Here is a 93,803-nt window from a genome sequence, read left to right as displayed (position 1 = left end):
GAGTCCCGTACGGGTCATTAATAAATAAGCTTAGAATATTACATTCTAAGCTTATTTTTGTATATAAATGTATAAAAATGAAATGGGGTTGATGTTATGGGGAAGAAACTTTCTAATAAAGAAAGGCTATTTGTGGGTTCTTTGATTTTCGGTTTGTTTTTTGGTGCAGGAAATTTAATTTTTCCAATTCAGATTGGTCAAGAAGCTGGCAGTAGTGTAGGAAAAGCAATTATAGGTTTTTTAATAACAGGAATTGGGTTACCTTTTTTAGGTTTGTTAGCATTTGGCTTGTCTAAGAGTGGTGATTTGTTCTCTTTAGCTTCTCGAGTGGGGAAAAAATACGCTTTGTACTTTACAACTATTCTTTATTTGATTATAGGACCTATTTTTGCCATGCCTCGACTGGCTAGTACGTCTTTTGAGATAGGAATAGCTCCTTTTTTGCCTAAAGATGCTTATGGAATAGGCTTATTATTATTTAGTGCTCTCTTTTTTGTATTGGTTTGGCTCTTTTCAAGAAAGCCTAGCAAAATTTTGGATTATATCGGTAAATTCTTAACGCCTTTATTTTTATTGTTATTATTTGTGATTTTGACTATGTCTTTACTTTTTCCTTTGGGAGGTATTAGTGAAGGCACTGTTCAATCAGGATATGCGGTCAGTCCTTTTTTTAAAGGGTTTCAAGAAGGTTATAGTACGTTAGATGCTCTTGCTGCTTTGGCATTTGGGATGCTAATTATTGAAAATATTCAAAGATTTGGATTAACAAACCCTAAAACGATAGCAAAAGAGACTATGAAGTCTGGTGTTATGGGGATTGTGCTAATGGGGATTATTTATACGTTATTGGCTTGCTTAGGCGCGACTAGTTTAGGGACTTTTTCTTTAAATCAAAATGGCGGTATTACTTTAGCTCAAGTTGCTCAGCATTATTTGGGTAATTTTGGTAGCTTTTTATTAGCCATTATTGTGATTATCGCTTGTTTAAAGACGGCAATTGGGTTAAGTACTTCTTTTGGGAGAACGTTCAGTGATTTGTACCCAAGTAAATCTTATGGTTTTTACACCCTTGTATGTATTCTTTTAGCTACATTGATTGCTAATGTGGGTCTCAATCAAATTATTGAGTTATCTTTACCTATTTTAATGTTTATCTATCCTTTAGCCATGACTCTAATTATTATGGGGGTTTTTGACCAGGTGATTGGAGATAGGAAAGAAATGTATCAATGGGGTATTTACTTAACAATGATTCCAGCTTTTTTTGATGGATTAAATGCTCTACCAGCTTCAATCAAAACTAGTTCTTTGATAACACCTTTGATTGAATTTGCTCAACGCTATTTTCCTTTATTTGAAATTGGGATGACATGGATAGTCTTTGCCTCCCTTGGTTGTCTGATTGGTTTGATAGTTAGTAAAAAAAGAGTGTCCTTTTAAAGGGCACTCTTTTTGTTTTATAGGTAATATTTTTTATGTAGAGATAAATCGTCGTTTAATTCGTAAACAAGGGGTTGACCTGTAGGAATTTCCAAGCCCATAATATCTGCATCAGAAATAGACTCAATGTGTTTTGCTAATGCTCGTAGTGAGTTTCCGTGTGCGGCTACTAATACTGTTTCATCTTTTAAAAGAGAAGGGGCAATGTGATCTTCCCAGAATGGTAGGACACGCTCAAGGGTTACTTTTAAGTTCTCCCCACCAGGAATACTACGTTTATCTAATAAAGCGTATTTAGGATCTTTAGTAGCAGACTTAGGATCATCTACTTCAACTAGTGGTGGCAGTGTATCATAAGAACGGCGCCATAGCTGTACTTGATCTGCGCCATATTTATCAGCTGTTTCTTGTTTATTTAGTCCTTGTAAGGCTCCGTAATGACGCTCATTTAATCGCCAAGATTTCACTTCTTGGACCCATAATTGATCAGACTCTTCTAAAACAAAGTGACAGGTTTTAATGGCACGTTTTAGATAAGATGTATAAGCAACATCAAAATGAAGGCCAGCTTCTTTAATCTTTTGGCCAGCTTCTTTGGCTTCTTTGATACCAGTTTCGCTTAAATCAACATCTTCCCAACCAGTAAATAGGTTAAGAGCATTCCATTCGCTTAATCCATGACGTACAAATACTAATTTTCTCATTTGATTCACCCTTTCAATTAACTAACGTGTTACCTCAATTGTTTTAACACCTTCGCTACTTGTTCCGATAATGACACGGTTAACGATATTTAAGAATAGGCCATGTTCAACTACACCAACTTGATGATCTAACCAAGTTGCAAGTTCTTGAGGATTTTCGATTGCTTCTAAATGAAGATCAATAATATAGTTATTGCTATCTGTTAATAGGGGAGTTCCATCTTCTTGTAGACGAATTTTCCCGTTGTATTGTTTATTGTTAAATTTTTTTAGTAACTGCTCACTTCCATAAGGGATGACTTCAACAGGAAGAGGAAATTTTCCAAGTAGATTCACCATTTTCGACTCGTCTACAATCCAAATAACTTCTTTTGAGTAACTAGCTACTATTTTTTCGAATAATAAAGCAGCTCCGCCACCTTTAGTTCCTTGAAAGTCAGCTGAAATTTCGTCAGCTCCGTCTATTGTCAGATCAACATGAGACACTTCATCAATACTCTTAAGAGGGATACCTAAGCCTAACGCTTGTTCTTCTGTTGCCTTAGACGTAGTGACACCAGTTATATGTAAACCTTCTTCTTTCATGCGACGCCCAATTTCTTCTACCATGTAGTAAGCAGTCGAGCCAGTACCTAGTCCAACAATCATACCATCTTTAACATATTTTGCAGATTCAATCCCAACCATTTGTTTTAAGTTCATGTTAAGCCTCCAAAAAAGTATTTATTTCACTTATAATTGTAAGGTTTATTGTTAAAAAAAGAAAGTCATAAAGAATTTTTTTGAAAAGTGTTGACTAATTTTGTTTTTCTGTGCTATAGTTACAAAGGTGCTTGGGACAAGTCTCATGGAGACGTGCTGACTGTAAGTAAGTACGCATTCAATGCAGGAACTCTTGCATTAATTTTTTAACATTAAAAAAGAACCACCTGGATGTGTGGGTCTAATAAAAGCTATAAGGAAGGAGGAACTATCATGCCTACAATTAATCAATTAGTACGTAAATCACGTCAATCGAAAACAACTAAATCAGGCTCTCCCGCTTTAGGTAAGGGTTATAATAGTTTCAAAAAATCTCAAACAGATGTAAATTCTCCACAAAAACGTGGGGTTTGTACTCGTGTGGGTACAATGACACCTAAAAAACCTAACTCTGCGTTACGTAAATATGCCCGTGTACGTTTGTCAAACTTAATCGAAGTGACAGCTTACATTCCTGGTATTGGACATAACTTGCAAGAGCATAGTGTTGTTTTAATCCGTGGTGGACGTGTGAAAGACTTACCTGGGGTACGTTATCACATCGTTCGTGGTGCGTTAGATACTGCTGGTGTTACAGATCGTAAACAAAGCCGTTCTAAATACGGAACTAAAAAACCTAAAAAATAATTCTACATTAAAAAATTAAAAATTCTTGGAAGGAGGAGTTACACATGCCTCGAAAAGGTCCTGTTACAAAACGTGAAGTTTTACCAGATCCGATTTATAATTCTAAATTAGTTACTCGTTTAATCAACCGCGTAATGATTGATGGTAAGCGTGGTGTTGCTTCAAGTATCATTTATGATGCATTTGATATTATTAAAGAATCTACAGGGAATGATCCATTAGAAGTTTTCGAACAAGCAATGGAAAACATTATGCCTGTTCTTGAAGTTAAAGCTCGCCGTGTTGGTGGTTCTAACTATCAAGTACCAGTTGAAGTTCGTCCAGAACGTCGTTCAACATTAGGCTTACGTTGGTTAGTAAACTACTCACGTTTACGTGGAGAGCATACTATGGATCAACGTCTAGCTAAAGAAATTATGGATGCAGCTAACAATTCTGGCGCTTCTGTTAAAAAACGTGAAGACGTACATAAAATGGCTGAAGCCAACAGAGCATTCGCTCACTACCGTTGGTAAGATCCTCTTTGTAGTAATTAACTTGTTTAATTACTACTTATGTTTATATACAAAGAATTACAATAAGAGAGGAGCAATATATTAAGATGGCAAGAGAATTTTCATTAGAAAACACTCGTAATATCGGTATCATGGCTCACGTTGATGCAGGTAAAACTACAACAACTGAACGTATCTTGTATTACACTGGTAAAATCCATAAACTTGGTGAAACTCACGAAGGAGCTTCACAAATGGACTGGATGGAACAAGAGCAAGAACGTGGTATCACAATCACTTCTGCAGCTACAACTGCACAGTGGAAAGGTTACCGAGTAAACATCATTGATACTCCAGGACACGTGGACTTCACAATTGAAGTACAACGTTCTCTACGTGTATTAGATGGTGCGGTAACAGTACTTGACTCTCAATCAGGAGTTGAACCTCAAACTGAAACAGTTTGGAGACAAGCAACTGATTATAAAGTTCCACGTGTTGTTTTCTGTAACAAAATGGATAAAATTGGTGCTGACTTCTTATACTCAGTAAAAACATTGCATGACCGCTTACAAGCTAATGCTCATCCAATCCAATTACCAATTGGTTCAGAAGATAGCTTTACTGGAATCATTGACTTAATTACAATGAAAGCCGAAATCTATACTAACGATTTAGGAACAGATATCCGCGAGGAAGAAATCCCTGAAGAGTATATGGAACAAGCTATTGAATGGCGTGAAAAATTAGTTGAAGCAGTAGCTGAAACTGATGAAGACTTAATGATGAAATACTTAGACGGAGAAGAAATCTCTATCGAAGAATTAAAAGCAGGTATTCGTCGCGCTACAATCAATGTTGAATTCTTCCCAGTAATGGCTGGATCAGCATTTAAAAACAAAGGTGTTCAGTTAATGCTTGACGCCGTTTTAGATTACTTACCAGCTCCAACAGACGTTGAAGCAATTAAAGGTATTGATACTAAAACTGATGAAGAAACAGTTCGTCCTTCAGACGATTCTGCTCCATTCTCATCATTAGCATTTAAAGTTATGACAGACCCATTCGTAGGTCGTCTAACATTCTTCCGTGTTTACTCTGGTACATTAGAAAGTGGTTCATACGTATTGAACGCTTCTAAAGGTAAAAAAGAGCGTATCGGACGTATCCTACAAATGCATGCAAATAGCCGTGAAGAAATTAATACAGTTTTTTCAGGTGATATTGCTGCTGCTGTTGGACTTAAAGATACAACAACAGGAGATACTTTATGTGATTTAGATTCTCCAGTAATCTTAGAATCAATTGAGTTCCCAGAACCAGTTATTCAAGTAGCTGTTGAACCAAAATCTAAAGCAGACCAAGATAAAATGGGTGTTGCTTTACAAAAACTTGCTGAAGAAGATCCTTCATTCCGAGTTGAAACAAACGTTGAAACTGGAGAAACTGTTATCTCTGGTATGGGTGAGTTACACTTAGACGTTTTAGTAGACCGTATGAGACGTGAATTCAGAGTTGAAGCTAACGTTGGTGCTCCTCAAGTTTCTTACCGTGAAACATTTAGAGCTCCACTTACTCAAGCTGAAGGTAAGTTCGTACGTCAATCAGGTGGTAAAGGACAATACGGTCACGTATGGGTTGAATTTACACCTAACGAAGAAGGAAAAGGCTTTGAATTCGAAAACGCAATCGTTGGTGGTGTGGTTCCTCGTGAATACATCCCTGCAGTTGAAAAAGGATTAGCAGACTCTATGAACAATGGTGTTCTTGCTGGATATCCTTTAGTAGATATTAAAGCTAAACTTTATGATGGTTCATACCATGATGTTGACTCGAACGAGACAGCATTCCGTGTGGCAGCATCTATGGCATTACGTGCCGCAGCTAAGAAAGCACAACCTGCAATCTTAGAACCAATGATGAAAGTTACTGTAACAGTTCCTGAAGAATACTTAGGGGACATTATGGGACACGTAACAAGTCGTCGTGGACGCGTTGAAGGTATGGAAGCTCATGGTAACTCACAAATCGTTAATGCGATGGTTCCTTTAGCTGAAATGTTTGGATACGCAACAACATTACGTTCTGCAACTCAAGGACGTGGTACATTTATGATGGTATTTGACCACTATGAAGACGTACCAAAATCTATTCAAGAAGAAATCATCAAGAAAAATGGCGGTTCTGCAGAATAGAATTCACTAGGCATTTGCTTAGTTTTCATGTAAAATGAATAGTCGAAGGAATAAATATTGATTTTATTCCTTCTTCAATATATTATAAAAATGACTTTTATATTTTAGGAGGAATTATACAAAATGGCAAAAGAAAAATTTGACCGTTCGAAATCCCATGTAAACATCGGAACAATCGGACACGTTGACCACGGTAAAACAACATTATCAGCAGCAATCGCTACAGTATTAGCTAAACATGGTTTCGGTGAAGCTCAAAACTACGCTGATATCGATAACGCTCCAGAAGAAAAAGAACGTGGAATTACAATTAACACGTCTCACATCGAGTATGAAACTGCAACTCGTCACTACGCTCACGTAGACTGTCCAGGACATGCTGACTACGTTAAAAACATGATCACTGGTGCTGCTCAAATGGACGGCGCGATCTTAGTAGTATCTGCTGCTGATGGTCCAATGCCACAAACTCGCGAGCATATCCTTTTATCTCGTAACGTTGGTGTACCATACATCGTTGTTTTCTTAAACAAAATGGATATGGTTGATGATGAAGAATTATTAGAATTAGTTGAAATGGAAGTTCGTGACTTATTATCAGAATACGATTTCCCTGGTGATGACACTCCTGTTGTTGCTGGTTCAGCTCTTAAAGCTTTAGAAGGCGAAGCTATGTACGAAGAAAAAATCATGGAATTAATGGCTGAAGTTGATGCTTACATCCCAACTCCAGAACGTCAAACTGACAAACCATTCATGATGCCTGTAGAGGACGTATTCTCTATTACAGGACGTGGAACTGTAGCAACTGGACGTGTTGAACGTGGACAAGTACGCGTTGGAGACGAAGTTGAATTAGTAGGTATCGCTGAAGAAACTGCTAAAACAACTGTAACAGGTGTTGAAATGTTCCGTAAATTATTAGATTACGCTGAAGCTGGAGATAACATCGGTGCTTTATTACGTGGGGTAGCTCGTGAAGATATCCAACGTGGACAAGTATTAGCAGCTCCAGGAACAATCACTCCACATACAAAATTCAATGCAGAAGTTTATGTTTTATCTAAAGAAGAAGGTGGACGTCATACTCCATTCTTCACTAACTACCGCCCACAATTCTATTTCCGTACAACTGACGTAACTGGTGTATGTCAATTACCAGAAGGTACTGAAATGGTAATGCCTGGTGATAACGTAGCTATGGAAGTAGATTTAATTCACCCAATCGCTATCGAAGAAGGAACTCGTTTCTCAATTCGTGAAGGTGGACGTACTGTTGGTTCAGGCGTTGTAACTTCAATCATCGGTTAATTTCAAATTTAAATATATTAAGCAACACGTGTCCGGACGTAAGGTTGAAAACGAAAGTTTTCAACCTTTTTTTATTGATATATTGTTAAAATGTCTAGAATAGGTTAACATTAGGTAATCAATATTATATAGGGAGTTAGAATTAATGAGTAAAAGTGGAAAATTTTTTTGGTTAATGATGTCAGTTATTTTTGCAGTAGGTGCGGTTGTTGCTGGAACGATGTATGATAGCAAAAGGAAAAAACAATTAGATGTAACGGTTGTGACGCCAACCTACTCTTCTGAAAAAGGAACACCTAAAAAGACAGAAAAAAATGAGTCTAAAAATACAGAGAAAAAACAAACCAAACAATCAGAAGGGACTAATCAGTCGTCTAGCCAAAAAGAGACAACAGATTTAACGAACGCAGAATTAGCCGCTCAAGGTTATATCGATGTGATCATCATAAATGGCCAAGTTCAGTCAGACTTTACCTTAGATGATTATCATGCAGCTAAAAACGCAGTTGACGCGTTATCAGAGAGTGCCAAAAAGACTGATTTACAAGGGCAAATCCAACAAATTGAAACAGCTTTAACTAATATGGGAATTGCTTACTAAAAAAATAAAAAAAACTTGAGAAAAAGCTTGTCATAAAGCTTTTTTTTTAGTATACTCTTTAAAGTGCTGATAAAAAAGTATGAGTATGATGGTATCTCGAAAAGAAATACTGGGCTTTGAAACGAGAGGTTGCGACACACCAGGGAGCTTTGCCATGGTGGTGTGTTGGAGATTTTCGTGGAGCTATGTCTACTAACAAAATAGGCGAAGGAGGGAACATAATGGCAAAACAAAAAATTCGTATCAGATTAAAAGCGTATGAACACCGTGTATTAGATCAATCTGCAGAGAAAATTGTAGAAACAGCAAAAAGAACAGGTGCTGAAGTATCGGGTCCAATCCCATTACCAACAGACCGTTCAGTTTATACAGTTATCCGCGCGACTCATAAATACAAAGATTCTCGCGAACAATTCGAAATGCGTACTCACAAACGTCTTATCGACATCGTGAGCCCAACACCAAAAACAGTTGACGCTTTAATGAAGCTTGACTTACCAAGTGGTGTAAACATCGAAATCAAATTATAATAAAATCATGGAGGTGTACTCATGACTAAAGGAATCTTAGGAAAAAAAGTAGGTATGACACAAGTCTTTACTGAAAATGGTGAATTAGTACCAGTTACTGTTATCGAAGCAACACCAAACGTTGTTTTACAAGTAAAAACAGTTGAAACTGATGGCTACGAAGCTGTTCAAGTTGGATTTGACGATAAACGTGAAGTTTTATCAAACAAACCTGCTAAAGGTCATGTTGCAAAAGCAAATACTGCTCCTAAGCGCTTCATTAAAGAATTCAATAATGTAGAGCTTGGAGAATATGAAGTAGGACAAGAAATCAAGGTTGATGTCTTCCAAGCAGGAGACGTTGTTGATGTTACAGGTACAACGAAAGGGAAAGGATTCCAAGGGGTTATTAAACGCCATGGTCAATCACGTGGTCCTATGACTCACGGTTCTCGTTTCCACCGTCGTCCTGGGTCAATGGGTGCTGCATCTTATCCAGCCCGCGTATTTAAAGGTAAAAAACTTGCAGGACGTATGGGTGGCGATCGTGTAACGATTCAAAACTTAGAAATCGTAAGAGTTGATGCAGATAAAAATGTAATTTTAGTTAAAGGTAACGTACCTGGAGCTAAAAAATCATTAATCGAAATTAAAACAGCAGTTAAAGCTGCTAAATAATTGTGGGAGAGGAGGAACTAAAGAATGACATCTGTAGCATTATTTAAACAAGATGGAACTCAAAATGGCGAAATTACTTTAAATGAAGCAATTTTTGGTATTGAGCCTAACGAAAATGTTGTTTACGATGCAATTATCATGCAACGTGCTTCATTAAGACAAGGAACACATGCTGTTAAAAATCGTAGTGCTGTTCGCGGTGGTGGACGTAAACCATGGCGTCAAAAAGGAACTGGTCGTGCACGTCAAGGATCAATCCGCTCACCACAATGGCGTGGAGGTGGAATCGTCTTCGGACCAACACCACGTTCTTATAGCTATAAACTACCTAAAAAAGTTCGTCGCTTAGCAATTAAATCAGTATTATCTGAAAAAGTTGCTGAAAACAAACTGGTTGTTGTTGAAGGATTATCATTTGACGCACCAAAAACAAAAGAATTCAAACAAGTTTTAACTAACTTGAGTGTTGATACAAAAGTATTAGTTGTTTTAGAAAGTGGTAATGATTTTGCAGCTTTATCAGGACGTAACTTACCAAACGTTTCAATCGTTGAATCAAATAACGTAAGTGTACTTGATGTAGTATCAGCTGACAAAATGTTAATTACTAAAGCAGCTCTGACTCACGTAGAGGAGGTACTTGCATAATGGAATTAATCGATGTAATCAAACGCCCAGTTATTACAGAAGCATCTGTAGCAGCTATGGACGAAAAAAAATACACGTTCGAAGTGGACACAAGAGCCAACAAAACATTAGTTAAGCAAGCTGTAGAATCAATTTTTGACGTTAAAGTTGAAAAAGTGAATATCATGAACGTAAAACCAAAATTCAAAAGAATGGGTAAATACGCTGGATACACTAAAAAACGTCGTAAAGCAATCGTGAAATTAACTAGCGATTCAAAAGAAATTCAAATTTTTGATGCTGAATAATTAAAGCATTAAGTAAAGTAGGAGGGAATCACGTGGCGATTAAAAAGTACAAACCTACCACAAATGGTCGTCGTAATATGACTGGTTCAGATTTTGCTGAAATCACAACATCTACTCCAGAAAAAACATTATTACAACCATTAAAGAAAAACGCTGGACGTAACAACCAAGGTAAAATTACTGTACGTCATCAAGCTGGTGGACACAAACGCCAATATCGTTTGATTGATTTCAAACGTAACAAAGACAATGTGGTCGGAACTGTTAAAACAGTTGAATATGATCCAAATAGATCTGCTAATATTGCATTGATTCATTACACAGACGGAGTTAAAGCTTACATTTTAGCACCAAAAGGTATTAAAGTTGGAGATTTAATTGAGTCTGGTGAAAATGCGGATATCAAAATTGGTAATGCATTACCATTAAACAACATTCCAGTAGGTACAGTTGTTCATAACATCGAGTTAAAACCTGGTAAAGGTGGACAATTAATCCGTTCTGCTGGTACAAGTGCTCAAGTACTTGGTAACGAAGGTAAATATACATTAGTTCGTTTAAACTCTGGAGAAGTTCGTATGATTTTAGGAACTTGTCGTGCAACAGTTGGTACTGTTGGTAACGAGCAACACGAATTAATCAATATTGGTAAAGCCGGCCGTAGCCGTTGGATGGGTAAACGTCCAACAGTACGTGGTAGCGTAATGAACCCTAACGATCACCCACACGGTGGTGGTGAAGGTAAAGCTCCAATCGGACGTCCATCACCAATGTCTCCATGGGGTAAACCAACTCTTGGATACAAAACTCGTAGTAAAAAAGCGAAATCAGACAAACTTATCGTTCGTCGTCGTAAAAATAAATAAAATAAAACTCTTTTTTAAAGAGTTTCAAATCTTGAGAGGAGGCTCACCATGGGTCGAAGCTTGAAAAAAGGACCTTTTGTCGATGACCACTTAATGAAAAAAGTGGAAGCTCAAAAAGATCTTCCAAAGAAAAAAGTGATCAAAACTTGGTCTAGACGCTCAACAATTTTCCCTAACTTTATCGGATATACTATCGCAGTATATGACGGAAGAAAACATGTACCTGTTTACATCCAAGAGGATATGGTAGGACATAAATTAGGTGAATTTGCACCAACAAGAACTTATCGCGGACATGCAGCTGACGATAAGAAAACTAAACGCTAATTGAGGGAGGCAACGAACATGTCAGAAAGAATTACTTCAGCAAAAGCAACTGCTAAAACAGTTCGCGTTTCACCTCGTAAATCAAGATTAGTGATTGACTTAATTAGAGGTAAGAGTGTTGGGGAAGCAATTTCTATCTTGAAATTCTCACCAAACAAAGCGGCAGGCGTTATTGAAAAAGTATTAATGTCAGCAATTGCAAATGCAGAAAACAACTTTGACTTAGACGTTGAAGATTTAGTTGTATCAGAAGCTTTTATTAACGAAGGACCAACGATGAAACGTTTCCGTCCACGTGCGAAAGGTTCTGCATCACCAATCAACAAACGTACAAGTCATATTACAGTAGTAGTATCAGAAAGATAAGGAGGGACAACCAGTGGGTCAAAAAGTACATCCAATTGGAATGCGTGTCGGAGTTATTCGTGACTGGAACGCAAAATGGTATGCAGAGAAAGAATTTGCAGAATACCTACATGAAGATTTAAAAATTCGTAAGTACATTGCGACTAGATTGGCTGACGCTTCTGTATCTACCATTGATATCGAACGTGCGGCTAACCGCGTGAATGTTTCAATTCATACTGCTAAACCAGGTATGGTTATTGGTAAAGGTGGATCTGAAGTTGAAGCTTTAAGAAAAGAATTAAACAAATTAACTGGTAAAAGAGTTCACATCAACATCGTTGAAATCAAAAAACCAGATTTAGATGCTAAATTAGTGGGTGAAGGAATTGCACGTCAATTAGAAAACCGTGTAGCATTCCGTCGTGCACAAAAACAAGCTATCCAACGTACTATGAGAGCAGGAGCTCAAGGGATCAAAACTCAAGTTTCTGGTCGTTTAAATGGTGCAGACATGGCTCGTTCTGAAGGTTATTCTGAAGGAACTGTTCCTTTACATACTTTAAGAGCAGACATCGATTACGCTTGGGAAGAAGCAGACACAACATACGGAAAACTAGGAGTTAAAGTGTGGATTTGCCGTGGAGAAATTCTTCCAGAAAAGAAAAACACTGAGAAAGGAGGGAAATAATCATGTTAGTACCTAAACGTGTAAAATACCGTCGTGAATTTAGAGGTAAAATGCGTGGTGAAGCTAAAGGTGGTAAAGAAGTAGCATTTGGTGAATACGGCTTACAAGCTGTAGAATCTTCATGGATTACTAACCGCCAAATTGAAGCATCTCGTATTGCAATGACTCGTTACATGAAACGTGGTGGGAAAGTATGGATTAAAATTTTCCCTCATAAATCATATACATCAAAAGCAATTGGTGTTCGTATGGGTAAAGGTAAAGGGGCTCCTGAAGGATGGGTTGCACCAGTTAAACGTGGAAAAATCATGTTTGAAGTTGCAGGCGTACCTGAAGATGTAGCACGTGAAGCATTAAGACTTGCTTCTCACAAATTACCTGTTAAAACAAAAATTGTAAAACGTGAAGAAATGGGTGGTGAATCGAATGAAGGTTAAAGATATCAGAGAGTTAACCACTACCGAAATGATCGCTAAAGAAAAAGAATTTAAAGAAGAATTATTCAACTTACGATTCCAATTAGCAACAGGTCAATTAGAAAATACAGCGCGAATTTCTGAAGTTCGTAAATCGATTGCACGCATTAAAACAGTTTTGCGTGAAGAAGCTGCTAAGTAATAGTGGAAGGAGGCCATTACTAGATGACTCAAGAGAGAAATGAACGTAAAGTTTACACTGGACGTGTGGTTTCAGACAAAATGGATAAAACTATCGTTGTTGTCGTAGAAACTAGAAAAACTCATAAAATTTATGGTAAACGTGTAAAATATTCTAAAAAATATTACGCACATGATGAAAACAACGTAGCAAAAATGGGAGACATCGTTAAAATTATGGAAACTCGTCCATTATCTGCGAAGAAACGCTTCCGTTTATTAGAAGTTGTTGAAGAAGCAGTAATTATTTAATTCGAATTTTCCTATTAAGATACTGAAAGTTTGAAAGGAGGATACTCAAGTGATCCAACAAGAAAGTCGTATGAAAGTTGCAGATAACTCAGGTGCTCGTGAAGTATTAACTATCAAAGTACTTGGTGGTTCAGGCCGCAAAACAGCTAACATTGGTGATATCGTCGTTTGTACGGTTAAACAAGCAACACCAGGTGGTGTTGTCAAAAAAGGTGAAGTTGTAAAAGCTGTTATCGTTCGTACTAAATCTGGAGCTCGTCGTTCAGACGGTTCATATATCAAATTTGATGAAAATGCATGTGTGATTATTCGTGATGATAAGAGTCCACGTGGAACTCGTATCTTTGGACCTGTTGCTCGTGAATTACGCGATAACAACTTCATGAAGATTGTCTCACTAGCACCAGAAGTATTATAATATAACTCTATGTTTAAAGGAGGTGCGAAACAAGATGTTCGTTAAAAAAGGCGATAAAGTAAAAGTTATCTCAGGTAAAGATAAAAGCAAAGAGGGAATCGTACTCCAAGCATTTCCTAAGAAAGACCGTGTCATCGTTGAAGGTGTTAACGTTATGAAAAAACACCAAAAACCTAGCGCGGCAGCTCCTCAAGGAGGAATTATCGAAATGGAAGCATCTATTCACGTTTCTAATGTAATGGTGATTGATCCGTCAAACGGTGAACCAACACGTGTAGGATATAAAGAGGTAGATGGTAAAAAAGTACGTATTTCTAAAAAAACTGGTGAAGTTTTAGATAAATAAGTCGTGAGGAAGGAGGACAAATCTGAATGAACCGCTTAAAAGAAAAGTATGTTAATGAAGTAACACCTTCATTAATGGAAAAATTTAACTATACTTCAGTAATGCAAACACCAAAAGTTGATAAAATCGTTATTAACATGGGTGTTGGTGATGCTGTTTCAAATAGTAAAAACCTAGATAAAGCAGTTGAAGAACTAGCTTTAATCTCAGGACAAAAACCAATTATCACAAAAGCTAAGAAATCAATCGCTGGTTTCCGTTTACGTGAAGGTATGCCAATCGGTTGTAAAGTAACATTACGTGGCGAAAGAATGTACGAATTTTTAGATAAATTAGTATCTGTCTCTTTACCTCGTGTACGTGACTTCCATGGTATCAGCAAAAAATCATTTGACGGTCGTGGTAACTACACTTTAGGTGTTAAAGAACAATTAATCTTCCCTGAAGTAGACTACGATTTAGTAGATAAAGTTCGAGGAATGGACATTGTTATTGTTACAACTGCTAACACTGACGAAGAAAGTCGTGAGTTATTAACTCAACTTGGAATGCCATTCCAAAAATAATTTAAGGAGGCGAACTACGTGGCTAAAAAATCAATGATCGCTAAAAACAAGCGTCCAGCAAAATTTGCAGTACAAGAGTACACTCGTTGTGAGCGTTGTGGACGTCCGCATTCAGTATATCGTAAATTTAAACTTTGCCGTATTTGCTTCCGTGAACTTGCCTATAAAGGACAAATTCCCGGCGTGAAGAAAGCAAGCTGGTAAAAAAGTAAACCGCTAAAGGAGGTAAATAAATCAATGGTGATGACAGATCCAATTGCAGATTTTCTAACTCGTATTCGTAATGCGAACATCGTAAGACACGAATCATTAGAAGTACCTGCTTCAACTATCAAACTTGAAGTCGCAAAAATCTTACAACGTGAAGGTTTTGTGCGCGACGTAGAATTCATCGAAGATGACAAACAAGGCATCATCCGTGTTTTCTTAAAATATGGTAAAAACGACGAGCGCGTTATTACTAACTTAAAACGTATCTCAAAACCAGGTTTACGTGCTTATGTAAAAGCAAATGAAGTACCTAAAGTATTAAATGGTTTAGGTATCGCAATTATCTCAACTTCAGAAGGTATCTTAACTGATAAAGAAGCTAGAGAGCGTAATGTTGGTGGAGAAGTATTAGCATACGTTTGGTAAAAAAATATCTATAACGAGGAGGTGTCCTAGAGTGAGTCGTATTGGAAATAAACCAGTCGTTATTCCTGCAGGTGTAACTATTACACAAAACGGAACAACTGTAACTGTTAAAGGACCTAAAGGTGAATTAACTCGTGAGTTTTCACCAAATATTACTTTAAACATTGAAGAAGGCGTAGTTACTTTAACTCGTCCAGATGATAGTAAAGAAAATAAAACAATGCATGGTACTATGCGCGCTAACTTAAACAACATGGTTGTTGGTGTTAGTGAAGGCTTTTCAAAAGCTTTAGAATTAATCGGGGTTGGATACCGTGCGCAATTACAAGGTAAAAAACTTGTATTAAACGTTGGATATTCACATCCAGTAGAATTCGACGCTCCAGAAGGTATCGAAATTGAAGTTCCTTCAAACACATCTATTATTGTTAAAGGATCTAACAAAGAAGTTGTTGGAGAATTAGCAGCTAATATTCGTGGAACACGTCCACCAGAACCTTATAAAGGTAAAGGAATTCGCTATGTTGGTGAATTTGTAAGACGTAAAGAAGGTAAAACTGGTAAATAATAAATAAAAAATAATTCGAGGTGACAAGTGTGATTTCAAAACCAGATAAAAATAAAACTCGTCAAAAGCGTCATGCACGCGTACGTAGTAAAATCTCTGGTACTGCTGAGTGCCCACGCTTGAACGTTTTTCGTTCTAACAAAAACATCTACGCTCAATTAATTGATGACGTAGCGGGTGTGACACTTGCAAGTGCCTCTACTGTTGATAAAGATATCGCAGGAGAAAACAAAACTGAAGCAGCTATCGCTGTAGGTGCTTCAATTGCTAAAAAAGCAACTGAAAAAGGTATTAAAGAAGTAGTATTTGACCGTGGTGGATACCTTTACCATGGCCGCGTCGCAGCTTTAGCTGAGGCAGCTCGTGAAAACGGACTAGAATTTTAGGAAAGGGAGGAAAACTATTCATGGCTAATATTGATCATAGACAATTTGATTTAGAAGACCGCGTTGTTGCAATTAACCGCGTTTCTAAAGTTGTTAAAGGTGGACGCCGTATGCGCTTCTCTGCTCTTGTAGTAGTAGGAGACAGAAACGGACATGTTGGATTTGGAACTGGTAAAGCTCAAGAAGTACCAGAAGCTATTCGTAAAGCTGTTGAAGATGCTAAAAAGAACTTAATTGAAGTTCCTATGGTAGGTTCAACAATTCCTCATGAAGTTATCGGATCTTTCTGTGGCGGTCGCATTTTAATGAAACCTGCTGTAGCCGGTTCTGGAGTTGCTGCTGGTGGACCAGTTCGTGCCGTCCTTGAATTAGCTGGTATCTCAGATATCACATCTAAATCTTTAGGATCAAACACACCTGTAAACGTTGTTCGCGCAACTGTTGAGGGATTAAACAGATTAAAACGTGCAGAAGATGTTGCTGAATTACGTGGCATTTCTGTAGAGAAACTAATCGGATAAGGGGATTTAAAATGAGCGAATTAAAAATTACTTTAAAACGTAGTATCATTGGACGTCCTCAAAACCAACGTGACACAGTAAAAGCATTAGGATTAAACAAAATCCGTGCAACAGTTGTTAAACCAAACAACGCTGCCATCAAAGGTATGGTAAATACTGTTTCACATTTAGTGGACGTAGAAGAAATATAAGAAGTATTCTTTAGAAACTAGTACAAGGAGGTGCCGAGCTAATGAAACTTCATGAATTACATCCGGCAGAAGGATCAAGACATGTACGCAATCGTGTAGGACGTGGATCATCATCAGGTAACGGTAAAACATCTGGTCGTGGACAAAAAGGTCAAAAATCACGTTCAGGTGGTGGCGTACGTTTAGGATTTGAAGGTGGTCAAACACCATTATTCATGCGTTTACCAAAACGTGGATTCACAAACATTAATCGTAAAGATTATGCAATCGTCAACTTAGACGTATTGAACCGATTCGAAGATGGTGCCGAAGTTACACCAACTACTTTAATCGAAGCAGGAATTGTGAAAGACGCTAAATCTGGAATTAAAATTTTAGGTAACGGTGAGTTAACTAAGAAATTATCAGTTAAAGCTGCTAAATTCTCAACATCTGCCCAAACTGCAATTGAAGCAGCTGGTGGATCAGTAGAGGTGATCTAATGTTTAAACTGTTGAAGGATTCGTTTAAGGTAAAGAATATTCGTAACAAAATATTCTTTACGCTATTCATTCTCTTCGCGTTTAGAGTTGGTGCCCATATTACAGTTCCAGGTGTTAATGCTAAAGCGTTATTAGATCTTAACGACTTAGCATTAGTAGCAATGTTTAATCAAGTCAGTGGTAATGCTATGGAAAAATTCTCATTGTTTGCAATGGGGGTTTCGCCATATATTACTGCTTCCATCATTATCCAATTGCTTCAAATGGACATAGTTCCAAAATTTGTAGAGTGGTCAAAACAAGGAGAAGTTGGTCGACGTAAGTTGAATCAAGCGACTCGTTACTTAACATTAGTGTTAGGTTTTGTTCAATCCATTGCGATTACAGCAGGTTTTAACTACTACACAAACGCAGGTCTTGTGAAGTCTCCAAGTATCTACACTTACTTTACTATCGGGTTAATCCTGACAGCAGGTACAATGTTAGTGACTTGGATGGGTGAGCAAATATCTGAAAAAGGTATTGGTAATGGTGTTTCAATGATTATTTTTGCAGGTATCATTGCGAAACTTCCTGGAAGCATCAGAGAAATATACCAAGCTTATTTTGTTAATATTGATAAAGCAGATTTATATAAGTCATTTATATTTGTCGCTATCTTAATTGTTGCTGTGTTATTCGTTGTTACTATGGTAACTTACGTACAACAAGCAGAAAGAAAGATTCCAATTCAATATACAAAACGTGTTGCAGGTGCACCTCAAAGTAGTTATTTACCATTAAAAGTAAATGCTGCTGGAGTTATTCCAGTTATCTTTGCTAGTTCATTCATCGCAACACCACAAGCTATTCTAAGTGCTTTTAAAGTAACTCAAGGTGGAGAACCTTGGTTCCAATTCTTAGAAAAAATCTTTAACTATTCAACTATTCCTGGCGGGATAGTATATACAATCCTGATTATTGCTTTTACATTCTTCTATGCCTTTGTTCAGGTTAATCCTGAAAAAGTGGCTGAGAACTTGCAAAAGCAAGGGAGCTATATTCCAAGTGTGAGACCTGGTAAAGAAACAGAACAATATGTATCTAGTCTCTTAATGAAATTAAGTACAGTTGGTTCAGTCTTCTTAGGTTTAGTGGCGATCTTACCAATCATTGCTCAAAATGTTTGGAACCTACCTCAATCTATTGGTTTAGGTGGGACAAGTTTACTGATTGTCATTAGTGTTGCTCTTGAAACGAATAAACAGCTTGAAGGGTTACTATTGAAACGTCAGTATACAGGTTTTATCAGAGAGTAAGAGTAGTGTGTTGAGGTTTTCTCCTCAGCACTTTTCTCGAACTTAAGGAGGAAAACAAATGAATCTCATCCTAATGGGATTGCCAGGAGCCGGTAAGGGAACACAGGCAGAGAAAATCATCGATGCGTATGGAATTCCTCATATCTCTACTGGAGATATGTTCCGTGATGCTATGAAGAATGAAACTGAACTTGGTTTACTTGCTAAATCATTTATTGATAAAGGTGAGTTAGTACCAGATGAGGTAACAAACGGCATAGTAAAAGATCGTCTGTCTCAAGACGACACTGAAAAAGGATTCCTTTTAGACGGTTTCCCACGGACGCTTGCCCAAGCAGAAGAATTAGATAAAATTTTAGAGGAATTAGGTAAAAAAGTAGACAATGTCTTAAACATTCATGTCGCTTCAGAAGTTTTAATTGACCGTTTAGCTGGTCGTTTTATCTGTAAAGATTGTGGCGCTACTTATCACAAATTATTCAATTCACCAAAAGTGGAAGGAACTTGTGACCGTTGTGGTGGACATAATTTCTATCAAAGAGAAGACGATAAACCAGAAACAGTTAAAAACCGTTTAGAAGTAAACATCAAAAACTCTGAACCTATTTTAGAATATTACGAAAAACAAAATGTGTTACACACAATTGATGGTGATCGTGATATTCAAGAGGTATTTGTTGATATTGAAAAAATTATCGCAAATAAAAACTAGTCATTTATCTAGCTATCTATTATTGAATGAGCATTAAGGCACTTTTCAAAAAAATCAAGTTGATTTCCTGAAAAAATGATAGTCAACTTTATTTTGTGTTGTAGTTGTGCTATAATACAAAAGTTGGAAAGAAATAGCCTAAGTTCTATTTTTTGTCAATTTGTCGCATATGTCAGATGCAAACAATGTATAAGGAGGTACTAGTTGTGGCGAAAGAAGATATGATTGAAATTGAAGGTACAGTCGTCGAAACTTTGCCGAATGCAATGTTTAAAGTTGAATTAGAAAATGGCCATGTTATTTTAGCACATGTTTCTGGAAAAATAAGAATGCACTACATTCGTATTCTACCAGGAGATAAAGTAACAGTTGAATTATCTCCGTATGATTTAACACGTGGTCGTATTACTTATCGCTTTAAATAGTTGTACTCCGTAAAATTCAAGGAGGTATAATCATGAAAGTAAGACCATCAGTAAAACCCATTTGTGAAAAATGTAAAATAATTCGCCGTAAAGGTCGAGTTATGGTTATCTGTGAAAACCCAAAACATAAACAACGTCAAGGATAAAAGGAGGTTAACGAATAATGGCTCGTATTGCAGGTGTAGATATTCCCCGTAATAAACGCGTAGTTATTTCACTTACTTACATCTATGGAATCGGAAAGAAAACTTCTCAAGATATCTTGAAAGAAGCTGGAGTTTCTGAAGACATTCGTGTTAGCGACTTAACTAACGAACAAACAGATTCAATTCGTGCAGCAATTGATAAATTAAAAGTCGAAGGTGACTTACGTCGTGAAGTGAACTTAAACATCAAACGATTGATGGAAATTGGTTCATACAGAGGTATGCGTCATCGTCGTGGTTTACCAACTCGTGGACAAAACACGAAAAACAACGCACGTACAAGAAAAGGACCAGCTCGTTCTATCGCTGGTAAGAAAAAATAAGAATTTTTAGTGAAGGAGGTATAAAGCTTCATGGTAGCAAAAAAAGTTTCTAGAAAACGTCGTGTGAAAAAGAATATTGAATCTGGTATAGCACATATCCATTCAACATTCAATAACACAATCGTTATGTTGACTGATGTACACGGTAATGCAATTGCATGGTCATCAGCAGGATCATTAGGATTCAAAGGAAGTAAAAAAGCAACACCATTCGCGGCTCAAATGGCAGCAGAAGTTGCAGCTAAAGCAGCAATGGAACATGGTTTAAAAACTGTTGACGTAACTGTAAAAGGACCAGGATCTGGTCGTGAAGCAGCTATTCGTTCATTACAAGCAACAGGATTAGAAGTGACAGCAATTCGTGACGTTACTCCAGTTCCTCATAATGGATGCCGCCCTCCAAAACGCCGTCGTGTTTAGTGAGTGAGTTCATTCGAATGAGTAGAACTTTTAGCGACATTGAGCAGGACACTTTTCGTTTTGAAAGGGGTATAGAGAAGAATGATTGAATTTGAGAAACCAAGAATTACTAAAATTGATGAAGATAGAGATTATGGCAAGTTCGTCATCGAGCCACTTGAAAGAGGCTATGGAACTACGTTAGGTAACTCATTACGCCGTATTTTATTGTCATCTCTTCCAGGTGCTGCAATCACAAATCTTCAAATTGATGGTGTATTACATGAGTTTTCTACTATCAAGGGAGTTCGTGAAGATGTCACTCAAATTATCTTGAACATCAAAGGCTTAGCCCTTAAATTATATGCTGAAGGTGAAAAAACTTTAGAAATCGATATTACTGGACCCGCTAATGTGACTGCTGGTGACATTATCACTGATAGTGATGTTGAGATCATGAATAAAGATTTATTTATCTGTAGCGTATCAGAAGGAGCTACATTCCGCGCTAGTTTAACTGTTAAACCAGGCCGTGGTTATGCAAGAGCTGATGAAAATAAAAGTGAAGATATGCCGATTGGTGTTTTACCAGTTGACTCAATCTACACACCTATTAAACGTGTTAACTACCAAGTAGAAAACACTCGTGTAGGACGTCGTGATGATTTCGACAAATTAACTTTAGATGTGTGGACAGACGGTTCTATCGCGCCGCAAGAGGCTATCAGTTTATCTGCTAAAATCTTGACTGAGCATTTAGATATCTTTGTTAACTTAACAGATGAAGCAAAAAATGCTGAAATCATGATCGAAAAAGAAGAAACACAAAAAGAAAAAATGTTGGAAACAACAATCGAAGAATTAGATCTATCTGTTCGTTCTTATAACTGTTTGAAACGCGCTGGTATCAATACATTACAAGAATTAACTAATAAGTCTGAAGCAGAAATGATTAAAGTTCGTAACTTAGGCCGTAAATCACTTGAAGAAGTAAAAGCTAAATTAGCTGATTTAGAATTAGGTCTACGCCAAGACGATTAATCTTTAATTGATATAAGGAGGAATACGACGTGAGTTATCGTAAATTAGGTCGCACAAGCAGCCAAAGAAAAGCAATGTTACGTGATTTAACAACTGATTTAATTATCAACGAACGCATTGAAACAACTGAAGCTCGTGCCAAAGAAATCCGTTCAACTACTGAAAAAATGATTACTTTAGGTAAACGCGGAGATCTTCATGCTCGTCGTCAAGCTGCAGCATTCGTACGTAACGAATACTTAGAAGCTCGTTTAGACGAAAACGAAGAAACAATCATCCAAGAAACAGCTTTACAAAAATTATTCAATGACTTGGGACCTCGTTACCAAGATCGCCAAGGTGGTTACACACGTATCCTTAAAAAAGGACAACGTCGCGGAGACGCTGCACCAATGGTAATTATTGAATTAGTTTAATAATTAAATTAGTTTTAATCACTTTATAGATGATTCTTTTAGAGTGTTATGATGTTGGAAAAATTCATTTTTTTCCGAGTCTAGCTCGGTGCTATTCCCTTGGTCTTTATGGATCAGGGGATGCGCGCTCATCATATAAAGTGCTTTTTTTATACACTTGTATTAATGCGCTTTAATTGTCATTTATTTGAATAAAGATTAAGATGGATGGGTATTTATCTTAACTGAAAATGTTTCCTTGTATTTTTAATTAACATTAAGAATAGAATGAAACATTTTTTTAAAATAAACCAAAAAAGGATAAGGAAGAGGCTTGCATGAAGACTCCTTTAATTGAACTTAACAATATAACTTTTAAATATCTTGGAGAAGACACTAAGAATGCTTTAAACAATGTCTCTCTTAACATTTATCCAGGGGAATGGGTGGCATTAATTGGTCACAATGGCTCTGGTAAATCAACATTAGCAAAAACTATCAACGGACTGATTGCTCCAACTTCTGGTGAAATCAATGTCAAAGGTGAAGAAGTCACAGAAGCAACACTTTGGGATGTTCGTCGAATGATTGGTATGGTATTTCAAAATCCAGATAACCAATTCGTTGGCTCAACAGTAGAAGACGATGTGGCGTTTGGTTTAGAAAACCAAGGCGTACCAAGAGACGAAATGGTGGCTCGAGTGAAAGATGCCTTAGAGACCGTTCGTATGGAAGACTTTGCCATTAAAGAACCAGCACGTTTGTCTGGTGGACAAAAACAGCGTGTGGCGATTGCTGGTGTGATTGCTTTGAGACCAGACGTGATTATTTTAGATGAAGCTACATCTATGCTAGATCCCCAAGGACGGCAAGAAGTAATTGAAACGATTCGTAAGATAAAAGAAGATTCTAATTTAACAGTTATCTCTATTACCCATGACATTGATGAAGCAGCTCATGCTAATCGTGTATTAGTGATGCGTGAAGGTGAGATTATTCAAGAGGGAACACCTGCGGAGATTTTTTCTCGTGGAGAAGAACTAATCGAGTTAGGCTTAGACGTACCCTTTCCTGAGAAATTAAAAGCTGCCCTTAAAGATCGTGGAATGAGTGTACCGGATCATTATTTGACAGAGGAAGGAATGGTTGATTGGTTATGGACATCAGGTTTGAACAAGTAGATTTTACCTACCAACCTAATAGCCCTTTTGAACAACGGGTACTTTTTGATATAAATTTAGAAATCCCCTCTAATAGCTACACAGCGATTGTGGGTCATACTGGTAGTGGTAAATCAACACTACTCCAGCATTTAAATGCTCTTTTAAAACCAACTAAAGGTCAAGTAACTATTGGAGACCGTGTGATTACGCCAGAGACAGATAATAAAAACTTAAAGCCTATTCGTAAAAAAGTAGGAATTGTTTTTCAATTTCCTGAGTCTCAATTATTTGATGAGACAGTTGGACAAGATATAGCCTTTGGACCAAAAAACTTTGGTGTTTCTGATGAAGAAGCTGAGAAATTAGCTCGTGAAATGCTTGATTTAGTTGGTCTAGATGAAAGCTACATGGACCGCTCGCCATTTGATTTATCAGGTGGACAAATGCGTCGTGTGGCGATTGCAGGCGTTCTTGCTATGGAGCCTGAAGTAGTTATCCTAGATGAACCAACAGCAGGACTTGATCCAAGAGGTCGTAAGGACATTATGGAAATGTTTTATCGTTTGCATAAAGAAAAAGGAATTAATATTATTCTAGTAACTCACTTAATGGATGACGTAGCAGAGTATGCGGATTACATGGTGGTTCTTGAAAAAGGAAAAATCCATAAAAAAGGTAACCCACGTGAGATTTTTGCTGATGTGGATTGGTTGAAAGAAAAGCAATTAGGTGTGCCGACAGCCACTGATTTTGCTTTTGAGCTAATGAAGAAAGGCTATGAGTTCTCTCAATTACCTTTAACAGCCGATGAATTAGCAGATGAATTACAAGCTTCATTGAAAGCAGGTGGCCAAGATGATGAATAAACTGATTTTAGGTCGCTATATTCCTGGGGATTCGATTATTCATCGACTTGATCCTCGTGCTAAATTAGTCGCAAGTTTTTACTTTATTGGTATTATTTTCTTATGTAATAACTTTATTAGTTTTGGCGCGATGTTTGCCTTTACGATTTTTGCAATTTTACTATCAAAAATTAGTTTACGCTTCTTTATTAATGGGGTAAAACCATTGATTTGGTTAATTCTGTTTACTGTGTTACTACAGGTGATGTTCTCTCAAGGGGGAGAAGTTTACTTTAAGTGGTGGATTTTTAGTATTAGTGAGTTTGGGATTAAAAATGGAGCATTCATTTTTATCCGCTTCGTGTTGATTATTTTTATGTCAACGTTACTTACCTTAACGACACCACCATTATCTTTATCAGATGCCATTGAGTATTTGTTAAGACCTTTAAAAACGATTAAATTCCCTGCTCATGAGATTTCATTAATGCTGTCAATTGCGCTACGCTTTGTTCCAACTTTAATGGATGAGACAGAGAAAATCATGAACGCACAACGTGCTCGTGGGGTAGACTTTGGTGAAGGAAACTTAATGCAGAAGATGAAAGCTATTGTCCCACTATTGATTCCTTTATTTGTCAGCAGCTTTAACCGTGCTGAAGATTTAGCAATTGCTATGGAAGCAAGGGGTTATCAAGGTGGAGAAGGTAGAACGAAGTACCGTGTGCTTCATTGGGAATTACCAGATACAGTAGTAGTGATTGCTTTTGCCTTATTAACTGTGTTACTTGTATTCATTAGATCATAAAACGACATAGAGGCTAACTAGTTGTAGTTGGCTTCTATTTTTGTTTAGGAAAGAGGAGAGACTTATGCCACGCTATAAAGCGATTATTGCCTATGATGGGACTCGTTATGCTGGGTTCCAAGTGCAGCAAAATGCCCATACTATCCAAGCAGAGATTGAGTCCACGTTAAAAAGACTAAATGGAGGGAAATCTATCACAATTCACCCGTCAGGACGAACAGATTCAGGTGTTCATGCTAGAGGACAAGTGATTCATTTTGACTACCCGCATACTCGGGAGAGTGAAAAATTTCGTTTTGCTTTAGATACACAAACGCCAGATGATATTAGTTTTTTATCTGTGGAGCAAGTATATGATAACTTTCATGCGAGATATTTAGCAAAAGAAAAGACGTATCACTACTATGTAGACTTATCTGCTTCAAGAGATCCTTTTAAACGCCTGTATTCGGCTCACTACCGCTATGAGTTAGATTTAGATAGAATTAGGCAGGCAGCAAAAGACATTGAAGGAGAGCATGATTTTAGCGTCTTCTGTGCCACAGGTAGTGCCGTTGAAGATAAAACACGTCATGTCTATGAAGTGAAGCTAGTTGAATTAAGCGAGACAGAGCTGCGTTTTGAGTTTCATGGCAATGGCTTTTTATACAAAATGGTGCGTATGCTAGTAGGAACACTTCTTAAAATAGGGAATGGTCAACTACCAGTAGATGCCATCAAACTAGCTTTAGAAAACCAAGATAAAAAAATGACAGGACCAACCGCCCATCCTGAAGGACTTTTCTTAATGAAAGTCGACTATTAGATTGAAAAAAAATATCCAAAATAGTGTTGAATTTTATTGACATATCAAGGGATTCACGATAATATGTTAGATGGTATTGTTTGACCACAACATGGTGAGCCCCGGAAACTTATTATGTAATGCCAAACATCAAGAACATAAATTGGAGGAAAAGAAACCATGCGTACAACATATATGGCCAAAGCTGGCGAAATCGATCGTAAATGGTTTGTAGTAGACGCGACAGATATTCCTTTAGGTCGTCTATCTACAGTAGTAGCATCTATTTTACGTGGAAAAAATAAACCAACATTCACACCTCACGTGGATACTGGTGATTACGTAATCGTAATTAACGCTGATAAAGTTAAATTAACAGGAAACAAAGAAAGTGACAAAGTATACTACCGTCACAGCCAACACCCAGGTGGAATCAAATCTATCACTGCTGGTGAATTACGTGACAAAAACTCACGTCGTTTAGTTGAGAACTCAATTAAAGGTATGTTACCAAAAAATAGTTTAGGACGCGCAACTGCTAAAAAACTATTTGTATACGGTGAAGCTGAACACAAACATGCAGCACAACAACCAGAAGTATTAGATATCACTAACTTAATTTAAGGAGGGAATTTCATTGGCTAAAGTACAATATTTAGGCACAGGCCGTCGTAAAAAATCTGTAGCTCGCGTACGCTTAGTACCCGGTACAGGTAAAGTAATCATGAACAATAAAGACATTGAAGAATATATTCCACATGCTGATTTACGTGAAGTAATCATGCAACCACTAGTATTAACAGAAACTAAAGGCGCATATGACGTATTAGTTAACGTTAACGGTGGAGGATACGCAGGACAAGCTGGGGCAACTCGCCACGGTATCTCTCGCGCTCTTTTACAAGTAGATCCAGATTTCCGTCCAGCTCTTAAACGTGCAGGATTGTTAACTCGTGACGCTCGTATGGTTGAACGTAAAAAACCAGGTCTTAAAAAAGCTCGTAAAGCATCACAATTCTCAAAACGTTAATTCGTTTTTATACAGAATTTCAAGGCATCTTCCATTTGGAGGGTGTCTTTTTTTTGTTTAAAAGAGTATATTCTTGTTTATAATGGTTGATTGATTAAAAAATTAATAAATTATTATATAATTATAAGTTATAGTATAATTATAGTTATATATTAGTTGAATTTATTGTAAGTGGAGGAATACATATGCGTAGAAAAGAACAATCAGACATGAATCTTACTCAACATCAATTTATAGGGAAAATGAGAGTTTTTTATATAGAAGTTGCAAACAAATATAAATTAGTATTAGAATTTAATTATGACAACATGCTACTATTGCTGAAAATTATTGAAGAAGAATTATCTATTAATGAATTATTCCGAATGAAAAAATATACAGAATTTTTAAAAGCTGATAAAAATGATTATATAATAACTGATCAAGATAATATTTTCATACAAAAATTAAAAAATAAACTAGTGGCAACCACTATAGTTAATAAATATAGTGGTTGCTCAGGAACTATTCAAGATGGTTCCTTAAATAATCAACTAGAGAGTGTTTCTGAAAATATATTTTCTTTATTAGTAAGTAAGTATGGTGTTTTTGTTGGCGATTATAGTATAAAAAATTTGACAAAATTAGCTCATAGACTGAATAGAGCTCAAAAGATTTCGAGTTTAGAAACTGATAAAATTCTTAACATGGTAAGAGTACTAAATAGATTAGACGATGTTGATGCAAGTTCAGATGATGTAGAGAATGCCATGATTTTGCTTGAACAGATTAAAATATATGATGTTAACCGATTACAGAAGCATAGTGAACTTGAAATTTTGTTTAACAAATTATCAATGCAGTCAAAAGATATGATAGTACATTCAGATAGTTTTGAAGAGTTTAATGAGTATATGCATGTTAAGAGACCTATACAAGAAGAATTAGAAGAAGCTATTAACGAACAGCTTTCTCAGGGAAAAAAGAGTGTTATTTTTTTAGTAGGTAATGTAGGAGATGGAAAAAGTCATTTACTTGCTTATATGAACGATAAATATAGAAATGAATTTAATAATAAAAATATTGAGATTTATAATGATGCAACTGAGAGCGACGCACCTAATAAAACATCAATTGATAGATTAGTTAGTATTTTAGAGCCCTTTAATAATCAGAAAATAAATTATGTTGAAGACAAAAGGATAATTATTGCTATTAATTTAGGGGTATTGACCAATTTATATGATTATTTAAATCACATAGAGGAGTTTGATCAATTAGTAAGTTATATAGAAAAAAGTGGAATAATATCTGGTAAAAAGAGAGAGGAAGAAAATTCGGACTATTTTAAAACAGTATCATTTTTAGAAAGAAAAGAATTAACATTTAAAGACGGCATTGTAAAAAATATATTTTATGAAGAGGTTTTTAGAAAAGTATTCTCCACATCCGAAAGTAATATTTTTTATCAGGCATATTTAAACGATCAGCAAAAAGGCATGACAAAGTTAATTCATGAGAATTATAGATATTTATTGAGTGAAAATGTTTTAAATAATGTCATTGGTCTACTGAATAGAATAGAAGTCGAGTTTAAAGAGATTATTTCAACTAGATTATTATTTAATTTTATGTATGATATTGTAAATCCTAAGGAAGGTAATATAAATGCATCATCATATCTACCACATCTTTTATTCCAAAATAAAAATAAGTCTAATATACTAACTTATCTAAATTTAATAGATCCTGTAGACATTCAAACAGCCAAACTAAATGATTTAGCAATAGAATTATATCATTCAAATGATTTATTACAGAAGATTAAAGAGCTACTAGGTAATGAAGGTGAAAAGTATTTACCTATTTTTGAAACTATGAGAGATAAAGTTCTTGGGAAAGATAATTTTAGGAGAATTTTTAATACTTTTGTTAGGATTAAGTATCTTGAAGAGCCTAATAATTCGATGTTTGGAGAATCTTTATATTCTGGATATTTAAAAGAGCTAACGAATTTAAATAATAAAGTAGCTCAAGGAGAAATGTCTCGTTTAGTGATGGAGTGTGCTTTGACCTGGAATGGTAAAGTTGACCATTTAAAAGATGATTACTTACTAAAAAGTCGTGGAGATGAAATAATACGCATAGCAATGGAGCATAATATAAATGACTCCGAGGAAGTTGTAGATGGTTTTGATATAAAAGTAAAATACTTTTTTGATGATAATGAATCTGAAATTAGAATTGATTATAGAATTTATGAGCTATTAAGAAAAATTGAAAAAGGATATTTTATCAAAGAAGAAGATCGAAATATGGCTATTCGATTAGATGCTTTTGTAGATGATATTGTTAAGTATAGTAAATCTATGCGAACTAACTTATTAATTAATGTTGAGACTAATCAAGTTTATGAATTAAGTAAAAGTTTTGGAAAAATAAAACTACAACGAGGTAAGTAAGATGAGTGAATCTATTGAAGTTAATCAATTAAAAATGAAATTGAAATTAGATACTAAACCTACATTTAATAGAAACTTTAAAGGAAAGGTGTTTCCTTTTTGGACACGCGAACCTGAAAGAGTAAAGTATAAAGATGATTTTTCAGAAATTATTGGTATCATGAGTCGACACTCTGCAGAATACCAATTAGATATTGAGGATGTCAGTATTCCTTTTTTTGAAAATTTAAGAACTAAAGTTGATGTTGCGGATATTTCAGAAGAAGAGTTAAGAGATATTTTTGATTTAAAACAAGAAATAAAGCTTAATCAAAAACTATTGCTATATGTTATTCCTAAAAGTAGTAGTAAGCAAGAACAAAGTGAAAAAAAAGGAAAAGTAGAATTAGGAGTTTACTTGAGTAAACTTTTTAAACTATCAGAAAATGAAGAATGGAAAAAATTTTTACAGATTTCAGAACCAGAGGATTTATATACAGAAGTTTTAATTTTATCATTGCCAGAACTTGAATGTGATAATAACAATGATACGAGGAAATTTTGTTTAATAGAAAATTTTGATTATTTAAATGTATTTCAAAAAGATTTGAGCAGGCTATTAGTTAATAAAAAATTCTTTTTAAAACAAATGAATCTATTTTTTTCATTTTATTATTTTTTACATATCATAACATTCACTTATCAATTTAAACAAACAGCTTTTAAAGATAATTTATTTTTTTCTTATGAAAAAGAGTCACTCTCTGGTGCAAGAGTTTCCGTAAAAAATGGATATAATTTAGTATTAGAAAATGCGAAATATTTATTAGTTGATAATGATGTATTAGACTACTTAAATGAGCTTATAGGAGTAGATAAATATTATAGTTATCAGGAAATTTTATCAAGTGATTTTGAGTATGAGGATAAACTAATAAGAAATTTAAAAGAATTCAATCGTTCTTATAGTTTTTATAAAGATAAAGAAGTTGTGAGTACATCTAATAATTTAATGGAGCAAATAAGTCAGTTACGTCAATGGTTGAAAGCGGATATTCCAAATGAATCGGTTTCTAGATTTAAAAGGTCATTTGATGAATTTTTTAGATTAGGGTTTATTAAATCACGAGGAAGGTTAGGCAAAGTGCTGAATGCACCAGCAGATTTAATACTATTGTTAGTAGCTGTAATTGTTGAACCAAAAGGTAGAATGCTGGTTCGTGACGTGTTTAAAGAATTGGAAAAAAGAGGAATATTCTTCGATTCTCAAAGTCGTCAAGAAGTCATTAAACTATTTGAAGAGGTAAATATTTTGGAAAAAATGAGTGATAGCGGGGATGCACAATATGTTAAATCAATATTATAAATTTTTAACAAATCGTATCGTAAAGTGGTTAAAATTACAAAAGGAAATCAAGCCTGGGGATCGTTTTTTTGTACTCCTAGATGATGTATCAGAAGTTGATAATTTCTATAGGGAATTAGAGACTACTAGCGAGTTAAAGATATTTTCCTCTATATCAGATGGAATAGATTATCAAACCCCTTATTTACTAGTAAAAGATAAGAAGATATTATTTGTAGCAACAGGGAATAGTGTCACACAAGACTTTTTAGTAACAATTAGAAATAGAGTGAGTGAGCAAAAAGGAATATGGAAAAACACAGCTGTATTCTTTTTAGTTCATAGCGGATTAGACTCGATTGTTAGAGGAGCTTTTGATGTTAGTCAAAAGGATGCCCCGTTTAATATAGCAAATATCAAAAGAGAAATAAAAGAAGTTATAGAAGAAAACACAACATTGAAAGATTTTGAAAGAACAGCATTAGAATTGTATATAAATGATATAGATAATTATGAAAATACTATACTAAAAGATTTTGAAACTATATTTTCAATTATTGAGAAAAAAGAAATATCAGTGAATAATTATAATGATATGGGGTATTTCTATGATTCGCAATTATCATCATTTACTGAGAAGGATATCGAGTCTAGATTAAAGAAAAATAAATCCATGTATACTGAAGTAGAGATGGCACATTCTTTTTTTGATACAGAGGATAAATTATTAGAAAAAGTCTCCGGTGATAGTTTAGTGAACCAATTGAAAAAAGAAGATGATTGGAAGTATGTTGACTATAATGATGTAGAACGTGGGGTTGAAAAATATCTTAGTAGTAGAACAGTTAAAATAAATTATGACCAAGAAAATTTGATTAGTACGGAATCAATAATATATCAATTAGAAGGAGAGACTGGTAGTAAAGCTAAAAGATTGCATATACTACAGTCTACTGACTCTAAAAATATTGAAAGTAATACATGTTCAATTGAAATTCCATTTGATGATAAAGTACAAAAATCTAGTATTGTTACAAGTCAAACATATTATTTTGAAAATGACAGCAAGGTATTAAATGATTTGATAATTGATACTAAAAATAAAAAAGTAATCGTTACCATTCCCAATTATATTCGAGATATAACATATGGGGGAATGATTACTTACAAACATAAAAAAGAAAATCGTTTAACTTTTAAAATCTGTTTTATGATAGTTCCGTTTCCACTTGAATATTTAACTAAAGTGATACCTAATTTTAAAATTGATGTTAAAAGAAAAGGATTTAGTTTTGGTGTCTCACAACACATATCTGAGTATGGTTTTGGTTTAGTTAATCGAAAAACTATCGAAGTATATAATGCTGATGACCTTACTGATGTAGAACTATTGCATTCAGAGCTGCTATTTAAAGAGACTGCTGTTGAAGAAGATGATAATGGGGTTTTGAGATATAAAGCAAAATTAGCTGATGCTTTTTTACCATTGTCAATAAGAAGTAATATGGAACGCTTAGTTTCTTTATCAGGAATTCAATTAGAAAGACAACGATTATTGTCAAATACTCAACTAGTATTTAAAGAAAGTAGAATATTTTCTGATAATAAAATATTTACTGTTGATACTAAGGTAAAAGAAATGTTGCTACTTGAAGAGAGAATGATTTCTGAAAAGTCTATATATGGATTATTTGAAAGTAGCTATTATCAGAAGAAAACGCTAGATATTCCGAAAAAACTTCAAAAAAATTATGAAAATTTGTTTAATTATTATGAAGAAAAGAACACGCTACCGAGTATAGCAATTCATACAGATAGATTAAATGTGTTAATGGAAGACATTATTACGACTATTCAAGAATTGTTTTCAGAGCATTTGATTGAAGGTGAACAAATTAAATTACAAATTCAAAACATATCTAAAATCGGTAGAGTAGTTAGAAATAATGAAATCATTTTAACTCCTTTAAATCCATTTCAAATAATGTATTACTTAGAATTATCTCATCAATTAGTGAATAAAGAATTAATTCCTAGAGAGAATGTTTTAAAAACATTGAATGGAGCTAATTTGTCACCTTATATATTAATTGAAAATACTATTCATCAGTCTATATACGATTCTCAATTTCCAAGGTATTTATTCTACAAAGAAATATTGAAAAAAAAGCTTTCTGATTTATCGTATAAAGTTATTGTTTCTAGAATACAAGATTATGTATCACAGTATAAGTTTTTATTTCTAACAAATCTAAATATCCCTATTAATATTGCAGCTATTAATATTTATGATGAAGATATGTTTTTTGATGCTATAGTCAACTATTTCTTCGAACAATTAGGAAAAATAAAAAATATTAAAGATATAAATCCATTAACCATTTATTCAGAACAGATAGGTGAAATGTTAAGTTCTAAATTTAATAAACTATATGAAGCGACATCTATGGAAAAATTGAATGAGTTGTTAAGCCATAAATATAAAGGTAGTAAATTTGAGGATAGTGAAGTTTTAGAGCTATTACAAACTAAGATTAATTTATTTAATGTTTCACATATAGAAGAAATTGAAGACGCTTTTTTCCATATAAGTTTTTATCAATTTACATCTGAAATGGATATAGTAGGTATGCCTGTAGCAAATTTGAAAAAAAATTATTCTTTAGATGGATTGGTAAGTGGTCAAATATATCAAAAGAATGATCAAGATAACTTTATAAGTGGATTCGGAATAGATGTGTTTGATAATGATACTCAGAGTAGTTTGATTAATTTTGTTGTAACATGGAATAGTTTTTTATTAGCGACAAAAAAAGAAACAGAAGTATATAGTCCTAGAAAAACACTAATTAATAATATAAGAAAAAATAATTATTCAAATATAAAACTGTTAATGAATAAAAGTAATTGGTTGACAATTATTAATCCGGATGTTGATCTATCTTATTTTTATCATAGTGAAGACGAAAATTTATTTATTATTCATTACATGGACCAAAATTCAATGAATGAGTATGAGGCGATTACTATAACTAATAATATTAACCAATATGAGAGAATATTAAAAGAAAAGATAATAGATACTTATTCTGATAATAAATTAACATCAGCTCAAGATATTATTAAAAGTTTTAATATAATAAATGGTACATGGCTATTAAAACTTGCTTCAGATAACCGCACCTCAGATGTTAAATCTAATCTGATTAGGGAAAAACTTAGTATTATTTCAGCGTATAAAGAAATGTTAGGAATACTAGAGCACTCAGATTTTTACTGGGTTCCCGTATCTTTAGAAGAAATTTTACGTGTCTCAGATATGGTGGGATTAAAGAAAAAAGATGGTTTATTTAGTAGTATGAACTTAGGAAAAAAAGGTTCAGTAAGTGATGACTTGTTATTTATGGGAATTGACTTTAGAGAAGATTTATTAAAAGTTCACCTTATTCCCATAGAGGTAAAGGTCGGAATTAATAATACGTCTGTTTCTGTTAAAGCAAAAGAGCAGGTTGTTAACACCTTCGATATATTGAAAGAATTTTTGAGTGTATCAAACGAGAATCAATTTATGAGAAACTACTACTCGAATTTCTTTAAATCCGTGCTTCTAACTAATTTATCAAAAATGAGATATTCTGAAATATTTTCAGAAAAAGAATTGGTTGATTCTGAATTAATTCTGGACAAATTGATGTCAAATAATTTTGATATCTCGTTTGAGTTATCAAAATATTATGGAAAAGGTTTTGTGTTTGAATTTACTAAAGATATCCACACGCGAATTATAGAAAAAAATATTGATGATGAATTTACGAGTATTAAAGTGCCGGAAAGAGATGCTTATAATATAGTTAGTGAAAATATTTTTAATGTAGTAAGTAAAATTCAAAATAAGGAATTCTCATTTAAAACAACTTATTTTTTGAACAACCTTTTGCATCAAAAAAATAGAAATATGGAGATAAGTAACATAGCACCTAGTATGAAGGTAGCAGAAAATTTATTGCCTGAGTTAGTTATAAAGGAAAATGAGAGTCCTAAAAAGATAGGAGATGAGGGTAGGATAGAATTGTTCGAAAGTTACTCAGATGAAAACATTCCTATGGTAAGGTTAGAATCCAAATTAGAGGATACACGCATTCTATTAGGAAATATTAAAGGATCTGAAACTTCCTTGTTCTGGGAATACGGAAATAAATCTCTGTCTAATCGACATCTTTTTATAACGGGGAAGTCAGGACAAGGAAAAACATACTTTGTGCAAACATTATTATATGAATTATCTAAAAATAAAATAGATTCGATAGTTATTGATTATACTTCCAGTTTCCTTGATAATCAACTGGACAATCAATTTATTAAATTGATAGATGGTAAGAAAACTGTGAGGTTAGTTCACCGTGATAAGTTACCAATTAATCCATTTAAGCGTCAAAAGATTGATTTTGGAAGTTCTTTAGAGGATGAAGATGAACAAGATATGATTGATAGGATATCCTATATATTAGATACTGTATTTTCTTTAGGTATCCAACAATTATCTTTATTAAAGAGAAGAATGGGAGAAGGTATTAGGATTCATGGAGATTCATATACGTTTACACATTTGAGTAATCAATTATTAGATAGTGAGGATTCAAATGATGAGAAGTTATACGGCAGATTAGAGAGGCTGCTTTCAAGAGATCCATTTACTTATAGTAGTCCTGTTGATTGGCGTAATTTCTTTACTAATACAGGTACAGTACATATTTTTCAAATGCATGGCTTACAGAGTGATATTCAAAAAGCATTAATTGAGTTTATGCTGTGGGATTTATTTCAATATACCCAACAAAATGGTAAGGAAGAATTGCCAATACCTTTGGTTTTGGATGAAATTCAGAATTTAGATTTCAGCAATGATTCTCCTATTGTGAAGATATTAAGAGAAGGAAGGAAGTTTGGTTGGTCAGGTATTTTCGCGACACAGTCATTAGATTCAATACGTGGAGATGGTAAAGAAGCAATTTATAATGCAGCAGAACAAGTCCATTTTTTACCACCTGATGCTCAAATTCCAATTATTTCTAAGAATATCACAAAAAGTATACAAGAAAAACAAGAGATGGATAGAAAATTAGGTAGATTAGAAAAAGGTGATGCTGTAGTTTACGGTCCTGTGTTAGAAGAATCTGACTTAAATTTAACATCACCTAGAGCTAATGTTGTTAGAATTGATTCTTTTAAAGATAGATTGAATTAGTAGATTAGAATTTTTTTGAAATTAAAAGGAACAAAAACTAAAATACATGCAGTTAACCTTAATTTTATCTTTTTTGGAGTAGAGAAATTCTACTCCTTTCTTGTTAATAACTTTAAGTAATAATGTAAACTGATTCTTGAATATAGGAAAAAGGATTCGAAAATATAAATTCGCATACATTCTCAAATAAATAGCTATTTTAGCAATATGAATTATTCAATATACTGGTTATTCTCCATGAAGTTGAGGAAGTAGGATCTGATTTTATCAGTTGATTCAAAGACATCATTCCAAGGCTCTTTAGAGAAAGTGTCCATGTAAAGCTTGATACACTCTTCTAGATTATCTTTTGTTATATGTACTAATTTCATCTAAACACCACCTTTATGAGTTTATTGTATCTATTGCATTATTTTCTGTCAAAATTAGCAAATTTTATTTGTGTTATGAGTCAAAATAAAGTATTCTTATCAAGAAATTGGAAGAAAATGAGGTAACGTTAATGGATAAAAAAGAAAAAATGCTTGAACTGATTAAAAATAAACAATCAGGTGGTAAGGCATCTAAAAAAATGCAAGCGCCTAAAAATGACCGTAAAAACATGCGTAAAGGTCCAAAAATCTTTAACTAGATAGCAGATCAAAATCCCTTTTTAGGGATTTTTTTATATTGACTAAAGAACACATGTTCGGTAAAATATAAAAAGCAAGGAGGCGTTTTTATGGATTTTGAAACTAGTTATGAGTTAGAGGGGAGCTTTGTTGATATTTCTTTTAAGATTCCGTCAGAGGCTCAGGAATTAAATGCTTCTTTTTTCAGGTTTTATGCGACGTATCATCTATTGAAAAAAGATGGGTCTGATTCTTATGAAGAGGTGCCTGTGATGAAGCTTGTAGGCCATTCAAGTCACTTTGACGATGACTTTATCGATGCAGCTGATTCTATTTCTGATAGTACGCTAGAGAATTATTCATTTGCTAAAGGACTCTATGAACAAGTGGTGGGAACTAATTTCCACGAGGATTTAATGATGAAGACTGGGTTAGCGATTAATCGTTGGGCGACTCTTGAGTGTGTGTATTTAACTGATGAGATTAAGTATTTTGATGAGGTCGTTCATTTTAAGGTATATGAAGCTTTTTTAAAGGCATTCAAGCAAACATGGCGTCAGTTTTTCCGCAATGATATCACATTGATATCGTTTAATGAATGTTTGTATGTCTCTTCTGATGAGAAGGTTCAAACAAAGGTATCGAGTGCCTATGCTGGTATTGGCTTTTTGCCGACACTTAATAAGAAACAACTAATTGGTAATAATAGTTACCCAGTGGGAAATAAGACGATGAAGCTAAAGGATTTATTTACATTTGATTATAACCATTTCTTTGGTTCACATCTAAAAAATGGTAAGATAAAACAATATTCAGGGTTTATTTATCAGGAGAGTTAGTTGTTGCTTGATTAGCTAGACGGGAGGAAAGAACAATGGCGGTTTATTTTTATGGATGTATGTCTCTGGATGGGTATTTAGCCGATAAGAATCACGAGATTAACTGGCTTCATGAGTTAGGATCAGTGGAAGAAACTAGTTATGAGAGCTTTTACCAAGAGATGGACGTGTTATTACTTGGGAAGAAGACTTATGATGAGATTAAAGACATGGACAATCTAGAGGACTTTTATGGGCCGACAGAAAATATTGTGTTCACCCATGAAAAAGGTTTAGAGTCTCCATTATTTAAGTTTGTTTCAGAAGATGTTGTGGAATTTGTCGAGTCACTACCTAAGGATAAGAATGTGTGGGTAGTTGGAGGCAACACGTTGATAGCGCCTTTACTAGATAAGGGTTTGATTGAGACGATGTACGTGCAAGTTGCACCTGTCTTGCTAGGTGAGGGTGTGCCGTTGTTTACGCAAAAAGAAGGTAAGCAGCTATTTGATTTAGTAGAGGTCAAACAATATGGGCAGTTTGCAGAATTAATTCTAAAAAAACATCTTCCTTAGTGGAGATGTTTTTTTGTTTTGAGCAAATTACTTTCTTTAAGTAAGCTTTACGTTTATAGTTGACTAGTCAACTGTTGATTTGTCATATAAAGAGAGGGAGAGAGATGGACTTACGAGAAACGAGTAAATTACTATATCAATTGAAATTAGCTAATCAAGAAATGATGACTAAATTTGAAGAGCAGACAGGTTTTAGTATCACGCGTTACGAGTTAATGCAGGTGCTAAGAGAGAATGCACCTTGTTCTCAATCGCTCATTCAAACGGCTTTAAAGATTGATAGCGCAGCAGTCACTAGGCATTTAAAGATCTTAGAAGAAAAGAATTATGTGACACGTGAGCGAAATAAAGAGAATAATCGAGAAGTGATGGTTACTATTACAGATAGTGCCTTACAATCTCTAGAAACGTGTGATGCTAAACATAAGGCAGAAAAGAAATTTGACCTTGGTTTAACGGAGCAAGAAGAAAAAACATTATTAGAACTATTAACTAACTTAGTTTGATGAAAGAGGAATAGATATGTCAAAAAATATAAGCAATAACGATTTTTCAGCTATTACATTTGGAAGAAAATCAGTCCGTCACTATGATGAGACTTATAAGATATCACAGGAAGAAATGTTAGAAATGATTCAAGAAGCAACTACAGCACCTTCTTCTGTAAACATGCAACCATGGCGCTTTGTTGTTGTGGAAAGTGATGAGGAAAAAAGTAAGTTGAAACCATTGATTCGTTTTAACAAGCTACAAAATGATACGTCATCTGCAATGGTATTGTTATTTGGCGATAGAAAATGTTATGAATTAGGAGAAGAGATCTATGATCAAGCTGTTGCTGAAGGCAAAATGCCTAAAGAAGTTAGAGATGAGCAACTAGCAACGATTATTCCTTATTACGAGAGTTTTTCTGAGTCTAAAATGAATGACGTCATCAAAATTGATACTAGTTTAGTGGCTATGCAGTTTATGTTAGTGGCACGTGCTCATGGGTATGAAACAAACCCAATTGGGGGATTTGAGGAAGATCAGTTAGCCGAAGCGTTTGGCTTAGATAAAGAGCGTTACGTACCAGTGATGATAGTTTCGATTGGTAAAGAAAAAGAAGCTGGCTATGAGTCAGTTAGAGTATCTGCTGATAAAATTACGACGTTTAAGTAGTGGGATGGAAACGAAAAAATAAGAAAAGACACTTCCGGTTTTGGAAGTGTCTTTTCTATTATTATGCAGCTAATTCAGCAGCTTTTTCTTGTTCTTCTTTAAGTAGTTTGCTGTCATAGAATTTGATGAATGGGAACCAAATAGCAAAGGCTAACACAGCGCAAAGAATAGCTAAAACTGCAGCTTTCCAGTCACCACCACTACCAATGAAAGCACCAATACCTACTGGAGATGGCCAAGGCATTTGAGCTATCACAGGCTTAACAATTTCTAGCTTAATGGCAAAATAAGCTAATGAAGCAGAAGCCATAGGTGCTAGGAAGAATGGAATGGCAAGGTATGGGTTGTAAACAATCGGCATACCGAAAATAATTGGCTCATTAATATTAAAGAGACCTGGTACAAGAGACGCTTTTCCTAAAACACGTAATTGATCAGATTTAGCAAGGAATGCAATGAAAATAACTAGGCCAAGAGTTGCACCAGAACCTCCTACAGTTACATAAGCGTTATTGAATTCACCTGCTAAAGGAATTGCAGCACCATTAGCGTTAGCAGCCATATTAGCAAGTACAATAGGTGTTAAGAATGATGTAATGATATTGGCACCGTGGATACCTACAATCCATAAGGCATGAATTAAGAAGTAAATTACCATAACCCCTAACCAAGTATTAGTTATATTGGTAACGAAACTAAATGGGATTGAAATGATTTTAAAGATATCTGTTCCTAAAGCAACTAAAGTACCGTTTATTATCATCACAGCAAAAGCGATAACAAATGTTGGGATTAAAGCTGTAAAGGAACGTGAAACACCTGGTGGTACCACTTCTGGCATTTTAATGACCCATTTTTTCTTAACACATAGGACGTAGAGTTCAACGGCGATAAAAGACATAATAATACCAGTAAAGATACCAGAAGTTCCCAAACGATCAACGAAACCGCCCATTCTGATACCATTAACCACTGTTTCTGATTCTGTGATACTTCTTAATAAGGTGATTTTTCCATCTGACATAACTAATTCAGGGATACACATGAAAAAGGCAAAGACAGAAAGTAATGCACCTGTTAATGGGTTAACATCTACTTCTTGTTCATCTCTTTCAATGGAAGTTAATTCATAAGCAAAAACAATAGCAAAATAAACGGATAAAATTCCCATAGTCATGGTATTAGCAATCATGTATAAATCACTTATTTTGAAGAAAGTAGCATTAAACAGACCTTCTAAAGCCGGAAACGGCAGAGGTAAGATATTTAAAACGAGGAACATTGAACCAACAATTGTAAAGGGAATCGAAGCCATCCCAGCGGCCATAACAGCTCTAACGACTTTGAATTGTGCGACTTTCCCCATAGGCCCCATTAAGTATTTTTGCAGAAAATTAAACATTGTGTTACTCCTTTCTTAAACTCCTAAGATTTTTTCATATTGTTTAACACGATGATATTGTTTGTCGGTGTTGCTTTCTATTTTATTAAGTCTACGAATAACGCTAATGGCTAGTAGACAACCAATTAGCAAAAAGAGCAAGGTAACTGTTTTTCCTGTTTGATTTTGATTCATAAAAAAGAATAAATGATTATATGCTGGAGTAAAGATACTGACAATCAGCAGAATATTAACAGCTAATTGCAGGTAGTAATATTGTTTGGTACGTGGTGTTTCATTAGTTGGTTTTCGGTAAAGTTTGATTTGCTCAGCTATAGGTAGAAGCTGTAGAAGCATTAAAGACATTGGAATAAGCCAACCAATTGATTGCTTATAAATCATGAATGCTAACCAGTTGAGATTAGCGAAGAAAAACGTGGCCGTAAAGTAGCGGACCATTAAAAAACGATTGTAGTACATGACCTTGATACTTAGCTTATTTTTATTGACCTCAGCTGCTTTGTTCAAAGTTTTTTCTCCTTTCTGTTATCTTTCTTTGTATAAAAATGCCATTTCTTTAGCTACTTCTAGTAATGTCATAGTAGTCATTAAGTGGTCTTGAGCGTGAACCATGATGATCTCCATTTCTATTTTTTTACCATTCGCATAGTCTTTTAATAGTTTAGTTTGAGATTGATGAGCCACTAAAATACTGTTATTAGCTTCATCTAACATTGCTTCGGCTTCGATAAATTCTTTATTTCTCATAAAAGAGAAAGCTTTGTGAATGCTTGTACGTGCATTGCCGCTATGTAGAATGATTTCAAATGCGACTACTTGTAACTCTTCTGTGTTTTCCATTTAATCTGCCTCCTCCTGATTTGTTATTTTGATAAAATGGTTGCGAAAATTGTTAAATGTAATGTTAGATAAAATCTGTTCTTGTGTTTCAATATCGTCTACAAGTCTGACGATGGCTTTGGTTAAGTGGGTGATACCTTCATTTTCAATGAAAGAAGGTGAAATGAGAAAAATGAACTTAATGTGTTTTTCATGATCCCAAACCATACCTTCCGGCACAACAGCTACAGCCATTTTTGTGGTAATACCTATTGGCTGTGCGGGGTGTGGAACGACAATTGTGTCACTAAAGACGATTTCTCCCATAGACTCACGTTGTTGAATTTGAGTAGTCATTTTTTTGATGTAGTGAGGGTCTTCACCACTACTTAAACGAGTAAGTAGTTCTGAAATAAGTCGTTCTTTAGTAGGTGGTACATCATAAATGATGAAGTGATCAGACGTCAGGTGCTCTTCAATGTATTGACGACCACTGTTTTTTTGGTTGTATTGTTTTTTTGGCTGGTCCTTCATTTCAAGTTGTCCTATTTGATTGATCTCTTTTTTGATTAGGTGGATATCTTGTGTGTTGAGAAACACGCTGACGTGAACCATAGGTACCTTAAAGAGAACAGAAGACAAATTGATGGAAGAAATAATCAAATCAATATTTTTTAAGCTTGTTTCATTTAGTTCGTAATAACCTAAGACATCGACAACATTAATGTAGCTCCCAAATTCATTAGTTACACGATTTCTTAATAGTTGAGCACTACCATATCCTGTAGCACAAATAATAAGAACTTGAAGTTTACGAGTATTTTTAGCCTTTTCAAGAGCAGCCATAACATGAAGCGATAAATAGGACCACTCGTCTTCATTGATTAGATAGGGCTGTAGCTCAGGTAATTGACTAAGGTATTTTTTTGTGAGATCGAAAGCTTCAGGAAAATTGGAACGAATAGTCTTTTTTAAAGGATTTTTTAAAATGATTCCTTGTTCTAATCTGACAAGCATTGGTTTTAAATGTTCCAGTAAGCCATTAAATAATTGATAATCATCAACTAAATTGACATTTAACTGTTGAGACATATGTTGAAGAACATAAACGAGATGGTCACTTAATTCCGTATCACGTTGACTATTTTTATTATTGGATTTTGCCATGAGATGCAGGGTTAAGTAACCAACCTCTTCTTTTGGAAATGTGATAGCTAAATTCTTTTCGACACGTTCTATGATGTGACTAGCGACTTTATATTCAGCTACGTTGTTATCATCGATGAGAATACCAGAATCTTTTAATTCAAATCCTTCACTAATTCTTTTTATTGCTAAAGATAAATGTAAGACAAGGTTTTGAATAATGATATCTGATATCTTTAGTCGTTCTTCTCGAGCTTCATCTAAAATGATGATAGTCAGCTCTTCAAAGGAAATATCTTGAAATAAATCACTGTTTCCAATGTGTTCTCTTAAAGGATTGTTATAGTTTTTACCGAAGAAAGTGTCCATAATAAAATGTCTTTTTTCTTGTTCATCTCCCTCAATCCAAAAACCAACGCCTGTTTTTGAGACAACAGTTAGATGATAAGGCTTGAGGCGCTCACGTATTTCATTAACATCTTTTGTGACACTGGATTGGCTAATAAATAATTTTTCGGCTAATTCGTCAAAATTTAAAATAGCATCTTCTAAGAGTAATTTATTCAAAATGTAATTCTGTCGATCTTCGATTTCCATTATTTGTGGTGTTTCTAGAAGAGAGGTAAGCTTGACCGTTTGTCTCTTTAGAAATAGATCGAATTTACCTCGGTTCAAAATATCTAATTGATAGCCATATCCTGTTTTTGAGTGAATTATAGCTCCTTGATGACTAAGGATGTCATTCATTTTTTTGATGTAGGTTCGTATGGTTCTATCTGATAGAGAAAGCTCAGTAGCTAGAGATTGACTAGTGATGTATGTACCTTGATTTTCCAATAGGGATTTCATTATGCTGTATTCCTTTTGATTCATCAGATACACTCCCATCTTTAAATATTTTCTTCAATCAATTCTGCCATTTTTTGAATACCAGTAGGGATAGGGACATATGCTGGGAAAGGAATACTGACAACGGGTTTATTAACGCCATCGCCTAATTTTTTAAATTTATCAAAATACATCGTTGTTTGAGGGCTGATTAAAAATAAATCAAAATCACTATTTTTAATCATTTTGTCTCCTTCTGTTGCTGAAACAGCATCAACAAAAATTTCTAGACCTTTATCTTTAAAATAGTTGGTCGTTTTTGATGCCATCATGGAAGATGACATACCTGCTGCACAGATAATTAATACTTTTTTCATTGTAATCTCTCCTTTATAGTTCGGCACCATTTGTTTTTATGACGTTTTGATACCAATAAAATGAATCTTTTCTTTTTCGTTCAAGGGAGCCATTCCCTTGATTATCTTTATCAACATAGATAAAGCCATATCTTTTTTCCATTTCGCCTGTCCCAGCAGAAACTAAATCAATACATCCCCAAGGAGTGTAGCCAATCAAGTCTACGCCATCTTCAACCACTGCAGCTTTCATTTGCTTGATGTGTGAGCTTAGATAATCAATTCGATAACTATCATGTATAGAGTCATCATTTTCCAGTTTATCATAAGCACCAAAGCCATTTTCAACGATGAACAGAGGTAGACGATACATATCAGTAAACCAATTTAAGGCATATCTTAATCCGACGGGATCTATTTGCCAACCCCAATCCGACGCTTCAACAAATTCATTTCTAATTAAATCTTTTGTTTCATCATAATCATAGTGAATGTTGTCTTCTCTGTATTCAGTAGCATGAGACATATAATAACTAAAACCAATGTAATCAACGGTGCCTTTAGTTAAGATATCTAAGTCATTCTCAGTGATATCTAAGTTAATATGATTGCGTTCCCAATAATTTAAGATGTGTTTAGGATATGCACCGTAGACATGAACATCTGTAAAGAAGTATCGTTTTTCCATAATTTTAAGAGCCATTAAGTTGTTTTCAGGTCGACTATCTTTAGGATAAACAGGAGCCATGGCAATCATACAACCAATTTGAAAATTAGGATTGATCTTTTTAGCAATGGCAATAACTTTTGCGCTAGCAACTAATTCGTAATGAGCAGCCTGATACATAATTGCTTCTCTGTTTTCTCCTTCTTGATAAAAAATACCTGAGTTGGTAAAAGGAGCGAAGTCTTCATTAAAATTTGCTTGGTTGTTAATTTCATTAAAAGTCATCCAGTACGTTACTTTATCTTTGTAACGTTCAAAACAGACTTGGGCAAAATTAACAAAGAAGTCAATCGTTTCTCTATTTCTAAAGCCACCATATTCAGTGACCAGATGATAAGGCATTTCAAAATGAGAAAGAGTAACAATAGGTTCGATGCCATATGCTAAACATTCATCAAATAAGTCATCATAAAAGGCTAAACCGGCTTCATTAGGTTCAGTTTCATCACCATTGGGGAAAATACGAGTCCAGGCTATAGACGTTCTGAAGCGTTTAAAGCCCATCTCAGCTAGTAACTTGATATCTTCTTTATAATGATGATAAAAATCAATTGCTTCGTGATTTGGGTAATATTGATTTTCTAGCACGCCTTCAGTAATAGAGCGATAACTCGATGTTGTTCCTACAGTCATAACATCAGCTACACTAACTCCTTTTCCGTTAACATTCCAGGCCCCCTCCAATTGATGAGCAGCTACTGCGCCACCCCATAAAAACTGTTCTGGTAATTTATCAGTCATATGATCACTCCTGTTTTTTTATTTAAATCAATTATAAGTTGGTAACGTTTTCTTATCAAAATTTAATTTTCCTTAGCACTACGGAAAATAGTAAACTATTGACTATTTATAGGGATTCTATCATTGCACAACTTGAGTTTTTATGGGATCCTTAACAAGTATAAGAATAAAAAAACAAGAGGTACTATATAGATGAAAAAAGAGATACATGTTGTTGGAGCTGTTATTGTTAGAAATGGAAAAATCCTGTGTTGTCAGCGTGGACCAGAGAAGGCTTTGTCTTTAATGTGGGAATTTCCCGGTGGAAAAATTGAAGCAGGAGAAACAAAAATTGAAGCTTTAGAAAGAGAATTAGATGAAGAACTCAAAATAACTGTAAAGATAGAGCAAGAAGAGTTTGCTTTTTGCCGATATGAGTATGAGTTTGGTTACGTTAATCTAACAACATTTATTTGTTATTTGGAACAAGGGAAACCTAAATTAACGGAGCATCTTCAAGCTAAATGGTTAAGTAGAGATGAATTAATATCTCTTGAATGGGCACCAGCAGATATACCAACTGTTGAGAAATTACAGGCAACTGCAATAGGAGGATAAGTATGGATGTGCTAGAGCTAGCACTTAAAAAAGCATTTATAGACCAAGTCACACCAAGTGATAAATTAAATCCAAAGTTTATTATTAATAACCCGAAGAAACATGATTTTTTACTGACGACTCTTCAGAATGACTTTAAACAATGTCGTTCATTCTTTATATCTGTTGCTTTTATCACTCAAAGTGGCTTAAATGCCATTAAAGCTCAGCTGGCAGATTTAGCACAAAAAGGTATTTCTGGGAAAATACTAACATCTACTTATTTAGGGTTTAATCAACCAGAGGTGTTTGAGTCATTAGTCAATTTACCAAATGTTGAAGTTAGAATTTCGGAAAAAGAAGGATTTCATTCGAAAGGCTATTTGTTTGAGATGGAAGATCATCATAGTTTTATTATTGGGAGTTCTAACTTAACTATGTCAGCTTTAAAGCAAAATTATGAGTGGAACGTTAAGTTAACATCGTATGATAATGGTGAAATGATTTCATCTATTCGCACACATTTAGAGGAAGAATGGGCAGAAAGCACACCACTGACAAATGAATGGATTTGTGAGTTTAAAAGATATTATCAACCTGTTATAAATGTTCAGATGATTCACCAAATGACTATGACGGTGAATGAAGATAGACAGGATTATATTGTTCCAAATAAGATGCAGCAAGTGGCTTTGAAAAATTTGAAAGATTTGCGTGGAACTAAAGCTAAACGGGGATTGATTGTCTCAGCAACCGGTACAGGAAAAACGTATTTAGCAGCTTTTGATGCGCGTCAATTTAAACCTAAGCGAATGTTGTTTATTGTTCATAGAGAACAAATTCTTAAAAAGGCAATGGCCTCTTTTAAAAAAATATTAGGAGGACCTGATAGTGATTATGGTATCTTATCAGGAAACTCTAAGGAAATGACAGCTAAGTACTTGTTTGCAACTATTCAAACTGTTTCAAAGGACACTTACCAAGAGCAGTTAGGGGCAAAAGCGTTTGATTATGTCTTAATTGATGAGGTTCATAAAGCTGGAGCAGCTTCTTATCAGAAAACAATTGATTTTTTTGAACCTGATTTTTTACTTGGAATGACAGCCACACCAGAAAGAACAGATGGATTTAATATTTTCGAATTATTTGATTACCATGTCGCTTACGAGATAAGGTTGCAAGAAGCTTTAGAAGAGGATTTACTTTGTCCCTTTCATTATTTTGGTGTGACGGATTACGAAAAAAATGGGTTGATGATTAATGAAACCTCTGATTTAAGCTATTTAGTGAATCAAGAGCGTGTGTCATTTTTGATTGAGAAGATTAACTATTATGGTTGCTACGGTAATCAAGCAAAGGGATTAGTTTTTTGTAGCCGCAAAGAAGAAGCCAAAGAGTTATCTCACTTGTTTAACAAGAAAGGAATACCCAGTTCTTATTTAACTGGAGACCATGACTTAGATAAACGGGAATTAGAAATAACTCGTTTAGAAGAGGGGAAGATTAATTATATATTTACGGTAGATATTTTTAATGAGGGAATTGATATTCCTAAAGTTAACCAAATTGTTATGCTGCGAAATACAGAATCCAGTATTATTTTCATCCAGCAATTGGGACGTGGTCTAAGAAAAGATGACTCAAAAGAATTTGTGACAGTGATTGATTTTATTGGGAATTACAAAAATAATTACATGATTCCAATGGCTCTCTCAGGTGATAGCTCACGTAATAAAAGTAATTTAAGAAGAGATACGATAGATGTGACGTATATGTCAGGCTTATCGGCGATTAATTTTGAACAAGTGGCAAAAGAGCGTATCTTTAGCTCGATTGATCAAGCTAAATTGGATTCAATGGCTGAATTGAAGAAGCATTATATAGCTCTTAAAAATCGGTTAAATTATGTGCCAGGATTACTAAATTTTGAAGAGCAGGGAAGTTTAGACCCATTGATTATTATTGGTAAAGAAAAGACTTATTATCAATTTTTAACACGTATTGGTGAAGCTGAAGGAAGTTTATCAGAAATGGAAGAGATAGCGTTGAAGTTCGTATCTGTGGAATTACTTTCAGGAATTAGACCTCATGAATTAGTCGTATTAGCTCACTTTTTTGAAACAAAGAGAAAAACGTTGTCTTATCAAGAAATGAAGCAGTTGTTTAAGGAAAAAGACATTTATTTTACAGAAGATGACGCCCAATCAACAGTTAAGGTGTTATCGCTATCTTTCTATGAAGCAGTGCAGCAAAGAAATTATATGCCAGGACAATTGTTCCGAATAGAGGATGATTGTCTAGTTGTGACAGACAAGTTGAAACAATTCTGGCTCAATACTTATTTTAATAGGTTAATGCTAGATGTCATTGAAACTGGTTTAGTAAAGTCTCAACGGTATATGGGTCATACGCCTTTAGAAATATATCAAAAATATCGTCGTAAAGATGCTTTGCGCTTACTTAATATGGACTTTAAACAGAATGAACAAGGTATTGGTGGCTATACATTTAGTAATCATCATTTCACTATTTTTGTAACGCTTGATAAAGGAAAAGACTTCAAAGCGTCTCTAATGGCCTACGAAGATGAATTTTTAGATGAAAGTACGTTTAGATGGTTTACAAAATCACCAAGAACGATTAATTCTCCAGAGGTTGAAATCTTGAAACAACCGGATGATTGGCACATTCACCTATTTATCAAGCGAAAATATAGTCAAAAAGACAATGAAATTGATTTCTATTATCTAGGTGAAATGACGCCTATAAAAGAAACCATTGAACAAAAGCAAAAACCAACAACAGATGGGAAACTAAAAAATGTTGTAGAGATGGACTTTAAATTAGCTAACCCAGTGGAATCGAATATGTATGAATTTTTAATAAAAGTTATAGAAGATTAAAAAAGACTTTCCAATTGCTATCAAGCATTGGAAAGTCTTTTTGCTTACTTAAAACGTGACAACTTTATCTGCCCATTCGATTAACTGGACACAATCCACCATGGTAGAGATAGGACAGGCTGTTTTATCCTCTAGTTCTCTAGATTTTAGGCAAGTACCACAGGCTAAGAGCGTACCACCCTCATCTTCAAATTTTGCCATTTCTTGTGTCACATTGAAGACGTCATCTTGAATGGTTTCAACTTCAACGGCTTCTCCCATTAAGAAAAATTGAACCTCATGTCCCATTTTTAGAGAGGTAACACCAAGACGAAATGCATTCCACGCTTTTTCATGTTCTTTTGTTTCTAAGATAATACCTAATTTCATTGCGATATCTCCTTTACGTAGTTGGTTACTATCTAGATTGTATCAATAAAAGAGGGTTCTGTACAAAGGACGGCTTTCTTTGTTTTCTCCCAGCGCATAAAGTACCAATCTTTGATTCCAGTCATAGTTTGTCCAATTGAGCTACTTAGTTGTTTTGTTGTCTCAAAGTTTTCTGAAAAGTAGAGATGACAAGCGTTCTGGTTAGAAGTTGCCACGTGGAGAGTTAGGTAATCTTTATCACAAAGCTCTTTGCAGCAAGTAATTAATTGTCTTCCGATACCAAGCCCTCTAAAGACAGGAGAGACAGCGATGAAGTCTATATGAAGCTCATTGTCTTTTGGTACGTGAGAAAGAAATCCTAATAGTAACCACATTCTTACCTGTTTACTGAGTGAGAATGGTTGTCTTAAATAATGATTGAGTAATTTTGACTGATCTGATTTTGAAATCATATACAGGCAGCCACAAATTTTGCCATTTTTTTCAGCAATGAGTAGGCTACTAGGTTTTTCTGATGAGAGAAAATAGCTTAAAGCTTTTGCGATTAATGTTGCTTCGTCATTAGTAAAAAATCGATGGGTGAATTTGGCTTGAAAGCCTGTAAAAATTAACTCTTGTAAGGGTTCAATTAATTGTTCTTTGGTGTAATGGGTTCCTGATTGGATAATAACGGTCATACTGATCACTCCTTTGATTGATAGGTAGAGTATAAAGTATGAGGTAACCACGCAGTCAATAAAAAAAGCTGACAAAATTTGTCAGCTTTTAGTGTGATAATGATTAGTTGTTAGTAACTTTTCTTTTGAAGTATAAACCAAAACCTGCAATAGAACTTAAAAGAATTCCTGCAATAATAGTCATAGTTGAATCAGCGCTACCTGTTTTAGGTAAAACGTTTTGACTACTTTGGTTGTCAGTTTTCTTAGTTTCTGTTGAGCTAGTTTGTGTTGCTTGTTGTTCAGTTGTAGGACTTGTTTCTTTAGTTGTTTCTGTTGAAACGTCTTCTTTAACTTCAGGTGTTTTGTGATCTTCTGGACTCACTTCAGGTTCTTTCACCTCAGGTTTAGTGACAGTAGTTGTGTTGTCTGTATTATCTTCAACAACAGTTTCAGTGACATTATCAGTAACAACTTCGTCAATAGTTTCAGTCGTTTCTTCAGTTACATTTTCTTCAGTGACTGGCACGTTGATTTCTGGTTGAGACTCAGTAGCTGAGTTGTTAGTATTGTCTTCAACGACAGATTCAGCAGGGTTCTCAGTAACCACTTCGTCAATAGTTTCAGTCGTTTCTTCAGTTACGTTTTCCTCAGTAACCGGTACGTTGATTTCCGGTTGAGACTCAGTAGCTGAATTATTAGTATTGTCTTCAACAACAGACTCAGAAGGGTTCTCAGTAATCACTTCATCAATAGATTCAGTCGTTTCTTCGGTAACATTTTCTTCAGTGACTGGCACGTTGATTTCCGGTTGAGACTCAGAAGCCGAGTTGTTAGTATTGTCTTCAACAACAGATTCAGAAGGGTTTTCAGTAACCACTTCGTCAATAGTTTCAGTCGTTTCTTCGGTAACATTTTCTTCAGTGACTGGCACGTTAATCTCAGGTTGAGACTCAGAAGCCGAGTTATTAGTATTGTCCTCAACAACAGACTCAGCAGGGTTCTCAGTAATCACTTCATCAATAGTTTCAGTCGTCTCTTCAGTCACGTTTTCTTCAGTAACTGGCACGTTAATCTCAGGTTGAGACTCAGAAGCCGAGTTATTAGTATTGTCTTCAACAACAGATTCAGAAGGGTTCTCAGTAATCACTTCGTCAATAGATTCAGTCGTTTCTTCGGTCACGTTTTCCTCAGTAACAGGAACGTTGATCTCTGGTTGAGACTCAGAAGCCGAGTTATTAGTGTTATCTTCAACAACGGACTCAGAAGGGTTCTCAGTAACCACTTCGTCAATAGTTTCAGTCGTTTCTTCGGTAACATTTTCTTCAGTGACTGGCACGTTGATTTCCGGTTGAGATTCAGAAGCCGAGTTATTAGTATTATCTTCAACAACAGATTCAGAAGGGTTCTCAGTAACCACTTCATCAATGGATTCAGTCGTTTCTTCGGTAACATTTTCTTCGTTAACTGGCACGTTAATCTCAGGTTGAGATTCAGTAGCTGTGTTATTCGTGTTGTCTTCAACGACAGACTCAGAAGGGTTTTCAGTAACCACTTCATCAATAGTTTCAGTTGTTTCTTCAGGGATTGTTTCTTCTATTTCTTCGGCTTTAGATAAATCGTTATCTCCTTGAGCGCCACCTTCAGCAAATAAATTTTTCACTTTGTAACTATTTTTTTCTGTAACAACTGGTTTGTTGTAAGGTTGGTAACTTAATGAATAGCTATTTTCAAAGTCTTTTTGTTTTTTACCTGCATCTGTAATGTTTGTGGTATAGCTAATCGTGAATGAGGCTAAACGAGCTGATTCACGAGGGATACAAATTTCAAATGTATCTTCTGAAGTAAAGTGAATCGTTCCTAAACGTTTAGCAATAAATTCAGGTAAGGTATAACTTTTAACACCAAGATAATTGTCTACCATGATACGGAAGCTATCTTTGTTAAGAGCTTGGCCGGCCCCGTGAGTGTCAGTAATTAAAATGTAGTTGCTCAGTTCTTCTTTGTTTAAGTTGGCATTTAAGAACCAACGAACAGTTCCGCTATCTCCTAGTAAATCACCAGATTTATAAAAGAAAGGCTTTTTACCAATGTCACCATTGTTTTTGTGACCTGGAATTTTAATGCTTTGACTAGGAACTTTAGTGCCTAAGTTAGTTTGAATTGTTTCGTCAGCCGTATTATTAGTAACTGCTGAACGAATACCAAAACTAAAATGGCCGCTAACGTTGTTTAGTTTTTCCACGTTGCTATTGAATGTTACGACAACACGGTCTCGGTAAATTAAGGCTTCTCCTAAATTACTTAGTTGCACACGTCTAGGTGAGCCATTATTTTCTGTCATACCTTCTAGTGAGGGAGGTAGAGCTAAAGTAATTGAGTCACCAGGCTTGATAGTCTTTTGACCTTTGTCACTAAAGGTAACAGAAACTGATGTGAGTTGGCCTTGGCTAAGGGTCGTATCATTGAATTGAATAGAATCAATAACATCAGTTTGAGACAACTCAGCTGCAGAAACGTGAGAGCGAGTTATCGTGACAAAAGCCAATAAGGTAACAACTAAAAATAATGTTTTTATTAAATGTTTCATAAATGTAAACTCCTTTTCCTTTTTTCCAGGAGTGAATATTACGGTAATAAATACTTAAAAACAATTAAGATGCTTCAAAAAATTCATTTTTAATTAACCTCTAATAATAAAACGCTTTATTTTGTGAAACTGAAAACTATTTTATAATTTAGAGATAGACACATATTTGTCAGTTTGTTATTTATTAGGTTGTGTTGAGGACGTTTAAAAGAGATGTGTTTATGTAAGGTGGTATAGAAGAGTCGTGAAAAAATAACAAACCTCCCGCTTTATCACAAAGAAAGTGGGAGGTTTGTCTGAATTTAAAAGATCATTATTTATTTTTCAATGATGAAAATATCGGGGTTTTTATTAACGCGTTCACCTGTATGAAGGGCATTTAATTGTGCCATTTCTTCCTCAGATAGTTCAAAATCGAAGACATCAATATTAGCAGCAATGCGGTCTTTATTAACTGATTTTGGTACAGCTGTAATCCCATTTTGAATGTCCCAACGTAAAATAACTTGTGCGACTGATTTATGATGAGTTTCGCCAATTTCTTTAATCACAGGATGGTCCAGTAGATTGCCGTGACCAAGTGGTGAGTAGGCTGTAACAGCGATATCTCTTTCATGGCAATAAGCAACGAGAGCCTGTTGATTTTGATTAGGGTGGAGTTCAATTTGGTTTACCATTGGGACAATGTTTGCTGTAGTCATTAAATCTTCAATATGTTGAGGATGGAAGTTTGAAATCCCAATCGCTTTTGCTTTACCGGAGGTGTAGATTTCTTCCATTGCGCGCCACGTGTCATGGTATTTGTCTGTAATAGGCCAGTGAATCAAGTAAAGATCCACATAATCCAGTTGCAGACGCTCTAAACTCTCTTTAAATGACTGATGGGTTTCTTCGTAACCTTGTTTATCGTTGTAAACTTTAGTCGTCACAAAGAGTTCGCTACGGTCAATACCAGAAGCTTTGATGCCTTCTCCAACAGCCTCTTCATTTTGATAAACAACAGCTGTATCAATTGCTTTGTAACCTGCTTCAATCGCACATTTGACAGCGTTGATACCTTCTTCTTTATCTTTAACTTGCCAAGTACCTAAGCCGATAAAAGGCATCTTAACGCCATTTTTTAACGTGATAGTTGTAGACATATGAATTCCTCCATTTAATTGATAGCCTAAGAGTACCATATTTGAAAGGATTGAGCTTATATGGTGTTTAAGGTAAAAATGACTGAGTCTTAATTAGTTGACAAAGTATGGGATAACTTGTTTAATATACCCTATAAGGTATAAAAGATAAGGAGATAAGCCCATGTTTAGTTTATTTAGTAAGATTCCCTCTGTTTCGACAAAAGAGTTAGAAACGAGATTAGATAAAAAAATAGTTCTATTAGATGTTCGCACGCCAGCTGAGTTTAAAGGTGGTCATATTCCGCAAGCCATTAATAAACCTTTAAATAAAATGAATACCTATCAAGGAAAGGAAAAGGAAGTTTACTTGATCTGCCAATCAGGTATGAGAAGTAAAAAAGCCGCTAAAACCTTGAAAAATAAAGGATACGACGTGATTAATGTACGTGGTGGCATGAGTCAGTGGAGTGGTACTATTAAAAGAGGAAAATAAGAAAAGAGGAAATCACATGTTTCAATCAACAGGAATGCCAGAATTTTATCAAGAAGCTAAAAGAAGCCAATTACCCATTATCGATGTCCGAGAAGTATTTGAATACGATATGGGGCATATTCCAGGAGCAATCAACAAACCATTAAGTGAATTAGGAGATACATTTGAAGAGTTAGATAAGAATCAAGCTTACTTTCTTATTTGTCAATCAGGCTCTAGATCAGCAATGGCAGGTGAGTTTTTAAGCTCTCAAGGGTATCAGGTAACCAACGTTTTAGGTGGTATGGGCTCATGGCCAGGAGAAATTGAGTAGGAAAAATAAACATGATAAGAAAATGAGAAAACAACTTGACAATGTGAACGCTGTTATTTAATAATAAGGGTGGATGCGTCGTGAAGGAGTGAACTTATGCCTCACTGTGAAGAAAAATTATTTACGATTGGGCAAGTTTCTAAAAGATGTAACATTTCGAAAAAGACTTTAAGGTATTATGAAGAGTTAGGTATTATTGAACCGGATTATGTTTGTCAGGCAAATGGGTATCGCTATTATAAAGAAGATACTATGTTGTTAATTCCTATTATTAAGTACTATAAGCAAATGGGATTTAAGCTACAAGAAATGCTTGGTGTAACTGAAAAAGGGTCACGTTTTTATCATGAGAATAAATTTGTTTATAAATTAGATGATTTAGAAGAAGAGAAAGTCCAAATCAATAATCGCTATACCGCAGTAGACGATTGGTTGAATTTGTTACGAGAAGGATCAATGGTTTTAGAAAATCGAATTGATACGATTAATATCAAATACATTGATCGTAAAAATTATTATTTTCAAGAGCAAGCATTTAATGAATGCTATCAAGAGTCAATCATCAATATTGCATGGGTGAATCATTTAGAAAAAAATGACTGTGCTATAACAGGTCCGGTTTGTTTAGAGTTTTCTTCTGCTGAGGACCGTATGAATCACAAAGCTACTAAGGTATGCATTATGCAAGAACCTGTGGGTAGGCTAAGATCAGGTGTTAGGCAAAAAGAATTTGGTGGAGATATGTTTTTGTGTGCGTATCACATTGGGCATCCACAAACAATCATGAAGACGTATAAAAGGTTGAAAGATTGGGCTATTAGCCACAATTATGAGTATGGCCCAAGTGTGTATGAACGTTACGTGATAGATTATTGGACAACTAAAGATCCTAATGAGTTTGTATCAGAGATTATATTTCCTATAAAAAAAAGAGTAAATGTGAATGATTAATCATTCGCATTTACTCTTTTTTGGGTATTAAAAGACAAGATAATAGACATAATAAAAAATATGTAATAAAGCTGTCCCTTAGGGGGATGGTTTGTTGAAAACAATAATAACAAACGTTTTTAAGATTGTTCAGCCGTTGTTTAGTCACAGGACAAAATAATCAAGAGGACAATCTTTTTTATTTAGTTCGATAGTAAGTTATTTTTGATAGAAGTTCTTTTTTCTATTGAGGAAAAAAGGAAAGTTGTACTATAACAGAAATAAAAATGACTAAATAGTTATTCCAATATAAAAATCCTTATTGTTAATAAATACACAATGATTTCAAGGTGAAATGAAGAAAATCCTTGTTAAATGGTTCTCAATCTCAATAGGCTAATTGAGAAAGCGCTTGAAAGAAGAAAGAGTAATGTGAAAAAAGTAACATAAAGTCGAAAATAGTCTTGACTTTGTCTCTAAGGGGAAGAATTATCTTATGGGTGTAGTAATGAGTATCAAGTTGAAAAAAGAAAATAGGAGGAAGTAAAAATGAAGTACGATGCATTAGGAATGGTAGAAACAAAAGGATTAATCGGTTCAATTGAAGCAGCTGACGCTATGGTTAAAGCAGCAAACGTTACGTTAGTTGGAAAAGAAATGATTGGAAGCGGACTAGTAACCGTATTAGTTAGAGGAGACGTTGGCGCAGTGAAAGCAGCAACAGATGCAGGAGCAGCTGCAGCAGAACGTGTTGGAGAATTAGTATCAGTTCATGTTATTCCAAGACCACACGCTGAAGTAGAAACAATTTTACCACATAATATTAAGTAAGATGGGGAGAATAGTTTAATATGGATAGTCAAAAATCAATGATTCAATCACATGCATCACACCAATCGATGGCAGATGTAAAAATGAAAGCGGTTAGTAAAAAATTTCAAGCAAAAGGAATTTCAAATGGACTTATTTCGGGTCTGACTTATGGTATCTACTCAACTCTTGTTATTGTAGCAAGTGGTTACGAACCTTTAATGAGTGCAGCGGGTATTATTGCAGCGCCTTTTGTGTGTTCAGGATTAAATGACTTCTTTGCAGGTATTTGGTTATTAATTTTTAACTGGAAAAAAGGACGCTTGAAAGAATTAGGAAGAACCTTGAAAACAAAACCAGGAAAGATGTTAGTGATAGGATTTCTTTTAGGAGGACCTATAGCAAATGGTGCCTATTTAGTTGGTTTGGCAATGGCAGGAGCTTATGCTATTCCAATCTCTGCAACTTGTAGTTTGTTTGGTGCTTTATTTGCTTGGATTTTCTTGAAACAAAGACCAACTAAACGAGTGGTTTTCGGTATGGTTTTATGTGTTATGGGAGCTATTTTTATTAACTTTGTTAAACCAGAAGGAGCTCCAAACTTCACGTTAGGTATTATCTGCGCTTTAATCGCAGCTATTGGTTGGGGACTTGAAGGTGTGTTCTCAAGCTTCGGTGGTGCCATGATTGATACAGACGTTGCGGTTAATCTAAGAGAATTAATTTCAGGAATTGTAACTTTATTATTAGTCTTTATTTTTGCAGGAGCATTTCCATTGTTCCTAGGAACTTTAAAAGCCGTAACACCAGTTATGTGGTTGATTATTTCAGGATTAAGTGCAGCCGTTTCATTCTTAACTTGGTATAAAGCAAACTCTATGGTTGGTTGTGCAATCGGTATGTCATTAAACGTTACATATGCTTTCTGGGGTGTATTATTCTCAGTTCTTTTCTTAGGTCAAGAATTAACAGCGACTATTGTAATTGGATCAATCGTTATTGTTTGTGGAGCGATTATCGTTACTATGAATCCTTTAGACCTAATTAAGAAGAAAGAGGTGGAGTAAGATGACTTTACCAGCAAGAATGGCTGTCTTGAATCATTTAGATGAAGTAGGAGAGTCTAATATTCAGGAAGTAATGACAAGTTTGGAACCAATCTATGGTCAAGAAAAACAATTTACATATGATTTATTCCTAGAACATTTAATGGCTCTTGAAGCTAATGATCTAGCTTCATTAACCAAATATGAACTAGATAAGAAAGAAGAGTTAGTTTTATATTACGACATTACAGAAGATGGTCGTAGCACAGTAGAAAAATTTGTTCCTAAAAAAAAATAAACATCTAGGAGGACAATAGATGAGATACCAAGGTGAAGAAGCATTAGGGCTAGTAGAAACCCTAGGATTAGTGCCAGCATTAAAAGCAGCCGATGAAATGTTAAAAGCAGCTAATGTAGAACTTGTTTCTTATGAAAATATTGGTTCAACTCTCGTTACAGTTATGATCAAAGGTGATGTTGCTGCTGTCCGAGCTTCTGTTGAAGCAGGTGTTGCAGTCGCTAGTGAGATTGGCAAAGTAACAGCGCATAATGTGATGCCAAGACCAATCAGAGCTGTTGGCGATATCGTCTCAGTTCACGACATTGATTTATAAAGGTAAGGAGGAAGAAGCGATGGAAAGATATGAAGCCATTGGGGCAATTGAAACATTTGGTTTAGTCTTTGTGTTAGAGGCAGCAGATGCTATGTGTAAAGCAGCAGATGTTGAAGTTTTAGGTTATGAAAACGTGGCGTCTGGTTATATTTCAGTCATTGTTAAAGGTGATGTTGCAGCATGTAAAGCCGCAGTTGAAGCAGGTGTACAAGCTGTAGCAAATATGGGCGCAGAAGTGTATAGCTCAGTTGTTATCGCAAGCCCTCATATTGATTTGAGTAAAATCGTTTCACGCTATGCACTGGAAAACTTGTTGCCAAGTGGTGAGGAAGTGAAATAGATGTCTTTTGTTGATAAAGATTTAGAGTCTATTCAAGAAGCACGTATTTTAATGGAATCTGCAAGAGATTCACATTACATGTTAAAAGAATATGATCAAGGGATTATTGATAAAATTATCGGCTTGATGATTCCAAAAATCAGAGAAAATGCACAAGTTTTGATTGATGCCAATATCTCTGAAACCCAATACGGTAAAGCAGAAGATGAATTAAAGTTATTGTATCAAGTATTAGACAACATGGAATCAAGTGTATTAAGTCAAAAATGCATCGGCGTTCTAGAACAAAATACACAAGGAGATATTACAGAAGTAGGAGTTCCTTTAGGGGTTATCGTCACATTACTTCCAGCAGAAAATAGCGTGACTAACACCATTTTTACTGCGTTACTTAGTCTGAAATCTGGAAATACTTGTGTGTTTGTTCCCCACAAAAGAGGAGCTAACTCAACAAGAAAAGCTATCTCTTTTATCAAAAATTTAGCGGAAGTGAGCGGCTTACCTAAAAACTGTTTAAGTAGTATGCAACATGTATCGAATGAAGGTGTTGCAGAAATAACAAATCATTCTGCTACAGCATTAATCATCAATATTGGGCAAAAAAAATGTAAAGGCGCATCCAACGTTTTACATCGTCCGATGATTTATGGTGGAACAGGATCGACTCCCGTTTTTATCGAAAAAACAGCCAATATCAAACAAGCTTGTTTTGATATCATTCGAAGTCGCTCATTTAATAATGGTATTTTACCTGGAGCAGAGCAATATTTAATCGTAGAAGGAATCATTGCTAATCAGGTAAAAGAAGAGTTAATCAATCAAGGTGCTCACTTTATGACGCAAGAAGAGGAGCGTTTGTTACTTGATTTGATTAAACCATGTGGCACCTTTGTTTGTTCGGAAGTAATTGGTAAGTCTGCTTGTTACTTAGCAGAAAAAGCAGGTTTTGCTGTTCGAAGTGATGTCAAAGTTCTTGTGTCAGAACAGGATTATATCTTTGATGAGAATCCTTATTCTGATGAAATGAAGTTTCCGATTCTAACGTTTTATTTAGAGCCTGATTGGCTACATGCTTGTGAAAAATGCATTAACTTACTAAAAGCTAAGCAAAATGGCCATAGTTTAGTGATTCATTCACACAATCAAAAAGTAACCAATGAGTTTGCTTTGAAAAAACCAGTAGGCCGAGTCCTAGTTAATGGTCCGGCAACGTTTAATAGTTTAGGTCTAGAATCAACACTACCATTTACCTTTGTTCTAGGTGGTTTGACTATGGGACAAGGAATAACAGCGAAAAATATAACAGCAAAAGATTTAACTTATGTCAGACAAATTGGTTATCCAATAGAAAAAACAAAATCAGTACAAACTGATTTCAACATGAGTGAAGACGAATTAGTCAGAATTTTGAAAAAAATCATTAACCAATAAAATAAAATAAGCGAGGGATTCAGATGGATATGCAAGATTTTTCAGCAAAATTAGCTGAAGCAACAAAAGAGTTAACAGATTCAGAAAAAGCAGCTTTAATGCGTATGTTTGCATCTGTTAAAGAAGATATTGAAAGTGAAGAAGTAGTTGAAACTGTAGCCATTCATTCAGAAGGAACTGATATTCCTGAAGGGATTACTCCTAGATTAGTTGCGTTAAAAGAAAACTACATGAAACAAGTACCAGCTATTACTACACATAGAGCGCGAGCAATCACTAAAATTGCTAAAGAAAACCCAGGGATGCCAAAGAGTGTCTTAAGAGGTAAATGTTTTAAATATTGCTGTGAAACAGCACCTTTAGTTATTCAAGACAACGAATTAATTGTTGGGGCACCAAATGGCGCACCTCGTGCTGGGGCATTCTCACCAGATATTGCATGGCGCTGGATGGAAGACGAGATCGATACGATTGGGACACGTCAACAAGACCCATTCTTCATTTCTGATGAAGACAAACGTATTATGCGTGAAGAATTATTCCCTTATTGGAATGGAAAATCAGTTGATGAGTACTGTGAAGACCAATACCGAGATGCTGGTGTATGGGAATTATCAGGTGAATCATTTGTATCGGATTGTTCATACCATCAAATCAATGGTGGTGGGGACTCTAACCCAGGATATGACGTTATTTTAATGAAAAAAGGAATGCTTGATATTCAACAAGAAGCTAGAGAGCATTTAGAACAATTACAATACGAAAATCCAGATGATATCGATAAAATTTACTTCTATAAATCAATCATTGATACAACAGAAGGTGTTATGATTTACGCTCGTCGTATGTCTGAATATGCTGCTGAATTAGCAAGCAAAGAAACAGATCCAAAACGTAAAAAAGAATTAGAACAAATTTCTAAAATCAATGCAAAAGTACCTGCTAACAAACCAGAGACTTACTGGGAAGCAATCCAAGCAGTTTGGACTATTGAATCTTTATTAGTTGTTGAAGAAAATCAAACTGGTATGTCAATTGGACGTGTGGATCAATACATGTATGAGTATTACAAAAATGATATTGATTCAGGTCGCATGAATGACTTCCAAGCTTTTGAATTATCAGGCTGTATGTTAATTAAAATGTCAGAAATGATGTGGATTACAAGTGAAGGTGGCTCTAAATTCTTCGCTGGTTACCAACCGTTTGTCAACATGTGTGTCGGTGGGGTAACACGTGAAGGATTCGATGCAACAAACGAATTAACTTATCTATTAATGGACGCGGTTCGCCACGTAAAAATCTATCAACCATCACTAGCTTGTCGTATTCATAACAAATCTCCTAGAGAATACTTGAAAAAAATTGTATCAGTTGTAAAAGCTGGTATGGGATTCCCTGCTTGTCACTTTGACGATACACATATCAAAATGATGCTCGCTAAAGGTGTTTCTATCGAAGACGCTAGAGATTATTGTTTAATGGGGTGTGTGGAACCACAAAAATCAGGTCGTTTATACCAATGGACTTCAACAGGTTATACTCAGTGGCCAATTTGTATTGAACTTGTGCTAAATCAAGGTGTGCCATTATGGTACGGCAAACAAGTATGTCCAAATACAGGTGCTTTATCAGAGTTCAAAACTTATGAACAATTTGAAGAAGCTGTTAAAGAACAAATCAAGTACATTACTAAATGGACTAACGTAGCAACAGTGATTTCACAACGTGTTCACCGTGAATTAGCACCAAAACCATTAATGTCCTTAATGTATGAAGGTTGTATGGAATCAGGTCATGATGTGTCTGCTGGTGGTGCGATGTATAACTTTGGACCAGGGGTTGTTTGGTCAGGACTTGCTACTTACGCAGATTCAATGGCAGCAATTAAAAAATTAGTCTTTGACGACAAAAAATACACACTAGAAGAGTTAAATACAGCGTTAAAAGCTGAATTCAAAGGTTACGAACAAGTAAAAGCTGACTGCTTGAAAGCACCTAAATATGGTAATGATGATGATTATGCAGATTTAATCGCAGCGGAATTAATCAACTTCACCGAACAAGAACATAGAAAATACCGCACATTATACTCAGTATTGAGTCACGGAACATTATCTATTTCTAACAATACACCATTTGGTCAATTAACAGGCGCTTCTGCTAATGGTCGTGACGCTTGGACACCACTATCTGATGGTATCAGTCCAACACAAGGTGCCGATTTCAAAGGCCCTACAGCGATTATTAAATCAATTTCTAAAATGTCTAATGACAGTATGAATATTGGTATGGTTCATAACTTCAAGATTATGGCTGGTTTACTAGATTCTCCAGAAGGGGAAGAAAGTTTAATTACTCTGTTACGTACTGCTTGTCATTTAGGAAATGGTGAAATGCAGTTTAACTACTTAGATAACGATACATTGATTGCAGCACAAAAAAATCCTGAACAATACCGTGATTTAATTGTTCGTGTAGCTGGATACAGTGCATTCTTTGTGGAATTATGTAAAGACGTTCAAGATGAAATCATCAGTCGAACAATGCTAGAGAAATTCTAAAAAAATTCAGGAGATGAATGAAGTGACAGGAATAAAAGAAGGTGGAATTGAGCGCCAAGCAATGATTTTTAATGTCCAAAAATACAATGTTCATGACGGCCCTGGTATTAGAACAATGGTATTTTTTAAAGGCTGTCCTTTACGTTGTCAATGGTGTGCCAATCCAGAAGGTATTTCTAGACAATTTCAAGTCATGTATAAACAAAGTTCATGTTCTGATTGTGGAGCCTGTGTGGACGCTTGTCCCATGGGCATCCACTATATGGATGAAGAAGGCAATCACCAAGTTGATCGTGAAAAAATATGTAACGGTTGTAACAAATGTGTAGAGGTTTGTCCTATGGCAGCTCTAAATATCACAGGAGAAATTAGAACTATTCCAGAATTAATGGAAATTATTCATGAAGACGCAGCCTTTTACGACATGTCTGGTGGCGGAGTTACTTTAAGTGGTGGTGAATGTACTGCCCAACCAGAAGTAGCTTTGGCACTATTAAAAGCCTGTAAAGGTGATGGCATCAACACAGCTATTGAAACATGTGGACATACTAGAATGGATAGAATGTTGAGCTTATCAGAATATGTGGATTATTTTTTATTTGATTTAAAACATATGGATCCAGTGCGACATAATGAACTAACGGGTATTAGTAATGAAAGAATTTTAAAAAATTTACAAGAACTTCTAAGACTAGGCAATTGGGTGAAAATAAGAATGCCTATGTTAAAAGGAATTAACTCAAGCGAATTTGAGATTCAAGCTATTATTGATTTTTTATTACCTTATAAAGATTATCCTAATTTCCAAGGCATAGATTTACTTCCTTATCATAAATTAGGCGTCAATAAATACGGTCAGCTAGGTATGGAGTATCCAGTAGATGGTGATCCTAGTTTATCAGATGCTGAGTTAGATCAAATTGAAGGCTGGATTAAAGCCTATGATTTTCCTGTACAAGTTGTTAGACATTAATGAAGAGAGGAGATTAAGTGATGAAAGAACAAGTCGAACGTGTCATACAGGAATCTGTTCCTGGTAAACAAGTAACCTTATCTCATTTAATTGCATCTCCGATTTCAGATGTGTATGAAGCTATTGGTGTTGATCCATATGGAGCAATAGGAATCTTAACCTTATCTCCTTATGAGACAGCTGTTATTGCGGCTGATATTGCTAGTAAAGCAGCAGATGTGACGATTGGCTTTTTAGATCGTTTTACCGGTTCTGTCGTGATTCAAGGAGATGTTCAAAGTGTTGAGATTGCTTTAAAAGAAGTCAATCGTATTCTTGAGGACCAGTTGGGATTCACGGTTGAGGCAATGACCAAAACATGAGGAAGAAAATACTAATCATAGGTCCCAATCATAGTGGAAAAGCTAAATTAGCTCATTACTTAAATGAAGAAGAAGGACCTATAAAAAAAAGAGGGAGCATTGTTTATGGCAAGCATACGATAAGCGTGCCAAGCAGTTATCTAGAAAGTCCAGATATGCGCAAACACATTATTTCCTTGAGAACTCAAGCTCATTTAGTGTTGATGCTCTACCCCTTGATGCAAAAAAAGAAAGTCTACCCACCAAATTTTGCCAAAGTATTTAACGTTCCTGTGATGGGTGTGTTGACGTTTAACGAAGAGTCACCATCTAGTTCCCAGTTACAGCAGATTGACAAAATGTTTGAAGAAATAAAAATAATGACGCCTTATGAACAACTCAATTTAAGTTGTGAGACGTCAATAGAATCACTTTGTAACAAAATAAGAAAGAAAGGAGAATGAAAAAAATAATGAATCGATTTAAAATGCCAACAGAAATTTACTTTGGGCAAGATGCTCTTGGTATCTTAAAAGAGTTGGATCTAGGAAACGTATTGCTTGTCTGTGACCCTTTTATGGAGTCTTCTCATATGGTAGATAACATCACTGTTTTATTAGATGAATGTTCAACTAAATATGTGATGTTTTCAGAAGTAGTGCCAGACCCAACGATTCAAGTCGTGACTAAAGGTTTACAAGCAGCTCTAAATATACAACCACAAAGCATTATCGCTCTAGGTGGGGGCTCAGCTTTAGATACGGCAAAAGCTATAAGAGAAATCTATAGAGAGTCAACTCAAGTCAAAGAAGTTAAGTTAGTTTGTATCCCAACAACAAGTGGTACAGGAAGTGAAGTAACTGCTTTTTCTGTCATCACAGATACAGAAGAACAAGCTAAATATGCTCTTGTGTCAGATGAGATGATTCCAGAGATTGCTATTTTAGATCCTGAATTAACCAAAACGGTCCCAGAAGCTATTACGGCTGACACGGGAGTAGATGTGTTAACGCACTGTTTTGAAGCATTTGTTTCAACTAATGCATCAGATTTTACTGATGCTTGTGCGGAAAAAGCCATCAAAATGGTTTGGGCTTATTTACTAGAAGCCACTCAAAATGGTTCTAATTTACTAGCTCGCGAAAAAATGCATAATGCGTCTTGTTTAGCGGGAATTGCCTTTAGCGAAGCATCATTAGGTGTTTGTCATAGTTTGGCTCATGCGTTAGGAGGAAGATTTCATATTCCTCATGGACGAGCAAATGCCATGATTTTACCCTTTGTTATTAGTTACAATGCAGGATTAGATTTACCAGAAGAAACAGCAACTTTAGATAGATATGTGTTGATAGCTGAATTACTAGGCATTAAAGCAGGAACTAAAAAAGCCACAGTTAGAGCGTTGATATCTAAATTAAATCGCTACACAGATCAACTAGGAATCCCTAAACAAATTGAAGCTATGGGAGTTGAAACGAGTGACTTTTTAAGTGCTTTATCTAGTATGTCTGAAAAAGCATTGGCAGATAAATGTACCTTGACGAATCCTCGTGTACCGACGATACAAGATTTAGAAGGGATTTATAAAAAATTAAGTAAAGGAGGTCACTAAATGCATTTTATTACCGAAAACGAATTGAGAGTTAAGTATAGAAAGCAAGCATTTAGTGATTTTTATTTACAAAAAGAAGAGCGATTGACGCCAGAAGCCAAACAATTTTTAAGTGATAAGAAAATTCGACTTACTAGTGTTACTGATACAAGTGACTCAGCGCAACCCATAGGAAATCAATTTGACTTATTAAGATTAGCTTGTTTAGAGTGTGGTCGTTTGGCTAACGAACTTGATTACGGGATTAGTCATTCCTTGTTTTTATTAGCTGAAGCTATCAAAACAGGTATTAAAACAGAACAGAGGACATCAATTATTCCATATACGAGTCAATTAGAAGTCCATCATGTACTGAGTACTAAAGGAAAATTATTAATAAAGCTGGAACAAGTGATTTTTACGATTAGTGACTTAGAGATGGAGAAACAAAATCAAGGAAACGAATTAGCTTATTTAAAAAAGCAATTGATTGAGATGGTGAATCAATTGATAAGGAGTGGTGAGTAGTGAGCAAAAAAGAGCTAGAAACATGTGATGAGTTGGTTTCTAAATTTGAAGCCGTTATTAGTAAACCAAAAAAGAATAACAAAACTACCTATTATACTGGTGTGGATTTAGGAACAGCTTGTATTGTTCTAACTGTTTTAGATGCTCATTATGAACCTGTTGCGGGTGCGTATCGTTATGCTGATGTGGTAAGAGATGGCATGATTGTTGATTATATTGGCGCAGTAACCATTGTTAGGGAGTTGAAAGAAGAGCTTGAGGAAGCTTTGCAAACCGAGTTATTATTCGCAGCTTCGGCGATTCCTCCGGGAACTGATGAACTTGATTCAGGGGCTATCAAAAATGTGGTTCAAAGCGCAGGCTTTGAGCTGACAGCCATTTTAGATGAACCAACTGCAGCCAATGAAGTTCTCCATATCAAAAATGGAGCAGTTGTTGACATTGGTGGTGGAACGACAGGGATTTCCATATTAAAAAATGGAAAAGTTATTAATGTTTCTGATGAAGCTACAGGAGGTACTCACTTTTCTCTTGTTGTGGCAGGTGCTTATAAAATATCTTTTGAAGAAGCAGAGCTGTATAAGCGAGACGAAGCAAATCATAGGGAATTAATCGTAACGTTAAAACCTGTTATTGAAAAAATTGCGTCTATTATCGAAAAGCAAATCAAGGATTATGACATAGATGGTATTTATTTAGTAGGCGGGTCATCATGTTTGACGGGTATTGAAAAAATCATTGAAGAAAAAATCAATATACCGACATTTAAACCACGTAATCCAATGTTTGTGACGCCTCTTGGGATTGCAAAAAGTTGTACCAATCAAATTATGGGTTAGGAGAATTGACTATGGATTGTCGAATAATAAAATCACCTGGAGAAAATACTCTAGCAATACTAAATAGAAGAAAAGGCTCAGGACCAAAAGGAGCTCTTGAAGATGTAGGAGCTGTTGGACTAGTTCAAGGAAAATTAATTGAAATGGTTTGTGCAGCTGATGTGGCTGAAAAAGCAGTAGGTGTTGTTGTTGAAGATATCAAAGGAACATGTCCGCAAAATATGATCATGCTAGCAATCTTTGGAGATACTGCTTCAGTTATGGCAGCAATGGATGAGATTAAACGACGTGAGAAAGAACGTTTATGGTAACCGCAAAGTTAGTAGACAATGTCTGGGCAACTCGAAAATCAGATAAACTAAATGGCTTTAAACTGATGCTAGCAGTAGTCATTGGTGGGTCTAGAGATGGTGAGAGACTGGTTGTTGTAGATGTCATTGGAGCAGGTATTGGTGACCGGGTTATTGTAGCAACTGGTTCCGCAGCTAGAAGAATGTTGGAAGATGATACTGTTCCAGTAGATGCAGCAGTCATCGGGATTATTGATGAAAGTTGTGAGTCGGTTTAAAAAGAAAGGGAAAGTGTGTCGATGAAAAAACTGATTTCTGCAGAAGATATTACTCAGTGTCACAAGAACGGTTTGGACACCCTTTATGTGACTAAAAAGACAATCGTAACAGATTTAGCTAGAGATTTAGCAGAAGAGTACGGTGTCTCAATTGAAGTAAAAGAAGTAGCGGATAAACAAGAAGTGACGACAGAAGATTTGATTTTATTACTTAAAGAAGTTTTAGCCATTGGTGTACCTAGTGACCCTTTTAAGGCAGTGATTGATCCAAGTGGCACAACAGTGATAGATGGAGATTCGGTTCAGTTAGAACAAGTTTCTAACCGACAAGACGTTTCTGTTTTGAAACGAGAATTAATGAATGACAAGTCTATCAAACTAGGTTTTTTAACTTTTAATGGCAAAAATTGTCCACATCAAACAAGCCAAGAAGAAGTTTATTATGTCATGAATGGTTGTTTTAATATGACAATTAATGAGAAAGAATATGCTGTTAAGCAAGGTGATGTGGTTGTTATACCAAAACAGACACTTGTTACGTGGACTAGTTCGGAAGATGTTAACTTACTATATGTGAATTATTAAACGTCAGAATGTATAAAGGAGTAGCTAATGAAAGAAGCATTAGGATTTATTGAAACAACAGGTCTTATAGCAGCTGTTGAAGCCTTAGATGCCATGTTAAAATCCTCAGAAGTTCACCTAATCAAAAAAGAAATAATTGGTGGTGGGATTGTAACGGTTGTTATTTCAGGAGATGTAGCAGCGGTTAAAACGGCAGTTGACGCAGGTGCAGCTTCAGTGTCTCACTTAAATGAATGTGCGTTGATTTCTACTCATACGATTCCTCGACCAGATGACTCAATTAGTGAGTTATTTAAAGAGCCTGTTGAAGTAAAAGAAGTTGTTGAGGAAGAGGAAGAAATAATCATTGAGATGATTGATGAAGAAATAACTGAGCAAAAACCACTAGCAGAAGCATTGGCTGATTGGTTAGAAAACGAGGACGTTGATCAAATGAGGACATGCTTAGCTGAGTATAAAGTATCTGAGTTAAGAAGCCACTTAGAACAACTACCTGATGTCAAACTATCTCGTAAAGAAATCAAAAAAGCAAGTAAAGAAAAACTAATGACAGCCTACATTAAACACTATAAAAAATAGTAGTAACAAGGCAAAGGAGTAAAACCAATGGAATCATTTGATAAAGATTTATGTTCAGTCCAAGAAGCTAGAAACTTAGCTAGGAATGGGAAGAAAGCTGCTAATGAGATGGCAACTTTTACGCAAGAACAAGTAGATACAATTTTAAAAAGTATGCGTGATGCTGCCAAAAAGCATGCCGTTTGTTTAGCTCAAATGGCTGTTGAGGAAACTGGATTTGGGAAAGCTCCGGATAAAGTTTATAAAAATCATGCGGCATCTGTTTTACTTTATGAAGAAATAAAAAATCAACAAACAGTAGGTATTATTTCAGAAGATGTGGAAAAAGGAACTTTTGATGTGGCTGAACCAGTCGGCTTAGTTATGGGAATTATTCCATCAACGAATCCAACATCAACTGTTTTCTTCAAAGCAATGATTGCGATTAAATCACGCAATGCCATTGTTTTTGCGCCACATCCTGCTGCTAAAAAATGTACTTTAGCAGCGAGTGAAGTGATGCGTGAGGCAGCAGAAGCAGCGGGTGCACCTAAGGGTCTTATCAGTTGTGTCTCAACGCCAACAATGGCTTCAACCAATGAATTAATGCATGGTGATGAAGTTTCCTTGATTATTGCCACTGGTGGACCAGGTATGGTTAAAGCAGCTTACAGTTCAGGTAAACCTGCCATTGGTGTAGGAGCAGGGAACTCACCAGCCTACATCGAAAGAACAGCAAATGTGAAAGACGCTGTCGAAAAAATTATCGCTAGTAAAACATTTGATAACGGAACTATCTGTGCGTCAGAACAAGCTATCATCTGTGAGACTGTTAACCAAGAGGAAGTTATTTCTGAGTTAAACCGACAAGGTGGCTACTTTATGTCTGAGGAAGAAACAGACAAAGTGTGCCAATTGTTGTTTAAAAATGGTCATGCGATGAATGCACAATTTGTTGGACGTTCAGCAGATGTGATTGCAGAAGCAGCTGGTATCAGCGTACCAAGTGGTACAAAAGTATTAGTAGGACCACAAAAAGGTGTGGGTCAAGGTTATCCATTATCCTTTGAAAAATTAACAACGGTTTTAGGCTTTTATGTGGTTAATAACTGGGAAGAAGCTTGTCATTTAAGTATTGAATTACTACAAAATGGTATTGGTCATACGATGAGTATTCATACAAATGACCGAGATATGGTACTAAAATTTGCCGCTAAACCGGCGTCAAGAATTTTAGTTAATACCGGAGGAAGCCAAGGTGGAACAGGTATTAGTACTGGTTTACCAATTTCCTTCACATTAGGTTGTGGAACGTTTGGTGGTAGTTCTGTATCAGAAAATGTTAGTCCTAAAAACCTCTTAAACATTAAAAAAGTCGCTTACGGGCTAAAAGATGTTAGAACGTTAGTGGCTGAGGATACGTTATTTGATTATGGATTAAGTGAAGGCGCTCAAGAAGTAACTTGTGATAAAGGTTTTTCTAAGAGCCCTGCAGACATTCAAAAATCATTTGAAGCGAGTAACTCATCAGCAGAAGGCTTAGACGTGGCTAAATTAGAGGATGTTGTCAAACAATTGTTAAAAGAAATGAATCAATAGTGAAAGAGTGAATGTGATGGAGCAATATGAAGAAGTACTAGATCGGGTGTTGAGTATTCTTGTTGAAGGGAACCTCTCTAAAAACCAACAAGCACCTGTAACAGAAATAGCTAAAACAATACCAGTAGGCATTTCTAATCGCCACGCTCATTTATCAAGAGCCGATATTGATTCTTTATTCGGCAAAGGATACGAGTTAACTAAATTAAAAGATTTATCTCAACCAGGTCAGTATGCCTGTAAAGAGTGTGTAACAATTTGTGGACCAAAAGGAGTTTTAGAAAAAATTCGTGTGTTAGGTCCAGCAAGACCTGTGTCTCAAATTGAGATTCTTCAAGGAGATACTTTTAAATTAGGTATTAAAGGTGAGCTTCGCTTATCTGGTGACTTAAATGGGACATCAGGAGCGACTATGATTGGACCAAAGGGATCAGTTCAACTAACTCAAGGTGTGATTGTGGCTCAACGTCATATTCATATGTTACCAGAAGAGGCTAAACATTTTGGTGTAGTCGATGGTGAGCAGGTTTCCATTGAATTTGATGGACCAAGAGGTGGCGTTCTTAACAACGTGATTATTAGAGCAACAGCAAATTCAGGATTAGAGTGTCATATAGATACTGAGGAAGCCAACGCTTTAGGCGTTACTTCAAGTACTAGAATTGACATTTTAAAATAATAAAAAAACAAACTTTAATTAGGAGGAAATACAGATGAAATCAGATGCACTAGGAATGGTAGAAACAAGAGGATTAATCGGATCAATTGAAGCAGCAGACGCAATGGTGAAAGCAGCTAATGTAACATTAGTAGGTAAAGAAAAAGTTGGTGGCGGTATTATTACAGTTATGGTTCGTGGTGATGTTGGTGCTGTTAAAGCAGCAACTGATGCAGGAGCAGCAGCAGCAGAACGTGTTGGTGAGTTATTATCAGTTCACGTTATCCCAAGACCACATGCTGAAGTGGAATCAATTTTACCATTAAGCGGCAAATAAAATACAACAATTAGAGCCTAGAGAAGTCTAGGCTCTAGCTTTATATTTGATTAAGGAGGAGAACGATGGTAAAAACAGTCATTATTGGCTCTAACCATGCAGGGATTGCAGCAGCTAATACCTTATTAGATCATTACCCAGATCAACAAGTGGTTATGATTGATAAAAGTAATAGTTTAAGCTATTTAGGTTGTGGCTCTCCATTATGGGTGGGCAGACAAATTGATTCTTATGAGACATTGTTTTATACAAATAAAGAAGCCTTTGAAGAAAAAGGGGCGGCGATTCATATGGAGACTAGTGTCGTTGCCGTTGATTTTGATAAAAAAATCGTTTCTTGTTGTCGTGTTAATGGAGAGACATTTGAAGAAACTTATGACAATCTTGTTTTAGCAACAGGATCAAAACCAATTAATCTTAATTTACCAGGCAATGATTATGCAGGCATTCATTGTTTAAAAACTTTTGAAGACTGTATGGTTGTTGATGAAGAATTAGATGACCCAATGGTACAAAATGTGGCTGTGGTTGGGGCTGGTTATATTGGTGTTGAGATGGCAGAAGCTATTAAAAGAAGAGGAAAAAATGTGTTGCTTTTTGATATTGAAAGTCAGGTATTATCTGCTTATTATGATGCCTGGTTATCAGAGGATATGTCGAACACATTAAGTGAGAATGGCGTTGAACTGCACTTAAATGAAAAAGTTATGTCGTATCAGAAAAATGATGTCATGGATGTCTTTTTACGTTGCATTGAAGAGTTAGTTCAGGAGATTAAAGTCAATCCAGATACACAAATAGCTAAAAATAAAATGACGTCCTTGGACAATAAAGTAAGTGGTATTGTTACGGATAAAGGAGAATATCCTGTTGATTTAGTGGTAAATGCCCTTGGCTTTATTCCTAATGTTGACTTAGGACAAGGTCGTTTGACTTTATCAAAAGAAAAAGCCTACTTAGTAGATGAGCATCAAAGAACTAATTTAGCAGATGTATATGCGATTGGGGATTGTGCCACTATCTATTCAAATGCTTTAAATGAAGTGACTCATATTGCTTTGGCAACTAATGCTGTTCGTTCTGGGATAGTAGCTGGACACAGTATTGGCGGATCAGAGCTAAAATCATTAGGAGTTCAAGGTTCAAACGGCATTAGTATTTTTGGCCAAAACATGGTATCAACGGGTATTTCGTATGAAAAAGCTAAGACACTGGGCTTTAAGGTAGCAGTGACTGATTTTGAAGACTTACAAAAACCAAGTTTTATGAAAGACAATGAACAAGTAAAACTAAGAATTGTCTACGATCAGGTTAGTCGACGTGTTTTAGGAGCTCAAATGAGTTCTAAGGGAGATATGTCTATGGGAATTCATATGTTCTCACTGGCGATAGCAAAACAAGTGACAGTTGACGAATTAGCTTTATTAGATATATTCTTTTTACCCCACTTCAACCAACCTTATAATTATATAACAATGGCAGCTTTATCAGCTAACTAGCTGAAGCTGCTTTTTTTCTGTAGACTTTCATGCCAAAATCAATCACACCAAATGACCCAACGACTAAACCAAATAAGGTTTTTTGGTCAAAGCCACTGATGACAATCGTATAAATACTTAATCCTAAAATAAGAACAAAGACTAATAGAAGCATTAGGTTAAAGAAAGAATAGACTTGATGGTCAACTTTGTTATTTATCAAGGCTTCTTTAAACTCTATGTCTTCTTTAATAAGAACATCTAGAGAGACTTTGAAAAAATCAGATAGGTGAATGATGTTGCCAATATCTGGATAGTCTTTCCCACGTTCCCAATTGGAAATAGATTGAGCGGAAACGTTTATTTTTTCTGCTAAGTCCTGTTGAGTTAGGTTATTTGTTTGTCTTAATGATTTTATTTTCGTACCGATATCCATAAAAAATCTCCTTTAACTCTTTGATAGTTGAAGCATAATGGAAAAGTTAGTAAATAGCACTAAACAAAGGATTGATTTGACTAAAGTGCTACTTAAATTAATATAATTTTATTATAACACGTAAAAAAGTGAGACTGTCATGAAAGTCTCACTTAAATAGTGCCCGATATCATTATTTTGAAAAAGACCAAAAATTAACAACTTCTGATTCTAAATCACCTTGAGAAAATGGAGTTGTGGAATGCTGTTTTTCTTCAGAATCATTTGGGTCATTAAGCCAAAAAGTATTTTGACTACTATCATAACCAGAAAGAATCATAATATGTCCTACTTTAGTAAATTTTCCTGGTTTAACAGAAATAATTACAGGGTTACCAAGTAATAATTGCTCTTTGACTGCTTCAAAATCAGTACCAAGGTTAATCATTTGATAGCCATTAGCTACTGAAAAATCAGAAAAAATATTCCACGAGGTTCCTTGGTTTTCTATAAAATAAGCATCTCCAGACCAAAATAAGATATCAAGAGGTGTCCTATTTTTATTATCTAGATAGGATGAAATCATGGCTAAAGAAACTAGAGCGCAACCATTTATTTTAATGGTATTATTTTCAACATCAGATGAGTCACTTCCGTAAAAAGTGTTGGCCCATTTCTTATCTGTTTGTAATATTAAAGGAATATTTAGTCGATTGGAGAATTGTTGCTTATTGATTCTATCATTAATTTGATCTACATAACTTGTTTCAATAACTTTTTTTTCCGTTATAGAAGCAACTTCTGCCTGTTGTACGTTATGTTTTTTCTCAAGATCATTGTTGAGATTAATTTTATTTAGATATATGTAGCTAACCCCGCTAATAACAAATAAAATTGATAAAATTAAAAGGGAAGTAGTTTTTTTGATGGACATGATAGACCTCTCTTATGTTTGTTATTGGAATATCAGTCTGCGTATAGGGTAAAAGTATTATCGCTATATTGTAGACTTGTTTCGACTTTGTAAAAAAAATTATTGAAGATAGTTTAATCCTGCAAAAATCCTCCCTATAAAGATAGGAAGGATTTTTTAGAGGTTTTGTTTTTTATTTAACGATATTTTCAGGTTAATAAGTAAACCCTCTAAACCAATGTTTAGATAAGTAGAGAGGTTGTTGATGTGGCATAGGGTAGAGAGTTTTTGATTGTTCTCCCATCTATAAATAAGAAGTCTTTTTACATCTAGAGCTTTAGCTAGTTCTTTGCGGGAGAGGATCTTTATAAGGCGTTGTTGTTTGATTGACGTTCCAAGATACATAACTAATCTCCTCTTACATTATCATTATAAGGCACTACTTGTTGACATAGACGTTAAAAATAGAATTACTTTTAGTTAGTCAAATTAAGCTAGATTAACACACTCGTACCGATAAACTTTGTTGTCATTATATCTCTCACTTAACTCAGTTATCTGGTTAATTAACTGATTTTGTTTAGGAGAGAAAGTGATTTTTAATCAATTGGGTGCTAGCTTCCATAGGTGATTAACCTAAGGCACCTGGTATTTCAGGTGTTACAATAAAAATAGTGGTTACTTTTTTATCTCTAGGTGACAGAGTGACCGAGCACTCTTTACCATTTTCGGTAGTTGCTATGAATGTCATGTTTGTATAAGTTGATTTATTATCTTCGCCTAAACCAGCATAATTAAATTTAACATCTGCAATTTTTTCGTTTGTAAATTGAGATGCAGCTTGTTTTACATCACTTGCGTAGTCATCTTGTTTTTTTGATTGTTCTGCGTTGAATGTGTCATAGTCAGTTTTACTGTAATCAATATCGTTAGTGTATTCATTGTTTGTAGGATTATCAAGATTGACAACTTCCCCAGTAATAGCATCTACCATGAAATTAATGTTATCATCAGATTCTACGCTACCATACCACAACCATCTATTGTTGGGATCTTTTAATGTAGTCATATTAACTTTAACACTATCTTTCTTGAATCCAGTCATACTTTCTAATGCTGCAATACCTAAAGTTTCTGCTTTTTTAGCATCTATAGCTCCTTCAGGCATTTTTTCAGTAGCCTTACTTGATTGATTCAGTGTACTCGTTGCTTCAATTGTTTTTGTTGAATTCAATTTTGAATCTAGAGATGAGTTCATTGCAAATACAACGCCACCTGAACATAATCCGATTAAAGCTGTTCCTACTACCATACTTTTTACTACCTTATTCATAAATAAATACCTCGTCTTTCTTTTTTTATTTAGTAAGTGAGATGTCTTTGTCTCATTCACTAAAGATAGAATACTATTAAGTTGTCTCGATAATATCATCGACTTGTTTCGGAGTTGTAAACATTACAGAAATAGTAGTCCCTTTGTTGACTGTTGATTCAATCACCATGTCACCATGGTGTAAGTCAACAATTTGAGAACAAATCGAAAGTCCTAAACCAGCACCTCCATCGTGGCGACTACGAGCGCTGTCAACGCGATAAAAAGGTTCTCTTATTTTTTCTAATTCTTCTTTAGAGATGCCTTTTCCTTCATCTTGAATAGAAACAGTGAGCTTATCGGAATGAGCCTGTGCACTTAAAAAGATTGTTGAGTTATTATTGGAAGCTTGAGTAGCATTGTTCACTAGATTAATAAAAAGACTTTGTAACAGGTTGATATCGCCATAAATTTTTTGTGCTTGGTTATTAATTAGTAAGTGAATATTTTTTTTCTTTCTAGTAATTTGTGTGGATTCTTTAATATCGTTCATTAATTTTTGAAGGGTGTATTCTTTGTATTCAATATCATGTTGTCTCATACTAGATAAGTATAAGAGATTTTCTGATAAATTGATGACGCGTTTACTTTCACTCATGATATTTTGTGAGGCTAAAAGAATCATATTTTCATTACCTGAAGCAGAGATGAGTAATTCTGCATAACCATATATTGATGTAATAGGTGTTCTAACTTCATGGGAAAAATTATCTACAAATTGCTGTCTACTTTCTGAGAGATTTTCTAGTTCGGATATTTTATTCTGAAGGGTATCAGTCATCATATTAAAATATTGAGCCATCTCTTTGGCTTCAGAACCTTTTTCTATGTTAATTCTGGTTTCATAATCGCCTTGAGAAATCTTTTTTGAGATTTTAGTGACTTCTTCGATAGGTCTAAAAATCCATGATAATATCCATTGAAGAATAAGAGAAAATAAGAAACAACCTATAATACCTACTGCAATTACTATAGTAATAATTTCTTTCCATTCATTAATTAAAGATGAAATATCATACAGTGATTCGATGTAATAGTCATTAGAAGTAGGGATTTTACCTATTGTTCGGACATAATAGTGATAATTATTTTTTTCAGTTGAGATTGAAATTTTATTGGATTCAGGATAAGTTTTTGATTTTGATGAGTCATTAGAGAGAATACTATCTGAAATAATAGTATTCTTATCATAAATAATAAATTTGTACTTAGAGTAACTATAGTTATGGGAGTATGTTTTTAGTAACTCGTCAATTTGTTCTTTACTATTATCTTCTCTTGATGACAAAGCATCGATATCTTTTCCCACCATAGAGGATAGGTAGTTATACTGTGATAACGCTTGAGCTTCTCCAGATTGAAATTGGATGTTTAGTAATTTGTTGCTGATGATTAATAAACTACCAAAAAAAATAAGAATAAATAGGGTTAAAGAAAATAAAAAAGCTTTAAATTTCATCGTTTAACCTCTAATCGATAACCAATTTTATAAACTGTTTTAATGTAATCTTCTAAATTTAGTTTTTTGCGCAAGCGCTGGATGTGAACATCTATTGTACGAGAATCTCCTTCAAAATCATATCCCCATGCTAGTTCCAGTAGTTTATCACGCCTTAGTGTGATATTTCGGTTAATTGCAAGAACTTCAAGTAAAGAAAATTCTTGAGGTGTGCAATCAACAAGGAGATCATCCTTATAAATCCCTCGTTCTAGAAAATCAATTTTGACGTTATTAATGACTAAGAAATCTTCACTTTTTTTAGTTCGTCTTAATATGACATCAATGCGAGCAATAAGCTCCACCATTTCAAAGGGTTTAACAATATAATCTTCAGCCCCAAGTTGAAGCCCTTTTACTTTGTCAGATACATCTGATTTAGCTGTCAGAAAGATGACAGGTGTGTCAGTTGCTTTTTTTAATAGAGAAAAACCATCTTCACCAGGTAGCATGATATCAAGTAATATCAAATCATAAGAATTAGTTTCAATTTTTTCTCGTGCCTCATGTCCATCAAAAGCTGTATCTACCTGATGTCCGATGAGTGATAGATTTGTTTGGATTAAAAAATTAATGGAGTTATCATCTTCAACAACGAGTATATTTGCCATGTTATCACCTATTTCTTTTTATTTATCTTCTTACTTAATATATATCATAAATGTTACCAACTTGTTAACATATTATACGTTTAAAGGATTATTTAAGAATCAGCATTAATGAAAAAACAACCTACGAAATGTAGTGCCCCCTAAAAGTCTAACTTTTAGGGGGCGCTTCAAAACTTTTTTCGCAGGTTGTTTTAATTATAAGATAAAGCGCTGTAACAATTTAATCACAATAAAAATACTAGGAATAGCAGCATATATAAAGTTAATTCGGGTGAACTGCTTGATTTCTAAATCTGTTCCTAGGTACTGCTTCACTTCTTTTTGGTGATGTAAGAAAGAATAGCCGTTAGCCAAAATGATGAGTAATAAAAGACCATACATGGCGTCTGACATATAAAAGTAGTCAGAGACACCAGGTATAAATAAAAAGATCATTAATAAGGCGTTGGTTAATCCTGTTCCTAAGACGCTAATTTTTTGTGCTTGATAAGCGACTTCTTTCTTTTTCATTTCTTCCACAATCGTAGATCCCTCCAATAGTAATTCATCGAGAGATAAATCGAATAGTTTTGCTAAGCGAATTAAGCTATCAATATCAGGAGTTGTTTTTCCTGTTTCCCAATTGGAGATAGTTTTCTTTGAAACAAATATTTTCTCCGATAAGTCTTCCTGGGTTAACTCATATTTTTTTCTTTGTTCTTTTAGCATTTGACTGATTTCCATTTATCTTCACCTACAATTTACTAGTTTTGGGTATTTCTTCTCAATCCAATGTATGTCACTTTGGGTGAAAAGTTGATAGAAAAGAATTGCACTTGTTGTTATATCAAGGTTTGTAGCTCCTTTTTTAAAATATTTAGCTAATCCCTTTAGTAAGGTCAATGACAGCTTCATTAAAACTTCGTTGAAATTGATTGAAGTTTCGACTTTGATTGACGATTAAACTGATTAAAATATTAGGTGAATTTTCAATAGGAACTTTGACAAGAGAAGTATGTTTTGGGACAATTATATCACTCAGAAAAGCTACCATATTGGTTGAGGCAGCCACTGAAACAGCCGTTCGAATTTCTTTTGTATAGAGAATTTGTGGCGTTTCAACCTGATTGTCATCTAACCATTTTTGAAAGATTCGCTCATGAAGGTACCCTTTGTCAAGGCTGATACAAGAGGTACTTTCAATATCTTGAATCGTTAATCGTTTTTTCTTAGCAAAAGGATGATTCTTAGACACCCAAGCAGACATTTCTTCTTGCTGCAAAGGAATCTGCATTAAGTGAAAAGAATCAACGGGAGAAAAATCACTGGCAATAATAGCAAGTGGCACATCTCCTGAGGTGACAAGCTCTAGCATCACATCAGAGCTTTCTTCTTCTATTAAGTTAAGAGAATCTGCGTATTTAACGAGGTTTGGCAATAATTCTGGCATGAAATGACCACCAATTGTTGGAAGTAAGCCAAAATAAACGATTTGATGATTAAAATCATGGATTTCTTCGTGAGCTTGCTCAATCGATGTGATAATTTCCTGAGAGTATTTTAAAAGAATGTGACCTGTTTCGGTCAATGCGAGTTTTTTGTGATTATTTTTTCGATCGATCAAGAGAGTATCAAGTTCTTCTTCTAGTCGCTTAACAGCCATAGAAATAGAAGGCTGAGAGATGTAGAAATGGGACGCTGTCTCTGTAAAGCTAAGTGTTTGTGCTAGGTGATTAAAGTAAGTCAAATCTTTGATATTCATTATATTCTTCCTTTGATTGTGAATTTTATCATAAGTAAAATGTATGATCTGATTCTTAACATAAATTTTACTTATGGTAACATAATTAATCAATATTATCCAAAGATAGAATTGCGTGATATATTGTTCTCGTTAAAACGTTTACAGGTAGTAGGAGGATGGATTTTTGTGAAACTAATTAAGGAGTTATTTATTATCATGTTGTTTGCTTTTTTAGGAGAGTTATTATCACTGCTCTTTTTAAACGTCATGGTAATACCAGGCAGTGTCATAGGAATGGTCTTATTATTCTTGGCTCTTCATTATAAGATTGTCCCAATGAAATCAGTAGAAGATGTAGGAACATGGCTAACTAATAACATGGGGATTTTCTTTGTACCAGCAGGAGTTGGTTTAATGGCGAATTTCGATACGTTAGCCGATACATGGTGGCAGTTATTACTGATTATTGTCATCACGACAGCTTTAATGATGGCTTTTATTGGACGAGTGGTTCAAAGCTTGAAGCGCAGGTTTGATAAGAAAGTGTTGCAACAAATGGAACACAACCTAGAAGAGAAAGAAGGCGAAACAACTCATGTGGACTAAATTGATTACGAGTCCGTTTTTATGGATTTCTCTTACTGCAGGTCTTTATTTATTAGGTAATAAACTAAAAAACAAGTGGCCGCTTAATCCTTTGTTCAACCCCTTAGTATTCTCTATTACGATTATTATTGGGTTACTAATGATCTTTAATATTCCTTTAGAGACGTATCAACAAGGTGGGCAACTATTTAGTTTGTTTATCACACCAGCTACAGTTGCTCTGGCAATTAAACTAGAGCATAACTTTGATTATTTCAAACGTTATTATCCAGCTATTTTAACAGGTATTCTAACAGGAGTCGTCTTTCATACAGCGATGATTTATTTCTTCTCGTTGTTATTGAAATTAGACAAAAATCTTGTGATGACCTTAATTCCTAAATCCATTACTACAGCTATTGCCGTCGATGTATCAAGTGCTTTAGGTGGCATTGTTTCCTTGACTGTTGCCGTAGTCGTTTTTACAGGTGTTGTAGGTGCTTTAGTAGGACCTTGGATTATGAAGGTGTTTAAAATCACCGATCCAGTAGCACAAGGAGTTGCCTTTGGTAGTTCAGCCCATGCCGTAGGAACATCAAAAGCGATTGAATTAGGTGAAGTTCAAGGAGCTATGTCAGGTTTATCAATTGTTATTACAGGTATTACAGTGGTTCTATTAGCACCATTAACAGGACCAATCACAAATTTGTTTTTCTAGTCAACTAATATATTAAATAAGGTGGTTATTTAAATGAGCGAACAAGTAAAATACGATGCACCAACAGTGGAACAAGAAATCGAAGTTATTAGTACTTATCATTTAGAAGAAGCAGCAAGTCATGTTGTTCCTAAAGGTGGATTTGATTACATGGCAGGTGGTTCTGGTAAAGAATTTACCTTAAAAAGAAATGATTCAGCTTGGGATAAAAAAGGAATCTTACCTCGCGTGTTAGCAAACGTTGAAAACCCAGATACATCAACTTCTATTTTTGAGCATGACTTAAAAGTACCATTCATTATGGCACCTATTGCAGCACATGGTTTAGCTCATGCGACAAAAGAAGCAGGAACTGCTCGTGGTATTTCTGAATTTGGTGGAACCATTATGTCAATCAGTGCTTACTCAGGTGCGACTTTTGAAGAAATTGACAAAGGTTTAAATGGTAACCCTCGTTGGTTCCAAATCTACATGAGTAAAGATGAAGAGATGAATAAAAACATCTTAGATGAAGCCAAACAAGATGGTGCAACAGCGATTATTTTGACAGCTGATGCCACATTAAGTGGTAACCGTGAACGTGATATTACAAATAAATTTGTGTACCCATTTGGTATGCCAATCGTGTCTCGTTACTTAACGGGTTCTGGTGAGAACATGTCTCTTAATAATATCTATGCCCAATCAAAACAAAAAATTGAACCATCAGATGTTAAATTTATTGCTGAGTATTCAGGGTTACCTGTATTTGTTAAAGGGATTCAAACACCAGAAGATGCCTTACTTGCTATTGGTGCAGGCGCATCAGGCGTTTGGGTATCTAATCACGGAGGTCGTCAATTAGACAACGCCCCAGGTTCATTTGAAACACTAGAGGCTATTTCTAAAGCTGTTGCTGGTCAAGTACCAATCGTCTTTGACAGTGGTGTTCGCCGTGGTGAGCATATCTTTAAAGCACTAGCTAGTGGAGCAGATATTATTGCTGTTGGTCGTCCCGTGTTATTTGGTTTAGCTTTAGGTGGTTACAAAGGAGTTAAATCTGTTTTAGAATATTTTGAAACAGATTTAAAACGTGTAATGCAATTAGCAGGAACACAAACCATTGAAGACGTAAAAAACGCTCAATTATTTGATATGAAATAACCATTAAAAAAGCACTAAACACAATCTGCGTTTTAGATTTGTGTTTAGTGCTTTTGTTGTCTATTTGATATAATGAGAAAAAACGTTAAGGAGCTTGATTGAATATGACATCTATTGACAGATTACGAGATTATCTTGAAAAGAATCATTTGGATGCCTTCTTTATTCAAAAAACACCAAACATTCGCTATATTAGTGGGTTTAAGGGAGAGGACTCTGCTCTTTTAGTCACGCTAACCCATCAGTATATCTTGACGGATCCGAGATACACAGAGCAAGCTTCTATTGAAGTGTCTGATTACACGATTATTAATTGGCGAGCTTTAGGTCACGGAGCAGCTCTTCAGTCTGTTGTTGCAAAAGAAGGCCTTAAGGGAATAGGCTTTGAAGCAGACCAAGTGGTTTTTGAAGAATACGCTGGGTTTAAAGAAGCAGTCAAAGCAGACTTAGTGCCAACTAAACACATTATTGAAACTTTTAGAGAAATTAAAACCCCACAAGAAATTCAATATTTGCGTAATGCCTGTGATATTTCTTGTCGAGCGCTAACTCGTTTATTAAAAGAAATCAAAGTGGGAGATACTGAAAAAGAATTAGGGGCCAAATTAGCACTTTATATGGTAGAAGAAGGTGCAGATCCACAACCTTATGGCAATATTATTATTTCTGGTGCCAATACCTCTTTATTACACGGAATACCTTCATCGAAATCAGTTGAGTACGGGGATTTACTATTAATGGACTTTGGTTGTCAGTTTAATGGCTATTTATCTGACATGACTCGAACAGTCGTTGTTGGAAAAGCAACAGAGCAGCAACGAGAAGTCTATGAGATTGAAAAACAAATGCTTCAAGACTCACTAAGTGTGATAAAATCAGGAGTTAAGATTAAAGACGTTCATGAAGCCTCTTTACAAGCAGTGAAAGGAACACCGTATGAAAAGTATATTTATGCCAACATCGGTCACGGTATTGGTATGTACATACATGAAACACCAATGCTAACAGCTCAAAATGAAGGGACACTAGAAGCAGGTCATGTCGTAGCAGTTGAGCCAGGTATCTACATTCCAGGTTGGGGTGGTATTCGGATTGAAGACCAAATTCTTGTGACAGAGACAGGTTTTGAAAACATGATTAGTCTACCTCATGAGTTGATTGAATTATAAAAATATCAAAGGAGTGATAGTCAATGATTATTCATGCAACTAAAAAAGCTTTACCATTGTTTAGCTACTTAGAACAGTCTGAGGATATAAATGAAGCCAAATTACGCTCTAATCAAAACCCACTAGATAGTTGGCATGCTAATTACTTTAATGTGAATCGTAAAAAAATGTTATTACTGATGAATGATGCTTCGCTCTATACTATTTTAATACCAGATGTGAATGCTACTAGAAAAAAAGACTTAGAAACACTCATTGTTGAGGCTTTAGCTAATCAACTTAAAGTAGATGGTTTTAAAGCCTCGCTTACACAACCGTATCTTGACCAACTTGGACAAGTCGAGGTAGCAACTGGTTACAATAGAAAAGTAACAAGCACATCTAATCATTTTATTTATATGTTAGAGGGGTATATTTACAGTGAGGGGCAGTCTATAAAAGCAAGTAAACTAGCTTCTTGGTTAAATGAGGTACCCGTTTCTTCTCTTAAGCATATTTCTCCAATTCGAGAGTTACAGGCTTGGCTAAGTGGTGAGGAACAAGTACAACCGAAAGAAGAGTTATCATTAGAAGGGAAATTTATAATTGATAAAAAATGGGATGACTTTTCTTTGTGGGAAGAAAGAAGTGAAAAAGTAAATACCAATCAATTAAATCCTTTAAGGATAGAAAATGAGTACCTCAGTCACTCAGGCTATTTAATAGCAGGGTTCACCACTTATTTAGAAAAAGAAGAGCGCTTGTCTGAAAAAGTAGTTAGAAGACATGCTAATAATATCCAATATTTTATGGATTTCTTATTTAGAGATGCCATTTACAGTCCTTTGAGAGATGGCAGTGATTTAATGTCTTATTTCTATTGGTTGATAGATTATGGCATAGTGACATCAGATAATGAGTTCAATCGTCAAATAACAACATTGAAAAAATTCTATACCTTTTTATTTTATATGAATGTCATTGATAAAGAAGAGCTAGCAGATAAAAAAGAAGATATTAAAGACGCCAAAGAGTTTGTATTAGAGTATTAACTAAGGTATACCCAAGAACTTCTTTTTGATTCTTATTAGATTTATGAGTATAATAAGCAAAGAAAATCAGTTTTAAGAGAAACGGAGTATAGATAATGACTGAAAATTTTTGGGCTGATTTGCCAAAGCCTTTTTTTGTATTAGCACCAATGGAAGACGTGACTGATGTCGTATTTCGTCACGTTGTAAAAGAAGCAGGAGCTCCGGATGTGTTTTTTACGGAGTTTACCAACTCAGACAGTTATTGCCATCCTGATGGTCGTGATAGCGTTCGTGGGCGTTTAGTTTTTACAGAAGACGAGCAACCTATTGTGGCTCATATTTGGGGAGATAATCCAGATTTCTTCCGTGAGATGAGTCTTGGTATGGCTGAGATGGGCTTTAAAGGAATCGATATTAATATGGGATGTCCGGTACCTAACGTGGCAGACCGAGGTAAAGGAAGCGGCTTGATCTTACGTCCTGAAGTAGCTGCAGAGTTAATACAAGCAGCTAAAGCTGGAGGAATCCCTGTTAGTGTGAAAACGCGTCTTGGTTTTAAAGAACTAGGTGAGATGGAAGACTGGTTGACTCATGTCCTAAAACAAGATATTGCTAACTTATCGATTCACCTAAGAACACGAGAAGAGATGAGTAAAGTGGAAGCACACTGGGACTTAATTCCTCAAGTTATTGCCATTCGTGACAAAGTAGCCCCACAAACATTAATCACGATTAATGGGGATATATTAGACCGTGAGATGGGCTTGAAATTAGCCGAGGAGTACGGCGTGGATGGCATTATGATTGGCCGAGGCGTGTTTAAAAATCCTTATTGTTTCGAAAAAGAGCCTAGAGAACATACGTCAGAAGAGTTACTCGGACTTCTTCATAAACAAATTGATTTGCAAGATAAGTATGGTGAGTTAGTACCACGCTCAATTGTGGGCTTACATCGTTTCTTTAAGATTTATGTCAAAGGTTTCCCCGGAGCTAGTGATTTACGAGTGAAACTTATGAATACAAAGTCAACGACAGAAGTGCGCCAGATTCTTGAAGAATTTCATAACAACTAATAAAAACTCTAAGTAGTGGTGAATAGGCCACATACTTAGAGTTTTTTGTTATTAATAATAGTAATAGGATTCTTCCTAATAAACCCCCGTCTATGTGAGTGTATCTATAGTAAGATTAAGAGTAACATATACTTTAGGAGGCTCATTATGGATATTTATCAATTAGATTATTTTATCAAGATAGTAGAAGCTGGCGGCAACCTAACGTTAGCTGCTAAAAAAGCCAACGTATCCCAGTCCTCGCTTAGCCAATTGATTTCAAACTTTGAAAAATCAGAAGACATTGAGTTATTCTATCGTAAAAACGGTCGCTTAAAAGAATTAACCCCAAGTGGTGAAAAGTATTATGCTTATGCCCTAAAGGTAAGCAAATTACATTTTGAAATGCATGAAATGATTCGTAGGGAATCCCTAAAAAAGAAAGGAACCATTCGAATTGGAATTCCGTCTTTGATTTTAAGGATATATTTTACAACTTTTTTCACGAAGTTTATTGTCAAAAATGATGAGGTAAAAATTGAAATTGTAGAAGCAGGGGCACATAAATTACATCAATTACTTTTACAAGGTGAATTGGATTTAGCTGTATTAATCCATCCCACATATCTAAACAAAGAAAAATTTGAAGAATTTACCTTAATTGTAGACGAAATTGGGGCATTCATGAGCGCCTACCATCCTTTGGCTCATAAAAAAGCCATTGATTGGCAAGAGATTGAAGAGTATCCTTTAGCCACGTTCAATCGAGATTTTTCATCTAATAAATTGATTATTGATCGTTTAAGAAGTGAAGGTATCACTAAAGAGATGAAGTTTACCTCTTCTTCTTGGGACTTTCTCATGGCTGTCACGAAAGAATCAAACGCAATAGCTTTACTACCTTCTCCAATCAAATATCAGCTATGTCCAGAGGTGGTGATGGTTCCCTTTAAAGAACCTATACCTTTTGAGATTTTGTTGACGCGTCCTGTTAAAGAAAATTACGAAAGTTTAGAGCGTTATGTTAAAGGAGCTATTTTAACGTGTTTTGCTAATCGTAAGCCAATGTTATAGATTCGGCTAAAAATAATTTGTGAAATTATAATAGTTAAAAGAGACTGAAAAGAAAAAATAGAGCGGATTGTTCTGTTTTTTCTTTTTTAATTTATCTTAAAAGAGATATAAAGCTAGAAACCGAACAATTAATTTTATTAAAGAGAATCTTAAATTTTATTAAATTGTAAACGGTTACTTCAGGAGTTACATTAAGAGTGTGATTTGCGCAAATAACAAAAACCAATAAATGATAAGAAATTGGAAGGTGTTAGATCGTTATGAAAGAAGTTGTCATTGTATCAGCATTAAGAACAGCAATTGGTTCATTTGGTGGGGCATTTAAAGACGTTTCCGCAGTGGATTTAGGAGCAGAAGTCATTATTGAATCATTATCTAAATTAAACCTATCTCCAGAAGAAGTCGACGAGGTTATTCTAGGAAATGTACTAAATGCAGGTAAGGGTCAGAATGTTGCTAGACAGGTATCTATTGCAGCAGGTATTCCAAAAGAAGTACCAGCGTTAACGATTAATCAAGTGTGTGGCTCAGGCTTAAGAAGTGTGATGTTAGCAGCTCAAACGATTATCAGTGGGGATAATGAGGTAGTAGTTGCTGGTGGAACAGAAAACATGAGTCAAGCTGCTTTTGTATTAGATGATTACCGTTGGGGTGGCAAAATGGGAAACGGTCAAATCGTTGACACGATGATAAAAGATGGATTAACAGATAGTTTCCATGACATTCATATGGGAATCACAGCTGAAAATATCAGTGATGCCTATCATATTGAGAGAGAAGCGCAAGATAAGTTGGCTGTCCAAAGTCAAAATAAAGCAGAAGCGGCAATAAAAAGTGGTCGTTTCAAAGAAGAGATTATTCCAATTAATGTTCCTCAAAAGAGAAAAGAGGACGTTGTCGTAGAAATCGATGAGCATCCAAGATTTGGTGCAACTGTTGAAAACATGGCTAAATTACGTCCAGCCTTTAAAAAGGATGGAACAGTCACAGCAGGAAATGCTTCAGGGTTAAATGATGGTGCGGCAATTTTAATTGTGATGAGTAAAGAAAAAGCAGACGCTTTAGGATTAGAGCCTCTAGTTAGCATTAAAGCTCATGCCACATCAGGTGTAGATCCTCTTGTAATGGGGACTGGTCCAATACCTGCTACCAAAAAAGCCTTAGAAAAAGCAGGCATGACAGTGGCCGATTTAGATTTAGTGGAAGCTAATGAAGCTTTCGCAGCTCAAGCTCTTTGCGTGGTAAATGAACTACAAATTGACCCTGAAATAGTCAATGTTAACGGTGGAGCAATTGCGTTAGGTCACCCAATTGGTGCTAGTGGGGCTCGTGTCCTAGTCACATTAATCCATGAAATGCTAAAAAGAGATGCTCATCATGGGTTGGCAACTTTATGTATTGGTGGCGGTCAAGGGGTTTCCTTAATCGTTGAAAGATAAAAAAATAAAAAGTGGGAGTGTGTTTCATGTCAATTAATAAAGTAATGGTAGTAGGATCTGGACAAATGGGGGCAGGGATTGCTCAAGTCTTTGCTAAAGCTGGAAAAGAAGTGTATTTAAATGATATTTCAGAAGAAATTTTAATGGGAAATATCGCAAAAATCGATAAACAATTAGCTTCTCAAGTCAAAAAAGAACGTCTAACAGAAGGACAAAAAGAAGACATTATGAGTCGTATTTTACCTTCAACAACTTATGAATCAGCTAAGGAAGTTGATTTGGTGATTGAAGCAGCTACTGAAAGAAAAGACATTAAGTTATCTATTTTCAAACAACTTGATGAAATGGCTCCAGCTCATACTATTTTAGCAACTAATACGTCTTCTTTATCAATTACTGAGATTGCATTAGCTACAAAACGACCAGATAAAGTGATTGGTATGCACTTTTTCAATCCAGCTCCAGTGATGAAATTAGTAGAAGTTATCTCAGGTTTGACAACATCAGAAGAGACACAAGCAACCATTAAAGAGTTAACAACAGCCATTGGCAAAACAGGTGTAGAAGTAAGGGATTCATTTGGTTTTGTGGTTAACCGTATCTTAATTCCAATGATTAATGAAGCGTCATTTGTATTAGGGGAAAATGTGGCAACAGCAGAAGAAATCGACCAAGCCATGAAATTAGGAGCAAATCACCCATTAGGACCACTTGCATTAGGTGATTTGATAGGTTTAGATGTTGTGGCAGCAATTATGAATGTCCTATATGAAGGCTTTAAAGATCCTAAATACCGTGTATCACCACTGATTCAAAAATACTTTGAAGCAGGTTGGTTAGGTAGAAAAACAGGTAAAGGATTCTTTGATTATAACTAAAAGGAGAGTTGTTCAATGACTACATTATCTTGTGTTGATTACAAAAAAGAAGAAAAAGTTGGGTTATTAACTATTAATCGCCCTAAATCATTAAATGCGCTAAATTCAGAAGTACTAGAAGCGTTAGACATTCTCTTAGAAAAAATTGAAACAGATGATATTCATGTATTGGTTATCACTGGTAGCGGAGAAAAATCTTTTGTAGCAGGAGCTGACATTACAGAAATGTCTGATATGGGAACTATGGAAGCTTGTCGTTTCTCTGAAAAAGGCAACCGAGTATTCAAAAAGATTGAGAACTTCCGTATTCCTGTAATCGCTGCAGTAAATGGCTTTGCCTTAGGTGGCGGCTGTGAGTTAGCTTTATCAGCTGACATTCGTATTGCGTCCTATAATGCTAAGTTTGGTCAACCAGAAGTTGGTTTAGGAATTATTCCTGGCTTTGGTGGGACACAACGTTTGGCTCGTACAGTAGGTATGGCAAAGGCCAAAGAATTAATCTTCTCAGGTAAAGTTATTTCGGCTGAAGAAGCTGAGCGAATTGGTTTAGTGAATACTATTGTTGAACAAGAAGAGTTAATGACAACGACTCTTTCATTAGCCAAAAAAATCGCTGCACAAGCACCACTAGCTGTAGAGATGGGTAAAAAAGTTATGAATGAAGGTATCAACATGACGATTGGTCAAGGACTTGATTATGAAGTGACCTCATTTGGTGCTTTGTTCTCAACAGAAGATCAAAAAGAAGGTATGTATGCCTTTGTTGAAAAAAGAAAAGCAAAATTCGAAAGCAGATAGGAGATTACCATGAATAAGATTAAGACAGTTGAAGAAGCGATTGCGTTAATTAAACCAAATTCAAGTATGATGATTTCAGGATTTTTAGGAGTAAGTACTCCAATTTGTTTGATTGAGAAGTTAGCACAAAATAAAACCATTGATGGTTTAACGTTGATTATGTCAGTAGCTTCTTATCCAGGTAAAGTTCACGATGTGGAAGAATTGTTTTTAAACAAACAAATCAAAAAATACATTGGAGCTCACGTAGGTACCTCTAAAGAATTAAGTCGCCAATACTTAAACAATGAAATTGAGATTGAATTTTGCCCAATGGGGACTTTAGCAGAGCGTATTCACGCTGGTGGTGCTGGACTTGGCGCAGTTGTGACACCTGTTGGAGTTGGAACGCAACAAGAAGAAGAGCATGAAGTGATTGAAGTAGAAGGTAAAAAATATTTACTCTATACACCGCTTAAAGCAGATTATGCCTTGATTCGTGGCTTTAAAGCTGACAAACAAGGAAACATTTTAGCTCGTGGCACAAGCAAATCAGCTATTTTACAAATGGCTCTAGCTGCCAAAATAGTTATTGCTGAAGTGAATGAAATTGTAGAAGTAGGGGAAATTGCTCCTGATGAAGTGGAAGTACCTGGTCCATTAGTTGATTATATTGTTCAAGGTGACACGTTTGAAGAATCAAAAGCTTACTTTAACGAGTTATGGGCAAGTACAAATCAATTAAAAGTGGAGGTAGAATAATGAGCCCAAAAGAAATTATCTCAAGAAGAATTGCACAAGAATTTACGAATGATTCAGTAGTTAACTTAGGTTTTGGGATTCCAAATGCCGCAGCTAACTACATTCCAGAAGGAGTTAACGTCTTTTTACAAGCCGAAAATGGAGCGCTTAGTTTTGGTGGAACACCTACAGCTGAGACGTCAGATCCGGATTTAGGTAATTCAGGTGGCGCACCGATTACGTTACTACCTGGTGCTTCAACATTTGATATGATGACTTCATTTGCGATTATTCGTGGTGGACACGTGGACATGACAGTTTTAGGCGCTTTAGAAGTTGCAGAAAATGGTGATATTGCTAACTGGCTAATCCCAGGAGTCTTAGCTCCAGGTATGGGCGGCGCGATGGATTTATTAGTAGGTGCTAAAAAAGTAGTGGTATCTCTGCAACAAACTGATAAAAAAGGAAATTCTAAAGTCTTGAAACGTTGTACCTTACCTTTATCAGCAGCAGGTGTCGTAGATTTAATCATTACCAACATGGCTGTGTTTGAGGTTGTTGAAGGTGGTCTTTTATTAACAGAAACTGCTCCAGGAGTGAGTGTTGAAGAGGTATTAGACAAAACAGAAGCTACTGTGATTGTCTCTGATACAGTGAAAGAAATGGCTCTATAGTAACTAGGTTAACGAGAGGTTGACCTAGTTAACCTCTCCATTATGGTGAGAAAAGGGAGAAGGTTATGAGTGAATTTGTCATGAAAAAAAGGATTAAGCATCCTTTATTAAGTGGTTTGTTATCTGTTGTTGTGATTGTTTTAGTCGCGTCTATCGGTTGGATTCTATGGTCAAACATTTGGAAGATGATTATTCTAGCCATTGGAGGTAGTGCTATCTCTAGTCTGAGTCCAGAAGTACAAGGACACTTTTTGAAAGAATCTGTTGAAGGAACTTTTTTCTGGATTGTGATTTCAACGTGGGTATGGTTTACCTTAAACATGGGGAATTACGGAAAATATACTAAAACAACTAAGCAACCTCAAGCAGGTTTGCGTTACACAGGATTAGCTTTTCTATCAGGAATTGTTGGTTTTGCTCTGTTCGTTACTTTTTTAGGTATTTGGTGGGAGCCTTTCAGTTGGCAAGTGTTGTTTAGACCAGTAGATGAAGCCCAAGCGCATTTGGCTATTAAGGGTTGGTCAGCAATTAATTTCTTTGCTTTATCCGTTATTTTGGCTCAGATTCCACTAGCTAGTCTATTTGGTAAATACCCATTTAGTAAGCATAGTAAAGAACCGTGGTCTGTCGCCTTTGGTACGCTATCATTAGGTTTATTTTTAGCTTTATTTAATTGGATTACGTTTATTGTACCAAGTTTCATTTCGCTACAAACTGAAGGTGTAGCAGTCACTACTCAACCCTTTGGTGCTTGGCCGACAGCTTTAGCTTGGTGTCAGCTATTCATCTTTTTCTTCTTAATTCCAGCAGAAGGTGGAGAAGGTTACCCTCAAAAACTAATCACTAGTAAACAACCATACTCAGGATTAATTGGTTTAGGGATTGCGGCAGGGCTAGCCTTTTTATTATTACCTGTTTTAAGAAGTGTTTTGACACCTTTAGCAGAATCAGTGCAAATTGCTCCTGATTTAGCCGTAGCTTCTTTTGTGTTAACAATCATCAATGTGCTTCTGACTTGGCATCATCATTTTGATGATTATCCAAACAAAGAGTTGGTTCCTTCAGTGGCTGGTCGAGTGTTAGCTCAATTAGGTATTGTGATTGTTATAGGAGCTATACTAGGTGTTCTTTGGATTAAATATGTAGGACTTTGGCCATTTGGAGGTAATGATTTAGGGTTAGGTCATCCAATGTTAGGCATTATGGGTGGTCAATTTGTCTATATGATGCCAATGCTGTTTATGAATACCTTCTTTGATAAATGGCCCATGGCAAAAAGCGTTCAAAAATAAATTATGATAAACTAAAGAGGTAGAGAGAGTTTTTCTCTCTAGCTCTTATATTAAGAAAAGAGGAACTAATATGACAAGAATCACGGATTTATTAGGAATTGAGTATCCCATTTTTCAAGGGGCTATGGCTCAAATTTCAACATCTCAATTAGCTAGAGCAGTCTCAGAAGCAGGTGGTTTGGGGATTATTGCCTCAGGTGGTATGACAGCTGATCAACTAAGAGAAGAAATCAATAAGACAAGAGCAATCACTAAAAAACCATTTGCTGTAAATGTGATGCTAATGATGACTAATTGCGACGAAATCGTCGATGTTATTATCGAATCTAATGTGAAGATAATCACAACTGGTGCAGGAACACCTAAAAAATATATGCCAGGTTTGAAAGAAGCTGGTGTCATTGTCATTCCTGTGGTACCAAGCGCTAAATTGGCTAAAAAAATGGAAGATTTAGGTGCCGATGCTGTTGTAGCAGAAGGAACAGAAGCGGGAGGACATATTGGAGAAGTAGCGACTATGCCGTTAATCGCAGCAGTCACAAAAGCCGTATCGATTCCAGTGATGGCAGCAGGTGGATTCTCAGATGGTCGAGGCTTAGCTGCGGCGCTTGCTTTAGGCGCTGAAGGCGTTCAAATGGGAACTGTGTACTTAGCATCAACAGAATGTCCAATTCCTGATAGCTTTAAAGAAAAAGTAGTTGAATCGATTGAAACGTCAACTGTTGTAACGGGACGTAAGAATGGAGCTCCTGTTCGAACTATCAGAAACACCATGACAACGAAATACTTAGAGATGGAAAGTCATGAAGTACCACGTGAAGAATTAGAAAAATTAACTATGGGTTCTTTACGCAAAGCAGTCGTTGAAGGGGACGTGGAAAATGGCTCACTAATGGCAGGTCAAATCCTTGGTAACATTAGTAATATCCGCTCTGTTGCTCAAATTCATGAGGATATTTTGACAGAATACCGCCACATTTCTTTACCAAAACTATAAAAAATAAAATAAGCAATAGCTAAATTAGCAAGAAGACACTTTTGAATCAAAAAAAGGTGTCTTTTTCTATTTCTATCAAGGATTTCCCGATTTCTATTAATTTTTATAATACTCTCTCTTAAAATAACTAAGTTGTAATCGCTTACCTGTCAAGCTAAAGTAAACTTATAATTTGCGCAAATTCGAATCGAAATTATTTAGATAAAATATGTTTTTTAGAATGATGAAGTTGATATGAGGGAGTCAATCAACTTTAGAAAAGGGAGACGATTATGGAAAAATTTGTCATGAAAAAAAGAATAAAACATCCTGTGTTAAGTGGATTAGCAACAATTGCGTTACTAGTTGTCGTTGCCTCAGTTTTTTGGGTAATCTGGTCTAATATTTTTAAAGGAATTATGTTGTTAGTTGGAGGAAGTACTGTAGCAGGTTTAAGTCCTGAGGTTCAAGGGCACTTTTTAAAAGAATCTGTAGAAGGTAGCTTCTTTTGGATGGTCATTTCAACATGGGTTTGGTTTACCCTTAGTTTAGGTAACTACGGAAAAAATAAAAAGACAACGAAACAACCTATTACAGGTCTTCGCTATACAGGAATGGCTTTAGTAACTGGTTTTGTGGCGTTTGCGATTTTTGTTTCTGCCTTAGGATTATGGTGGGAGCCGTTTAGCTGGCAAGTTTTATTCCGTCCAGTTGATGACACACAAGCGTTACTAGCTATCAAAGGGTGGGCAGCTATTAACTTCTTCACCTTAGCAGTAATCCTAGCTCAAATTCCATTGACAAGTTTATTTGGTCGCTACCCATTCAGTAAACATGGGAAAGACGATTGGTCAGTGAGTTTTGGTACTCTATTTTTAGGGCTTTTCATTGCCTTACTAGTATGGATATTCTTTATTGTACCAAGCTTCTTTACGTTACAAATTGATGGAGTGACAATTACGAAACAACCATTTGGTGATTGGTCAACAGCACTTGCTTGGTGTCAATTGTTTATCTTCTTCTTCTTAATTCCAGCAGAAGGTGGGGAAGGCTACCCACAAAAATTAGTCACAACGAAACAACCATGGTCTGGTTTAGTTGGTTTAGGGATTGCCTTAGCAGGAGCCTTCACCTTCTTACCAATCTTAAGAAACCTATTAACACCTTTAGCAGAATCAGTTGGTTTACCAGCAGATTTAGCAGTGGCATCATTTACTTTAACGATTATTAATGTGATGTTAGCTTGGCATCATCATTTTGATGATTACCCAAATCAAACCGTTATGCCATCAGCTCTTAAACGCATCTTGATTCAATTTGCTGTGGTACTAACAGTGGGTTCAATATTAGGTATTCTTTGGATCAAGTACTTACATATCTGGCCATTTGGAGCGAACGACTTAGGATTAGGTCATCCGATGTTAGGTATTTTAGGGGGACAATTTGTCTTCATGTTACCGATGGTCTTTATGAATACATTCTTTGATAAATGGCCAATGGCTAAAAGTGTGAAAGAAAAATAAAAATAAGTTGTCTCCTGGATTGTTTAATCTGAGAGGCAACTTATTTTGTATGTTTTGGAAACAATTTAATGATATATAGATATACACTGATTTAAACGGGATTTTAATTTTAAAAGATTCACTATACTATATTGTAGCGTCTCCCAGATGTTAGACAAAAAATCTAACTCTTGGAGGTCGCTATTTTTTGGAAAAACATAATTTATTGCTATGTGAGAGTGATCTTTTGGTGTTGAGAAGTAGAAGAATTCACAAAGTGGATATTTTGACTCC

111 protein-coding genes are annotated in these 93,803 nt (G+C 35.3%); 90 read left to right on the top strand and 21 right to left on the bottom strand.

The genetic code is table 11. The annotated features are described in order from the left end of the window. The first annotated feature begins 96 nt into the window (after window positions 1–96). Complete coding sequence (gene brnQ / locus DOK76_RS09140) at window positions 97–1,440, top strand: branched-chain amino acid transport system II carrier protein (protein WP_206967021.1); 1,344 nt, start codon at window positions 97–99, stop codon at window positions 1,438–1,440. A 17-nt stretch (window positions 1,441–1,457) separates the two neighbouring features. Here the strand turns inward: brnQ and gpmA are convergent, their stop codons facing one another. Together gpmA and rpiA are read right to left on the bottom strand one after the other, a co-directional pair. After that, entirely contained in the window at window positions 1,458–2,144 is a 687-nt protein-coding gene (gene gpmA, locus DOK76_RS09135) for a 2,3-diphosphoglycerate-dependent phosphoglycerate mutase (protein ID WP_206967019.1), read from the bottom strand. A gap of 21 nt (window positions 2,145–2,165) precedes the next feature. Continuing rightward, the gene (gene rpiA, locus DOK76_RS09130; RefSeq protein ID WP_206967017.1) at window positions 2,166–2,846 is read right to left on the bottom strand and encodes a ribose-5-phosphate isomerase RpiA; all 681 of its coding nucleotides are present in this window, start codon (window positions 2,844–2,846) and stop codon (window positions 2,166–2,168) included. Between the two features lie 273 nt (window positions 2,847–3,119). Here rpiA and rpsL point away from each other — a divergent pair, with 273 nt between their 5' ends. The 43 genes from rpsL to DOK76_RS08915 all read left to right on the top strand — a co-directional run bounded on the left by rpsL (window position 3,120) and on the right by DOK76_RS08915 (window position 35,946). Continuing rightward, the gene (gene rpsL, locus DOK76_RS09125) at window positions 3,120–3,533 is read left to right on the top strand and encodes a 30S ribosomal protein S12 (protein ID WP_206967015.1); all 414 of its coding nucleotides are present in this window, start codon (window positions 3,120–3,122) and stop codon (window positions 3,531–3,533) included. A gap of 44 nt (window positions 3,534–3,577) precedes the next feature. Then, window positions 3,578–4,048, top strand: coding sequence for a 30S ribosomal protein S7 (gene rpsG, locus DOK76_RS09120; RefSeq protein ID WP_206967013.1), 471 nt, complete (start codon window positions 3,578–3,580; stop codon window positions 4,046–4,048). A gap of 86 nt (window positions 4,049–4,134) precedes the next feature. Then, window positions 4,135–6,222: an elongation factor G gene (gene fusA, locus DOK76_RS09115; RefSeq protein WP_206967011.1), complete on the top strand. Its 2,088-nt coding sequence runs from the start codon at window positions 4,135–4,137 to the stop codon at window positions 6,220–6,222. Between the two features lie 123 nt (window positions 6,223–6,345). Then, entirely contained in the window at window positions 6,346–7,533 is a 1,188-nt protein-coding gene (tuf, locus tag DOK76_RS09110; protein WP_206967009.1) for an elongation factor Tu, read from the top strand. A 145-nt stretch (window positions 7,534–7,678) separates the two neighbouring features. Beyond that, a complete protein-coding gene (locus DOK76_RS09105; RefSeq protein ID WP_206967008.1) occupies window positions 7,679–8,134 on the top strand; it encodes a hypothetical protein in 456 nt (151 codons plus the stop codon). Between the two features lie 221 nt (window positions 8,135–8,355). Further along, complete coding sequence (gene rpsJ / locus DOK76_RS09100) at window positions 8,356–8,664, top strand: 30S ribosomal protein S10 (RefSeq protein ID WP_071457767.1); 309 nt, start codon at window positions 8,356–8,358, stop codon at window positions 8,662–8,664. Window positions 8,665–8,685: 21 nt separating this feature from the next. Then, window positions 8,686–9,321 carry a 50S ribosomal protein L3 gene (gene rplC, locus DOK76_RS09095; protein WP_206967006.1) on the top strand — a complete coding sequence of 212 codons (636 nt, stop codon included), beginning with the start codon at window positions 8,686–8,688 and terminating at the stop codon, window positions 9,319–9,321. Between the two features lie 24 nt (window positions 9,322–9,345). Further along, the gene (rplD, locus tag DOK76_RS09090) at window positions 9,346–9,969 is read left to right on the top strand and encodes a 50S ribosomal protein L4 (protein WP_206967004.1); all 624 of its coding nucleotides are present in this window, start codon (window positions 9,346–9,348) and stop codon (window positions 9,967–9,969) included. Beyond that, the gene (gene rplW, locus DOK76_RS09085; RefSeq protein WP_206967002.1) at window positions 9,969–10,256 is read left to right on the top strand and encodes a 50S ribosomal protein L23; all 288 of its coding nucleotides are present in this window, start codon (window positions 9,969–9,971) and stop codon (window positions 10,254–10,256) included. The genes rplD and rplW overlap by 1 nt, the downstream gene beginning before the upstream one ends. Before the next feature lie 32 nt (window positions 10,257–10,288). Beyond that, entirely contained in the window at window positions 10,289–11,122 is an 834-nt protein-coding gene (gene rplB, locus DOK76_RS09080) for a 50S ribosomal protein L2 (protein ID WP_206967000.1), read from the top strand. A 48-nt stretch (window positions 11,123–11,170) separates the two neighbouring features. Beyond that, the gene (gene rpsS / locus DOK76_RS09075) at window positions 11,171–11,449 is read left to right on the top strand and encodes a 30S ribosomal protein S19 (protein ID WP_086340788.1); all 279 of its coding nucleotides are present in this window, start codon (window positions 11,171–11,173) and stop codon (window positions 11,447–11,449) included. Between the two features lie 18 nt (window positions 11,450–11,467). Further along, entirely contained in the window at window positions 11,468–11,815 is a 348-nt protein-coding gene (gene rplV / locus DOK76_RS09070) for a 50S ribosomal protein L22 (protein ID WP_086340789.1), read from the top strand. Between the two features lie 13 nt (window positions 11,816–11,828). Beyond that, window positions 11,829–12,485 carry a 30S ribosomal protein S3 gene (gene rpsC / locus DOK76_RS09065; RefSeq protein ID WP_206966998.1) on the top strand — a complete coding sequence of 219 codons (657 nt, stop codon included), beginning with the start codon at window positions 11,829–11,831 and terminating at the stop codon, window positions 12,483–12,485. A 2-nt stretch (window positions 12,486–12,487) separates the two neighbouring features. Then, window positions 12,488–12,922 (top strand): 50S ribosomal protein L16, encoded by a 435-nt coding sequence (gene rplP / locus DOK76_RS09060; protein WP_086340791.1) that lies wholly within the window; start codon window positions 12,488–12,490, stop codon window positions 12,920–12,922. After that, the gene (gene rpmC / locus DOK76_RS09055; RefSeq protein WP_086340792.1) at window positions 12,912–13,103 is read left to right on the top strand and encodes a 50S ribosomal protein L29; all 192 of its coding nucleotides are present in this window, start codon (window positions 12,912–12,914) and stop codon (window positions 13,101–13,103) included. The genes rplP and rpmC overlap by 11 nt, the downstream gene beginning before the upstream one ends. A 23-nt stretch (window positions 13,104–13,126) precedes the next feature. Next, the gene (gene rpsQ / locus DOK76_RS09050) at window positions 13,127–13,393 is read left to right on the top strand and encodes a 30S ribosomal protein S17 (protein ID WP_206966996.1); all 267 of its coding nucleotides are present in this window, start codon (window positions 13,127–13,129) and stop codon (window positions 13,391–13,393) included. Window positions 13,394–13,442: 49 nt separating this feature from the next. Further along, the gene (gene rplN, locus DOK76_RS09045) at window positions 13,443–13,811 is read left to right on the top strand and encodes a 50S ribosomal protein L14 (protein ID WP_206966994.1); all 369 of its coding nucleotides are present in this window, start codon (window positions 13,443–13,445) and stop codon (window positions 13,809–13,811) included. A gap of 34 nt (window positions 13,812–13,845) precedes the next feature. Continuing rightward, window positions 13,846–14,157 carry a 50S ribosomal protein L24 gene (gene rplX, locus DOK76_RS09040; RefSeq protein ID WP_206966992.1) on the top strand — a complete coding sequence of 104 codons (312 nt, stop codon included), beginning with the start codon at window positions 13,846–13,848 and terminating at the stop codon, window positions 14,155–14,157. 26 nt (window positions 14,158–14,183) lie between these two features. Next, entirely contained in the window at window positions 14,184–14,723 is a 540-nt protein-coding gene (gene rplE, locus DOK76_RS09035; protein ID WP_206966990.1) for a 50S ribosomal protein L5, read from the top strand. Window positions 14,724–14,741: 18 nt separating this feature from the next. Beyond that, entirely contained in the window at window positions 14,742–14,927 is a 186-nt protein-coding gene (locus DOK76_RS09030) for a type Z 30S ribosomal protein S14 (RefSeq protein ID WP_077275924.1), read from the top strand. Window positions 14,928–14,960: 33 nt separating this feature from the next. Continuing rightward, the gene (gene rpsH, locus DOK76_RS09025; RefSeq protein WP_206966988.1) at window positions 14,961–15,359 is read left to right on the top strand and encodes a 30S ribosomal protein S8; all 399 of its coding nucleotides are present in this window, start codon (window positions 14,961–14,963) and stop codon (window positions 15,357–15,359) included. A gap of 31 nt (window positions 15,360–15,390) precedes the next feature. Then, complete coding sequence (gene rplF / locus DOK76_RS09020; protein ID WP_206966985.1) at window positions 15,391–15,927, top strand: 50S ribosomal protein L6; 537 nt, start codon at window positions 15,391–15,393, stop codon at window positions 15,925–15,927. A 29-nt stretch (window positions 15,928–15,956) separates the two neighbouring features. Then, window positions 15,957–16,313: a 50S ribosomal protein L18 gene (gene rplR / locus DOK76_RS09015; protein ID WP_206966983.1), complete on the top strand. Its 357-nt coding sequence runs from the start codon at window positions 15,957–15,959 to the stop codon at window positions 16,311–16,313. A 20-nt stretch (window positions 16,314–16,333) separates the two neighbouring features. Next, on the top strand, window positions 16,334–16,834 hold the full coding sequence (gene rpsE / locus DOK76_RS09010) for a 30S ribosomal protein S5 (protein WP_206966981.1): 501 nt from the start codon (window positions 16,334–16,336) through the stop codon (window positions 16,832–16,834). A gap of 11 nt (window positions 16,835–16,845) precedes the next feature. Beyond that, window positions 16,846–17,025, top strand: coding sequence for a 50S ribosomal protein L30 (gene rpmD / locus DOK76_RS09005; protein WP_206966979.1), 180 nt, complete (start codon window positions 16,846–16,848; stop codon window positions 17,023–17,025). A gap of 41 nt (window positions 17,026–17,066) precedes the next feature. Beyond that, on the top strand, window positions 17,067–17,507 hold the full coding sequence (rplO, locus tag DOK76_RS09000; RefSeq protein WP_206966977.1) for a 50S ribosomal protein L15: 441 nt from the start codon (window positions 17,067–17,069) through the stop codon (window positions 17,505–17,507). Further along, window positions 17,507–18,805, top strand: coding sequence for a preprotein translocase subunit SecY (gene secY, locus DOK76_RS08995; RefSeq protein WP_206966975.1), 1,299 nt, complete (start codon window positions 17,507–17,509; stop codon window positions 18,803–18,805). The genes rplO and secY overlap by 1 nt, the downstream gene beginning before the upstream one ends. 58 nt (window positions 18,806–18,863) lie before the next feature. Next, window positions 18,864–19,517, top strand: coding sequence for an adenylate kinase (locus DOK76_RS08990; RefSeq protein WP_206966973.1), 654 nt, complete (start codon window positions 18,864–18,866; stop codon window positions 19,515–19,517). 206 nt (window positions 19,518–19,723) lie between these two features. Beyond that, window positions 19,724–19,942, top strand: a complete 219-nt coding sequence (gene infA, locus DOK76_RS08985; RefSeq protein WP_071457745.1) for a translation initiation factor IF-1 — start codon at window positions 19,724–19,726, stop codon at window positions 19,940–19,942. Between the two features lie 32 nt (window positions 19,943–19,974). Then, the gene (gene rpmJ / locus DOK76_RS08980) at window positions 19,975–20,088 is read left to right on the top strand and encodes a 50S ribosomal protein L36 (protein ID WP_071457744.1); all 114 of its coding nucleotides are present in this window, start codon (window positions 19,975–19,977) and stop codon (window positions 20,086–20,088) included. 17 nt (window positions 20,089–20,105) lie between these two features. Further along, window positions 20,106–20,471 carry a 30S ribosomal protein S13 gene (gene rpsM / locus DOK76_RS08975; protein ID WP_206966970.1) on the top strand — a complete coding sequence of 122 codons (366 nt, stop codon included), beginning with the start codon at window positions 20,106–20,108 and terminating at the stop codon, window positions 20,469–20,471. A 30-nt stretch (window positions 20,472–20,501) separates the two neighbouring features. Beyond that, window positions 20,502–20,891 carry a 30S ribosomal protein S11 gene (gene rpsK / locus DOK76_RS08970; RefSeq protein ID WP_206966967.1) on the top strand — a complete coding sequence of 130 codons (390 nt, stop codon included), beginning with the start codon at window positions 20,502–20,504 and terminating at the stop codon, window positions 20,889–20,891. An 81-nt stretch (window positions 20,892–20,972) separates the two neighbouring features. After that, complete coding sequence (locus DOK76_RS08965; RefSeq protein WP_206966965.1) at window positions 20,973–21,911, top strand: DNA-directed RNA polymerase subunit alpha; 939 nt, start codon at window positions 20,973–20,975, stop codon at window positions 21,909–21,911. Between the two features lie 29 nt (window positions 21,912–21,940). Continuing rightward, complete coding sequence (gene rplQ, locus DOK76_RS08960; protein WP_206966963.1) at window positions 21,941–22,327, top strand: 50S ribosomal protein L17; 387 nt, start codon at window positions 21,941–21,943, stop codon at window positions 22,325–22,327. Between the two features lie 317 nt (window positions 22,328–22,644). Beyond that, entirely contained in the window at window positions 22,645–23,487 is an 843-nt protein-coding gene (locus DOK76_RS08955; protein ID WP_206966962.1) for an energy-coupling factor ABC transporter ATP-binding protein, read from the top strand. Further along, the gene (locus tag DOK76_RS08950; protein WP_206966960.1) at window positions 23,463–24,335 is read left to right on the top strand and encodes an energy-coupling factor ABC transporter ATP-binding protein; all 873 of its coding nucleotides are present in this window, start codon (window positions 23,463–23,465) and stop codon (window positions 24,333–24,335) included. The genes DOK76_RS08955 and DOK76_RS08950 overlap by 25 nt, the downstream gene beginning before the upstream one ends. After that, the gene (locus DOK76_RS08945; RefSeq protein ID WP_206966958.1) at window positions 24,325–25,122 is read left to right on the top strand and encodes an energy-coupling factor transporter transmembrane component T family protein; all 798 of its coding nucleotides are present in this window, start codon (window positions 24,325–24,327) and stop codon (window positions 25,120–25,122) included. Before DOK76_RS08950 ends, DOK76_RS08945 begins: the two co-directional genes overlap by 11 nt. Before the next feature lie 64 nt (window positions 25,123–25,186). Then, window positions 25,187–25,927 (top strand): tRNA pseudouridine(38-40) synthase TruA, encoded by a 741-nt coding sequence (gene truA, locus DOK76_RS08940; protein WP_206966956.1) that lies wholly within the window; start codon window positions 25,187–25,189, stop codon window positions 25,925–25,927. Between the two features lie 159 nt (window positions 25,928–26,086). After that, entirely contained in the window at window positions 26,087–26,530 is a 444-nt protein-coding gene (rplM, locus tag DOK76_RS08935; protein WP_206966954.1) for a 50S ribosomal protein L13, read from the top strand. A gap of 13 nt (window positions 26,531–26,543) precedes the next feature. Continuing rightward, the gene (gene rpsI / locus DOK76_RS08930; RefSeq protein WP_206966951.1) at window positions 26,544–26,936 is read left to right on the top strand and encodes a 30S ribosomal protein S9; all 393 of its coding nucleotides are present in this window, start codon (window positions 26,544–26,546) and stop codon (window positions 26,934–26,936) included. A gap of 185 nt (window positions 26,937–27,121) precedes the next feature. Then, window positions 27,122–29,377, top strand: a complete 2,256-nt coding sequence (gene dptF / locus DOK76_RS08925) for a DNA phosphorothioation-dependent restriction protein DptF (protein ID WP_206966949.1) — start codon at window positions 27,122–27,124, stop codon at window positions 29,375–29,377. Window position 29,378: 1 nt separating this feature from the next. Next, entirely contained in the window at window positions 29,379–30,722 is a 1,344-nt protein-coding gene (dptG, locus tag DOK76_RS08920) for a DNA phosphorothioation-dependent restriction protein DptG (RefSeq protein WP_206966947.1), read from the top strand. Continuing rightward, window positions 30,703–35,946 carry a helicase HerA domain-containing protein gene (locus DOK76_RS08915; protein ID WP_206966945.1) on the top strand — a complete coding sequence of 1,748 codons (5,244 nt, stop codon included), beginning with the start codon at window positions 30,703–30,705 and terminating at the stop codon, window positions 35,944–35,946. The genes dptG and DOK76_RS08915 overlap by 20 nt, the downstream gene beginning before the upstream one ends. Before the next feature lie 212 nt (window positions 35,947–36,158). On the opposite strand, the gene DOK76_RS08910 is transcribed toward DOK76_RS08915, so the two are convergent. Next, window positions 36,159–36,317 carry a hypothetical protein gene (locus DOK76_RS08910; protein WP_206966943.1) on the bottom strand — a complete coding sequence of 53 codons (159 nt, stop codon included), beginning with the start codon at window positions 36,315–36,317 and terminating at the stop codon, window positions 36,159–36,161. Between the two features lie 131 nt (window positions 36,318–36,448). Between DOK76_RS08910 and DOK76_RS13260 the strand changes: the two genes are divergently transcribed. From DOK76_RS13260 to DOK76_RS08890, 5 genes are all read left to right on the top strand, one after another. Next, window positions 36,449–36,577 carry a hypothetical protein gene (locus DOK76_RS13260; protein WP_255521706.1) on the top strand — a complete coding sequence of 43 codons (129 nt, stop codon included), beginning with the start codon at window positions 36,449–36,451 and terminating at the stop codon, window positions 36,575–36,577. Window positions 36,578–36,667: 90 nt separating this feature from the next. Further along, a complete protein-coding gene (locus DOK76_RS08905; protein WP_206966941.1) occupies window positions 36,668–37,396 on the top strand; it encodes a hypothetical protein in 729 nt (242 codons plus the stop codon). 35 nt (window positions 37,397–37,431) lie between these two features. Then, window positions 37,432–37,950, top strand: coding sequence for a dihydrofolate reductase family protein (locus DOK76_RS08900; protein WP_206966939.1), 519 nt, complete (start codon window positions 37,432–37,434; stop codon window positions 37,948–37,950). A 104-nt stretch (window positions 37,951–38,054) separates the two neighbouring features. After that, window positions 38,055–38,456 carry a MarR family winged helix-turn-helix transcriptional regulator gene (locus DOK76_RS08895; RefSeq protein ID WP_206966937.1) on the top strand — a complete coding sequence of 134 codons (402 nt, stop codon included), beginning with the start codon at window positions 38,055–38,057 and terminating at the stop codon, window positions 38,454–38,456. A gap of 16 nt (window positions 38,457–38,472) precedes the next feature. Next, a complete protein-coding gene (locus DOK76_RS08890; RefSeq protein ID WP_206966935.1) occupies window positions 38,473–39,111 on the top strand; it encodes a nitroreductase family protein in 639 nt (212 codons plus the stop codon). 61 nt (window positions 39,112–39,172) lie between these two features. Here DOK76_RS08890 and celB read toward each other — a convergent pair whose 3' ends face one another. The 6 genes from celB to DOK76_RS08860 are packed head-to-tail and all read right to left on the bottom strand — an operon-like array spanning window position 39,173 to window position 45,130. Then, window positions 39,173–40,513 (bottom strand): PTS cellobiose transporter subunit IIC, encoded by a 1,341-nt coding sequence (gene celB, locus DOK76_RS08885; protein ID WP_206966933.1) that lies wholly within the window; start codon window positions 40,511–40,513, stop codon window positions 39,173–39,175. 15 nt (window positions 40,514–40,528) lie between these two features. After that, window positions 40,529–41,020, bottom strand: coding sequence for a hypothetical protein (locus DOK76_RS08880; protein WP_206966931.1), 492 nt, complete (start codon window positions 41,018–41,020; stop codon window positions 40,529–40,531). 18 nt (window positions 41,021–41,038) lie between these two features. Further along, the gene (locus DOK76_RS08875) at window positions 41,039–41,353 is read right to left on the bottom strand and encodes a PTS cellobiose transporter subunit IIA (RefSeq protein ID WP_206966929.1); all 315 of its coding nucleotides are present in this window, start codon (window positions 41,351–41,353) and stop codon (window positions 41,039–41,041) included. Then, window positions 41,354–43,351, bottom strand: a complete 1,998-nt coding sequence (locus tag DOK76_RS08870) for a BglG family transcription antiterminator (RefSeq protein ID WP_206966927.1) — start codon at window positions 43,349–43,351, stop codon at window positions 41,354–41,356. A gap of 17 nt (window positions 43,352–43,368) precedes the next feature. Beyond that, window positions 43,369–43,683 carry a PTS cellobiose transporter subunit IIB gene (locus DOK76_RS08865; protein WP_206966925.1) on the bottom strand — a complete coding sequence of 105 codons (315 nt, stop codon included), beginning with the start codon at window positions 43,681–43,683 and terminating at the stop codon, window positions 43,369–43,371. 13 nt (window positions 43,684–43,696) lie between these two features. Further along, window positions 43,697–45,130 carry a 6-phospho-beta-glucosidase gene (locus tag DOK76_RS08860; protein ID WP_206966923.1) on the bottom strand — a complete coding sequence of 478 codons (1,434 nt, stop codon included), beginning with the start codon at window positions 45,128–45,130 and terminating at the stop codon, window positions 43,697–43,699. 192 nt (window positions 45,131–45,322) lie between these two features. Here DOK76_RS08860 and DOK76_RS08855 point away from each other — a divergent pair, with 192 nt between their 5' ends. Both DOK76_RS08855 and DOK76_RS08850 read left to right on the top strand, forming a co-directional pair. Further along, the gene (locus DOK76_RS08855; RefSeq protein ID WP_206966921.1) at window positions 45,323–45,727 is read left to right on the top strand and encodes a (deoxy)nucleoside triphosphate pyrophosphohydrolase; all 405 of its coding nucleotides are present in this window, start codon (window positions 45,323–45,325) and stop codon (window positions 45,725–45,727) included. Window positions 45,728–45,729: 2 nt separating this feature from the next. Continuing rightward, window positions 45,730–48,609 carry a DEAD/DEAH box helicase gene (locus DOK76_RS08850; protein ID WP_206966920.1) on the top strand — a complete coding sequence of 960 codons (2,880 nt, stop codon included), beginning with the start codon at window positions 45,730–45,732 and terminating at the stop codon, window positions 48,607–48,609. A 48-nt stretch (window positions 48,610–48,657) separates the two neighbouring features. On the opposite strand, the gene DOK76_RS08845 is transcribed toward DOK76_RS08850, so the two are convergent. The 4 genes from DOK76_RS08845 to DOK76_RS08830 all read right to left on the bottom strand — a co-directional run bounded on the left by DOK76_RS08845 (window position 48,658) and on the right by DOK76_RS08830 (window position 53,366). Then, window positions 48,658–48,978, bottom strand: a complete 321-nt coding sequence (locus DOK76_RS08845) for a DsrE family protein (protein ID WP_206966917.1) — start codon at window positions 48,976–48,978, stop codon at window positions 48,658–48,660. Between the two features lie 32 nt (window positions 48,979–49,010). Further along, entirely contained in the window at window positions 49,011–49,655 is a 645-nt protein-coding gene (locus tag DOK76_RS08840; protein WP_206966915.1) for a GNAT family N-acetyltransferase, read from the bottom strand. Between the two features lie 103 nt (window positions 49,656–49,758). Beyond that, window positions 49,759–52,224 carry a collagen binding domain-containing protein gene (locus DOK76_RS08835; RefSeq protein WP_206966914.1) on the bottom strand — a complete coding sequence of 822 codons (2,466 nt, stop codon included), beginning with the start codon at window positions 52,222–52,224 and terminating at the stop codon, window positions 49,759–49,761. A 317-nt stretch (window positions 52,225–52,541) separates the two neighbouring features. Beyond that, the gene (locus tag DOK76_RS08830) at window positions 52,542–53,366 is read right to left on the bottom strand and encodes an aldo/keto reductase (protein WP_206966912.1); all 825 of its coding nucleotides are present in this window, start codon (window positions 53,364–53,366) and stop codon (window positions 52,542–52,544) included. 163 nt (window positions 53,367–53,529) lie between these two features. Between DOK76_RS08830 and DOK76_RS08825 the strand changes: the two genes are divergently transcribed. The 24 genes from DOK76_RS08825 to DOK76_RS08710 all read left to right on the top strand — a co-directional run bounded on the left by DOK76_RS08825 (window position 53,530) and on the right by DOK76_RS08710 (window position 71,965). Next, window positions 53,530–53,841: a rhodanese-like domain-containing protein gene (locus tag DOK76_RS08825; protein WP_206966910.1), complete on the top strand. Its 312-nt coding sequence runs from the start codon at window positions 53,530–53,532 to the stop codon at window positions 53,839–53,841. A 16-nt stretch (window positions 53,842–53,857) separates the two neighbouring features. Continuing rightward, entirely contained in the window at window positions 53,858–54,154 is a 297-nt protein-coding gene (locus DOK76_RS08820) for a rhodanese-like domain-containing protein (protein WP_206966908.1), read from the top strand. A 96-nt stretch (window positions 54,155–54,250) separates the two neighbouring features. Then, entirely contained in the window at window positions 54,251–55,105 is an 855-nt protein-coding gene (locus DOK76_RS08815) for a MerR family transcriptional regulator (RefSeq protein ID WP_206966906.1), read from the top strand. 528 nt (window positions 55,106–55,633) lie between these two features. After that, complete coding sequence (locus DOK76_RS08810) at window positions 55,634–55,915, top strand: BMC domain-containing protein (protein ID WP_206966904.1); 282 nt, start codon at window positions 55,634–55,636, stop codon at window positions 55,913–55,915. Between the two features lie 20 nt (window positions 55,916–55,935). After that, entirely contained in the window at window positions 55,936–56,961 is a 1,026-nt protein-coding gene (locus DOK76_RS08805; RefSeq protein WP_206966902.1) for a DMT family transporter, read from the top strand. Window position 56,962: 1 nt separating this feature from the next. Next, window positions 56,963–57,238 carry a hypothetical protein gene (locus DOK76_RS08800; RefSeq protein ID WP_206966900.1) on the top strand — a complete coding sequence of 92 codons (276 nt, stop codon included), beginning with the start codon at window positions 56,963–56,965 and terminating at the stop codon, window positions 57,236–57,238. A gap of 19 nt (window positions 57,239–57,257) precedes the next feature. Next, the gene (locus DOK76_RS08795) at window positions 57,258–57,554 is read left to right on the top strand and encodes a BMC domain-containing protein (protein WP_206966898.1); all 297 of its coding nucleotides are present in this window, start codon (window positions 57,258–57,260) and stop codon (window positions 57,552–57,554) included. A 19-nt stretch (window positions 57,555–57,573) separates the two neighbouring features. Then, on the top strand, window positions 57,574–57,894 hold the full coding sequence (locus tag DOK76_RS08790) for a BMC domain-containing protein (protein WP_206966896.1): 321 nt from the start codon (window positions 57,574–57,576) through the stop codon (window positions 57,892–57,894). Then, window positions 57,895–59,325, top strand: a complete 1,431-nt coding sequence (locus tag DOK76_RS08785) for an aldehyde dehydrogenase family protein (RefSeq protein WP_206966894.1) — start codon at window positions 57,895–57,897, stop codon at window positions 59,323–59,325. A gap of 23 nt (window positions 59,326–59,348) precedes the next feature. Beyond that, the gene (gene cutC / locus DOK76_RS08780; protein WP_206966892.1) at window positions 59,349–61,889 is read left to right on the top strand and encodes a choline trimethylamine-lyase; all 2,541 of its coding nucleotides are present in this window, start codon (window positions 59,349–59,351) and stop codon (window positions 61,887–61,889) included. Window positions 61,890–61,911: 22 nt separating this feature from the next. Further along, window positions 61,912–62,862: a choline TMA-lyase-activating enzyme gene (gene cutD, locus DOK76_RS08775; protein WP_370590122.1), complete on the top strand. Its 951-nt coding sequence runs from the start codon at window positions 61,912–61,914 to the stop codon at window positions 62,860–62,862. A 20-nt stretch (window positions 62,863–62,882) separates the two neighbouring features. Then, complete coding sequence (locus DOK76_RS08770) at window positions 62,883–63,224, top strand: BMC domain-containing protein (protein ID WP_206966888.1); 342 nt, start codon at window positions 62,883–62,885, stop codon at window positions 63,222–63,224. Beyond that, window positions 63,221–63,667 (top strand): EutP/PduV family microcompartment system protein, encoded by a 447-nt coding sequence (locus DOK76_RS08765; RefSeq protein WP_206966886.1) that lies wholly within the window; start codon window positions 63,221–63,223, stop codon window positions 63,665–63,667. Before DOK76_RS08770 ends, DOK76_RS08765 begins: the two co-directional genes overlap by 4 nt. An 8-nt stretch (window positions 63,668–63,675) precedes the next feature. After that, window positions 63,676–64,815 carry a 1-propanol dehydrogenase PduQ gene (locus tag DOK76_RS08760; RefSeq protein ID WP_206966884.1) on the top strand — a complete coding sequence of 380 codons (1,140 nt, stop codon included), beginning with the start codon at window positions 63,676–63,678 and terminating at the stop codon, window positions 64,813–64,815. After that, the gene (locus tag DOK76_RS08755) at window positions 64,816–65,322 is read left to right on the top strand and encodes a hypothetical protein (protein WP_206966882.1); all 507 of its coding nucleotides are present in this window, start codon (window positions 64,816–64,818) and stop codon (window positions 65,320–65,322) included. Next, entirely contained in the window at window positions 65,322–66,161 is an 840-nt protein-coding gene (gene eutJ, locus DOK76_RS08750) for an ethanolamine utilization protein EutJ (RefSeq protein WP_206966879.1), read from the top strand. Before DOK76_RS08755 ends, eutJ begins: the two co-directional genes overlap by 1 nt. Window positions 66,162–66,172: 11 nt before the next feature. Then, complete coding sequence (locus DOK76_RS08745; protein ID WP_206966877.1) at window positions 66,173–66,472, top strand: BMC domain protein; 300 nt, start codon at window positions 66,173–66,175, stop codon at window positions 66,470–66,472. After that, a complete protein-coding gene (locus DOK76_RS08740) occupies window positions 66,466–66,729 on the top strand; it encodes a EutN/CcmL family microcompartment protein (RefSeq protein ID WP_206966875.1) in 264 nt (87 codons plus the stop codon). The genes DOK76_RS08745 and DOK76_RS08740 overlap by 7 nt, the downstream gene beginning before the upstream one ends. Window positions 66,730–66,750: 21 nt before the next feature. Then, window positions 66,751–67,314 (top strand): EutQ-related cupin domain-containing protein, encoded by a 564-nt coding sequence (locus DOK76_RS08735; RefSeq protein ID WP_206966873.1) that lies wholly within the window; start codon window positions 66,751–66,753, stop codon window positions 67,312–67,314. 27 nt (window positions 67,315–67,341) lie between these two features. Further along, window positions 67,342–67,893: a BMC domain-containing protein gene (locus DOK76_RS13310; RefSeq protein ID WP_206966871.1), complete on the top strand. Its 552-nt coding sequence runs from the start codon at window positions 67,342–67,344 to the stop codon at window positions 67,891–67,893. Window positions 67,894–67,920: 27 nt separating this feature from the next. Then, on the top strand, window positions 67,921–69,471 hold the full coding sequence (locus DOK76_RS08725) for an acetaldehyde dehydrogenase (acetylating) (RefSeq protein WP_206966869.1): 1,551 nt from the start codon (window positions 67,921–67,923) through the stop codon (window positions 69,469–69,471). 16 nt (window positions 69,472–69,487) lie between these two features. Beyond that, window positions 69,488–70,150 (top strand): phosphate propanoyltransferase, encoded by a 663-nt coding sequence (locus DOK76_RS08720; RefSeq protein ID WP_206966867.1) that lies wholly within the window; start codon window positions 69,488–69,490, stop codon window positions 70,148–70,150. A gap of 34 nt (window positions 70,151–70,184) precedes the next feature. After that, entirely contained in the window at window positions 70,185–70,466 is a 282-nt protein-coding gene (gene eutM / locus DOK76_RS08715) for an ethanolamine utilization microcompartment protein EutM (protein WP_206966865.1), read from the top strand. A 65-nt stretch (window positions 70,467–70,531) separates the two neighbouring features. Then, on the top strand, window positions 70,532–71,965 hold the full coding sequence (locus DOK76_RS08710; RefSeq protein WP_206966863.1) for an FAD-dependent oxidoreductase: 1,434 nt from the start codon (window positions 70,532–70,534) through the stop codon (window positions 71,963–71,965). Here the strand turns inward: DOK76_RS08710 and DOK76_RS08705 are convergent. The 8 genes from DOK76_RS08705 to DOK76_RS08670 form a co-directional block, all read right to left on the bottom strand. Then, a complete protein-coding gene (locus DOK76_RS08705; protein WP_206966861.1) occupies window positions 71,958–72,380 on the bottom strand; it encodes a helix-turn-helix domain-containing protein in 423 nt (140 codons plus the stop codon). The genes DOK76_RS08710 and DOK76_RS08705 overlap by 8 nt on opposite strands. Window positions 72,381–72,552: 172 nt before the next feature. Beyond that, entirely contained in the window at window positions 72,553–73,293 is a 741-nt protein-coding gene (locus DOK76_RS08700; protein ID WP_206966859.1) for a C39 family peptidase, read from the bottom strand. Between the two features lie 156 nt (window positions 73,294–73,449). Continuing rightward, window positions 73,450–73,677 (bottom strand): helix-turn-helix domain-containing protein, encoded by a 228-nt coding sequence (locus tag DOK76_RS13360; RefSeq protein WP_206966857.1) that lies wholly within the window; start codon window positions 73,675–73,677, stop codon window positions 73,450–73,452. 226 nt (window positions 73,678–73,903) lie between these two features. Continuing rightward, entirely contained in the window at window positions 73,904–74,605 is a 702-nt protein-coding gene (locus tag DOK76_RS08690) for a hypothetical protein (protein WP_206966854.1), read from the bottom strand. Between the two features lie 76 nt (window positions 74,606–74,681). Then, entirely contained in the window at window positions 74,682–76,103 is a 1,422-nt protein-coding gene (locus DOK76_RS08685) for a sensor histidine kinase (protein ID WP_206966852.1), read from the bottom strand. Then, window positions 76,100–76,753, bottom strand: coding sequence for a response regulator transcription factor (locus tag DOK76_RS08680; protein WP_206966850.1), 654 nt, complete (start codon window positions 76,751–76,753; stop codon window positions 76,100–76,102). Before DOK76_RS08680 ends, DOK76_RS08685 begins: the two co-directional genes overlap by 4 nt. A gap of 195 nt (window positions 76,754–76,948) precedes the next feature. Continuing rightward, the gene (locus tag DOK76_RS08675) at window positions 76,949–77,476 is read right to left on the bottom strand and encodes a helix-turn-helix domain-containing protein (RefSeq protein WP_206966849.1); all 528 of its coding nucleotides are present in this window, start codon (window positions 77,474–77,476) and stop codon (window positions 76,949–76,951) included. Between the two features lie 133 nt (window positions 77,477–77,609). Next, window positions 77,610–78,494: a LysR family transcriptional regulator gene (locus tag DOK76_RS08670; RefSeq protein WP_206966847.1), complete on the bottom strand. Its 885-nt coding sequence runs from the start codon at window positions 78,492–78,494 to the stop codon at window positions 77,610–77,612. Between the two features lie 168 nt (window positions 78,495–78,662). Between DOK76_RS08670 and DOK76_RS08665 the strand changes: the two genes are divergently transcribed. The 15 genes from DOK76_RS08665 (at window position 78,663) to DOK76_RS08595 (ending at window position 93,530) form a co-directional block, all read left to right on the top strand. Further along, on the top strand, window positions 78,663–79,082 hold the full coding sequence (locus DOK76_RS08665; RefSeq protein ID WP_206966845.1) for a CidA/LrgA family protein: 420 nt from the start codon (window positions 78,663–78,665) through the stop codon (window positions 79,080–79,082). Then, window positions 79,072–79,779, top strand: a complete 708-nt coding sequence (locus DOK76_RS08660; RefSeq protein ID WP_206966843.1) for an LrgB family protein — start codon at window positions 79,072–79,074, stop codon at window positions 79,777–79,779. The genes DOK76_RS08665 and DOK76_RS08660 overlap by 11 nt, the downstream gene beginning before the upstream one ends. Before the next feature lie 33 nt (window positions 79,780–79,812). Beyond that, window positions 79,813–80,922 (top strand): lactate oxidase, encoded by a 1,110-nt coding sequence (locus tag DOK76_RS08655; protein WP_206966841.1) that lies wholly within the window; start codon window positions 79,813–79,815, stop codon window positions 80,920–80,922. Window positions 80,923–81,026: 104 nt separating this feature from the next. Continuing rightward, complete coding sequence (locus DOK76_RS08650) at window positions 81,027–82,091, top strand: M24 family metallopeptidase (RefSeq protein WP_206966839.1); 1,065 nt, start codon at window positions 81,027–81,029, stop codon at window positions 82,089–82,091. Window positions 82,092–82,114: 23 nt separating this feature from the next. Beyond that, a complete protein-coding gene (locus DOK76_RS08645) occupies window positions 82,115–83,122 on the top strand; it encodes a DUF6933 domain-containing protein (protein ID WP_206966837.1) in 1,008 nt (335 codons plus the stop codon). Between the two features lie 95 nt (window positions 83,123–83,217). Further along, window positions 83,218–84,177, top strand: coding sequence for a tRNA dihydrouridine synthase (locus tag DOK76_RS08640; protein WP_206966835.1), 960 nt, complete (start codon window positions 83,218–83,220; stop codon window positions 84,175–84,177). Window positions 84,178–84,324: 147 nt separating this feature from the next. Further along, window positions 84,325–85,230: a LysR substrate-binding domain-containing protein gene (locus DOK76_RS08635; RefSeq protein ID WP_206966833.1), complete on the top strand. Its 906-nt coding sequence runs from the start codon at window positions 84,325–84,327 to the stop codon at window positions 85,228–85,230. Between the two features lie 260 nt (window positions 85,231–85,490). Further along, window positions 85,491–86,669: an acetyl-CoA C-acetyltransferase gene (locus DOK76_RS08630; RefSeq protein WP_206966832.1), complete on the top strand. Its 1,179-nt coding sequence runs from the start codon at window positions 85,491–85,493 to the stop codon at window positions 86,667–86,669. A gap of 26 nt (window positions 86,670–86,695) precedes the next feature. After that, complete coding sequence (locus tag DOK76_RS08625; RefSeq protein WP_206966830.1) at window positions 86,696–87,547, top strand: 3-hydroxybutyryl-CoA dehydrogenase; 852 nt, start codon at window positions 86,696–86,698, stop codon at window positions 87,545–87,547. Window positions 87,548–87,562: 15 nt separating this feature from the next. Beyond that, window positions 87,563–88,345 (top strand): enoyl-CoA hydratase-related protein, encoded by a 783-nt coding sequence (locus DOK76_RS08620; RefSeq protein WP_206966828.1) that lies wholly within the window; start codon window positions 87,563–87,565, stop codon window positions 88,343–88,345. 9 nt (window positions 88,346–88,354) lie between these two features. Beyond that, the gene (locus DOK76_RS08615) at window positions 88,355–89,086 is read left to right on the top strand and encodes a CoA transferase subunit A (RefSeq protein WP_206966826.1); all 732 of its coding nucleotides are present in this window, start codon (window positions 88,355–88,357) and stop codon (window positions 89,084–89,086) included. After that, entirely contained in the window at window positions 89,086–89,739 is a 654-nt protein-coding gene (locus DOK76_RS08610) for a 3-oxoacid CoA-transferase subunit B (RefSeq protein WP_206966824.1), read from the top strand. Before DOK76_RS08615 ends, DOK76_RS08610 begins: the two co-directional genes overlap by 1 nt. Window positions 89,740–89,804: 65 nt before the next feature. Next, on the top strand, window positions 89,805–91,031 hold the full coding sequence (locus tag DOK76_RS08605; RefSeq protein WP_206966823.1) for a hypothetical protein: 1,227 nt from the start codon (window positions 89,805–89,807) through the stop codon (window positions 91,029–91,031). A 49-nt stretch (window positions 91,032–91,080) separates the two neighbouring features. Beyond that, entirely contained in the window at window positions 91,081–92,028 is a 948-nt protein-coding gene (locus DOK76_RS08600) for a nitronate monooxygenase (RefSeq protein WP_370590125.1), read from the top strand. Window positions 92,029–92,300: 272 nt separating this feature from the next. Continuing rightward, the gene (locus DOK76_RS08595) at window positions 92,301–93,530 is read left to right on the top strand and encodes a hypothetical protein (RefSeq protein ID WP_206966819.1); all 1,230 of its coding nucleotides are present in this window, start codon (window positions 92,301–92,303) and stop codon (window positions 93,528–93,530) included. Window positions 93,531–93,803 lie beyond the last annotated feature (273 nt).

It is taken from the genome of Candidatus Vagococcus giribetii (genome assembly GCF_017316185.1).
Taxonomy (GTDB): Bacteria; Bacillota; Bacilli; order Lactobacillales; family Vagococcaceae; genus Vagococcus; species Vagococcus giribetii.
This window is presented reverse-complemented; position numbering and strand designations above follow the sequence as displayed.

Excerpts from the sequence above, each read along its gene's own strand:
- DOK76_RS08675 (WP_206966849.1), bottom strand. The coding sequence starts at position 77,476 with ATGGAAATCAGTCAAATGCTAAAAGAACAAAGAAAAAAATATGAGTTA.
- DOK76_RS08615 (WP_206966826.1), top strand. The coding sequence starts at position 88,355 with ATGAATAAGATTAAGACAGTTGAAGAAGCGATTGCGTTAATTAAACCA.
- celB (WP_206966933.1), bottom strand. The coding sequence starts at position 40,513 with ATGTTTAATTTTCTGCAAAAATACTTAATGGGGCCTATGGGGAAAGTC.
- rpmJ (WP_071457744.1), top strand. The coding sequence starts at position 19,975 with ATGAAAGTAAGACCATCAGTAAAACCCATTTGTGAAAAATGTAAAATA.
- DOK76_RS08870 (WP_206966927.1), bottom strand. The coding sequence starts at position 43,351 with ATGAATCAAAAGGAATACAGCATAATGAAATCCCTATTGGAAAATCAA.
- secY (WP_206966975.1), top strand. The coding sequence starts at position 17,507 with ATGTTTAAACTGTTGAAGGATTCGTTTAAGGTAAAGAATATTCGTAAC.
- DOK76_RS08890 (WP_206966935.1), top strand. The coding sequence starts at position 38,473 with ATGTCAAAAAATATAAGCAATAACGATTTTTCAGCTATTACATTTGGA.
- rplC (WP_206967006.1), top strand. The coding sequence starts at position 8,686 with ATGACTAAAGGAATCTTAGGAAAAAAAGTAGGTATGACACAAGTCTTT.
- DOK76_RS08700 (WP_206966859.1), bottom strand. The coding sequence starts at position 73,293 with ATGTCCATCAAAAAAACTACTTCCCTTTTAATTTTATCAATTTTATTT.
- DOK76_RS08905 (WP_206966941.1), top strand. The coding sequence starts at position 36,668 with ATGGATTTTGAAACTAGTTATGAGTTAGAGGGGAGCTTTGTTGATATT.
- rpmD (WP_206966979.1), top strand. The coding sequence starts at position 16,846 with ATGAGCGAATTAAAAATTACTTTAAAACGTAGTATCATTGGACGTCCT.
- DOK76_RS08705 (WP_206966861.1), bottom strand. The coding sequence starts at position 72,380 with ATGGATATCGGTACGAAAATAAAATCATTAAGACAAACAAATAACCTA.
- brnQ (WP_206967021.1), top strand. The coding sequence starts at position 97 with ATGGGGAAGAAACTTTCTAATAAAGAAAGGCTATTTGTGGGTTCTTTG.
- DOK76_RS08710 (WP_206966863.1), top strand. The coding sequence starts at position 70,532 with ATGGTAAAAACAGTCATTATTGGCTCTAACCATGCAGGGATTGCAGCA.
- rpiA (WP_206967017.1), bottom strand. The coding sequence starts at position 2,846 with ATGAACTTAAAACAAATGGTTGGGATTGAATCTGCAAAATATGTTAAA.
- DOK76_RS13260 (WP_255521706.1), top strand. The coding sequence starts at position 36,449 with ATGGATAAAAAAGAAAAAATGCTTGAACTGATTAAAAATAAACAATCA.
- DOK76_RS08655 (WP_206966841.1), top strand. The coding sequence starts at position 79,813 with ATGAGCGAACAAGTAAAATACGATGCACCAACAGTGGAACAAGAAATC.
- DOK76_RS08755 (WP_206966882.1), top strand. The coding sequence starts at position 64,816 with ATGCATTTTATTACCGAAAACGAATTGAGAGTTAAGTATAGAAAGCAA.
- truA (WP_206966956.1), top strand. The coding sequence starts at position 25,187 with ATGCCACGCTATAAAGCGATTATTGCCTATGATGGGACTCGTTATGCT.
- DOK76_RS08720 (WP_206966867.1), top strand. The coding sequence starts at position 69,488 with ATGGAGCAATATGAAGAAGTACTAGATCGGGTGTTGAGTATTCTTGTT.
- DOK76_RS08810 (WP_206966904.1), top strand. The coding sequence starts at position 55,634 with ATGAAGTACGATGCATTAGGAATGGTAGAAACAAAAGGATTAATCGGT.
- DOK76_RS08610 (WP_206966824.1), top strand. The coding sequence starts at position 89,086 with ATGAGCCCAAAAGAAATTATCTCAAGAAGAATTGCACAAGAATTTACG.
- rplE (WP_206966990.1), top strand. The coding sequence starts at position 14,184 with ATGAACCGCTTAAAAGAAAAGTATGTTAATGAAGTAACACCTTCATTA.
- DOK76_RS08795 (WP_206966898.1), top strand. The coding sequence starts at position 57,258 with ATGAGATACCAAGGTGAAGAAGCATTAGGGCTAGTAGAAACCCTAGGA.
- tuf (WP_206967009.1), top strand. The coding sequence starts at position 6,346 with ATGGCAAAAGAAAAATTTGACCGTTCGAAATCCCATGTAAACATCGGA.
- DOK76_RS08660 (WP_206966843.1), top strand. The coding sequence starts at position 79,072 with ATGTGGACTAAATTGATTACGAGTCCGTTTTTATGGATTTCTCTTACT.
- rpmC (WP_086340792.1), top strand. The coding sequence starts at position 12,912 with ATGAAGGTTAAAGATATCAGAGAGTTAACCACTACCGAAATGATCGCT.
- DOK76_RS08650 (WP_206966839.1), top strand. The coding sequence starts at position 81,027 with ATGACATCTATTGACAGATTACGAGATTATCTTGAAAAGAATCATTTG.
- DOK76_RS08850 (WP_206966920.1), top strand. The coding sequence starts at position 45,730 with ATGGATGTGCTAGAGCTAGCACTTAAAAAAGCATTTATAGACCAAGTC.
- DOK76_RS08605 (WP_206966823.1), top strand. The coding sequence starts at position 89,805 with ATGAGTGAATTTGTCATGAAAAAAAGGATTAAGCATCCTTTATTAAGT.
- DOK76_RS08725 (WP_206966869.1), top strand. The coding sequence starts at position 67,921 with ATGGAATCATTTGATAAAGATTTATGTTCAGTCCAAGAAGCTAGAAAC.
- DOK76_RS13310 (WP_206966871.1), top strand. The coding sequence starts at position 67,342 with ATGAAAGAAGCATTAGGATTTATTGAAACAACAGGTCTTATAGCAGCT.
- rpsS (WP_086340788.1), top strand. The coding sequence starts at position 11,171 with ATGGGTCGAAGCTTGAAAAAAGGACCTTTTGTCGATGACCACTTAATG.
- DOK76_RS08945 (WP_206966958.1), top strand. The coding sequence starts at position 24,325 with ATGATGAATAAACTGATTTTAGGTCGCTATATTCCTGGGGATTCGATT.
- rplO (WP_206966977.1), top strand. The coding sequence starts at position 17,067 with ATGAAACTTCATGAATTACATCCGGCAGAAGGATCAAGACATGTACGC.
- DOK76_RS08815 (WP_206966906.1), top strand. The coding sequence starts at position 54,251 with ATGCCTCACTGTGAAGAAAAATTATTTACGATTGGGCAAGTTTCTAAA.
- rpsH (WP_206966988.1), top strand. The coding sequence starts at position 14,961 with ATGGTGATGACAGATCCAATTGCAGATTTTCTAACTCGTATTCGTAAT.
- rplV (WP_086340789.1), top strand. The coding sequence starts at position 11,468 with ATGTCAGAAAGAATTACTTCAGCAAAAGCAACTGCTAAAACAGTTCGC.
- DOK76_RS08990 (WP_206966973.1), top strand. The coding sequence starts at position 18,864 with ATGAATCTCATCCTAATGGGATTGCCAGGAGCCGGTAAGGGAACACAG.
- DOK76_RS08875 (WP_206966929.1), bottom strand. The coding sequence starts at position 41,353 with ATGGAAAACACAGAAGAGTTACAAGTAGTCGCATTTGAAATCATTCTA.
- DOK76_RS08915 (WP_206966945.1), top strand. The coding sequence starts at position 30,703 with ATGTTAAATCAATATTATAAATTTTTAACAAATCGTATCGTAAAGTGG.
- DOK76_RS08840 (WP_206966915.1), bottom strand. The coding sequence starts at position 49,655 with ATGACCGTTATTATCCAATCAGGAACCCATTACACCAAAGAACAATTA.
- DOK76_RS08860 (WP_206966923.1), bottom strand. The coding sequence starts at position 45,130 with ATGACTGATAAATTACCAGAACAGTTTTTATGGGGTGGCGCAGTAGCT.
- DOK76_RS08770 (WP_206966888.1), top strand. The coding sequence starts at position 62,883 with ATGAAAGAACAAGTCGAACGTGTCATACAGGAATCTGTTCCTGGTAAA.
- DOK76_RS08835 (WP_206966914.1), bottom strand. The coding sequence starts at position 52,224 with ATGAAACATTTAATAAAAACATTATTTTTAGTTGTTACCTTATTGGCT.
- DOK76_RS08830 (WP_206966912.1), bottom strand. The coding sequence starts at position 53,366 with ATGTCTACAACTATCACGTTAAAAAATGGCGTTAAGATGCCTTTTATC.
- DOK76_RS08800 (WP_206966900.1), top strand. The coding sequence starts at position 56,963 with ATGACTTTACCAGCAAGAATGGCTGTCTTGAATCATTTAGATGAAGTA.
- dptG (WP_206966947.1), top strand. The coding sequence starts at position 29,379 with ATGAGTGAATCTATTGAAGTTAATCAATTAAAAATGAAATTGAAATTA.
- DOK76_RS08825 (WP_206966910.1), top strand. The coding sequence starts at position 53,530 with ATGTTTAGTTTATTTAGTAAGATTCCCTCTGTTTCGACAAAAGAGTTA.
- DOK76_RS08805 (WP_206966902.1), top strand. The coding sequence starts at position 55,936 with ATGGATAGTCAAAAATCAATGATTCAATCACATGCATCACACCAATCG.
- gpmA (WP_206967019.1), bottom strand. The coding sequence starts at position 2,144 with ATGAGAAAATTAGTATTTGTACGTCATGGATTAAGCGAATGGAATGCT.
- DOK76_RS08640 (WP_206966835.1), top strand. The coding sequence starts at position 83,218 with ATGACTGAAAATTTTTGGGCTGATTTGCCAAAGCCTTTTTTTGTATTA.
- DOK76_RS08595 (WP_206966819.1), top strand. The coding sequence starts at position 92,301 with ATGGAAAAATTTGTCATGAAAAAAAGAATAAAACATCCTGTGTTAAGT.
- rpsJ (WP_071457767.1), top strand. The coding sequence starts at position 8,356 with ATGGCAAAACAAAAAATTCGTATCAGATTAAAAGCGTATGAACACCGT.
- rpsQ (WP_206966996.1), top strand. The coding sequence starts at position 13,127 with ATGACTCAAGAGAGAAATGAACGTAAAGTTTACACTGGACGTGTGGTT.
- DOK76_RS08735 (WP_206966873.1), top strand. The coding sequence starts at position 66,751 with ATGAAAAAACTGATTTCTGCAGAAGATATTACTCAGTGTCACAAGAAC.
- rplW (WP_206967002.1), top strand. The coding sequence starts at position 9,969 with ATGGAATTAATCGATGTAATCAAACGCCCAGTTATTACAGAAGCATCT.
- fusA (WP_206967011.1), top strand. The coding sequence starts at position 4,135 with ATGGCAAGAGAATTTTCATTAGAAAACACTCGTAATATCGGTATCATG.
- DOK76_RS08690 (WP_206966854.1), bottom strand. The coding sequence starts at position 74,605 with ATGAATAAGGTAGTAAAAAGTATGGTAGTAGGAACAGCTTTAATCGGA.
- DOK76_RS08645 (WP_206966837.1), top strand. The coding sequence starts at position 82,115 with ATGATTATTCATGCAACTAAAAAAGCTTTACCATTGTTTAGCTACTTA.
- cutC (WP_206966892.1), top strand. The coding sequence starts at position 59,349 with ATGGATATGCAAGATTTTTCAGCAAAATTAGCTGAAGCAACAAAAGAG.
- DOK76_RS08630 (WP_206966832.1), top strand. The coding sequence starts at position 85,491 with ATGAAAGAAGTTGTCATTGTATCAGCATTAAGAACAGCAATTGGTTCA.
- rplD (WP_206967004.1), top strand. The coding sequence starts at position 9,346 with ATGACATCTGTAGCATTATTTAAACAAGATGGAACTCAAAATGGCGAA.
- DOK76_RS08895 (WP_206966937.1), top strand. The coding sequence starts at position 38,055 with ATGGACTTACGAGAAACGAGTAAATTACTATATCAATTGAAATTAGCT.
- DOK76_RS08765 (WP_206966886.1), top strand. The coding sequence starts at position 63,221 with ATGAGGAAGAAAATACTAATCATAGGTCCCAATCATAGTGGAAAAGCT.
- eutM (WP_206966865.1), top strand. The coding sequence starts at position 70,185 with ATGAAATCAGATGCACTAGGAATGGTAGAAACAAGAGGATTAATCGGA.
- DOK76_RS08785 (WP_206966894.1), top strand. The coding sequence starts at position 57,895 with ATGTCTTTTGTTGATAAAGATTTAGAGTCTATTCAAGAAGCACGTATT.
- dptF (WP_206966949.1), top strand. The coding sequence starts at position 27,122 with ATGCGTAGAAAAGAACAATCAGACATGAATCTTACTCAACATCAATTT.
- rplP (WP_086340791.1), top strand. The coding sequence starts at position 12,488 with ATGTTAGTACCTAAACGTGTAAAATACCGTCGTGAATTTAGAGGTAAA.
- DOK76_RS08625 (WP_206966830.1), top strand. The coding sequence starts at position 86,696 with ATGTCAATTAATAAAGTAATGGTAGTAGGATCTGGACAAATGGGGGCA.
- rpsM (WP_206966970.1), top strand. The coding sequence starts at position 20,106 with ATGGCTCGTATTGCAGGTGTAGATATTCCCCGTAATAAACGCGTAGTT.
- DOK76_RS08760 (WP_206966884.1), top strand. The coding sequence starts at position 63,676 with ATGAATCGATTTAAAATGCCAACAGAAATTTACTTTGGGCAAGATGCT.
- DOK76_RS08680 (WP_206966850.1), bottom strand. The coding sequence starts at position 76,753 with ATGGCAAATATACTCGTTGTTGAAGATGATAACTCCATTAATTTTTTA.
- DOK76_RS08845 (WP_206966917.1), bottom strand. The coding sequence starts at position 48,978 with ATGAAATTAGGTATTATCTTAGAAACAAAAGAACATGAAAAAGCGTGG.
- DOK76_RS08965 (WP_206966965.1), top strand. The coding sequence starts at position 20,973 with ATGATTGAATTTGAGAAACCAAGAATTACTAAAATTGATGAAGATAGA.
- rpsL (WP_206967015.1), top strand. The coding sequence starts at position 3,120 with ATGCCTACAATTAATCAATTAGTACGTAAATCACGTCAATCGAAAACA.
- DOK76_RS08635 (WP_206966833.1), top strand. The coding sequence starts at position 84,325 with ATGGATATTTATCAATTAGATTATTTTATCAAGATAGTAGAAGCTGGC.
- rpsK (WP_206966967.1), top strand. The coding sequence starts at position 20,502 with ATGGTAGCAAAAAAAGTTTCTAGAAAACGTCGTGTGAAAAAGAATATT.
- rplM (WP_206966954.1), top strand. The coding sequence starts at position 26,087 with ATGCGTACAACATATATGGCCAAAGCTGGCGAAATCGATCGTAAATGG.
- DOK76_RS08855 (WP_206966921.1), top strand. The coding sequence starts at position 45,323 with ATGAAAAAAGAGATACATGTTGTTGGAGCTGTTATTGTTAGAAATGGA.
- DOK76_RS08950 (WP_206966960.1), top strand. The coding sequence starts at position 23,463 with ATGGACATCAGGTTTGAACAAGTAGATTTTACCTACCAACCTAATAGC.
- rpsE (WP_206966981.1), top strand. The coding sequence starts at position 16,334 with ATGGCTAATATTGATCATAGACAATTTGATTTAGAAGACCGCGTTGTT.
- DOK76_RS08820 (WP_206966908.1), top strand. The coding sequence starts at position 53,858 with ATGTTTCAATCAACAGGAATGCCAGAATTTTATCAAGAAGCTAAAAGA.
- DOK76_RS13360 (WP_206966857.1), bottom strand. The coding sequence starts at position 73,677 with ATGTATCTTGGAACGTCAATCAAACAACAACGCCTTATAAAGATCCTC.
- DOK76_RS08790 (WP_206966896.1), top strand. The coding sequence starts at position 57,574 with ATGGAAAGATATGAAGCCATTGGGGCAATTGAAACATTTGGTTTAGTC.
- DOK76_RS08955 (WP_206966962.1), top strand. The coding sequence starts at position 22,645 with ATGAAGACTCCTTTAATTGAACTTAACAATATAACTTTTAAATATCTT.
- DOK76_RS08910 (WP_206966943.1), bottom strand. The coding sequence starts at position 36,317 with ATGAAATTAGTACATATAACAAAAGATAATCTAGAAGAGTGTATCAAG.
- DOK76_RS08740 (WP_206966875.1), top strand. The coding sequence starts at position 66,466 with ATGGTAACCGCAAAGTTAGTAGACAATGTCTGGGCAACTCGAAAATCA.
- rplX (WP_206966992.1), top strand. The coding sequence starts at position 13,846 with ATGTTCGTTAAAAAAGGCGATAAAGTAAAAGTTATCTCAGGTAAAGAT.
- DOK76_RS08865 (WP_206966925.1), bottom strand. The coding sequence starts at position 43,683 with ATGAAAAAAGTATTAATTATCTGTGCAGCAGGTATGTCATCTTCCATG.
- DOK76_RS08745 (WP_206966877.1), top strand. The coding sequence starts at position 66,173 with ATGGATTGTCGAATAATAAAATCACCTGGAGAAAATACTCTAGCAATA.
- rpsG (WP_206967013.1), top strand. The coding sequence starts at position 3,578 with ATGCCTCGAAAAGGTCCTGTTACAAAACGTGAAGTTTTACCAGATCCG.
- DOK76_RS08620 (WP_206966828.1), top strand. The coding sequence starts at position 87,563 with ATGACTACATTATCTTGTGTTGATTACAAAAAAGAAGAAAAAGTTGGG.
- DOK76_RS08685 (WP_206966852.1), bottom strand. The coding sequence starts at position 76,103 with ATGAAATTTAAAGCTTTTTTATTTTCTTTAACCCTATTTATTCTTATT.
- DOK76_RS08900 (WP_206966939.1), top strand. The coding sequence starts at position 37,432 with ATGGCGGTTTATTTTTATGGATGTATGTCTCTGGATGGGTATTTAGCC.
- DOK76_RS08670 (WP_206966847.1), bottom strand. The coding sequence starts at position 78,494 with ATGAATATCAAAGATTTGACTTACTTTAATCACCTAGCACAAACACTT.
- DOK76_RS09105 (WP_206967008.1), top strand. The coding sequence starts at position 7,679 with ATGAGTAAAAGTGGAAAATTTTTTTGGTTAATGATGTCAGTTATTTTT.